This is a genomic window from Micromonospora haikouensis, from assembly GCF_900091595.1.
In the GTDB taxonomy this organism is placed as follows: Bacteria; Actinomycetota; Actinomycetes; order Mycobacteriales; family Micromonosporaceae; genus Micromonospora; species Micromonospora haikouensis.
The window spans coordinates 1-98,971 of sequence record NZ_FMCW01000031.1 but is presented as its reverse complement, the minus strand read 5'-3'; the positions used below and the strand labels follow the sequence as shown (position 1 = coordinate 98,971).

76 protein-coding genes and 1 pseudogene are annotated in these 98,971 nt (G+C 73.3%); 49 read left to right on the top strand and 28 right to left on the bottom strand.

Annotation, left to right across the window (positions count from 1 at the left end; all coding sequences use genetic code 11):
- The 12 genes from GA0070558_RS26800 to GA0070558_RS26745 form a co-directional block, all read right to left on the bottom strand.
- A partial coding sequence (locus GA0070558_RS26800; RefSeq protein ID WP_091283122.1) for a sulfate adenylyltransferase subunit 1 occupies nt 1-1,066 on the bottom strand: 1,066 nt, incomplete at its 3' end.
- Nucleotides 1,066-1,980: a sulfate adenylyltransferase subunit CysD gene (cysD, locus tag GA0070558_RS26795; RefSeq protein ID WP_091284662.1), complete on the bottom strand. Its 915-nt coding sequence runs from the start codon at nt 1,978-1,980 to the stop codon at nt 1,066-1,068. The genes GA0070558_RS26800 and cysD, both read right to left, overlap by 1 nt.
- Complete coding sequence (locus GA0070558_RS26790; RefSeq protein ID WP_091284660.1) at nt 1,977-2,858, bottom strand: 3'(2'),5'-bisphosphate nucleotidase CysQ; 882 nt, start codon at nt 2,856-2,858, stop codon at nt 1,977-1,979. The genes cysD and GA0070558_RS26790 overlap by 4 nt, the downstream gene beginning before the upstream one ends.
- A 40-nt stretch (nt 2,859-2,898) precedes the next feature.
- Entirely contained in the window at nt 2,899-3,723 is an 825-nt protein-coding gene (locus tag GA0070558_RS26785) for an ABC transporter permease (RefSeq protein ID WP_091284658.1), read from the bottom strand.
- A complete protein-coding gene (locus GA0070558_RS34900; RefSeq protein ID WP_091284655.1) occupies nt 3,720-4,898 on the bottom strand; it encodes an ABC transporter ATP-binding protein in 1,179 nt (392 codons plus the stop codon). Before GA0070558_RS34900 ends, GA0070558_RS26785 begins: the two co-directional genes overlap by 4 nt.
- A gap of 83 nt (nt 4,899-4,981) precedes the next feature.
- Nucleotides 4,982-6,052 carry an extracellular catalytic domain type 1 short-chain-length polyhydroxyalkanoate depolymerase gene (locus GA0070558_RS26775; protein ID WP_256092143.1) on the bottom strand — a complete coding sequence of 357 codons (1,071 nt, stop codon included), beginning with the start codon at nt 6,050-6,052 and terminating at the stop codon, nt 4,982-4,984.
- A 118-nt stretch (nt 6,053-6,170) separates the two neighbouring features.
- Entirely contained in the window at nt 6,171-7,931 is a 1,761-nt protein-coding gene (locus tag GA0070558_RS26770) for a hypothetical protein (protein WP_256092142.1), read from the bottom strand.
- Nucleotides 7,932-8,102: 171 nt separating this feature from the next.
- Nucleotides 8,103-9,065: a sulfotransferase gene (locus GA0070558_RS26765; RefSeq protein ID WP_077937635.1), complete on the bottom strand. Its 963-nt coding sequence runs from the start codon at nt 9,063-9,065 to the stop codon at nt 8,103-8,105.
- A 26-nt stretch (nt 9,066-9,091) separates the two neighbouring features.
- A complete protein-coding gene (locus tag GA0070558_RS26760) occupies nt 9,092-9,916 on the bottom strand; it encodes an alpha/beta fold hydrolase (RefSeq protein ID WP_256092141.1) in 825 nt (274 codons plus the stop codon).
- Nucleotides 9,917-9,918: 2 nt separating this feature from the next.
- On the bottom strand, nt 9,919-10,224 hold the full coding sequence (locus GA0070558_RS26755; protein ID WP_043963276.1) for an acyl carrier protein: 306 nt from the start codon (nt 10,222-10,224) through the stop codon (nt 9,919-9,921).
- 82 nt (nt 10,225-10,306) lie between these two features.
- Complete coding sequence (locus tag GA0070558_RS26750) at nt 10,307-15,238, bottom strand: type I polyketide synthase (RefSeq protein WP_091284648.1); 4,932 nt, start codon at nt 15,236-15,238, stop codon at nt 10,307-10,309.
- A gap of 52 nt (nt 15,239-15,290) precedes the next feature.
- On the bottom strand, nt 15,291-23,063 hold the full coding sequence (locus GA0070558_RS26745; RefSeq protein ID WP_218107113.1) for a type I polyketide synthase: 7,773 nt from the start codon (nt 23,061-23,063) through the stop codon (nt 15,291-15,293).
- Between the two features lie 846 nt (nt 23,064-23,909).
- Here GA0070558_RS26745 and GA0070558_RS26740 point away from each other — a divergent pair.
- The gene (locus GA0070558_RS26740) at nt 23,910-24,833 is read left to right on the top strand and encodes a sulfite exporter TauE/SafE family protein (protein WP_091284646.1); all 924 of its coding nucleotides are present in this window, start codon (nt 23,910-23,912) and stop codon (nt 24,831-24,833) included.
- 177 nt (nt 24,834-25,010) lie between these two features.
- Here the strand turns inward: GA0070558_RS26740 and GA0070558_RS26735 are convergent, their stop codons facing one another.
- Complete coding sequence (locus GA0070558_RS26735) at nt 25,011-26,336, bottom strand: extracellular catalytic domain type 1 short-chain-length polyhydroxyalkanoate depolymerase (RefSeq protein WP_091284644.1); 1,326 nt, start codon at nt 26,334-26,336, stop codon at nt 25,011-25,013.
- Between the two features lie 224 nt (nt 26,337-26,560).
- On the opposite strand from GA0070558_RS26735, the gene nhaA reads away from it, so the two are divergent.
- Nucleotides 26,561-27,856, top strand: coding sequence for a Na+/H+ antiporter NhaA (gene nhaA, locus GA0070558_RS26730; RefSeq protein WP_091284643.1), 1,296 nt, complete (start codon nt 26,561-26,563; stop codon nt 27,854-27,856).
- Nucleotides 27,857-27,896: 40 nt separating this feature from the next.
- Here nhaA and GA0070558_RS26725 read toward each other — a convergent pair whose 3' ends face one another.
- On the bottom strand, nt 27,897-28,445 hold the full coding sequence (locus tag GA0070558_RS26725; RefSeq protein WP_091284641.1) for an STAS domain-containing protein: 549 nt from the start codon (nt 28,443-28,445) through the stop codon (nt 27,897-27,899).
- 237 nt (nt 28,446-28,682) lie between these two features.
- Between GA0070558_RS26725 and GA0070558_RS26720 the strand changes: the two genes are divergently transcribed.
- From GA0070558_RS26720 to GA0070558_RS26700, 5 genes are read left to right on the top strand one after another with little or no spacing between them, the layout of a single operon-like run.
- Entirely contained in the window at nt 28,683-30,224 is a 1,542-nt protein-coding gene (locus tag GA0070558_RS26720) for an ABC transporter substrate-binding protein (protein ID WP_091284639.1), read from the top strand.
- 17 nt (nt 30,225-30,241) lie between these two features.
- Nucleotides 30,242-31,186, top strand: coding sequence for an ABC transporter permease (locus tag GA0070558_RS26715; protein ID WP_077937643.1), 945 nt, complete (start codon nt 30,242-30,244; stop codon nt 31,184-31,186).
- 23 nt (nt 31,187-31,209) lie between these two features.
- The gene (locus GA0070558_RS26710) at nt 31,210-32,091 is read left to right on the top strand and encodes an ABC transporter permease (RefSeq protein ID WP_043963285.1); all 882 of its coding nucleotides are present in this window, start codon (nt 31,210-31,212) and stop codon (nt 32,089-32,091) included.
- Nucleotides 32,088-33,125: an ABC transporter ATP-binding protein gene (locus GA0070558_RS26705; protein ID WP_256092140.1), complete on the top strand. Its 1,038-nt coding sequence runs from the start codon at nt 32,088-32,090 to the stop codon at nt 33,123-33,125. Before GA0070558_RS26710 ends, GA0070558_RS26705 begins: the two co-directional genes overlap by 4 nt.
- Complete coding sequence (locus GA0070558_RS26700) at nt 33,122-34,138, top strand: ABC transporter ATP-binding protein (protein WP_091284636.1); 1,017 nt, start codon at nt 33,122-33,124, stop codon at nt 34,136-34,138. The genes GA0070558_RS26705 and GA0070558_RS26700 overlap by 4 nt, the downstream gene beginning before the upstream one ends.
- A 52-nt stretch (nt 34,139-34,190) precedes the next feature.
- Here GA0070558_RS26700 and GA0070558_RS26695 read toward each other — a convergent pair whose 3' ends face one another.
- Both GA0070558_RS26695 and GA0070558_RS26690 read right to left on the bottom strand, forming a co-directional pair.
- A complete protein-coding gene (locus tag GA0070558_RS26695) occupies nt 34,191-35,645 on the bottom strand; it encodes a cellulase family glycosylhydrolase (RefSeq protein ID WP_091284634.1) in 1,455 nt (484 codons plus the stop codon).
- A 159-nt stretch (nt 35,646-35,804) separates the two neighbouring features.
- Entirely contained in the window at nt 35,805-36,818 is a 1,014-nt protein-coding gene (locus tag GA0070558_RS26690) for a LacI family DNA-binding transcriptional regulator (RefSeq protein WP_077937647.1), read from the bottom strand.
- 879 nt (nt 36,819-37,697) lie between these two features.
- Here GA0070558_RS26690 and araB point away from each other — a divergent pair.
- The 15 genes from araB to GA0070558_RS26615 all read left to right on the top strand — a co-directional run bounded on the left by araB (nt 37,698) and on the right by GA0070558_RS26615 (nt 60,152).
- Nucleotides 37,698-39,395 carry a ribulokinase gene (gene araB, locus GA0070558_RS26685; protein WP_091284632.1) on the top strand — a complete coding sequence of 566 codons (1,698 nt, stop codon included), beginning with the start codon at nt 37,698-37,700 and terminating at the stop codon, nt 39,393-39,395.
- Nucleotides 39,392-40,084, top strand: a complete 693-nt coding sequence (locus GA0070558_RS26680) for an L-ribulose-5-phosphate 4-epimerase (RefSeq protein ID WP_176734388.1) — start codon at nt 39,392-39,394, stop codon at nt 40,082-40,084. The genes araB and GA0070558_RS26680 overlap by 4 nt, the downstream gene beginning before the upstream one ends.
- A 156-nt stretch (nt 40,085-40,240) precedes the next feature.
- Complete coding sequence (locus tag GA0070558_RS26675; RefSeq protein ID WP_077937649.1) at nt 40,241-41,251, top strand: ABC transporter substrate-binding protein; 1,011 nt, start codon at nt 40,241-40,243, stop codon at nt 41,249-41,251.
- 72 nt (nt 41,252-41,323) lie between these two features.
- Entirely contained in the window at nt 41,324-42,868 is a 1,545-nt protein-coding gene (locus GA0070558_RS26670; protein WP_077937650.1) for a sugar ABC transporter ATP-binding protein, read from the top strand.
- Nucleotides 42,865-43,935 carry an ABC transporter permease gene (locus GA0070558_RS26665; RefSeq protein ID WP_077937651.1) on the top strand — a complete coding sequence of 357 codons (1,071 nt, stop codon included), beginning with the start codon at nt 42,865-42,867 and terminating at the stop codon, nt 43,933-43,935. The genes GA0070558_RS26670 and GA0070558_RS26665 overlap by 4 nt, the downstream gene beginning before the upstream one ends.
- Nucleotides 43,932-44,924, top strand: coding sequence for a galactofuranose ABC transporter, permease protein YjfF (yjfF, locus tag GA0070558_RS26660; RefSeq protein ID WP_077937652.1), 993 nt, complete (start codon nt 43,932-43,934; stop codon nt 44,922-44,924). Before GA0070558_RS26665 ends, yjfF begins: the two co-directional genes overlap by 4 nt.
- 28 nt (nt 44,925-44,952) lie before the next feature.
- On the top strand, nt 44,953-46,458 hold the full coding sequence (gene araA, locus GA0070558_RS26655; RefSeq protein WP_077937653.1) for an L-arabinose isomerase: 1,506 nt from the start codon (nt 44,953-44,955) through the stop codon (nt 46,456-46,458).
- A 141-nt stretch (nt 46,459-46,599) separates the two neighbouring features.
- Nucleotides 46,600-47,628: a LacI family DNA-binding transcriptional regulator gene (locus GA0070558_RS26650; protein WP_043963296.1), complete on the top strand. Its 1,029-nt coding sequence runs from the start codon at nt 46,600-46,602 to the stop codon at nt 47,626-47,628.
- Between the two features lie 236 nt (nt 47,629-47,864).
- The gene (locus GA0070558_RS26645; RefSeq protein WP_091284630.1) at nt 47,865-52,670 is read left to right on the top strand and encodes a family 43 glycosylhydrolase; all 4,806 of its coding nucleotides are present in this window, start codon (nt 47,865-47,867) and stop codon (nt 52,668-52,670) included.
- Nucleotides 52,671-53,406: 736 nt separating this feature from the next.
- Entirely contained in the window at nt 53,407-54,588 is a 1,182-nt protein-coding gene (locus GA0070558_RS26640) for a sedoheptulose 7-phosphate cyclase (RefSeq protein WP_218107112.1), read from the top strand.
- The gene (locus GA0070558_RS26635; protein WP_091284628.1) at nt 54,585-55,391 is read left to right on the top strand and encodes an SDR family NAD(P)-dependent oxidoreductase; all 807 of its coding nucleotides are present in this window, start codon (nt 54,585-54,587) and stop codon (nt 55,389-55,391) included. The genes GA0070558_RS26640 and GA0070558_RS26635 overlap by 4 nt, the downstream gene beginning before the upstream one ends.
- A 34-nt stretch (nt 55,392-55,425) precedes the next feature.
- Nucleotides 55,426-56,937: a GMC family oxidoreductase gene (locus tag GA0070558_RS26630; protein WP_091284626.1), complete on the top strand. Its 1,512-nt coding sequence runs from the start codon at nt 55,426-55,428 to the stop codon at nt 56,935-56,937.
- Nucleotides 56,934-57,989, top strand: a complete 1,056-nt coding sequence (locus GA0070558_RS26625; protein ID WP_218107111.1) for a Gfo/Idh/MocA family protein — start codon at nt 56,934-56,936, stop codon at nt 57,987-57,989. The genes GA0070558_RS26630 and GA0070558_RS26625 overlap by 4 nt, the downstream gene beginning before the upstream one ends.
- A 31-nt stretch (nt 57,990-58,020) precedes the next feature.
- Entirely contained in the window at nt 58,021-58,653 is a 633-nt protein-coding gene (locus tag GA0070558_RS26620; RefSeq protein WP_218107110.1) for an HAD family hydrolase, read from the top strand.
- A gap of 389 nt (nt 58,654-59,042) precedes the next feature.
- Complete coding sequence (locus GA0070558_RS26615) at nt 59,043-60,152, top strand: MFS transporter (RefSeq protein WP_176734387.1); 1,110 nt, start codon at nt 59,043-59,045, stop codon at nt 60,150-60,152.
- A 124-nt stretch (nt 60,153-60,276) separates the two neighbouring features.
- Here GA0070558_RS26615 and GA0070558_RS26610 read toward each other — a convergent pair whose 3' ends face one another.
- Entirely contained in the window at nt 60,277-61,833 is a 1,557-nt protein-coding gene (locus GA0070558_RS26610) for a pectate lyase family protein (protein ID WP_091284623.1), read from the bottom strand.
- Nucleotides 61,834-62,306: 473 nt separating this feature from the next.
- Here GA0070558_RS26610 and GA0070558_RS26605 point away from each other — a divergent pair, with 473 nt between their 5' ends.
- Nucleotides 62,307-63,287 (top strand): ion transporter, encoded by a 981-nt coding sequence (locus tag GA0070558_RS26605; RefSeq protein ID WP_091284621.1) that lies wholly within the window; start codon nt 62,307-62,309, stop codon nt 63,285-63,287.
- A gap of 84 nt (nt 63,288-63,371) precedes the next feature.
- On the opposite strand, the gene GA0070558_RS26600 is transcribed toward GA0070558_RS26605, so the two are convergent.
- Complete coding sequence (locus GA0070558_RS26600) at nt 63,372-64,388, bottom strand: DUF1996 domain-containing protein (RefSeq protein ID WP_091284619.1); 1,017 nt, start codon at nt 64,386-64,388, stop codon at nt 63,372-63,374.
- Between the two features lie 316 nt (nt 64,389-64,704).
- Between GA0070558_RS26600 and GA0070558_RS26595 the strand changes: the two genes are divergently transcribed.
- The 3 genes from GA0070558_RS26595 to GA0070558_RS26585 all read left to right on the top strand — a co-directional run bounded on the left by GA0070558_RS26595 (nt 64,705) and on the right by GA0070558_RS26585 (nt 67,397).
- Entirely contained in the window at nt 64,705-65,004 is a 300-nt protein-coding gene (locus GA0070558_RS26595) for a hypothetical protein (RefSeq protein ID WP_091284617.1), read from the top strand.
- On the top strand, nt 65,004-66,662 hold the full coding sequence (locus tag GA0070558_RS26590; protein WP_256092139.1) for an amidase: 1,659 nt from the start codon (nt 65,004-65,006) through the stop codon (nt 66,660-66,662). The genes GA0070558_RS26595 and GA0070558_RS26590 overlap by 1 nt, the downstream gene beginning before the upstream one ends.
- A 153-nt stretch (nt 66,663-66,815) precedes the next feature.
- The gene (locus GA0070558_RS26585) at nt 66,816-67,397 is read left to right on the top strand and encodes an NADPH-dependent FMN reductase (protein ID WP_218107109.1); all 582 of its coding nucleotides are present in this window, start codon (nt 66,816-66,818) and stop codon (nt 67,395-67,397) included.
- Nucleotides 67,398-67,517: 120 nt separating this feature from the next.
- Here GA0070558_RS26585 and GA0070558_RS26580 read toward each other — a convergent pair whose 3' ends face one another.
- Entirely contained in the window at nt 67,518-68,447 is a 930-nt protein-coding gene (locus GA0070558_RS26580) for a diacylglycerol/lipid kinase family protein (protein WP_091284613.1), read from the bottom strand.
- Between the two features lie 145 nt (nt 68,448-68,592).
- Between GA0070558_RS26580 and GA0070558_RS26575 the strand changes: the two genes are divergently transcribed.
- Complete coding sequence (locus tag GA0070558_RS26575; protein ID WP_091284611.1) at nt 68,593-70,221, top strand: alkaline phosphatase D family protein; 1,629 nt, start codon at nt 68,593-68,595, stop codon at nt 70,219-70,221.
- Between the two features lie 75 nt (nt 70,222-70,296).
- On the opposite strand, the gene GA0070558_RS26570 is transcribed toward GA0070558_RS26575, so the two are convergent.
- The gene (locus GA0070558_RS26570) at nt 70,297-71,124 is read right to left on the bottom strand and encodes an amidohydrolase family protein (RefSeq protein ID WP_091284608.1); all 828 of its coding nucleotides are present in this window, start codon (nt 71,122-71,124) and stop codon (nt 70,297-70,299) included.
- A 110-nt stretch (nt 71,125-71,234) separates the two neighbouring features.
- On the opposite strand from GA0070558_RS26570, the gene GA0070558_RS26565 reads away from it, so the two are divergent.
- The 6 genes from GA0070558_RS26565 (at nt 71,235) to GA0070558_RS26540 (ending at nt 77,085) form a co-directional block, all read left to right on the top strand.
- A complete protein-coding gene (locus tag GA0070558_RS26565) occupies nt 71,235-72,479 on the top strand; it encodes a M20 metallopeptidase family protein (protein ID WP_176734386.1) in 1,245 nt (414 codons plus the stop codon).
- The gene (locus GA0070558_RS26560) at nt 72,476-73,477 is read left to right on the top strand and encodes a Gfo/Idh/MocA family protein (RefSeq protein ID WP_091284603.1); all 1,002 of its coding nucleotides are present in this window, start codon (nt 72,476-72,478) and stop codon (nt 73,475-73,477) included. The genes GA0070558_RS26565 and GA0070558_RS26560 overlap by 4 nt, the downstream gene beginning before the upstream one ends.
- Before the next feature lie 13 nt (nt 73,478-73,490).
- Complete coding sequence (locus tag GA0070558_RS26555; RefSeq protein WP_256092138.1) at nt 73,491-74,792, top strand: ABC transporter substrate-binding protein; 1,302 nt, start codon at nt 73,491-73,493, stop codon at nt 74,790-74,792.
- Nucleotides 74,793-74,852: 60 nt separating this feature from the next.
- Complete coding sequence (locus GA0070558_RS26550; RefSeq protein ID WP_091284601.1) at nt 74,853-75,815, top strand: carbohydrate ABC transporter permease; 963 nt, start codon at nt 74,853-74,855, stop codon at nt 75,813-75,815.
- Nucleotides 75,812-76,645: a carbohydrate ABC transporter permease gene (locus GA0070558_RS26545; protein WP_077937686.1), complete on the top strand. Its 834-nt coding sequence runs from the start codon at nt 75,812-75,814 to the stop codon at nt 76,643-76,645. The genes GA0070558_RS26550 and GA0070558_RS26545 overlap by 4 nt, the downstream gene beginning before the upstream one ends.
- A gap of 116 nt (nt 76,646-76,761) precedes the next feature.
- The gene (locus GA0070558_RS26540; RefSeq protein ID WP_091284599.1) at nt 76,762-77,085 is read left to right on the top strand and encodes an L-rhamnose mutarotase; all 324 of its coding nucleotides are present in this window, start codon (nt 76,762-76,764) and stop codon (nt 77,083-77,085) included.
- A gap of 124 nt (nt 77,086-77,209) precedes the next feature.
- Here GA0070558_RS26540 and GA0070558_RS26535 read toward each other — a convergent pair whose 3' ends face one another.
- Nucleotides 77,210-78,340: a mandelate racemase/muconate lactonizing enzyme family protein gene (locus tag GA0070558_RS26535; protein WP_091284598.1), complete on the bottom strand. Its 1,131-nt coding sequence runs from the start codon at nt 78,338-78,340 to the stop codon at nt 77,210-77,212.
- Between the two features lie 130 nt (nt 78,341-78,470).
- On the opposite strand from GA0070558_RS26535, the gene GA0070558_RS26530 reads away from it, so the two are divergent.
- From GA0070558_RS26530 to GA0070558_RS26500, 7 genes are all read left to right on the top strand, one after another.
- Entirely contained in the window at nt 78,471-79,406 is a 936-nt protein-coding gene (locus GA0070558_RS26530; protein ID WP_091284597.1) for a thiamine pyrophosphate-dependent dehydrogenase E1 component subunit alpha, read from the top strand.
- A complete protein-coding gene (locus GA0070558_RS26525; RefSeq protein WP_091284596.1) occupies nt 79,399-80,379 on the top strand; it encodes an alpha-ketoacid dehydrogenase subunit beta in 981 nt (326 codons plus the stop codon). Before GA0070558_RS26530 ends, GA0070558_RS26525 begins: the two co-directional genes overlap by 8 nt.
- Nucleotides 80,376-81,194, top strand: coding sequence for an SDR family NAD(P)-dependent oxidoreductase (locus tag GA0070558_RS26520; protein ID WP_077937691.1), 819 nt, complete (start codon nt 80,376-80,378; stop codon nt 81,192-81,194). The genes GA0070558_RS26525 and GA0070558_RS26520 overlap by 4 nt, the downstream gene beginning before the upstream one ends.
- 48 nt (nt 81,195-81,242) lie before the next feature.
- Complete coding sequence (locus GA0070558_RS26515; protein ID WP_077937692.1) at nt 81,243-82,565, top strand: helix-turn-helix domain-containing protein; 1,323 nt, start codon at nt 81,243-81,245, stop codon at nt 82,563-82,565.
- A complete protein-coding gene (locus GA0070558_RS26510; RefSeq protein ID WP_091284595.1) occupies nt 82,562-82,894 on the top strand; it encodes a YciI family protein in 333 nt (110 codons plus the stop codon). The genes GA0070558_RS26515 and GA0070558_RS26510 overlap by 4 nt, the downstream gene beginning before the upstream one ends.
- On the top strand, nt 82,894-84,474 hold the full coding sequence (locus tag GA0070558_RS26505; RefSeq protein WP_091284593.1) for a hypothetical protein: 1,581 nt from the start codon (nt 82,894-82,896) through the stop codon (nt 84,472-84,474). Before GA0070558_RS26510 ends, GA0070558_RS26505 begins: the two co-directional genes overlap by 1 nt.
- Before the next feature lie 150 nt (nt 84,475-84,624).
- Nucleotides 84,625-84,891 (top strand): GlsB/YeaQ/YmgE family stress response membrane protein, encoded by a 267-nt coding sequence (locus tag GA0070558_RS26500; protein WP_091284591.1) that lies wholly within the window; start codon nt 84,625-84,627, stop codon nt 84,889-84,891.
- A gap of 53 nt (nt 84,892-84,944) precedes the next feature.
- Here GA0070558_RS26500 and GA0070558_RS26495 read toward each other — a convergent pair whose 3' ends face one another.
- Genes GA0070558_RS26495 through GA0070558_RS26485 form a run of 3 tightly spaced genes read right to left on the bottom strand, consistent with a single transcriptional unit; the run spans nt 84,945 to nt 87,243 of the window.
- Nucleotides 84,945-85,661, bottom strand: coding sequence for a lysoplasmalogenase family protein (locus GA0070558_RS26495; RefSeq protein WP_091284589.1), 717 nt, complete (start codon nt 85,659-85,661; stop codon nt 84,945-84,947).
- Nucleotides 85,658-86,524 (bottom strand): sterol desaturase family protein, encoded by an 867-nt coding sequence (locus tag GA0070558_RS26490; protein WP_091284587.1) that lies wholly within the window; start codon nt 86,522-86,524, stop codon nt 85,658-85,660. Before GA0070558_RS26490 ends, GA0070558_RS26495 begins: the two co-directional genes overlap by 4 nt.
- Nucleotides 86,521-87,243: a FadR/GntR family transcriptional regulator gene (locus GA0070558_RS26485; RefSeq protein WP_077937697.1), complete on the bottom strand. Its 723-nt coding sequence runs from the start codon at nt 87,241-87,243 to the stop codon at nt 86,521-86,523. The genes GA0070558_RS26490 and GA0070558_RS26485 overlap by 4 nt, the downstream gene beginning before the upstream one ends.
- A 263-nt stretch (nt 87,244-87,506) precedes the next feature.
- Between GA0070558_RS26485 and GA0070558_RS26480 the strand changes: the two genes are divergently transcribed.
- On the top strand, nt 87,507-87,758 hold the full coding sequence (locus GA0070558_RS26480) for a hypothetical protein (RefSeq protein ID WP_256092137.1): 252 nt from the start codon (nt 87,507-87,509) through the stop codon (nt 87,756-87,758).
- Nucleotides 87,759-87,822: 64 nt separating this feature from the next.
- Here GA0070558_RS26480 and GA0070558_RS26475 read toward each other — a convergent pair whose 3' ends face one another.
- Together GA0070558_RS26475 and GA0070558_RS26470 are read right to left on the bottom strand one after the other, a co-directional pair.
- On the bottom strand, nt 87,823-89,643 hold the full coding sequence (locus GA0070558_RS26475) for a sulfatase-like hydrolase/transferase (RefSeq protein ID WP_176734385.1): 1,821 nt from the start codon (nt 89,641-89,643) through the stop codon (nt 87,823-87,825).
- Between the two features lie 107 nt (nt 89,644-89,750).
- Nucleotides 89,751-90,434: pseudogene (locus tag GA0070558_RS26470) on the bottom strand (CDP-alcohol phosphatidyltransferase family protein); the annotation flags it as partial.
- Between the two features lie 122 nt (nt 90,435-90,556).
- On the opposite strand from GA0070558_RS26470, the gene GA0070558_RS26465 reads away from it, so the two are divergent.
- The 7 genes from GA0070558_RS26465 to GA0070558_RS26435 all read left to right on the top strand — a co-directional run bounded on the left by GA0070558_RS26465 (nt 90,557) and on the right by GA0070558_RS26435 (nt 96,498).
- Nucleotides 90,557-91,552 (top strand): zinc-dependent alcohol dehydrogenase, encoded by a 996-nt coding sequence (locus tag GA0070558_RS26465; protein ID WP_091284581.1) that lies wholly within the window; start codon nt 90,557-90,559, stop codon nt 91,550-91,552.
- Entirely contained in the window at nt 91,540-91,938 is a 399-nt protein-coding gene (locus GA0070558_RS26460) for a 6-pyruvoyl trahydropterin synthase family protein (RefSeq protein ID WP_043963320.1), read from the top strand. Before GA0070558_RS26465 ends, GA0070558_RS26460 begins: the two co-directional genes overlap by 13 nt.
- A gap of 68 nt (nt 91,939-92,006) precedes the next feature.
- A complete protein-coding gene (locus tag GA0070558_RS26455) occupies nt 92,007-93,032 on the top strand; it encodes a glycosyltransferase family 4 protein (protein WP_091284664.1) in 1,026 nt (341 codons plus the stop codon).
- A 107-nt stretch (nt 93,033-93,139) separates the two neighbouring features.
- A complete protein-coding gene (locus GA0070558_RS26450; RefSeq protein WP_091284666.1) occupies nt 93,140-93,967 on the top strand; it encodes a methyltransferase domain-containing protein in 828 nt (275 codons plus the stop codon).
- Between the two features lie 37 nt (nt 93,968-94,004).
- Nucleotides 94,005-95,081 carry a lysylphosphatidylglycerol synthase transmembrane domain-containing protein gene (locus tag GA0070558_RS26445; protein WP_091284580.1) on the top strand — a complete coding sequence of 359 codons (1,077 nt, stop codon included), beginning with the start codon at nt 94,005-94,007 and terminating at the stop codon, nt 95,079-95,081.
- A 20-nt stretch (nt 95,082-95,101) separates the two neighbouring features.
- Nucleotides 95,102-95,755, top strand: a complete 654-nt coding sequence (locus GA0070558_RS26440) for a GTP cyclohydrolase II (RefSeq protein WP_091284578.1) — start codon at nt 95,102-95,104, stop codon at nt 95,753-95,755.
- 68 nt (nt 95,756-95,823) lie between these two features.
- The gene (locus tag GA0070558_RS26435) at nt 95,824-96,498 is read left to right on the top strand and encodes a RibD family protein (protein WP_256092144.1); all 675 of its coding nucleotides are present in this window, start codon (nt 95,824-95,826) and stop codon (nt 96,496-96,498) included.
- A gap of 72 nt (nt 96,499-96,570) precedes the next feature.
- Here the strand turns inward: GA0070558_RS26435 and GA0070558_RS26430 are convergent, their stop codons facing one another.
- Nucleotides 96,571-97,350 (bottom strand): MerR family transcriptional regulator, encoded by a 780-nt coding sequence (locus tag GA0070558_RS26430; RefSeq protein ID WP_077937703.1) that lies wholly within the window; start codon nt 97,348-97,350, stop codon nt 96,571-96,573.
- 89 nt (nt 97,351-97,439) lie between these two features.
- On the opposite strand from GA0070558_RS26430, the gene GA0070558_RS26425 reads away from it, so the two are divergent.
- The gene (locus tag GA0070558_RS26425; protein ID WP_176734384.1) at nt 97,440-97,982 is read left to right on the top strand and encodes a DUF6194 family protein; all 543 of its coding nucleotides are present in this window, start codon (nt 97,440-97,442) and stop codon (nt 97,980-97,982) included.
- Here the strand turns inward: GA0070558_RS26425 and GA0070558_RS26420 are convergent.
- Nucleotides 97,963-98,971: condensation domain-containing protein (locus tag GA0070558_RS26420; RefSeq protein ID WP_256092136.1), on the bottom strand; the 1,009-nt coding region annotated here is incomplete at its 5' end. The genes GA0070558_RS26425 and GA0070558_RS26420 overlap by 20 nt on opposite strands.

Sequence of the window (98,971 nt, the reverse complement as noted above, 5' to 3'; positions counted from 1 at the left end):
CGGAGCGGGTGGTGTGTTTGATGGCGTAGCGGCCGCCGACGGTCAGGGGGCGGGTCTCGTCCATCCAGCAGACCATCGCCTCGATGTCCTGCGCGACCGTGGGGGCGTTGTGGGGGCGGCAGATCATGTCTCCGCGGGAGATGTCGATCTCGTCTTCGAGGCGGACGGTGACCGACATCGGGGGGAACGCCTCCTCGACCGGCCCGTCGGCGGTCTCCACTGCCGCGATGCGCGAGGTGAACCCCGACGGCAGCACCATCACCTCGTCACCGGCCTTCAACACCCCCGAGGCGACCTGACCGGCATACCCCCGGTAGTCCGTCACCGTGGTCGACTGCGGCCGGATCACGTACTGCACCGGGAACCGCACGTCCTGCAGGTTCCGGTCCGAGGCGATGTGCACCCGCTCCAGATGGTGCAGCAACGACGGCCCCTCGTACCACGGCATGTTCTCCGACCGGGACACGATGTTGTCACCCTGCAACGCCGACACCGGCACCACCGTCAGGTCCGGCACGTCCAACTTCGCCGCGAACGCCGTGAACTCGTCCGCGATCGCCTCGAACACCTCCCGGTCGAAGTCGACCAGGTCCATCTTGTTCACACACAACACCAGATGCGGCACCCGCAACAACGAACACAGAAACGCGTGCCGCCGCGACTGCTCCACCAGGCCCTTACGCGCGTCCACCAGGATCAACGCCAGGTCCGCCGTCGACGCCCCCGTCACCATGTTCCGCGTGTACTGGATGTGACCCGGCGTGTCCGCGATGATGAACTTCCGCCGCGGCGTCGCGAAATACCGGTACGCCACGTCGATCGTGATGCCCTGCTCCCGCTCCGCCCGCAAACCGTCGGTCAACAACGCCAGGTTCGTGTACTCGTCCCCCCGCGCCGCGGACACCGCCTCCACCGCCGCCAACTGATCGGTGAACAACGACTTCGTGTCATACAACAACCGGCCGATCAACGTCGACTTACCGTCGTCCACACTCCCGGCCGTGGCGAACCGCAACAGATCCATCGGCCGCGTCTCCACCTCGACCGGCGCCATGTCGATGCTCATCAGAAGTAACCCTCCCGCTTACGGTCCTCCATCGCGGCCTCGCTGACCCGGTCGTCGCCCCGCGTCGCGCCCCGCTCGGTGATCCGCGTCGCGGCCACCTCCTCGATCACCGCCGCCACCGTGCCGGCATCCGACCGCACCGCCGCCGTGCACGACGCGTCACCCACCGTCCGGTACCGCACCACCTCCACGAACGGTTCCTCACCCGCCCGCGGGGTGAAGAACTCGTTCACCGCATACAACATGCCGTCCCGCTCCACCACCTCACGCTCGTGCGCGAAGTAGATCGACGGCAACGGAATCCGCTCCCGGGCGATGTAGTGCCACACATCCAACTCGGTCCAGTTCGACAACGGGAACACCCGGATCGACTCACCCGGATGATGCCGACCGTTGTACAACGACCACAACTCCGGCCGCTGGTTCTTCGGATCCCACTGCCCGAACTCGTCCCGGAACGAGAACACCCGCTCCTTCGCCCGCGCCTTCTCCTCATCCCGCCGCGCCCCACCGAACAGCGCGTCGAACCGGTGCTTCTCCACCGCGTCCAACAACACCGGCGTCTGGATCCGGTTCCGCATCCCGTCCCCGGACTCCCGCACCAACCCCCGCGTCAACGCCTCCGGCACCGACGCCACGATCAACTGCAACCCCAACTCCGCCACCCGACGATCCCGATACTCCAGAACCTCGGGAAAGTTGTGCCCCGTATCCACATGCATCACCGGAAACGGCACACTCGCCGGCGCAAATGCCTTCTGCGCCAACCGCAACATCACGATCGAATCCTTACCACCCGAGAAGAGCAGCACCGGCCGCTCCATCTCCGCAACCACCTCACGCATCACGAAGATGCTCTCCGCCTCCAACTCGTCGAGCTGGGAGACCTGGTACGCAGCCGATCCGCTGCTCATCGCGTGTCCTTTCCGGTCGAGGGGACGCCTCCGGTCGAGGGGACGCCGGAGCCGGGGGCCGCCGCGCCGGAGAGCTGCCGCGCGAGGGCGGCGAGCAGCGGCACGGCGAGCTCCTGACGGCACACCAGCAGGTCGGGCAGGCGCGGGTCCGCCTGGTTGTAGGTCAGCGGGGAACCGTCGACGCGCGACGCGTGGAACCCGGCGGCGGTGGCCACGGCCACCGGGGCGGCGGAGTCCCACTCGTACTGGCCGCCCGCGTGGACGTACGCGTCGACCTCACCCGTCACCACGGCGGCGATCTTCGCCCCCGCCGAGCCCATCGGCACCAGCTCGGCGCCGATCTCGGCGGCCAGTTCCGCCAGGAAGGCCGGGGGACGGCTGCGGCTGGCCGCCAGCCGCAGCGGCGCGCCGGTGCCGGCGGACGGTGCCGGCGGGGCCGGCGGGTCGTCGGTCACCAGCACCCGCCCCTGGGCGGGCAGGCCGACGGCCCCCGCCACCAGGCGGTGGGGCGTCGACGCCGTACGCGCCCACAACGCCACGTGCACCGCCCAGTCCGAACGGCCCTCCTCGGAGAACTCCCGGGTCCCGTCCAACGGGTCGATGATCCACACCCGGTCGGCGGTGAGCCGGCCGCCGGCGTCGACGCTCCCGACGACGCGGGAGTCCTTGTCCTCCTCGGACAGGACCGCGTCGTCCGGGCGGTGGGTCGCCAGCTCGGCGAGCAGGAGGTCGTGGGAGGCCCGGTCACCGGCGGCCTTCAGCGCGGCCGGGTCACCGTGGCCGTGCGCGGAGCGTACCCGCAGCAGCAGTTCGCCGGCGTGGGCCGCGAGCCGGCGGGCGAGGCCCGCGTCGGTTTCCGGAGGGGTCAGGGGCGGCATGGCAGCTCCTCGCAGGGGCCGGTGGGAAACGCCCGGGCGGTCATTGGACCGCCCGTCGACTGAAGCAGCGGACGCTGAGCCAGGTCAGCGCCACGGCCACCCCGGTGAGCACGCTCAGGCACACCCACGCCGGGATGTGCGGCACCTCGGGCAGCAGCGCGCCGCGCACCCCCTCCGAGACGTACGTCATCGGGTTGAGCGCGGTGACCACCTGATACCAGGGCAGCGACAGCCTCGGCCAGGGGTAGTGGATGCAGCCGGTCCAGATGATCGGGGTGAGGATCACCGAGAAGGTGACGTTGATCCGCTGCACCGGCAGGGTGGTGGCCAGGCTCATCCCGATGGCCCCGCCGATCCACGCGCCGAGCAGCGCCACCACGAACGCCATGGGCAGCCCCGCCGGGCGCCACGGCGCGGAGCCGACCACCAGCGCGCCGAGCGGATAGATCAGCAGGGCCGCGAGCAGCCCCCGGACGGTGGCGATGACCAGCTTGCCGATCGCGACGAGGCTGGTCGGCAGCGGGGCCATCAGCCGGTCCTCGATCTCCATGGTGAAGCCGAACTCCTTCACCAGCGGCAGGGCCACGCTCTGCAGCGCGGTGGTGAGGGCGGCCAGCGCGATGATGCCGGGCAGGAAGAGGTCGGCGAAGTTGCGCCCGACGATGCCCTGCCCGCCGAGGATCGTGTCGAACACGAAGAGCATGAACAGCGGCGTCAGCCCGACCTGCACCAGGATGACCCACAGTTCGCGGCCGGTGACCATGAGGTCGCGGCGCAGCACGGCGGCGAACACCCGGCCGGCGCCGGGCCGGGCGCGCGGGGTGACCGCCGGTCGCAGCGGGGTCGGCGTGTCTACAGCGGTCACCGTGGTTCCCTTCCGGTCAGTTCGATGAAGACGTCCTCCAGGCTCGGCTCCCCGATGTCGATGGCGTTGAGCGCCGCCGACCGCGCGGTGAGCACGGTGACCGCCGCGCCGAGCAGCGCGGCGGGGTCGGTGGCCAGGTGCAGGCGCACGCGCAGCCGGCCACGACCGGCCGGGCCCCCGCCGTTGCGGCCCGCCGCGCCGCCGCGCCCGAGCAGGCCCGCGCCGGCCAGGGCCGCCAGGCCGCCGCCACCGGGCCGCGCCCCGCCGCCGGCCCGCGCGGCCAGGGCGGCCAGCGCCGCGCCGCCGCCGGCCCCGCCGGGCAGCCCCGCGCCGGGCCGCAGACCGGCCGGCACGGCGGGCGACGCGAGCCGTTCCGCCTTGCGTACGCCGTCCAGCTCGCCCAGCGCGGCGCACAGCGCCTCCGGGTCGTCGGCGGGGGACGGGGTGAGCGTGAGGTCGAGCAGCGCGTCGCCGGCCAGGCCCCGGACCAGGTTGTCCGGGGTGTCGAGGGTGAGCAGCCGGCCCTGGTCGACGATGCCGACCCGGTCGACGGTCCGGGCCGCCTCGTTCATCGCGTGGGTGGTGAGCACGATCGCGACGCCGCGCTCGCGCAGCTGGCGGATCTGGCCCCAGATCAGCAGCCGGGTCTGCGGGTCGAGGGCGTTGGTCGGCTCGTCGAGGAAGAGCACCATCGGGTCGTGGGTGAGCGCCCGGGCGATCATCAGCCGCTGGGCCATCCCGCCGGAGTACGCCTCGATGCGCCGGTCGGCCCGCTCGGTGAGGCCGAAGCGTTCCAGCAGCTCCCCGGCCCGGCTCTCGGCCTCCCGCCGGGACAGCCCGTGGTAGGTCGCGTGGTAGACCAGGTTCTGCCGGGGGGTCAGGGCGCGGTCCAGGTTGTTGTGCTGGGGCACCACGGCCAGTTGGGCGCGGGCGGCCGCCGGATCGCGCCCGACGTCGACGCCGCCGACCAGGGCCCGGCCGCCGGTGGCCCGCAGCCGGGTGGTGAGGATGCCGACGGTGGTGGACTTGCCGGCGCCGTTGGGCCCGAACAGCCCGAAGATCTCGCCCGGCGCGACGGTGAACGACAGCCCGTCCACGGCGTTGGTGTCGCTGCGGGGGTAGCGCTTGACGAGGTCGGCGACCTCGACCACGGCCGGCCCGTCTCTGCTGGGCATCTGCTCTCCTGTCTGGGGGTGCGGGGTGCCGCCGTCCGCCGCCGGCACGAGGGGTGCCGGCGGCGGACGGCGCGGTGCGGCGGTCAGCCGCCGGCGGGCTTGGGGTGGGCGCTGAAGAACTGCCAGATGGTCTCGGTGGCGTTCAGCGCGGTGGAGGGCGGGTCGAGGTTGAGCAGCCGCTGCGCGCGGGGCGGGTTGGGCTTGCCGCCGGGCCACTGGTGGCCGGCGTCGGTGATGGTGATCAGCTCGACGCCGCGCCCCTCGGGGCAGGTCGCGGCGGTGCGCACGACCGGGCCGTCGATGGTTTCCTTCGGCTCTCCGCAGTCGTCGACGGCGCGCCACCGGGCGGCCAGCTCGGGGGCGGGCGGGCCGTCGATCTTCACCGGGTTGCGGCCGGTGCCGCCGTTGTCGCGCCGGCCGGGACCGCCGCCGTAGGGCATGGTCTTGTCGAGCTTGCCCTGGATGTGCAGCACCGACACCGGCTTCGGGTCGGCGCACTGCCCGGTGAGCGTGGTCGCCACCGCGCCGACGGCGGCGAACACCGTGGTGTCGCAGACCAGCCGGAACGCGAGCAGCCCACCGTTGGAGATCCCGGAGACGTACGTGCGGGCGGGGTCGACCGGGACCGTCTCGCCGACGGTGCGGACCAGCTCCGTGATGAACTTGACGTCGTCGACGCCCTCGCGGGCGGGCGCGCCGCAGCACTCGGGCCCGACCGCCCAGGCGCGGTTGATGCCGTCGGGGAAGACGACCACGAAGCCCTTGCGGTCGGCCTCCTCCGTCCAGCCGTACGCCTCCTCGGCCTGTTCGCCGGTGCCGGCCGCGCCGTGCAGCATGACCACGAGCGGGACCGGGTCGGTCAGCTTCGCCGAGGCGGGCCGGTAGAGCCGGTAGGTGCGGTCCCGCCCGTCGACGGTCAGGGTGCGCTGGGAGGAGCCGACGGGCACGTCCGCCGTCGACGCGCCGTCGGCGGCGGGGCCGGCGCCCGGCCCGCCGTCGCCGGCCCCGCCGCCGCCCCGGGTGCAGCCGGCGAGCAGGGTCAGCCCGACGAGGAGCGCGAGCGCCCCGGCAAGGCGGGTGGCGGCGGGGGAGGGCGACCGGCCTGACCGACCGCCGGGAGCCCCGACGGTAGGGCGAAAATCGAAAAAAGTCATCATATGAACACTTTCGCCCGCGAATGTTCGAGGAATGTCAGGAACGGGCCAGGGTTCGGCAAGGGCTGCCGGCCGCCGGCCCGGCGCAGGAGGGGACGCCGGGCCGGCGGCACGGAGATCAGCAGCCGGCCTTGAGCTTGATCAGCTCCCAACCGCCCTCGGGGACGTCGTCGTTCGGGTCGGTACGCAGGTTCATCGGGTTCGCCATGCCCAGGTAGATGGTCGAACCGTCGACGACCATGTTGCGCACCCCGTAGTTCAGGTAGTTGCCCACCCCGGTGTCGCTGATCGTCGTCGCCGCCTTCTTCGTCGACGGGAACGCGTACAGGTCACCGCCGTACACCGCCTCGGGGATCTCGGCGGTGGCCCGCGCGCCGGCCGGCGCCGCCGCCACGGCCGGGGCCTTGGCCAGCACGTCACCCATCTGCGGCGACAGGCCGAGCTGGGCGGCGGTCTGCTGGCCGAACTCCTTGGCCAGGTAGCTCCAGTCCATGGTGCCGACGTAGAGCTTCCCGCCGGCGACCACCATCCGCCAGGTGTAGTTGTTGTACGGGTTGCCGAAGCCGGCGGGGCCGTACTTCGGGGTGTAGTTGGTCGACTTCGTCGTCCACGCGCCGACCCCGCCGTTGGCCTCCGGGTCGAACGCGGGCAGCTCGGTCGAGCCGTAGAGCAGGTCCACCTTCTGCTTCGACGAGCCGAAGCCCTTGCCCCGGTAGATGCTGACCGCCCGCTGGGTGTTCTGGGCCGTCGCGGTGATCCCGGCCTCGTCCACCGGCGGGTAGATGCTCAGGTGCAGGCTGGTGGCCTTCATCGGCACGTGCATGGTGCCCCAGTACAGGTAGCCGCCGTAGGAGGCCAGGCCGCCCAGGCCGTAGCTGCGGGCGACCACCGCGTCCGGCTCGTAACTGGCCACGTTCCACACCTGCTGCCAGGCGGCGTCATCGTCCGGGGTGAGCCCCGGCGCGCCGTCGGAGAGCTTCGGGCTCATCCACACCGAGGCGATGCTCGCCGGCACCGGGGCCGGCGCGGCCTCGCCGCCGGAGAACTCGTTGTCCGAGCCCGGCCAGGTGGTGACGAAGATCCGGCCCTCGTGGACGGTCAGGTCGGCGGCCTGCGCCGGCAGGGTCGCCACCTGGGCGAAGTTGAACGGGTCGGTCTTGCTGCCCATCCACCGCAGCACGTGGCCGCGGTTGCCGCCGTTGTTGCCCACGCCCACGCCCGCGTACAGCGCGCCGTCGGCCACGGTGAAGTGCCGGATGTTGCCGTACGAGGTGAAGTTGTGCGAGCCCAGGTACGCACCGGTGTCGGTGTCGAAGGCGAAGAGGTTGATGCTCTCGCCCAGCGCCGGTCCGCCCAGCAGGGCCACGCCGCCGTAGTTGCCGGCGGCCCGGATGCCGACCGTGTTCTGCAGCCGGGTCGCGTCGTCGGGCGAGGCGGCCTTCACCACGTCGGTCTTCTCGGTGAGCTGGTTCGACTTGGTGTCGTACGTGTACAGCCGCGGGATGCGGTGGTCGCCCAGCTTGACCGGCAACTGGGGGTTGCGCTTGGCGATCTGGCTCTCGCCGTACTCGCAGACCCAGTCGGCGTTCTGCGTGGGCACGGTGTTCTCCAGCGTCCGACCGCTGGTGAGGCAGTTGACGTTCGCTCCGGTGCCGAAGAACAGCGTCCGGCCGGCGCGGGTCATCCCCCACAGGTACGCCTGGTTGACCTTCGCCTGCCCCGTCTCGCAGGGCGGGCCCGCCGGGTACGGCTGCCCGATCCCGGCGAAGCACTCGTCCGGCGGGGCCTTCGCGAGGAGCTGCGTGGTCGGCGGCTGGCCGCCGGCCGCCCCGGCGGCGTCGAGCGGCGCGGCGAGCGCCGCCGAGGGAACCGCCAGCACGGGCCCGAGCCCGAGCACGGCAATGGCGGCTAACAGCCGCCGAGCGGAGATCCGGAGTGGATTCACCAACTGCCTCTCTTTCCAGCAAAAAGGGTGGGACACCGGCGGCCGGGCCCGGCGGTCCGGGCCGCGGCGCGCAGGAGAACGGGGTGCGGTGTGGGGTGGGGCGGGTCAGGCGGCGGCGGGCGCGGGCTTACGGGCCGGGGCGACGACCCGCCCGGCGACCCGCTCGGCCCACTGCGCGGCCTCGGGGAACTCCAGGTACTCGCCGAGCTGCGTCAGCTCGCCGACCGGGTCGGCGACCAGGTCCTCGTAGCGCATCCGCAGCAGGTGCTCCGGCGGCACGTCGGCCAGCGCCTGGTCGGCCTGGCTGGTCATGAACGCGCACAACCCGAGGTAGCGGCGCATGTCCTCGCCGCGCTCGCGCAGCGCCTCGGCGGTCAGCCGGTGCGGCAGGAACGGCTGGAGGTCCGCCGGCACGTCGTCGGCGTCGGTGACCCGGAACGGGTCCAGGCCGCAGCGGCCCAGGAACTCCACCCGGAGCTGGATGAGCTGGAACGACGAGTGCCGGCTCATCGACTTCGCCGTGTCCTCCCGGTTCCGGGTCAGATAGACGATCTTGCAGTCCGGGAAGCCCTTGAGCAGGTGCGGCGCCAGGTGGCTGGAGCCGCCGGAGCGCTCCACCCAGCGGGTCTTGCCGGTGAGCGTGGCCACCAGGTCCAGGAAGTCGCTGTGGTGGCGGGCCACCGACTGGGTGCCGAAGCTCGGGACCCGCTCGGCGAGCTGGTCGAACAGGGCGTCCGGGTCGTCGGTGAGCTTCGACAGGGTGATCGCCAGGATCCGGGGCAGCTCCGTCATCCGGTCGGCCCAGCGGCCCGTGGCCGGGTACCGGACCTCCTTGGGCGGCAGCCCGATCCGGAACAGCGTGGCCAGCTCCGGCTTGGGACTGGCCAGCACCGCCCAGTACTCCGCGCCGGTGATCACCTCGGCGCTGCGCGCCCACGGCGTCACCGACATGAAGAACTCCTGGGCCGACAGCGTGTCGGGCTCCTCGTGGATCAGGTCGGACAGCAGCGTCGAGCCGCAGCGTCCGTTGCTGATGATGATCGACCGACCCGTGATCGGGGTGTCCATCGGGATTCCTCCTGGAAGTCGCGCTGTCATGTGGTGACGGGTGGGGCCACGTCGAGCCCGCACTCCTCGCCCAGCCAGGCGAGGACGTGCCGGCGTACCGAGTCGGGCCGGTCGATCAGGACGGAGTGCTTCTCGTCGGGCAGGACGACGACCCGGGTCTGCGGCAGCAGCCCCTGTACGGCCGGGGCCAGCTCGCCCACCGCCGAGTCGCCGCCGTAGAGGCACAGCACCGGGCAGGCGATCGCGGCGAGCGCGTCTCCTGCCGGCAGCCGGCTGGCCGGCAGCTCCGCCGTCATGGTGGTCTCGGCGAGCATCCGGCCGGTGTCGGCGGCCCGGCGGGCGGCGATGCGTCCCCGGGCCGCGCCGATCTCGGCCAGCGCCCCCTCGCGGGGCAGCCGGGCGGCGACCCGCTCCAGCCGCATCCGCACCCGGCGCATCCACTCCGGCGTCGGCGGGGACGACTCCACGGCCACGATGCCGGCCACCCGGTCCGGGTGGCGCGCGGCGTAGCCGAAGGCGATCGTCCCGCCGAAGGAGTTGCCGAACAGCAGCAGCGGCCCCGTGACGTCCAGCTCGACCAGCAGCGCCGCCAGGTCGTCGACGAAGTCGTCGAGGGCGTACCCGGTGGCCGGGCGGTCGCTGCGGCCGTGGCCGCGCAGGTCGTACAGGACGGTCGGGAAGCCGGCCCGGGTCAGCGGCTCGGCCATGGTGAAATACCAGCTCGCCATGGTGTCCGAGGCCATGCCGTGGATCAGCACCGCCGTCGGCGTCGGCCCGGTCCGGCCCACGGGGGCCGGACCGGCGGGATCGAGCCGCTGCACGTGCAGCGTGATCCCGTTCGCCTTGACCATCGTCACCGGCTGCCCGCCGGGACCCCGTCGCCCTCCAGGGAGGTGGCGATGTGGTCGACGAGCTGACCGACCCGCAGCTCGCCCACCGTCTCCAGGTCGAGCTTCGCCACGAAGTGGGCGAAGTTGACGGTGTCGCCGTAGCGGGCCTGCAGCCGGCCGGCGAGCGAGACGACGTCGATGCTCTCCATGCCCAGGTCGTCGCGGAACGTGGTGTCCATGGTGATGACCTGGTCGGTCGCGAAGTCGCCCAGTACGGCGTTGATCATCTCGGTGAGGTCGGCGAGGATGCTGTCCTGGGCCGCGGCCATGATGGTTGCTCCTTCTCTACTGTTCCGGTGGGGTGACCTGCTGTCGGGGTGGGCCGGCCGGTCGGCCGGCCCGGTAGGTCGTTCACGGTCGGGACACCCCGGGCGGGGTGGCGGGGGCCGGCTCCGGGCCCCAGGTCCAGGCGACGACGTAGCGCCGGGGCGGCAGGTCCTCGGGGTTGTCGACCTCCCGGTAACCCACCCGGTAGGCGCGCCCGGCGACCTCGACGGTCAGCACGGCGTCGGCGGCCTCGCGCACCAGGAACATGCGCGGCTTGCCGTCCAGCCCCGTGCCCTCCGCCTTGCCGACGGCCTCCTTCGCCGCCCAGAACCGGGTGAACCACAGCCGGCGCGCGGCGGCGTCCCCGCCGGCCAGCGACGCCAGCAGCGCCGCCTCGCCGCCGGTGAGGGCGAAGCCGAACGTGCTGTCCGGGTGGTCGGTGACCTCGGCGACGTCGATGCCGACGCCCGGCGTCGCGGCCGGCGACCCGGCGGGACGCAACCGGGCCATCGCCACCCCGATGTCGCCGCAGTGCGCGAGCGAGACGTCGCAGTCGTCGAGGCCGCGGCCGGGCCGACCGCGCACCCACGGCCGCCCGTCGGGGTCGTTGCCGACGGTCAGCTCGATCGGGTAGATGTCGGTGTGGCCCTGCTCCCACAGCCGGGAGCGCACCGCGTCCTTGGCCGCGATTCGGCCGAGCAGCCACTGCTTGCGGGTCTTGGCCGGCTGCCGCTCGTACTCGGCGTTGGCCGCGCCGCCGAGGATGCCCCGGGCCGCCATGCCCAGGGTGACCAGGTCGGTCCAGCAGTCGAAGGCCATCGTCCAGCCCTCCGGCTGGAAGTGCGACATCGGGTACCGCTCGGGGAAGCGCTCCGCGACGCGGGCCTGCGGGTGGCTGTCGAACCGCCGGTCCACCGCCCCCTCGATCTGCGCCCACACCCGCCCCTGGTAGCTGAGCTGGGTGTCGGCGACGAGCTTCCCGTCGTCGATGGTCTGCACCCGGGCGACGCAGACGAACGCCCGGCCGGCCGGCGGGGGCGGCCCGAAGAACCGCACCCGGCCCAGCCCCACCGGCAGGGCCACCGTCCGGAACGGCTGCGTGGTGATCAGCCAGTTGCCGATGAGCTGCAACGCGTTGTCCAGCAGGGCGCCGGGCGGCACCGGGGCGGTGACGATGCCCCGCACGTGCATGTCGCCGAGCGCGTGCACCTCGGTCACGCCCTGGAACTGCGGGCCGTGGAACATCAGGCGCTCCGCGTACATCTCGGCGGCGCCGAGGGTGGGCGGGCGCTCGGTGGCCGGGTCGTGCGTCCAGACCTCCGGCGGGGCCGGGTACGCGGTGCCGACCTCGATCGTGGCCCGGGCGTAGCCGGCGAAGACGACCGAGTAGAGGTTCGGCCCGGCGGTCTTCACCACGATCTCGACGTCCGTGGCCGGCTCGGCGATCAGCCACCTGTTGAACTTGGCGTCGTGCACCTGGACCACCCGGGTGCCGGGCACCAGCTGCTCCACCGCGTCCATCATGTGCGCGACCAGCGCCGTCGCCGGCACCACCGGCCACCGGTCCTCCGGGTTCGGCCAGTCGTCCGGCTGCACGAAGAAGCAGTGGTCCAGCAGGTACGGCATGGTCTCCAGGGAGACCCGCAGGGTGATCCGGCCGATCTCGCCGGGATTGACGCCGGGGCGCGCGACCGGGGTCGGGGCCTTGAAGGCGGGCGTGCGGGGCGCGGCCGGCGTGGTGGCCGGCGCGACGGTGGGTCGCGGCGGCTGGGACCGGACCGGTCCGCCGGCCGGGGCCGGGGTGCCGCCGGTGGCGGCCAGCACGCTGGCCGCGCTCTGCGCGGTGTCCTGGAGCAGGGCCGCGAACTCGGCCGCCGCGCTCGACTGCCCGGCGAGCCGGTTCACCGCGGTCATCGCGGCGTTGGCCTCCTTGGACAGCGCGGCGCTGGCCTGCCGTGCGGCGCCGGCCTGGGGTACGACCGGCTGCGGTGCCGCCGGGGCGGCGGCGCGGGCAGGCGTGGCCGCCGGTGCGACGCTGCCCGTTGCGGGACGGGCGACCGGTGCCGCCGGGGCACCGGTGCCGGCGGCGCGGGCCGGCGCGGCGACCGGGGCTGCCGGCGTGCCGTTGCCGGCGGCCGGGCGTGGGCCCGTGCCGTTGCCCACCGCCGGCCGGGCGGCGGACGCCCCGTTGCCGGCGGGCCGCACCGGTGCCGGCGCGGCGGTGGCGCCCGGCATGGCGTCCAGCCCGAGCAGGCCGGCCGCGTCCGCGCCGAGGCGGACCAGGGGACCGCCGAGGTCGAGCTTCATCCGGGGGCCACGCCGACCGGTGGTGCTGCTGGCGGGCTTCGCCGGGGCGGCCGGCGCGGGACGCGCCGGGGTCGTCAGGGCCCGCAGGTCCGGGGCGGCCCCCTCCACCCACAGCGCGGTGGCGACGCGGCGGAGCTGGTTCAGCCCGGTGCGGTGCGCCGTGTTCACCGGCATCGCGAGGTGGTCGCGCCCGCGCAGGTTGTCGCCGATCAGCGAGGCGAGCTGCCCCGCGCCGACCTGGAGGAAGACGCGGAACCCGTCGGCGTACATGGCCTCGACGGTCTGCCGGAACCAGACCGGCTCCATCATGTGCCGGACGAAGATGTGGTTGACCTGGTCCTCGTCGGCGGGGAACGGCGCGTGCAGGGTCGCCGACCACACCGGCATCCGGGTCGGGTGGACCTCCCACCGGCCCAGCGCCGCGCCGATCGAGGTTAGCCCCTCGGCGAACGCGGGGGTGTGGAACGCCGAGCGGAACGGCAGCTTCTGGCACAGGATGTTGCGGCCCCGCAGCGCCTCCACCAGGCGGTCCACCTGGGTCTCCGGCCCGTTCACCACCGACTGGGCCGGTGCGTTGTCGTGCGAGAGCACCACCCCGGGGAAGTCACCGAGCAGCGGGGTGACCCGGTCGGCGCCCGCGCCGACGGCCGCGAAGACGTACCCGGAGACCTCCACCGAGTCGGCGTTGAACAGCTCCAGGAACTCGTCCATCGCGGCGGTGCTGATCTGGCCGCTGACGGCGGCGGCGGTCCACTCGCCGATGCTGTGCCCGGAGACGGCGTCGGGGCGCACGTTGATGCGCTCCAGCGCCTCGTTGAACAGCTTGCCGACCTCGATCAGGCCGGCGCCGTGCCGGCCCAGGTCGGCGGCGGACCACTCCCGGTCGGGCAGCCCGAAGTGGGCGGCCAGGTCGGTGGTGCGCGGCGAGAACTCCGCCTCCAGGCCGGGGAAGACGAACGCGAGCTTGCCCGCCCCGTCGGCCAGCAGCGGCTGCGGGCTGAACCAGATGTCCCGCCCGCCCCGCCACGCCTGCCCCCGGGCCACCGTCTTGCGGGCCACGGCGAGCAGCTTGTCGGTGGGGTTGACGATGCCGAGGCGGGCCCGCCCCGGCGCGTCGCCGCCCGAGCGCGCGGCCAGGTCGGCGCCGAGGCGGCGTACCGTCTCGTCGTCGCGGTCCAGCAGCTCGGCGAGCCCGGCCGGGCTCGACGCGGCCAGCCACAGCACCTGGTCGGCCTCGTCGACGGTGACCGCCCCGGAGCCGGCGGCTGGCGCGGTGAACCCGACCAGCGGCTCGCCGGCCGACGCGGGCGCCTGCTCGATGACCAGGTGGGCGTTGATCCCGCCGAAGCCGAACGCGTTGACCCCGGCCCGGCGCGGCCCGTCGCTCTCCCACGGCTGGGCGGTGGCGATCGGGGCGAACCGGGTCGCCGCCATCTCCGCCCGGGGGGACTCGCAGTGCAGGGTGGGCGGCAGCACGCCCCGGTGCACCGCCATCGCGGCCTTGATCAGGCCGGCGACGCCGGCGGCCGGCATGGTGTGCCCGATCATCGACTTGACCGACCCGATGACCGGGCGGGGGCCGCCGGCGTACGGGCCGAACACCTGGGCCACGGTGGTCAGCTCGGCGGCGTCCCCGGTCGGGGTGCCGGTGCCGTGCGCCTCCAGCAGCCCCAGCGCGTCCGGGGCGGTCGGGTCGAGCCCGGCGGCCTCCCAGGCCCGCCTGATGGCCAGCACCTGCCCGGAGACCGCCGGGTTGAACATGCTGGCGGACTTGCCGTCGCTGGAGACCCCGCTGCCCCGGATCACCGCGTAGATCCGGTCGCCGTCGCGGACCGCGTCGGCGTACCGCTTGAGCACCACCACGCCGGTGCCCTCGCCGATCAGCAGCCCGTCGGCGGCGGCGTCGAACGGCCGGATCTCGCCCTGCCGCGACAACGCCCGGAGCTGGTTGAACACCGACCAGAAGCTGATGTCGTGCACGTGGTGCACGCCGCCGGCGAGCACCGCGTCGAGCCGGCCGTTGAGCAGCTCCGTGATGCCCTGGTCCACGGCGATCAGCGAGGAGGCGCAGGCCGCGTCGATGGTGTACGCCGGGCCGCGCAGGTTGAGCCGGTTGGCCACCCGGGAGGCGGCCAGGTTCGGCACCAGGCCGATGGTCCCCTCCGGCTGGTACGGGCCGAGCCGCTCGTCGAACTTCTTGCGCAGCAGCTCCAGCCGGGCCGGGTCGACGTCCGGGATCAGCTCCCGCAGGATCCCGATGACCTGGCTGGACATCCGCACCCGCTGGGCGTAGCGGGCCTGGGCGGGGCTGAGGATGCCGCCCCGGCCCAGGATGACGCCGACGCGTTCGCCGTCGGGCAGCTTGTCGGTGCCGCCCGCGTCGTCGATCGCGGCGGCGGCCACCTCCAGCGTGATCAGCTGGTCCGGCTCGATGTCGCCGATGGAGGCGGGCATCACCCCGAACCGCAGCGGCTCGAACGTGGCGTACTCGTCGACGAAGCCGCCGCGCTTGCAGTACATCCGGTCCGGCCGGTGCGCCTGCTCCGGGTCGTAGAACTCCTCGTCCCACCGGTGTGGCGGCACGTCGGTGATCGCGTCGACCCCGTTGATCAGGTTGCGCCAGTAGCTCTCCAGGTCACCGGCGGAGGGCATCAGGGCGGCCATCCCGACGATCGCGATCTGGCCGGGCGCGGGTGCGCCGTTGCTCATCGGTTCCTCCGTCGTGCGGTGTGGGCGGGGGCGTTGCGGGGCATCGGCGCGCTCACCAGCCCGAGGCGGTGTAGACGACCGAGGTGACCGCCGCGTCGGCCCAGGCCAGCTCGCGCAGCAGGGCCAGCGCGCCCTCCTCGGGGTCGATCAGGCCGATGCCGCGCCGGGCGTACTCCCGGCTCAGCTCGGCGGTGACCATGCCGCCGTGGCCGGCGCCGGGCGCCCACGGGCCCCAGTGGACGGTCACGGTGCGCACCCCGGTCCGGGCCGCGTAGCGGGTGCCGATCGTGTCCAGGGCGTCGTTGGCGGCCGCGTAGTCGGACTGCCCCCGGTTGCCGTAGGCGGCGGCGATGCTGCCGAAGAAGACCACGAAGCGCGGCTTGGCGGGCAGCTCGTCCAGGGCGGTCAGCAGCCCCCGCGCCCCGTCGACCTTCGTGTCGAAGACCCGGGTGAACGACGCCGGGTCCTTCTCGGCGATCAGCTTGTCCTCGATGATCCCGGCGGCGTACACCAGGCCGTCGAGGCGGCCGTGCTCGGCGTGGATGCGACCCAGCAGGTGCCGGGTCGCCGCCGTGTCGCGGACGTCGAGGGTGTGGTAGCGGACCTCGCCGCCGAGCTCGGTCAGCTCGGCGATGGTCGCGTTGACCTCCCGGGCGGCCAGGATGCGCTGGGCGGTGCGGTCGATCTCGGCGGGGTTGCGCAGACCCTGCCGGGCCAGCGCCGCGATTAGGGCCTGCTTGTCGCCGGCCGCGGCCAGCGCCGGGTCCTCCGGGCCCTGCGGCAGCGGGGTACGGCCGACCAGCTCGATGCGGCACCGGCTGGCCGAGGCGAGCGTCCGGGCGAACCACGGGGTGATGCCGCGCGCCCCGCCGATCAGGACGATCACCGAGTCCGGCTCCAGGCCGATCGCGGCGGCCTCGGCCACCCCGTCGCCGGCCGGGCCGGCCCCGCCGGCGGCCAGCGCGCCCAGCTCCACCGGCACCAGGTCGGCGACGTAGCGGTCGTCGCCCCGGAGGTATACCACCGGCGCTTCGCTGCTGGTGAGCACCTCGTTGAGCAGCTGCCGGGCGAGCACGTCCGCCGCGGCGGCCGGGTCCACCTCGACGAAGCGGGCGGTCAGCTGCGGGTACTCGCGGGCGATGGTGCGGAACAGGCCGGGCATGCCGTCGGCGGCCCCGGCGGCGTCGCGGGCCCCGGCGGCCAGCAGCCAGCGCGGGCCGGTCGCGAGCGCCCGCTGCAGCAGCGGGAACACGTCGGGCAGCAGCGGCTCGTCGAGGTTGGTGAGCCCGTCGAGGACGAGCACCCCGTCGAAGCCCTCGCCGGCCTGCTGGCTGTCGAGCACGCCGAGCTGGCCGCTGGCGCCGTACTCGCCGAGCAGCTCCGCCAGGTACGCCGCGATCGCGCCGCCGCCGGTGATCAGGAACCGGGTGCCGGCGAGCACGGTGGCCGGGTCGCCGACCGGCTCGGTGCGGACGCTCTCCTGCGCCACCAGCCGCTTCGGGGCGATCCCGACGCCGACCCCGGCGTCGGCCGGCTCCGGCGCGGCCGGGGCCACGGCGGGGGCGGCCTGGACGGGGGCGGGCGGGGCGGCGATGCTCGCGGTGGCGGTCAGGGTCGCCGTCGCGGTGACCGCGCCGTTGAGCTTCTCGTCGAGCCAGGTGACCATGGCGCGGACGGTGCGGGCCTTGACGAGGTCTTCCAGCTCGGACTCGTCGCCTTCGACGGCGAGTTCGAGGCGTTGGGCGACTTCGCCGGCGACCTCGGCGCGCTTGATGGAGTCGATGGAGAGGTCGGCTTCGAGGTCGAGGTCGAGTTCGATGAGGTCGACCGGGTAGCCGGTGCGCTCGCTGATGACGCTCAGGATCGCCTGCTGGAAGTCGGCCGTGGTGACGCCGACCGGCGTGCCGGCGGGCGGGACGACGACCGGCGCGGCCATCGGGGCGGCGGCGGGCGCGGAGCCCATCTTCTCGTCGAGCCAGGTGACCATGGCGCGGACGGTGCGGGCCTTGACGAGGTCTTCCAGCTCGCTCTCGTCGCCTTCGACGGCGAGTTCGAGGCGTTGGGCGACTTCGCCGGCGACCTCGGCGCGCTTGATGGAGTCGATGGAGAGGTCGGCTTCGAGGTCGAGGTCGAGTTCGATGAGGTCGACCGGGTAGCCGGTGCGCTCGCTGATGACGCTCAGGATCGCCTGCTGGAAGTCGGCCGTGGTGACGCCGACCGGCGTGCCGGCGGGCGGGACGACGACCGGCGCGGCCATCGGGGCGGCGGCGGGCGCGGAGCCCATCTTCTCGTCGAGCCAGGTGACCATGGCGCGGACGGTGCGGGCCTTGACGAGGTCTTCCAGCTCGCTCTCGTCGCCTTCGACGGCGAGTTCGAGGCGTTGGGCGACTTCGCCGGCGACCTCGGCGCGCTTGATGGAGTCGATGGAGAGGTCGGCTTCGAGGTCGAGGTCGAGTTCGATGAGGTCGACCGGGTAGCCGGTGCGCTCGCTGATCACCGCGAGGATGGCGTTCTGGAAGTCGGCGACGCTCGGCCCGGTGGCCACCGGCACCGCGGCCGGCACCGGAGCGGGGGCGGGGGCCGGCGCGGGGATGATGGGCCCGACGGCGGGCGAGACCGGGACGACGGCCGGGGCCACCGGCCGCGCCGGCGCGATGGTCGTGGCCAGGGCCGACCCGCCGTTGGTCGCCAGCGCCACGGCCGGCACGGGGGCCGCCGTGGGCGCGGTCGCCGGGGGCCGCGGGGCGGCGGGCACAGGGGTCGCGGCCGGCGGGGCGACGGCGGGCGCCGCCGACGCCTGCGGCAGCGCGGCCGGCGTGTGGCCCTCGACCCGGTACGCCTCGGCGGGCTGCCAGACGAGCCGGCCGCCGCTGCCCGAGCCGCCGCTGCCGGGGTCGCCGAGGAAGGCGAGCATCACGTCGCGCTGGGAGGCGATCATGTCCCGGGTGGCGCGCAGGTACTCGTTGAGCAGCTCGCCACGGATGTCCTGGCCGCCGGCGTCGGGGCCGGTGCCGGTGGGGGTACCGGTGACGGCACCGTTCGCTGGGGTCATCGACAACTCCTTGATCCGTCGGGGAGGGGTCATGCCACCGGGAAGACAGTTGCCGTGCTGGTCCCGGACGAGCAGCCCGTCGACCGTCCAGATCGGACGACGGGTCGGTGCGGTGGCGGGCGCGTCGGCGACCCGGCCGTGGAAGAGCCAGTCGGGGCGCACCGGCACGCCGGCGCAGGCGAGCTCCCCGACCGAGATCAGGAAGCCGCGCAGCCCCTCCTCGGGCCCGCGCTCGCAGGCGACCGCCCGGTGCGGCCGGTCGCCGAGCACGGCCTTGACCAGGCGGGTGAGCACCTGGCCGGGGCCCACCTCGACGAACACGCGGGCGCCGGCGGCGTACATCGCCTCGACCTGCTCGACGAAGCGGACCGGGGCGCCGATCTGCTCGGCGAGGTGGTGGCGCACCTGGTCGGCGTCGCCGGAGTAGCGCGCGGCGGTCAGGTTGGACCAGACCGGGATGCGCGGCTCGGCGATCCGGTGGGCGGCGAGCACGTCGGCGAAGGTCTCCACCGCGCCGGCCACCACGGGGCTGTGGAAGGCGCAGGCGACCGAGAGGGCCTTGGCCGACAGCCCGGCCTCCTTGAGCGCGACCACCGCCGACTGCACCTTCGCGGTCGGCCCGGAGACCACCACCTGCGTCGGAGAGTTGCGGTTGGCCAGCACGACCTCGCTGGTCAGCCCGGCGCTGGCGAGGACACCGGCGACGTCGTCGGCGGAGGCGTTGACGGCCGCCATGGTGCCCGGGTCCTCCCCGGCGGCGCCCAGGATCGACGCCGCCCGCTCCCGGCTCAGCGCCATGAGCGTGGGCGCGTCGAAGGCGCCGGCCACGCAGAGCCCGACCAGCTCGCCGTAGCTGTGGCCGGCGGTCATGTCCGGGCGTACGCCGAGGCGGCGCAGCAGGTGGTCGACGGCGAGCCCGCCGATGCCCAGCACGGGCTGGGCGACCCGGGTGTCGCGGACCCGCTCCTCCTGCTCGCGCCGCGACGACTGGTCGAAGGCGGCGGCGGGGAAGAGCAGCTCGGCCGCGTCGCGGTCGAGTTCGAGGTAGTGCCGCAGCTCCGGGAAGGCGACGAAGATCTCCGCGAGGGCGCCGGGGCGCTGACTGCCCTGCCCGGGGAAGAGGAACGCGACCTGGCCCGGCTCGACCGGCTCGACCTCGTCCGGCTGCACCAGGCCCCGCGCCGGGTCGTGCTCGCCGGCCAACGCCCGGTGCAGCAGCGTCTCCAGCTCGGTCAGGTCCCGGGCGACGATCGCCACCCGGGTGGGGCCGGACCGGCCGGCGGACTTCGCGGCCACCGAGGCGGCCAGCTCGGCGAGGCGTCCCGGGCGGTCCCGCCCGGCATCGCCGGCGAGGCCGTCGAGCAGCTGCCGGACCGACTGGTGGGCCGCGGCCCGGTCGAGGCCCCGGAAGCAGAACAGCTCCGCCGGCCAGATCCGTCGGCCGTGCCGGGGCTCCGGGGCTCCGGCGTGGGCGCTGAGCACGACGTGGAAGTTGGTGCCGCCGAAGCCGAAGGCGCTCACCCCGGCGATCCGCTCCTCGGCGGGGGCCGGCCAGGGGCGGGCCTCGGTGTAGAAGGCGAACGGGCTCTGCTGCGGGTGCCAGGCCGGGTTGGGACGCTTCAGGTGGATCGTCGGCGGCCGGACGCCGTGGTACAGCGACAGGGCCGCCTTGATCACGCCGGCGAGCCCGGCGGCGCACTTGGTGTGCCCGATCTGCGACTTCACCGACCCGAGCGCGCAGCCGCCCGGCTCCGCGCCGGCATCGACGAACATCCGGGTCAGGGTCTCCAGCTCGGTGCGGTCGCCGACGACGGTGCCGGTGCCGTGCGCCTCCACCAGGCCGACGTCGCGCGGGGAGACGCCACTGCGGCGGTACGCGCGGTCCAGCGCCCGGCGCTGGCCGTCGGGGCGGGGGGCGGTCAGGCCGAGGGCGCGGCCGTCGCTGGCCCCGCCGAGTCCCTTGATCACGCCGTAGATCCGGTCGCCGTCGCGCTCGGCGTCGGCCAGCCGCTTGAGGACGACGCAGGCCACGCCCTCGCCGAGGGCGATGCCGTCGCCGGTGCTGTCGAAGGGCCGCGACCGGCCGGTCGGGGACAGCGCGTGCGCCGAGGTGAACATCAGGTAGTCGTTGACGCCGTTGTGCAGGTCGGCGCCGCCGCAGATCATCATGTCGCTGTCGCCGCTGACCAGTTCCTTGCAGGCGGCGTCCATGGCGGCCAGCGAGGAGGCGCAGGCGGCGTCGATGGTGTAGTTCGGCCCGCCCAGGTCGAGGCGGTTGGCGACCCGACCGGCGATGACGTTGGCCAGCACGCCGGGGAAGCTGTCCTCGGTGACCGTGGGCAGCAGGTCCTGCATCTCGTCGGGCACCTCGCCGAGGTACGCCGGCAGCATGGTGCGCAGGGTCTGCGCGTGGCCCATGTCGCTGCCGGCCTCCGCGCCGAAGACGACGCCGGTGCGGGAGTGGTCGACCCCGGCGGCGTCGTGCGGGTAGCCGGCGTCGAGCAGTGCCCGGTGCGAGACCTCCAGGGCGAGCAGCTGGGTCGGGTCGATGCTGCCCAGCGCCGTCGGCGGGATGCCGTAGCCGATGGCGTCGAAGGGCACCGGCTCGATGAAACCGCCCCACTTGGAGACGCTGATCCGGCCGGTCTGGCCCGGCCCGACCTCCGGGGCGTAGTAGAGGTCGGTGTCCCAGCGCTCGGCGGGGACCTCGGTGACCGCGTCGGCGCCGGTGAGCACGGTGCGCCAGAAGCTGTCCAGGTCGGGGGAGCCGGGCAGCATGCAGGCCATCCCGACGATGGCGACGTCCAGCGGCGCGGGGCGCTCCTCGATCTCGGCGGGCGGGGCGAACCGGGCGCGCAGCGCGTCGAGCCGGGCGGCGTGCAGGTCGCGGGCCTCGGAGCTGACGGCGTCGTGCAGGCCCGCCACGGTGGTGGCGGCGTCGCGCAGCACGGCGACCTGCCCGGCCATGAACAGCCCCTCGGCGGCCTGGACGCCCTCGTCCACCGTCTCGATGGTCTCGCCGTTGCGCTTGAGGCCCTTGCTGGCGATCCGCAGCCGGCCGACGTTGAGCAGTTCGAGCTGCTCCCACACCTCGCGGTTCTCCGCGCCGGCCTGCTCCAGCTGGGCGCGCAGCGCGTGGAAGTCGTCGACGAACGGGGTGTGCAGGCAGCGCGTGACGTGGCCCGGCGCGGTCTCCAGCAGGGCGGTCCGCTCGGCGGTGAGCGCCTCCCGCTGGAACAGCGGCTGGACCGCGCCGTGCTCCACCGCCTCGGCGGTGAACAGGTACGCGGTGCCCATGAGCACGCCGATGCGGGCCCCCCGGCGCGCCAGCGGCGCGGCCATCGCGGCGACCATCGCCGCCGAGCGGGCGTCGTGGACGCCACCGGCGAAGAGGACCTGGAGCTGCGCGGCGGCGCCCGGTTCGCCGTCGAGGTACTCCTCGAGCACCAGCAGCTGCGCCTCCCACAGCGGGAAGCTGAACCGGGGGCCGATGTGCCCGCCGCACTCGGCGCCCTCGAAGATGAACTTCCTCGCCCCGGAGCGCAGGAACTGCCGCAGCAGGCCGGGGGAGGGCACGTGCAGGAACGTGCTGATCCCCTGCTCCTCCAGCGCCTTGGCCTGCGGCGGCCGGCCGCCCGCGATGATCGCGAAGCCGGGGCGGATCTCCTGGATGACCGCCAGCTGCGCGGCGCGCAACTCCTCGGGGGCGAAGCCGAGCACGCCGACCCCCCAGGGCCGGTCGCCGAGCCGCGCGGCGGTCTCGGTGAGCATCCGGCGGCACTGCTCCGCGGAGTTCAGGGCGAGCGCGATGAAGGGCAGGGCGCCGCCGTCGGCGACCGCGGCGGCGAAGCCCGCCTCGTCGCTGACCCGGGTCATCGGGCCCTGGGCGACGGGCACCCGCACGCCGAGCGCCTCGGCCAGCGGGGCGCCGGGCAGCAGCAGCGTGCCCGCCTCGGGGTCGTCGGCGGCGTCGAGCATGATGGCCCGCATGGCCCGCACCGCGCTGGCGGTGTCGGCCCAGCGGTCGGCGAAGACGGCGGCGAGCCAGCCGTCCTGACCGATGGGCAGCAGCTCCGACCGCACGTCGTGCTGGCCGCCCCGGCGCATCCCCCGGGCCCCGTCGGCGAGTACCGTCTCCGAGCCGTCCATGCGCCGGATCGCGGCCTTGACGTCGGCTGGCAGTTCGGACTCGGGCATCAGGGCGAGCTGGGTGTCCAGGACGATGCCGGCGGCCCCGCCGACGAGGCAGGCCCCAGCGGTGCGCGGGCCGATGCCGCCGGCCACCCAGACCGGCAGGTCGACGGTGTCGTCGGCGACGAGCCGCTGAAGCAGGACGAAGGAGCTGAGGTCGCTGACCCGGCCCCCGCCCTCCAGGCCCCGGGCGATCAGCCCGTGTGCCCCGCCCGCCGCGGCGGCGCGGGCCTCCTCCCGGCTCGTGACCTCCACGATCACCCGGTACCTCGGGGTGATCTCGGCCAGGGACCAGGGGCTGTCGGAGGTGACCACCACCAGGTCGACCCGCCCGCGTGCGGCGTGGTCGACCTCGTCCGGTGTGGCCAGGCAGCCGGCCGGCACCCGGACGCCGATCGGCCCGGGGGACCAGGAGGCGGCCTGGGTCAGCGCGCGCAGCGACCAGTCGTCGCCGCCGGCCAGGTCGAGCACGCCCAGCCCGCCGCCGGCGCAGGCGGCGGCGGTGATCCGTGGGCCGGGCTCCAGTGCGCCGGCAGGGTTGACAACCATGATCAGGTCGCGCGTGTGCGGTGCAGTACTCATCAGGCTCCCACTTCGGTCGCGAGAAGATCGCGGGGCGACGGGCTGGACCGGCCGGCCGTACCACCGGCGCTCGGGCCCTAATTTGCGGCAGTCAATGTCGCGCTCGGTCATAACGTAGCGTCGCCCAGTTACGGCCCGGTTAAATCTGACCAACCTGATCGGGGAGGTGAAGATTTCCTACTAAGGCGGCGGGATTTGCCGCCGAGGTGGCCAGGCAAAATGGCCGCGAGGTGGGGCGGCGGGGGGCGCGAACGGTGCCTCCCGCCGCCGTGCGGCGATTGTCGAGTTCATTACGAAATTGTTTTACGTGCTCCGAGCATTCCCTGGCTGTGGGTGATTCTAGTCGTTCTGTCTCACGATGTGGAACGGGTCTTGCCAGGGGTTGCGCGCTGCCTCAACGATCCCTGTCAATGTCGTCATCGCTATTACCCATCGATTAAGTTCGACATTCACCGAAAGTGAGGTGAGCTTCGCCGGGCGATCAGCGAACGCCCTGGTGGGTGACCTGTTGTGACCCGCGTCACCCTGACTGCGGTAACCGACGCGGACCGCATCGAGTGCGGTTGGCCACAGGAGGCGAGTTCAGCGACGGCCTTGCCGGCGGTCGCGCTGGACGAGCCGATACCGCGACCGGGCGGCGGCACCACAGCTCCGCTTAACGAGCGTTTTACCCAATCTGTCGGAATGATTAGCGGGGAGTTGCCCGTCAATGGGGCAGCCGCCGTCGCCTACGACAATCCCTGTACCTGCACAGACTCGGCTCGCCGGGACGGCGCGGTCCGCCTCGACCGTCGTCACCGCCCGGCACTGCCAGACCCCCTTTTGTCTTTCGGATCGGCGGTTGTTGTGCGTAAACTCCTTCTCCTCGCCCTTGTGGGACTCGGTGCGCAACTGGTAGACGGCAGCCTCGGCATGGCCTACGGCGTGACGTCGACAACACTGCTCCTCGCCATCAACACCAGCGCCGCGAGCGCTTCCGCAACTGTTCACCTGGCCGAGATCGGCACCACCCTCGTCTCCGGCGCCGCGCACTGGCGCTTCGGCAACGTCGACTGGACGGTGGTCCGCAGGGTCGGCGTGCCGGGGGCCCTCGGCGCCTTCGCCGGCGCCACGTTCCTGTCCAGCCTCTCCACCGCGACCGCGGCCCCGATCATGTCGCTGATCCTGCTTACCCTCGGGGTGTACGTGCTGGTCCGGTTCACCGTCTCCGGGCTGCCCCGCGACCGGGTCGGGCTGCCCCTGCGCAAGCGCTTCCTCGGCCCGCTGGGCCTCGTGGCCGGATTCGTCGACGCCACCGGCGGCGGCGGTTGGGGCCCGGTCGGCACCCCCGCCATCCTGGCCAGCGGACGGATGGAGCCGCGCCGCGTGATCGGTTCCATCGACACCAGCGAATTCCTGGTGGCGATCGCCGCCAGCGCCGGGTTCCTGGTCGGGATCGGCTCGGAGAACATCAACTTCGGCTGGGTGGGCGCGCTGCTGCTCGGTGGCATGATCGCCGCGCCGATCGCCGCCTGGCTGGTGCGGATGGTGCCGCCGCGGGTCCTCGGCTCCGCCGTCGGCGGCGTCATCATCCTCACCAACGTGCGGACCCTGCTGCTCAGCGACTGGATCGACGCCCCTACCGGCGTCCGGTACGCCAGCTATCTCGTCATCGTGGCCGCCTGGGCGGCGGCGGTGGCCTGGTCGGTGCGCCAGCACCTGGCGGACCGGACCGTCGAGCCGGTCGTGGCCGGGGACGGCCCCGAGGAGCCCGCCACCGCGACGAGCTGACCACCCACCGGGCCTGCCGCAGCCGGCGGGCGGGCCGGTGTGGGTCGCCGGCACGGGGAGTCGTACCCGGACCCCCGTGCCGGCGACCGGCGTTGCGGGATCGTGACGAGGGCGCGCACCGGCAGCGGCGCGCGCCCTCGCAGGCGGTGGTGGCGCAGTGCCCGCCACCGGGTGAGATCAGGAGACCGAGCAGGCCACCCCGTTGAGGGTGAACGAGGCCGGCTTGGCGGTGTTGCCGGTGTGGTTGGCCTGGAAGCCGATGCTGACCGACGTGTTCGGCGCGATCGCGCCGTTGTACGAGACGTTACGGGCGGTCACCGCGCCGCTGGTGGGGGAGTAGGTGGCGTTCCAGCCGCTGGTGATGGTCTGCCCGCCCGGCAGCGTGAACGCCAGGCTCCAGCCGTTGACCGTCGCGCCGCTGGTGTTGGTGATCGTGACGGCGGCGGTCAGGCCGGTGTTCCAGGCGTTGACGGCGTACCCGACGGCGCAGCCCCCGCCGGCCGGCGGGGTGGTCGGCGGCGGGGTGGTCGGCGGCGGCGTCGTCGGCGGGGCCGTGGTGGGCGGCGGGGTGGTGGGCGGGGTGGCGCTGTCCAGGCCGAAGAACCGGATGGCCTGGGCGGCGTCGACGGGCAGGTTGTGCGAGACCCCGGCCATGCTGATCGCCTCGACCGGCGCCATGGTGCCGCTGCCGCCGTAGCGGGTGCGGGTGTAGCCGGACTGCGGAGTGTCGGTGTAGGTCGGGGTCTGGCTCAGCCCCTGCACGTTCGTCCACTGCTTGACCTCTTCGCCGAAGTTCGGGTAGCGCAGGGTCTCGTCGTTCGTGCCGTGCCACAGCTGCATCCGGGGCCGCTTGCCCGTGTAGCCCGGGTAGGCGTTGCGGACCAGGTCGCCCCACTGCTGGGCGGTCTTGGTGATCTGCCCGTTGGCGCACTCGCTGTTCCACTCCGAGCCGTTCGTGGTGGCGAAGCAGCCGAACGGGACCCCGGCGAAGGCCGCACCGGCGGCGAACACGTCGGGGTAGAGCCCGAGCAGGACGTTGGTCATCATCGCGCCGGAGGAGACGCCGGTGGCGAAGATCCGGTCCGCGTCGACGGGGTACCGCGCCCGGACGTAGTCGATCATCGACTTGATGCCCACCGGGTCGCTGCCGCCGTCACGGCGCAGCGCCTGCGGGGAGGAGACGTCGAAGCACTGGCTGCTGCGGGTCACCGACGGATAGATGACGATGTAGCCGTACTGGTTGGCCAGCTCGTCGAACTGGGCGCCGTTGAAGAACGCCGGACCGGTGCCGGTGCAGTAGTGGACGGCGACCAGCAGGCCCGGCCGGGGCGCGACCCGGTCCGGCACGTACAGGTACATGCGCAGGTTGCTGGGGTTCGCGCCGAAGTTGGTGACCTCGGTCAGCGCCGCCGCCGACGCGGGCGCGGGCACCGTGACGGCCGCCAGCGCGGCCACCGCGGCGGCCACCAGGGCGGTGCCCAGCAGCTTCATCCTTGATCTCATGGGGCAGGTTCCTCCGGAGAGTGCCGATGGGGCGAGGTTCCGATCGGGGCTGCCCGGCGCCCGATCATGTCCGGCTCAGGAACGTCCATCAGTATGAATAGATGTCGTGAGGGTGGCAACCAGCGGAAGTTTCGAGGGCCGCAAGCGGCTAGGGTAGGGCTTCGGTGTGCCGGGAAGTCTGGTCGGCGACGAGACGACGCTGCCCTGCCGACGAGGAGTTCCCCGTGACCGACGCCCCCCGGCGCCGCCCCAGCCTGTTCGCCCGACGCTCCTGGGGCGAGACCAGCCGCATCTTTGGCATCCTGCGCAAGGAGACCGTGGGCGGGGCGCTCCTGCTGGTCGGCGCGGTGCTGGCCCTGATCTGGTCCAACTCCCCCTGGGCCGACGGATACCAGGCGCTGCGGGATCTCCGGGTGGGCCCGGCGGCACTGCACCTGGATCTCAGCCTGGCCACCTGGGCCGCCGACGGCCTGCTGGCGATCTTCTTCTTCGTCGCCGGGCTGGAACTCAAGCGCGAATTCGTCGCCGGGGACCTGCGGGACCCGCGCCGCGCGGCGGTGCCGGTGGCCGCCGCCATGGGCGGCGTGCTCGTGCCCGCCCTCCTCTACGTCCTCATCGTCGGCGGTGACGCCGCGCAGGGCTGGGCGATCCCCACCGCGACCGACATCGCCTTCGCCCTGGCCGTGCTCGCCGTCGTCGGCCGCTTCCTGCCCTCGGCGCTGCGCACCTTCCTGCTCACCCTCGCGGTGGTCGACGACCTGCTCGCCATCGTGATCATCGCCGTCTTCTACACCTCCGACCTGGCCGTCGGGCCGCTGCTGGGCGCGCTCATCCCGCTGGCGGTCTTCGGGCTGCTGGTGCAGCGCCGGGTCCGGTCCTGGTGGCTGCTGCTGCCGCTGGCCGTCGTGACCTGGGTGCTGATGCACTCCTCCGGGGTGCACGCCACCGTCGCCGGCGTGCTGCTGGCGTTCACCGTCCCGGTGCTCCGCAGCCGGGCCGCGGGTGGCCCGGACGCCGGACCCGGCCTGGCCGAGCACTTCGAGCACCGGTTCCGGCCCGTCTCCGCCGGGGTCGCGGTGCCGGTCTTCGCGTTCCTCTCCGCCGGTGTCACCGTCGGCGGCCTCACCGGCCTCGCCACCGCCCTGACCGACCGGGTCGCCGTCGGCATCGTCGTCGGCCTGGTGCTCGGCAAGCCGATCGGCATCATGGCAGCGACCTGGCTGGTGTCCCGGTTCACCCGCGCCGACCTCGACGAGGGGCTGAACTGGCTCGACGTGTTCGGCCTGGCGCTGCTGGGCGGCATCGGGTTCACCGTCTCCCTGCTCATCGGCGAACTCGCCTTCGGCCTGGGCAGTGAGCGCGACGACCACGTCAAGGTCGCCGTGCTCACCGGGTCCCTGCTCGCCGCCGTCCTGGCCAGCGTCATCCTGCGCGCCCGCAGCCGGGCCTACCGGCGGGTGCACGAGGCCGAGACCGTCGACCGCGACCGCGACGGGGTGCCCGACGTCTACCAGGCGTAGCCCGACCGGTCGGGCTGAGCCGACCCCGCTCCCCGCCCCGTCACCGGGCCGGCACGGGGTCGGCCGCCGTCAGGGCGGGGCCGGCCGCCGCCAGGGCCTCCTGCTGGTCGGCGAAGGTCGGGAAGAGCCCGTCGAGCCGCATGGTGTGCAGGACGGTGCGGACGAACCGGGACGGGGCGGCGAGGCACAGGACGACGCCCCGCTGCCGGGCCTCCTGGTGGGCCCGCACCAGCAGCCCCAGCCCGGCCGGGTCGATCTGGTCCACGCCGTGCAGGTCCACCACGGCCCGCCCGTCGAACTCGACCGCGTCGCGCAGGGCGGCGTGCAGCCGGTCCTCGCCGTGGCCGGGCGCGTCGTCGCAGCCGTCGACCTGGTCGAGCCCGAGGAGTTGGCCCGGCGCCGGTCCGGCGATGCTGCACGGCGGGCACCGGTGGGGGCCGACGGCGAACGGCGAGCCGCTCCAGCCGTGCTCGGACACCAGCGTCCAGACGACCTCGGCGTCGGGCAGCACGCACGCGTTGCCGGTGGTCGTGTCGCCGCAGTCGTCGCAGATCAGCGTCATCAGGCGATCGTCCGGTACGACCGTCATCCGGCCTCCTCTCCTCGGCGGCGGCAGCCCCCACCCTGGTACGCGGGTTTGGAGGGCACCTCCCGGTTCCATGACGGTTGTGTGACGAAACCGCTCTCACCTGGACCGGTGCCGTCGTGGCCGCGCCCGGCGGCGGGCCGGGACGGCGGCGGAGGTTTCGCCTTCGGGACGCTGCGGGCAAGGAGGGCAGGAGGCGGGATCACTCCCGCGCTTCGGTGACGGAGGGGGACCGGGTCCATGACCAGATCCAGGATGGTCGGTGCCGTGCTCGCGATCGCGCTCGCCGGCGCCGCCGGCTGCGGCGCCGGCGACAGCGTCGACGTGGACGGGGCCGGCGACACCGGCGGCAAGGGATCCGGCGGCACGCTGAACGCCGCCATCGGCGGGGAACCGGACCAGCTCGACCCCCACCGGACCTCCGCCTACTACAGCTTCCAGGTGCTGGAGAACGTCTACGACACCCTCGTCGAGCCGGGTCCCGACCTGCGGATGGGCCCCTCGCTGGCGACGAAGTGGACCACCAGCGCCGACCAGCTCACCTGGACCTTCACCCTCCGCGAGGGCGTGCGCTTCTCCGACGGGTCGCCGCTGACCTCCGAGGACGTCGTCTACTCCTACGAGCGGATCATCTCCGAGAAGCTGAACCAGTCGTACCGGTTCGAGACCGTGAAGTCCGTGACCGCCCCCGACCCGACCACCGTGGTCGTCGCGCTCACCAAGCCCACCCCGAACCTGCTGGCCAGCCTCGGCGGGTTCAAGGGCGTCGCGATCGTCGACAAGGCCAACGTGGAGTCCGGGGCGATCAAGACCAAGCCGGTGGGCAGCGGGCCGTTCGCCGTCGCCGGCTACACCTCCGGCGACAGCATCCAGCTCACCCGCAACGACAACTACTGGGGCGCGAAGCCGAAGCTCGACGGGGTCCGGTTCACCTTCGTCAAGGACCCCACGGTCGCCCTGCAGAACCTGCGCGGCGGCGAGGTCCAGTGGACCGACAACCTGCCGCCCCAGCAGGTCGCGGCGCTGAAGGAGAACGGCGGCGACGTGACCGTCGAGTCGCGGTCGTCGACCGACTACTGGTACCTCGCCCTCAACGAGGGCCGCAAGCCGTACGACGACGTGAACGTGCGCCGCGCGATCGCGTTCGCCCTGGACCGGGACGCGATCGCGAAGGCGGCCAAGTTCGGCCAGGCCACGGTCAACCAGACCGCGATCCCGAAGGGCAGCTCCTGGCACTTCGAGTACGCGCCGTACCGGCACGACCCCGCGCAGGCCCGGCAGTTGCTCGGCCAGGCCGGCGTCAGCGGGCTGACCCTCGACCTGATGGTGACCACCGAGTACCCCGAGACGGTCAGCGCGGCCCAGGTCATCGCCGCCCAGCTCTCCGACGTCGGGATCACCGTGAAGATCCGCACCCTCGACTTCGCCCAGTGGCTCGACGAGCAGGGCCGGGGCGCGTTCGACGCGTTCCTGCTCGGCTGGCTCGGCAACATCGACCCGGACGAGTTCTACTACGCCCAGCACCGCACCGGCGCGACGTTCAACTTCCACAAGTACAGCAACCCCACCGTCGACAGGCTCCTCGACGCCGGCCGCACCGAGACCGACCCGGCGGCCCGCAAGCGGACGTACGACCAGGCGGCGAAGCAGATCGTCGACGACGCCAGCTACGTCTACCTCTACAACCCCGACGTGGTGCAGGGCTGGTCGAAGCAGGTGACCGGATACCAGGTCCGCTCCGACCGGGCCATCCGGTTCCGCGACGTCGGCCTCGACAGGTGAGCTGACGGGGGCCCGCCATGACACGCTTCGTCCTGCGCCGGCTGCTCCAGTCGGCCGTCGTCCTGCTCGGGGTGACGCTTGTCGTCTTCCTGCTGCTCCAGCTCGTCCCCGGCGACCCCGTCCGGGTCGCCCTCGGCACCCGCTTCGACCAGCAGACCTACGACGCGCTGCGGGAACGTTCCGGCCTCGACCGGCCGCTGGTCGCGCAGTACGTCAGCTACGTCGGCCACGCGCTCACCGGCGACCTCGGGGTGAGCTTCCGCAGCGGCCAGCCGGTCACCACGATCGTGCTGGAGCGGCTGCCGGCGACGCTGTCGCTGGCGGTGACCGCCGTGCTGCTCGCCCTGCTCGTGGCGTTCCCGCTGGGCGTGCTCTCCGCCGTGCGCAGCGGCTCGGCCCTCGACCACGCCGCCCGGGTGTTCAGCCAGTTCGGCGTGTCGGTGCCCGACTTCTGGATGGGCATCATGGGCATCCTGCTCTTCGCCGGGGTGCTCGGCTGGCTGCCGCCGTCGGGCTACGTGGCCCTCACCGAGGACCCGGCGCGGTGGGCGTCGCACGTGATCCTGCCGGCGACGGCCGTGGGGCTGGTCACCGCCTCGATCCTCACCCGGTTCATCCGCTCCTCCGTGCTGGAGGTGCTCTCCGAGGACTACGTGCGCACCGCCGAGGCCAAGGGCCTGCGTGCCCGGGTCGTGGTCGTCCGGCATGTGCTGCGCAACGCGCTGATCCCCGTGGTCACCGTCGTGGCGGTGCAGTTGGCCAGCCTCGTCGGCGGGGTGATCGTGATCGAGGTGCTGTTCGCCTGGCCGGGGGTCGGCCGGCTCACCTACGACGCCGTCCAGGCCCGCGACTACCCGGTGCTGCAGGGCGCGGTGCTCTTCGTCGCCGCCCTGTTCCTGCTGATGAACCTGCTGGTGGACGTCCTCTATGCCCGCCTCGACCCGCGGATCGGGCTGCGGTGAGCGGCGGAGAGGACCGGGCTGCGGTGAGCGGCGGATCCGACGGCACGCTGCGCCGCACCCTGTCCGCGCTGCGCCACGACCCGCCGGCCGTCGCCGGCACCGTCGTGCTGCTCCTGCTGCTCGTCGTCGGGGTGGCCGGCCGGTGGCTGGCGCCGGCCGGGGTCAACGACGTCGACGTCGATCAGATGCTGCGCCCGCCCAGCCTCGACCACCCGTTCGGCACCGACGAACTGGGCCGCGACGTGCTCAGCCGCGTCCTCGTCGCCGCCCGGGTCTCCCTGGAGGTGGGCCTGGTCAGCGTCGGCATCGCGCTGCTGGTCGGGGTCACCGTCGGCCTGCTCGCCGGCTGGTACCGGGGCTGGGTGGACAACGTCCTCATGCGCGGCATGGACGTGCTGTTCGCGTTCCCGGTGCTGCTGCTGGCCGTCGCGATCGTGGCGGTGCTCGGGCCGGGCCTGGTCACCGCGATGGTCGCGATCGGGGTCGTCTACACGCCGATCTTCGCCCGGGTCACCCGCGCGGGCGTGCTCTCCGTACGCGAGCAGGTCTTCGTGCGCGCGGCCGTGTCCATCGGCGCGTCGGACGCGCGGATCATCCGCCGCCACGTGCTGCCCAACATCGCGGCCCCACTGATCGTGCAGACGTCGCTGTCGCTGGCGTTCGCCATCCTCTCCGAGGCGGCCCTGTCCTTCCTGGGCCTCGGCGTGCAGCCGCCGGACCCCGCCTGGGGCCGGATGCTCTACGACGGGCGCGGCTTCGTCACCGAGGCGTGGTGGCTCGGCGTCTTCCCCGGCGCCGCGATCTTCCTCACCGTGCTCGCCTTCAACCTCGTCGGCGACGCGCTGCGCGACGTGTTGGATCCGCGTCAGCTCACCGTCAGCGAGGCGAACAGGAGCAGGGCATGAGCAGCACACCACCACCCGCCGCCGGTGTGGCCGGGACGGGCCCCGCCGCGGGCGACGCCGACGCACCGGTGCTGGCCATCGAGGACCTGACCGTGACGATCGGCACCCGCCGTGGGCCGGCCCGCGCCGTCGCCGGCGTCGACTGGTCGGTGCGGGCCGGGCAGACCCTCGCCCTGGTCGGCGAGTCCGGCAGCGGCAAGAGCATGACCGTGCTCGCCGCCACCGGCCTGGCCCCCCGGGCGGCCCGGGTCACCGGACGGGTCCGGCTGCTCGGCGAGGAGCTGACCGCGCTGCCCGAGCCGCGCCGCCGGCAGTTGCGCGGCCGGCACGTCGGCTTCGTCTTCCAGGACCCGATGACCTCGCTCAACCCGGTGCTCACCGTGGGCCGGCAGGTGTCCGAGGCATGCGAGGAGCACCTGGGCATGACCCGCCGACAGGCCCGGGACCGGGCCGTCGAACTGCTCGACCTGGTCGGCATCCCGTTGCCGGGCCGGCGCGTCGAGGAGTACCCGCACCAGTTCTCCGGCGGGATGCGCCAACGGGTCGTCATCGCGATGGCCCTGGCCTGCGAGCCGGCCCTGCTCATCGCCGACGAGCCGACCACCGCTCTCGACGTCACCACCCAGGCGCAGATCGTCGAGCTGGTCGCCGACCTGCGCCGCCGGCTCGGCACCGCCGTCGTCTGGATCACCCACGACCTCGGCGTGGTCGCCGGGGTCGCCGACACGGTGGCCGTCATGTACGGCGGCCGGATCGTCGAGCGGGGCGACGTCGACGCCGTGTTCGACGCGCCCGCGCACCCGTACACCCGGGCCCTGCTGGCGGCCCGCCCGGACCCGCAGCACGCAGGCGGCGACCTCCCGGCGATCGCCGGCGCGCCGCCGAGCCCCTTGGACCTGCCGCCCGGCTGCGCGTTCTGGCCCCGCTGCCCGGTGCGCGGCGACGCCCGGTGCGAACACGAGCTGCCGCCGCTGGTCCCGGTGGCCCCCGGCCACGAGGTACGCACCTTCTGTCCCGGCGGGGAGGACGCATGAGCACCGGCCCGTCCCACGCGGCGGGGGAGCCCCTCGCCGAGCTCGACGACCTGCGGGTGTGGTTCCCGGCCGGGGGCGGCGTGCAGGTGCGGGCCGTCGACGGGGTGTCGCTGACCGTCCGGCGGGGCGAGACCCTCGGGCTGGTCGGCGAGTCGGGCAGCGGGAAGTCCACCACCGGCCTGGCGCTGCTGCGCCTGGTCGATCCGACCTCCGGCCACGTGCGGGTCGGCGGCCGGGACGTGACCCGATGGTCCCGCCGTCGGCTGCGGGGCCTGCGCCGACGGGTGGCCATGGTGTTCCAGGACCCGCAGGCGTCGCTGGACCCCCGGCGCACGATCGGGGCCAGCGTCGCCGAGCCGCTGGTGGTGCACCGCCTCGTCGACTCCGCCCAGGCCCGTGGCCGCCGGGTCGCCGAGCTGCTGGAGCTGGTCGGCCTGCGCGCCGACCTCGCCGGCCGGCACCCGCACGAGCTCTCCGGCGGGCAACGCCAGCGGGTCGGCATCGCCCGCGCGCTGGCCGGGGAGCCCGACCTGATCGTCCTCGACGAGCCCATCGCCTCGCTCGACCTGAGCGTGCAGGCGCAGATCATGAACCTGCTGCGGGCGCTGCAACGGGACCTGGGGCTGACGTACCTGTTCATCGCGCACGACCTGGCGGCCGTCGAGCACATGAGCGACCGGATCGCCGTGATGTACCTGGGCCGGATCGTGGAGACCGGCACCCCGGCGCAGCTCTACCGGCAGCCGGCGCACCCGTACACCGCCGCGCTGCTGTCGGCCGTCCCGGTGGCCGATCCGAAGGTGGAGCGGCGCCGGCGGCGGATCATCCTGAGCGGCGACGTGCCGAGCCCGGTGGACCCGCCCGGTGGCTGCCGGTTCCGGACCCGCTGTCCGCAGGCCCGACCGGACTGCGTCGAGGTCGACCCGGTGCTGGTGGAGGTGGCCGCCGGCCAGCGGGCCGCCTGCCTGTACGCGGGCGAGGCGGTACGCGCGATGCGCGGCGGGCCGGCCTGACCGGTGTCGCCCCGTCCACGATGGACGGGGCGACACCGGGTGGTGCGAGCGGTCAGCTCGTGGGGAAGTTGTCCGGGGTGCGGATGCGGTTGCGCATGTAGTTGCCCGAGTCGGTCAGCACCGACGTGCCGGTGTACGTGCCGCCGTAGCAGGTGCCGGGGCGGAACGCGGCGCTGCCCTCGTCGGCGTCCGAGAACGTCCAGTTGGCGTAGCTGATCTTGAGCCGGTCGAGCAGGTCCATCCAGGTGTTGCTGCTGGCCACGTCCACGGCGCCGCCGCCGGTGTAGGTGACCGTGCCGAACTCGGTGACGAACATGGGGATCCGGGCGGCGGCGCGCTCCAGCTCGGCCCGGTAGTTGTCCTTGTGGGACGCGGCGTAGAAGTGGAACGCGTACATGATGTTGCTGGCGTTCACCGGGTTGTTGATGACCTCGGTGGAGTTGCCGCCCTCGGAGACGCCGAGCGAGGACCAGCCGCGGGTGCCGACGATGACGATCGCGTCCGGGTCGTTGGCGCGGATGATCGGGATGACCTGCTCGGCGTAGTTCTTGATCGTCGACCAGCTCACCCCGTTGGGCTCGTTGGTGACCTCGTAGATCACGTTGTTCTTGTTGGCGTGCCGGGCGGACACGGCGGCGAAGAACGTCTTGGCCCGCTCCAGGTTGAACATCGGGTCGCCCGGCGTCAGGGTGTGGAAGTCGATCAACGCGTACATGCCGCGCTCGGTGGCCTCGTCCACGAGGGTGTTGACCCGGTTGGTGAAGCCGGCCGGGTCGGTCTCGTAGCCGTCCTCCTGCACGTACATGGAGACGCGGAGCAGGTCGGCCAGCCAGTCCTTGGACAGCGCGTCGAGGGACGCGTCGTTGTAGCACTGGGCGAACCACTGCAGGCCGTGGGTGCTCATGCCGCGCAGCTGGATCGGCTTGCCGTACCGGTTGCACAGGTTGACCCCGCACACCCGCAGCTGACCGTTGATCGCCACCGGCGTCGTGCCGGTCGGCGGAGCGGTGGTGGGCGGGGGAGTGGTCGGCGGCGGCGTGGTGGTCGGCGGCGTCGTCGGGGTCGACGTGGTCGGCGTCGTGCCGCCGGTGCACACCGTGCCGTTGAGCGTGAACGACGTCGGCGTCGGGTTGCCGCCGGTGAAGGTGCCGTTGAAGCCGATGCTCGTCGCCGCGCCCGTGGCCAGCGAGCCGTTGTAGCTCAGGCTCTGCGCCGTGACGGCACTGCCGCTCTGCTGGTACGTCGCCGACCACCCCTGGGTGACCTTCTGCCCCTGGTCCGGGAAGGTGAAGCCGAGGGTCCAACCGTTGATCGGGTCACCGAGGTTCTTGACGCTGATCGACGCGGTGAACCCCCCGGACCAGCTGTTGGTCGTGTAGGTGACGGCGCAACCGGTGGCGGCCATGGCGTTGGTGGCCGGTAGGATCGCCGTCGCACCGAGGGTCAGCGCGCCGACGGCGCCGGCCACGACCAGCTGTCGTCGGGACGGGCGGGGAGCTCTCTTCATCGGCTGTCTCATTTCGTCGGGGGTGGTGGGGTGGCGCGCGGTCGGGGGCCCGGGAGCGCTCCCACGGCAGCTTAGGGGCGTGCGTAACACCTCCGCAACATGTCGATGCGTCGAAGTGTGCCGCGCCGCCCGATGCCGCGCCGCGGGCCGGCGGGGCGGTCAGCAGGGCCGGGTGCTGTGCCGTACGACCAGCGGGGTGGCCAGTTCGATGCGGTCACTGGCCAGCTCCTCGCCGTTGACCAGGCTGAGCAGCATGCGGGTGGCCATCGCGGCCATCTCCGTCAGCGGCTGCCGGACGGTGGTCAGCGGCGGCACGGCCCACCGGGCGGCGTCCAGATCGTCGAAACCGACGACGCTCATGTCGTCCGGCACCCGCAGTCCCCGCTCGTAGAGCGCCTCGTAGGCGCCCAGGGCCATCTCGTCGGAGCAGGCGAAGAGCGCCGTCGGCGGCCGGGCCAGGTCGAGCAGGGCGTGCGTCTCCCGATAGCCCGAGGGGGCCAGGAAGTCGCCGGTGCGGACGTGGCCGGTGGGGACCCGCTGGCCAGCGGCGTCCATGGCGGCCCGGTAGCCGTCGACACGGGCGCGGCTGCACGGCACGGTGGGGGGACCGCCGATGACGGCGATGCGGTGGTGGCCGAGGCCGAGCAGATGCTCGGTGGCGGCCCGCCCGCCGGCCCAGTTGGTCGCCCCGACGGAGGGGATGTCCGCGGGGGGCTGCCCGGCCGGATCGATGATCACCGCCGGGATGCCCAGCTCCTCCAGGTGGCCGCGCTGGGCGGGCGAGAGGTCGGAGAGGACGAGCAGCACCCCGTTGCAGCGTCGGGCGGCCAGCTGCTCGGTCCAGCGCCGGTCGGGGCGGGTGCGGTGCCGGCCGTGGACGGCGGATACGACGACGCCGAAGCCGGCCTGGTAGGCCAGCTCCTCCACGCCATCGATGATCTGCATGGCCCACGGGCTGCCCAGGTCCCGCAGCACCAGGTCGATCAGGCCCGCCCGGTTTGCCGGGCGGGCCGTGCCCCGGGCCGTGTACCCCCGTGCGTCGAGCAGTGTCTGCACCCGGTGCCGGGTCGCGGGTGCGACGTCCGGCCGGCCGTTGAGGACCTTCGAGACGGTGGGGATGGACACCCCGGCCGCCTGTGCGATCTCCGCCAGCGTCGCCCGCTGTTGTTCCATGGCATCTCCCTCGTTCCCGGCCCGCCGCAGCATATCCCGAAACTTTCGACGCTTGGGGGCGGGGCGGGCGAAAACCGGGGTCGACCTCGACGCATCGACAGGTGACGCTTGACGCGTCGTCGCGCGGGCGCTTAGCCTGCTCGCGTCCGAAACAAGCTCGAAACTTTCGGGCGCGGCCCTGCCTCCGCGTCCGCTGTCGGCCGGGTCGGCGCCGCCGGACGGGGCGGCGTCGACCCGGTTGCCCGACACGGGGCGCCGAGCCGGGATCGCGGGCCGGGAGTGCGGTTTCGGCGGGGCCGCAGGTCCGGGTGGTGCCGTCGCGCTCCGTGACGAAGGGGAGCTGTCCCATCGGGCCGATCGTTCTTACTCCGCGTCGCCCTCCTTCGGGGTCCGCTTCGGTCCTGTCGCGCGCTTTGCTCTGCACCCACGGGCGCAGCGTCCCGGTGGAGCTGCGGATACGTGGCATCGCCGGGAATCGCGAAGGCTCGGGCGCGGCGGCGGAGCGTGAGCGTTGCGTCCGTGGGTGCAGAGCAAAGCGGGTGAGCGGGATGGTGCGCCGGTGGGTCGGGAAGAATCACTCCCCGTCACGGCCGGGCGGCGGGCGGACGGGCCGGCCGCGGCCGGCGCGCGACGGCGGCGCGCGCCCTGCGTCACGCGGCCGAAGCGCCCGCCTCCTTGTGAACGCACACATCCCCGATCCGGGGCCGTCTCCGTCGTGGGTCGCGTCCCGTGACCGGATCGTTGCCGACGTCGTCATCTGGAGAGATTCCAGGCAGCGGGCCGTGTCGTGGACCGGACTGAAAGATCTTGGCGGGAAGCATCTTGACGCCACTGCATGTGAGCGCTAACACTGTTGCCAGCAAGTGAGCGGAGGATGTCATGAGCGTTTCGGCAGGGCCGGGCGACCGGTACGTTGTCGGCGTCGACTACGGCACGTTGTCGGGTCGAGCGCTGGTGGTACGGGTCGGTGACGGTGCCGAACTGGGCACGGCGGTGCACGAGTACCGACACGCCGTGATGGACACGGTACTCGCCGTCGACGGCCAGGCGCTACCCGCCGACTGGGCCCTGCAGGACCCGGACGACTACCGCGAGGTGCTGCGGCAGGCGGTGCCGGCGGCCCTGGCCGCCAGCGGCGTCGACCCGCAGCAGGTCGTCGGCATCGGCATCGACTTCACCGCCTGCACCGTGCTGCCCACCCTCGCCGACGGCACCCCCCTGTGCGAGCTGCCCGACCTGCGTACCCGGCCGCACGCCTGGGTCAAGCTGTGGAAGCACCACGCGGCCCAGCCCCAGGCGGACCGGATCAACGAGCTGGCCCACGCCCGCAACGAGCCGTGGATCGGCCGCTACGGCGGCAAGATCTCCGCCGAGTGGCAGTACGCCAAGGGCCTGCAGCTGCTGGAGGAGGACCCGGAGGTCTACGACCGGGCCGAGCGGTGGATCGAGGCCGCCGACTGGATCGTCTGGCAGCTCTGCGGCGTCGAGACCCGCAACGTGTGCACCGCCGGCTACAAGGGCATCCGCCAGGACGGGCGGTACCCGTCGCGGGAGTACCTGGCCGCGCTGAACCCGGGCTTCGCCGACTTCGTCGCCAAGATCGACGGACCGCTCGCGCCGCTGGGCGCCCGGGCCGGCGGGCTGACCGCCCAGGCCGCGGCCTGGACCGGCCTGCCGGAGGGGATCGCGGTGGCGGTCGGCAACGTCGACGCCCACGTCACCTCCGCCGCCGCCCAGGCCCTCGAGCCGGGCCGGCTGGTCGCCATCATGGGCACCTCCACCTGCCACGTCGTCAACGGCACCGAGCTGGCCGAGGTGGCCGGCATGTGCGGCGTCGTGGACGGCGGGATCAGCTCCGGGCACTGGGGCTACGAGGCGGGCCAGAGCGGCGTCGGCGACATCTTCGGCTGGTACGTCCAGCACGCCGCCCCCGCCGGCTACGCCTCGCACGAGGCCCTCACGGCCGCCGCCGCCGCCCAGCCGGTCGGCGCGCACGGCCTGGTGGCGCTGGACTGGTGGAACGGCAACCGCTCCCTGCTGGTCAACCACGACCTCAGCGGGGTGATCGTCGGGCTGACCCTGGCCACCCGGCCGCCGGACGTCTACCGCGCGCTGCTGGAGTCCACCGCGTTCGGCACCCGCATGATCATCGAGGCGTTCGCCGACGCCGGGGTGCCGGTCGACGAGATCATCGTCGCGGGCGGGCTGACCAACAACGCGCTGCTCATGCAGATCTACGCCGACGTCACGCAGCGCCCGCTGGGCATCATCGGCTCGACGCAGGGCCCGGCGCTCGGCTCGGCGATCCACGCGGCGGTCGCCGCGGGCGCGTACCCCGACGTGCCGGCCGCCTCGGCGGTGATGGGCCGGGTCGACCGCGACGTCTACCGGCCCGACCCGCAGCGGGCGCTCGCCTACGACGCGCTCTACGCGGAGTACCGGCGCCTGCACGACCATTTCGGCCGGGGCGGCGACGACGTCCTGCTGCGGCTGCGCACCATCCGCAACGCCGCCCGCCGGGCGGCCGACCACTCCCCGGCCGGCGAGGCCGCAGTCCCCCTGGAGGTGTTGGCATGAGCCCCGACCTGGGCGCCGAGGTGACGCGCCTGCGTGAGCAGGTCGCGACGCTGCACGGCGAGCTGGTCCGCTACAACCTGGTGGCCTGGACTGCCGGCAACGTCTCCGCCCGGGTGCCGGGCGCGGACCTGATGGTCATCAAGCCCAGCGGCGTCTCCTACGACGACCTGCGACCCGACAACATGATCGTCTGCGACCTCGACGGGGCCGTCGTGGCGGGCGACCTGTCGCCGTCGAGCGACACCGCCGCGCACGCCTACGTCTACCGGGCGATGCCGGAGGTCGGGGGAGTGGTGCACACGCACAGCTCCTACGCCACCGCCTGGGCGGCCTGCGGCGAGTCGATCCCGTGCCACCTCACCGCCCAGGCCGACGAGTTCGGCGGCGAGATCCCGGTCGGCCCGTTCGCGCTCATCGGCGGCGACGACATCGGCAAGGGCATCGTGGCCACCCTGTCCGGGCACCGCTCGCCGGCGGTGCTCATGCGCAACCACGGCGTCTTCACCATCGGCAAGGACGCCCGCGCGGCGGTCAAGGCGGCGGTGATGTGCGAGGACGTCGCCCGCACCGCCCACCTGGCCCGCACGCTCGGCCGGCCGGTGCCGATGGCCCGCGAGGACATCGACTCCCTCTACGACCGCTACCAGAACGTCTACGGGCAGCCCGGGGTCCCGTCCGCGACCCCCTGACCGCCGCCCGCCCCGTCCCGGCCGGTCCGCACCCCGAGGCCCGGCCCGTTCCACCGCACCTCACCACAGCACCACCGGTTGGCCGTGCCGTCCCGGCACGCCGAGGCGGCCCCGGCCCATGTAGGTACCCCACCCACCCCCGCAAGGAGTCATCACATGCGCAAGACCGGCACGACCATCACCCGCCGTGGGTTCGGCGCGATCCTGGCCGCCGGCCTGATGGCCACCAGCCTGGCCGCGTGCGGCAACAGCGACACCGGCTCGGAGGCCGGCGACAGCAAGGGCGACGGCCAGATCGTCCTCGGCTTCTCGCAGGTCGGCGCGGAGAGCGGCTGGCGCACGGCGAACACCAACTCCATCAAGGAGTCCGCCGAGAAGGCCGGGATCAAGCTGCAGTTCGACGACGCGCAGCAGAAGCAGGAGAACCAGATCAAGGCGATCCGCAACTTCATCCAGCAGAAGGTCGACGTGATCGCCTTCTCGCCGGTGGTGGAGTCGGGCTGGGACACCGTGCTCAAGGAGGCCAAGGACGCCAAGATCCCGGTCATCCTGACCGACCGCGCCGTCGACTCGGCCGACAAGAGCCTCTACAAGACCTTCATCGGCTCGGACTTCGTCAAGGAGGGCCGGCTCGCCGGCGAGTGGCTGGTCGAGCAGAAGAAGGCGGCCACCGGCCCGGTGAACATCGTCGAGCTGCAGGGCACCACCGGTTCGGCGCCGGCCAACGACCGCAAGAAGGGCTTCGCGGAGGCGATCGCCGCCAACCCCAACCTGAAGGTCGTCGCGTCGCAGAGCGGTGACTTCACCCGGGCCGGCGGCAAGCAGGTCATGGAGCAGTTCCTCAAGGCCAACCCGAAGATCGACGTGCTGTTCGCCCACAACGACGACATGGGCCTCGGCGCGCTGGAGGCGATCACCGCGGCCGGCAAGGTGCCGGGCAAGGACATCACCATCATCACCATCGACGCGGTCAAGGACGGCATGCAGGCCCTGGCCGACGGCAAGTTCAACTTCATCGCCGAGTGCAGCCCGCTGCTCGGCGACCAGCTGATGGACCTGGTCAAGAAGGTCAAGGCCGGCGAGGAGGTCCCGGCCCGGGTCGAGACCCAGGAGACCACCTTCACCCAGGAGCAGGCCAAGGCCGCTCTGCCGACCCGGAAGTACTGACCGGAGGGGGCCGCCGCGCCACGCGCGGCGGCCCCGCCGCTCGCTTCCGCGACACACGAAAGGCCTGGTCAGATGTCGCAGAGGCATCCGGTCCTGACGATGACCGCGATCAGCAAGATCTTCCCGGGAGTACGCGCCCTCAACGGTGTCGACTTCCGCCTCTTCCCCGGCGAGGTCCATGCCCTGATGGGCGAGAACGGCGCCGGGAAGTCCACCCTCATCAAGGTGCTGACGGGTGTCTACAGCACGGACGCCGGCACGATCACCCTCGACGGTCAGCAGGTCTCCTTCGCCGGGCCGATGCAGGCCACCGCGGCCGGGGTGAGCACCGTCTACCAGGAGGTCAACCTCCTGCCGAACCTGTCGGTGGCGGAGAACATCTTCATCGGCCGCGAGCCGCGCCGGCTCGGGTCCGTCAACTGGCGCGAGATGCGCCGTCGGGCCAAGGAGCTGCTGGCTCGCATCGACCTGCACATCGACGTCACCGAGCTGCTCGGCAGCTACTCCCTCGCGGTCCAGCAGATGGTGGCCATCGCCCGCGCCGTCGACGTGAACGCCCGAGTGCTGATCCTCGACGAGCCCACCTCCAGCCTCGATGCCGACGAGGTGGCCCAGCTGATGCGGATCATGCGCCAGCTGCGCGACGACGGCATCGCGATCGTCTTCGTCACCCACTTCCTCGACCAGGTGTACGGCATCGCCGACCGGATCACCGTGCTGCGCAACGGCCGCCTCGTCGGCGAGTACCCGACGGCCGAGCTGCCGCAGATCGCCCTCGTGGAGAAGATGATCGGCAAGGAGCTCGACGCGCTGGAGCGCCTCGATTCCGAGACCGACCGGGACCGCGCGGCGATCGCCGCGGGGGAGCCCTTCGTGGCGGCGGACGGGCTGGGCCGCACCGGCTCGGTCGCGCCGTTCAGCCTCACCATCCACGCCGGCGAGGTCGTCGGGCTGGCCGGACTGCTCGGGTCGGGGCGTACCGAGGTCGCCCGGCTGTTCTTCGGCGCGGACCGCGCCGACCAGGGCCGGCTCGCGGTCGACGGCGCGCCCGCCACGATCCGCAATCCGGTGGCCGCGATCGACCGGGGCGTCGCCTTCTGCTCGGAGAACCGCCGCACCGAGGGCCTGGTGGGCGAGCTGTCGGTGCGGGAGAACATCATCCTGGCCATGCAGGCCGCCCGGGGCTGGCTGCGGCCCGTGCCCCGGCGCAAGCAGGACGAGCTGGTCGAGCGCTACATCAAGGCGCTGAGCATCCGCCCGGCCAACCCCGACATGCCGGTGCGCAACCTCTCCGGCGGCAACCAGCAGAAGGTGCTGCTCGCCCGGTGGCTGATCACCGAGCCGCGGCTGCTGATCCTGGACGAGCCGACCCGGGGCATCGACATCGGCGCGAAGACCGAGATCCAGCGCCTCGTGGCGCAGCTCTCCGACGGCGGAATGGCGGTGTTGTTCATCTCCGCCGAGCTGGAGGAGGTGCTGCGGCTCAGCCACAAGGTCGTCGTGATGCGCGACCGGCGGCTGGTCGCCCAGCTCGACAACGACGACACCCTCGACGCCGACCGCGTGATGCGGGCCATCGCCAGCGGCGCGGAGCAGGAAGGGCTGGAGAAGGTATGAGCACTGCGCGTACCCGCCTCGCGGGCGTCACCGGCCACCGGCTGTTCTGGCCCCTGGTCGTGCTGGTGGTGCTGCTGGCGGCGAACACCGTCTACCGGCCGAGCTTCCTGTCGGTCGAGCTGAAGAACGGCCACCTCTACGGCAGCCTCATCGACATCCTCCGGCTCAGCGCCCCGCTCATCCTGGTCGCGCTGGGCATGTCCCTGGTGATCGCCACCGGCGGCATCGACCTGTCCGTGGGCTCCGTGGCCGCCGTGTGCGGCGCGATAGCCTGCCTCTACATCAGCGAGCAGCCCGACCAGAACAGCCTCGGCGGGGTGCTCACCGCGGTGGCGATCGCGTTCGGCATCGCCTTGCTGCTCGGCGCGTGGAACGGGATCCTGGTCGCCGGGATAGGCATCCAACCGATCATCGCCACGCTGATCCTGATGGTCGCCGGCCGGGGCCTGGCCCAGTTGGTCACCTCCGGGCAGATCATCACGATCAACAGCGAGCCGTACAAGACGATCGGGGTCGGGCACCTGCTCACGCTGCCGTTCGCGATCATCATCGCCCTCGCGGTGACCCTGGTCGTGGCGCTGCTGACCCGCCGCACCGCCCTCGGCATGATCATCGAGGCGGTCGGCGGCAACGCCGAGGCCAGCCGGTTGGCGGGCGTGCGCTCGCGGCGGATCACCTTCCTGGTGTACGTGGTGAGCGCCGCCTGCGCCGCCGTCGCCGGGTTCATGATGACGGCGAACGTCTCCAGCGCCGACGGCAACGCCGTCGGCCTCTGGGTCGAACTCGACGCGATCCTCGCCGTGGTCATCGGCGGCACGTCGCTGGTCGGTGGCCGGTTCTACCTCAGCGGCACCATCGTCGGCGCGCTGATCATCCAGACCCTGACCACCTCGGTGTACGCCATGAACATCGACCCGCAGACGGCCCTGCTGTTCAAGGCGGTCGTGGTGATCGCGGTCTGCCTCATCCAGGCGCCGGCGTTCCGCGCCCGGTTCCGGCGCCGGCAGGCACCGGGGGTGCCCCCGGCGGCGCCCGTCGAGAAGCAGAAGGAGCAGGTTCCGGCATGACCACGACCCCCCTGGCCGCGCGAGGCCCACGGGCCTGGTGGCGGGTGCCGCAGCGGCAGGTGCCGGTGCTGGCCACCCTGGCCCTGCTGCTGGTGATGTACGGCATCGGCGTCTCGCAGTACCGCGCCTTCTCCAACATCCAGGTCGTCTTCAACATCTTCATCGACAACGGCTTCCTGCTCGTCGTCGCGGTCGGCATGACCTTCGTCATCCTGACCGGCGGCATCGACCTGTCGGTCGGCTCGGTGGTGGCGATGACCGCGATGGTGTCGGCGTCGCTGCTCGGCGACGGCGTGCACCCCGCGCTGGTGCTCCTGATCGCGCTGCTCATCGGCCCCACCCTCGGGTTCGCGATGGGCTGCGTCATCCACTTCTTCGACATCCAGCCGTTCATCGTCACCCTCGCCGGTATGTTCTTCGCCCGGGGCATGTGCACCTGGATCAGCTCGACGTCCATCCCGATCACCGACGGGTTCTGGACCTCGGCGGCGCAGGAGCGCATCCGCATCGGCGAGAACTTCGTGACCGTGAGCGTCCTGGTCGCCCTCGCCGTGGTGGCGGTCGCGGCGTACACGCTGGCGTACACCCGGCTGGGCCGCAACGTGTACGCCATCGGCGGCAACCAGCAGTCGGCGCTGCTCATGGGCCTGCCCGTAGGGCGCACGAAGATCGCCGTCTACACGATCAGCGGGCTCTGCTCGGCCATCGGCGGCATCCTGCTGTCGTTCTACACGCTGTCCGGCGCCCCGCTGATCGCCGTCGGCATGGAGCTGGACACGATCGCCGCCGTCGTCATCGGCGGGACCCTGCTCACGGGCGGCTCCGGCTACGTGTTCGGCACCCTGCTGGGCGTCCTCGTGCTGGGGGTGATCCAGACGCTGATCACCTTCGACGGCAGCCTCAGCTCCTGGTGGACCAAGATCGTGATCGGTGGCCTGCTGTTCGCGTTCATCCTCCTCCAGCGCCTCGTCGGCATCCGCAAGAAGTGACCACCCCAGTACACCGGAAGGCAACCCCATGACCAACCCATCCCCGGCCGCCGAGGTCTGGTTCCTCACCGGCAGCCAGGGCCTGTACGGCCCGGAGACCCTGCGTCAGGTGGCCGACCAGTCCCGGCAGATCGCGGCGCAGCTCGACGCCGACCCGGCCATCCCCGCCCGGGTGGTCTGGAAGCCGGTGCTCACCTCCAGCGCCGACATCCTGGCCGTGTGCCGTGACGCGGCCGTCCAGGGCGCGGTCGGGGTGATCGCCTGGATGCACACCTTCTCCCCGGCCAAGATGTGGATCTCCGGCCTGGACGCGCTGCGCACTCCGCTGCTGCACCTGCACACGCAGGCCAACGTGGCGCTGCCCTGGTCCGACATCGACATGGACTTCATGAACCTCAACCAGGCCGCCCACGGCGACCGGGAGTTCGGGTTCGTCCAGACCCGGCTGGGGGTGGCCCGCAAGACCGTCGCGGGGCACGTCAGCAACCCGAGCGTCACCGCCCGCATCGGGGCGTGGACCCGGGCGGCGATCGGGCACGCGGAGATGCGCTCGCTGCGGCTGGCGCGCTTCGGCGACAACATGCGCAACGTGGCGGTGACCGAGGGCGACAAGGTCGAGGCGGAGCTGCGCTTCGGCGTCTCGGTCAACACGTACGGCGTGAACGACCTGGTGGCGGCCGTGGACGCGGTGGCGGACTCGCGCATCGACGAGCTGGTCAAGGAGTACGACGACAGCTACCGGCTCGTCGCCGAGCTGCGGGCCGGCGGCGAGCGGCACGACTCGCTGCGCTACGCCGCGCGGATCGAGGCGGGCCTGCGCGACTTCCTCGACGCGGGTGGGTTCCGCGCGTTCACCACGAACTTCGAGGACCTCGGCGGGCTGCGGCAGCTGCCGGGGATCGCGGTGCAGCGGCTGATGGCCGACGGCTACGGCTTCGGCGGCGAGGGCGACTGGAAGACCTCGGTGCTGGTGCGCACGCTCAAGGCGATGTCGGTGGGCACCACGGGCGGCACGTCCTTCATGGAGGACTACACCTACGACCTCACGCCGGGGCAGGAGGTGGTCCTCGGCGCGCACATGCTGGAGGTCTGCCCGACCATCGCCGCCGACACGCCCGCCGTGGAGATCCACCCGCTGGGCATCGGCGGCCGCGAGGACCCGGTGCGCCTGGTGTTCGACGCCCAGGCGGGGCCCGCCGTGGTGCTGGGACTGGCCGACATGGGGGAGCGGTTCCGGCTGGTCGCCAACGAGATCGACGTGATCGTCCCGCCGCAGCCGCTGCCGAAGCTGCCGGTGGCCCGCGCGGTGTGGCGGCCCCGGCCGGACCTGGCCGGCTCGGCGGAGGCCTGGCTCACGGCGGGCGCGCCGCACCACACGGTGCTGTCGCAGGCCGTCGGGGTCGAGGAACTGCACGACCTGGCCGAGATGGTCGCCACCGAGCTGGTCGTCATCGACGCGGAGACGACCACCCGTGGGCTGACGAACGAGTTGCGGTGGAACCAGGCCTACTACCGGTTGGCCAGGGGCTTCTGAGGCTCGACCGGTCGACCGTACGACCGGGGTGTCCGGCGTGGTCCCGAGGCGGGAGCACGCCGGACACACCGTCCGCGCAGCGAGCCTGACCGCCCGTCTTGTTGATCACGACGGGCTACGATGGCCACGAGGGGAGTTGCCATGGGTCAGCAGCCGGCCGCACGCGCGGCGGTGATGAACGACGTCGCCCGGCTCGCCGGTGTCTCGCACCAGACGGTGTCGCGGGTGCTCAACAACCACCCGAGCGTCCGGCAGGAGACCCGCGAGCGGGTGATGCGCGCGGTGCACCAGCTCAACTACCGGCCCAACGCCCTGGCCCGAGGGCTGGCCGGGCGGCGCTCCCGGGTCATCGGTGTGGTCAGCTTCGACACCATCCTCTACGGCCCGGCGGCGACCCTGCTCGGCATCGAGCGCGCCGCCCGCGCGGCGGGGTACGGCATCAGCATCGTCACCCTGGAACAGCTCGACCGGGCCGGGATGCGGTCGGCGATCGACGCCCTCACCGAGCAGTCGGTGGCGGGGGTGGTCGTCATCGCCCCGATGATGACGGCGGCGGTGGCCGTGCACGGCCTGCCCACCGGCGTGCCCGCCGTGGTGGTCGAGTCGAGCGGCGGCGCCCGGGAGCTGCCGAGCATCTCCGTCGACCAGGTCGCCGGGGCCCGGCTGGCCGTGGAGCACCTGCTGTCCCTCGGGCACGAGACGGTGTGGCACATCGCCGGCCCCCGGGACTGGCTGGAGGCCCGCGACCGCGTCGACGGGTGGCGGTTGGCGCTGGAGCAGGCCGGGCGGTCCGTCCCGCCGGTCCTCGTCGGCGACTGGAGCCCCCGGGCGGGCTACGAGATCGGGCAGTCGCTGGTCGACCGCCCGGACGTGACGGCCGTGTTCTGCGCCAACGACCACCAGGCGCTCGGCCTGCTGCGGGCGCTGCACCAGCGCGGCGTGCGGGTTCCGGAGGACGTCAGCGTGGTCGGGTTCGACGACATCCCCGAGGCCGAATACCTCTCGCCGCCGCTGACCACGGTGCGGCAGGACTTCGACGAGGTGGGCCGCCGGTGCGTGGCGGCCCTGCTGGAGCTGTTCGACGCCGACGGCCCGGCGGGGCGCTTCCCGCATCCGCAGGTCGAGCCGCAGCTCGTCGTACGCGCGAGCAGCGGCGGCCGGAAGGGCTGACCGCACGTCCGGATCCGGTGCGCCGCGAGGGCCGCGCCGGTCCTCGCCGTGCCGGCGCGCCGCGAGGGCCCGCCGGCTCCGGACCCGTGGCCGCCCGACCCGTGACGGCGCAGTGAGTCCTGTTAGCGCGCACATACCCAGCGTTGTGCCTGGTAGGGCCCTTGACTCCGGGGTTTTGTAGCGCCGAGAATTCGGGCTTGTTAACGCTCACACCCCCGCCACCACGAGGGAACCCCATGCGCGAAGCTCCCCCGGAACCGCGATCCTCCTTCCCGTCCCGCACCCGGCGCCGGGCCCGGCCCCTCGTCGCCGGGACGCTCCTCGCCCTGGTCGCCGGTCTGCTGCCCGCCACCGCCGCGCCGGCCGCCGCCGACGTGACCGACGGCCTGCTGGTGCGCTACGACCTGACGCAGACCACCGGCACGACCGTCACCGACAGCTCCGGCCGGGGCAACGACGGCACGCTCACCGGCGGCGGCACCTGGACCGGCCAGGGCGGTCTCGTCCTCGACGGCGTCGACGACCACGTCAAGCTGCCCGACAACATCATGGCCGGGCTGTCGTCGATCACCGTCGCCGTCGACGTGCTCGTCGACCCCACGCAGCAGACCCCGTACTTCATCTGGGGCCTCGGCAACCCGGCGACCTCGAACTCCGGCACCGGCTACCTGTTCACCAGCGGCGACGCCTTCCGCACCGCCATCACCACCACCAACTGGTCCGGCGAGAAGGTGACCGGCAAGGGCGCGAACCTCACCCGGGGCGTGTGGAAGTCCGTCACCTACACGCAGACCGGCACCACCGGCACCCTCTACGAGGACGGCGTGCAGGTCGCGCAGAACACCGGCGTCACCGTGCTGCCCAGCGCCGTCGGCAACGGCACGACGACCAACAACAACCTCGGCCGCTCCAACTACGCCGCGGACCGCTACCTCAAGGGCCGGGTGGCCAACTTCCGCATCTACGACCGCGCGCTGCCCGCCGACGAGGTGGCCGCCATCGCGCTGCCCGACGCCACCCGCGTCGCCGGCGACACCGCCGCCCTCGACCTGGGCGACCTCTCGGCCGTGACCGGGAAGCTCACCCTGCCCGCCACCGGCACGTACGGGTCGGCGATCGCCTGGTCCTCCAGCGCCCCCGGCACCATCAGCGCGACCGGCGAGGTGACCCGCCCCGCCCCCGCCGACGGGCCCGCCACGGTCACCCTCACCGCGACCGTCAGCCGGGGCGGCAGCAGCGACACCAAGGCGTTCACCGCCACCGTCCTGCCCGACGAGACCGACCAGACGCGGGCCGACGCGGCCGCCGCCGCCCTCTCGCTCGTGAACGCCGGCGACGTGCGCGGCAACCTCACCATGCCGAGCACCGGGAGCAACGGCGCGACCGTCGCCTGGCGCTCCGCCAGCCCGGACGTCGTCAGCCCCGACGGCATCGTCAAGCGCCCCGCGCACGGGGCGGGCGACGTCAAGGTCACCGTGACCGCGACCGTCACCGTCGGCACGGCCACCGCCGAGCGGGCCATCGAACTGACCGTCCGCGAGCTGCCCGAGGCCGCCCCCTACGCCGGCTACGCCTTCAGCTACTTCACCGGCAACTCCATCGCCGGGGAGAAGATCTACTTCGCGGCCAGCCAGGGCAACAACGCCCTGCGGTGGACCGAGGTCAACGGCGGCCAGCCGAAGCTGGAGTCGACGTTCGGCACCCTGGGCCTGCGGGACCCGTTCCTGATCCGCAGCCCCGAGGGGGACCGGTTCTTCCTCATCGCCACCGACCTGTCCATCGGCCGCAACGGCAACTGGGACGTCGCGCAGCGCCAGGGCAGCCGGTACCTGGAGGTCTGGGAGTCCACCGACCTGGTGAACTGGTCGGAGCAGCGGCACATCCTGATCTCCCCGCCCACCGCCGGCAACACCTGGGCGCCGGAGGCGTACTGGGACGCCGCCCGGGGCGAGTACCTCGTCTTCTGGGCCTCGAAGCTCTACGCGGAGAACGACCCGAACCACACCGGCAACACGTACAACCGGATGCTCGCCGCGACGACCCGTGACTTCGTCACGTTCAGCCAGCCGACGATCTGGCAGGACCCGGGTGACTCCCGCATCGACTCCACGGTGATCCGGGAGGGCGACACCTACTACCGGTTCACCAAGGACGAGGGCGGCGGCGGCACCGGCTGCTCCGACATCATCCAGGAGAAGTCGCCCTCGCTGACCGCCGCCGACCTGCCCGGCAAGCCCTCTTGGACGGTGCTCGACTCCTGCATCGGCCGCGACGCCGGCACCTCCGCCGTCGAGGGGCCCACGGTCTTCAAGGCCAACCCGGGCGACACCTCCGGCTCGAAGTACTACCTGTTCGTCGACGAGTACGGCGGCCGGGGCTACATCCCGCTGGGCACCGACGACCTGGAGAACCCGGACTGGAAGGTGCCGGCCTCCTACGACCTGCCCGCCAGCCCCCGGCACGGCACCGTCATCCCGGTCACCAAAAAGGAGCTCGACGCCCTCAACGACGCGCCGCCGCCGGTACGCGCCAACGCCGACGGCGTCGTCGCCCACTACGCGCTCGACCAGGCCAGCGGCACCACCGTCACCGACGACTCCGGCAACGGCTACGACGCGAAGCTGGCCGGCGACGCGACCTGGGGCGACGGCAGCCTCGCCCTCGGCGGGACCAACGGCCACGTCGACCTGCCCGACAACATCATGGCCGGCCTCGACGAGATCACCGTGTCGATGGACGTGAAGATGGCCACCGACCAGGCCACGCCGTACTTCATCTGGGGGCTGGGCAACACCGACTCCGACGGCGTCGGCAACGGCTACCTGTTCACCAGCGGCAACAACTACCGGACCTCGATCAGCCTGGGCAACTGGACCGGCGAGCAGACCGTCACCGGCGGCAGCGCCGTCCCCCGGGGCGTGTGGAAGACCCTCACGTACACCCTGAACTCGGCCGGCACCGCCCGGATCTACCTCGACGGGGTGCGGGTCGCCGAGAAGACCGGGCTGACCCACCGCCCCGGCGACATCGGCGGCGGCCGCACCACGGCCAACTACATCGGCCGCTCCCAGTACGCCGCCGACAAGTACCTCAAGGGCCGGGTACGCGACTTCTCCCTCTACAACCGGGCGCTCACCGACGGCGAGGTCGCCGCGCTGGGCTCCAACGGCACCAGCGTCGTGGCGGTCGAACTCGACAGCCTCAAGGTCCCCGCGATCATCGACGCCGCCAGCAGCACCATCACGCTGCCGGTCAAGCCGGGCACCGACGTGACCGCCCTCGCCCCGACGTACGTGGTCGCGCCGACCTCGACCGTCACGCCCGGCGGCGCCCGGGACTACTCGCAGCCGGTGACGCTGACCGTGACCAGCGCGGCCGGGGCGACCCGCGAGTGGACCGTGCGGACGGTGCAGATGCGCTCGCCGGTGCTGCCCGGCTTCAACGCCGACCCGAACATCGTCCGGTTCGGCGACACCTACTACATCTACGCCACCACCGACGGCTTCCCCGGCTGGGGCAGCTCGAAGTTCACCGTCTGGTCGAGCCGCAACCTGGTCGACTGGACCGGCCACGACACGATCCTCGACCTCGGGCCGGACATCACCTGGGCCGACAGCAACGCGTGGGCGCCCGCCGCGATCGAGAAGAACGGCAAGTACTACTTCTACTTCTCGGCGCAGCAGAACATCGGCGTCGCCGTCGCCGACTCGCCGCTCGGGCCGTTCGTCGACCCCATCGGCAAGCCGCTGGTGAGCAAGGCCGACTACGGCAACGCCCAGCAGATCGACCCGGCGGTCTTCACCGACGACGACGGGCAGAGCTACCTCTACTGGGGCAACGGCACCCCGTACGTGGTCCCGCTCAACGACGACATGGTCTCCTACGACGTCGCCAAGCGGGTGCGGCTCACCGGCCTCACGGACTTCCGCGAGGGCCTGTTCATGCACAAGCGCGCCGGGACCTACTACCTGTCCTGGTCGATCGACGACACGGGCAGCGAGAACTACCGCGTCGGTTACGGCACCGGCACCAGCCCGCTGGGGCCGTTCACCGCCAAGGGGGAGATCCTCACCAAGGATCCGAGCCAGGGCATCCTCGGCACCGGGCACCACTCGATCCTGCAGGTGCCGGGCACCGACGACTGGTACATCGCGTACCACCGGTTCGGCATCCCCGGCGGCGACGGCACGCACCGGGAGACCACGATCGACCGGCTGTACTTCGACGCGGACGGCGCCATCAGGAAGGTCGTCCCGACGCTGGGCAGCGTCGACCCGCTGCGCTACGAGGGCGGGCAGCCGAAGGCGACGGTCTCCGACGCGGGGGCCGACGGATGGTACGGCGCGGACGCCGCCCTGACCATCACCGCCGGTGACAAGGTGAAGCTGGTCGAGTACCAGATCGACGGCGGCGGCTGGTTCCCGTACCGCGAGCCGGTGGACCTGCCGGCCGGCAGCCACCGCGTCGACTACCGGGCCCAGGGCGTCAACCTCTTCTGGAGCGACGCGTGGTCGCTCCAGGTCAAGGTGGACGAGACCGCCCCGACCGTGCAGGCGTACCTGGTGGAGCGCAAGTTCGTGGTCAACGCCAGCGACGTCGACTCCGGCGTGGCCCGCATCGAGTACCGGATCGACAAGGGTGCCTGGCAGCCGTACCTGGCCCCGGCCCGGATCGACAGCTGCGCCCACGTGATCCGCTACCGGGCGTACGACGTGGCCGGCAACGTCAGCCGTGAGCGGGCCCTCAACGTGCCCGCGCTGGGCGACCCCGCCGAGGCCACCAAGCTCCCGTCGGTCAGCGGGACGGCCAAGGTCGGCAAGACCCTCACCGCCGACCCGGGCAAGTGGGACGAGAAGAAGCTCACCTTCTCCTACCAGTGGCTGCGTGGCGGCAAGGTCATTGCCGGGGCCACCGGCAAGTCGTACGTGCCCAAGGCCGCCGACGTCGGGTACCGGCTCTCAGTGCGGGTGACGGCCACCCGTTCGGACCTGCAGCCCGGCACGGCCACGTCGAAGGAGACCGCGAAGGTCGCCCGCAAGTAGCCGGGGTTCGACGTCTGGGCAGCTCGAAGGCCACCTTCCGGGAGACGGGAGGTGGCCTTCGAGCCGTGCGGAGCGACCGGGCCCCGCCGCTTGCCGCGGGTGTCGCGACGTATGGGGTGAAGCGACCCGCCGGGCCGGTGCGAATCAGGAAGAGAGATAATCCCATCTCCATCAAAACCGGGGCATGGCATTAACATCGAGTTCGGCGTCGGTGTCCATCGCCGTTGTGTAGGCGGGTGGTTCTCGATCGTTGTTTCTCGGAAATTAGACGATTCTTTCGCCTGCGTGAATTGTGGGCGCCTGCGGAGTTGTCGGGAGGCTTTCAAGGGCATCTCCTTTCACGAATTTGGGTCAGTTGCCAAGCTGTGCGAGTATTCACAACTGATCTCGGTCGGGGGTTGGGAGGGGGGCAATGGAAGGCGTTTTAGCTGGGCGAATGCCTGGCCGCGCCCCAGGCGGGGGTGCAGTCCTGATGGGTGGCGGCGCAGCCGCCGCCCATCCGCAGGATGCCATCAAATAGGGCATTCAGTGCAATAGTCGTCACCTTAAGTTACTTGACGCACCTGTTCCTGTTACCTAAACTCCGTTTTGTTCGAGTTGTTCGCTCGCCAGCGGCCGATGCGCGACCGGGCAGGAACAGTCGGGAATGTGTCTCGAAAAACACTGGGTGTCATGCGATGCTGCGCGATCTCCGACGAACGCGGCGGCATTCAAAAAGCGTCAGCGAGGGGGTGTGATGAGTCAGGTTTCGATGCGTTCGGCGCAGTGGGAGATCAGTGCCACCCTGCCGGTCCGGTATGAGGTTGTGGAGAGTGTCGGATTGCTGGACCCGCAGAATCAGAGTCTCCTCCGACGGCTCGACAATGCCGCGAGCAATGCGCCTCGGGTCGTGGTTGTCGACGATGCGATCGCACGATTCTACGGCGACCAGATCAAGGCGTACTTCGAAGCGAACCGGGTCGAGATCAACCTGTTCGTGCTCAATGGCTCCGAGCAGCACAAGGGCATGGACCAGGTGCTCGACGTGCTCAGCGCGCTCAATGCCGCAGGAACCCAGCGGGTGAGCAACCCCCCGATCGCGATCGGCGGCGGCGTCATGCTCGACGTGGTGGGTCTCGCCGCGAGTCTCTACCGTCGAGGGATCCCCTATGTCCGGGTGCCCACCACGCTGCTCGGCCAGGTCGATGTCAGCGTGGCCGCGAAGACCGGCGTCAACTTCGAGGGATACCGCAATCGGCTGGGATCCTACAGCCCGCCGCCGCGCACCCTTATCGACCGGAAGTTCCTGGAGACCGTGCCAGAACGACAGTTGCGCAACGGCATGGGTGAGATCCTCAAGATGTCCCTGATCAAGGACCTGATGCTCTTCGAGCTGTTGGAAGAACACGGAGCCGACCTGATCGACCAACGGTTCCAGCGGCCGGGCGTGGCCGACGAGGTCATCCGTAGGTCCATCCAGGGGATGGTCGAGGAACTGGAGCCCAATCTCTGGGAGAGGAACCTCATCCGGGCCGTCGACTACGGGCACTCGTTCAGCCCACTGGTCGAGATGCGTGCCCTCCCCGAGTTGCTGCACGGCGAGGCTGTGGCGCTGGACTGCATCTTCTCCGCCGTGTTGGCCCTGCGCCGTGGCTTCCTCAGTCGTTCCGACGTCGACCGGGTGATCCGGGTCGCGCGCCGCCTCGGTCTACCGGTGTGGCACCCGTCGTTCGGGGATGTCGATCTGCTGTGGGCGGCCCTCAGCGACACCGTTCGCCACCGGGATGGCGCACAGAACCTCCCGGTGATGTCGCGCATCGGTGCCGCACGATTCCTCAACGACGTGACGCCCGGCGAGCTCGCCGAGGTGGCCTCGGTCATGCTTCAGTGCGTCGACGACTCCCAGGAGCGGGGCGCCTCCGCAGAGAGCCACGCATGAGTGCTGCGGCAGAGCAGGCAGCGGCTTCACTCGCCTTGCGGGCGGATGTCGCCCAGTTCGCCGGGCGGGTGGCGGTGGTGACCGGCGGAACCGCCGGGATCGGTCAGCACGCCGCGGAGGTGTTCGCGGCGTTGGGCATGAAGGTTGTTGTCGCTGCCCGTTCCGCCGAACGAGGCCATGCCGTAGTCAAGAGCATCCGAAGCCAAGGCGGGGAGGCATGCTTCGTGCCGACGGACGTTGTCGACACGGAGCAGGTGCGCCACATGGTCAGGACTGCCGTCGAGACGTACGAGCGGCTCGACTTCGCCTTCAACAACGCCGGTGTGGCGCACGGCGGTAGCATGGCCGACCTCACAGAGCAGGCGTTCGACGAGACGTTCGCGGTCAACGTCCGGGGTCTCTGGCTGTGTATGCAGCAGGAGCTGCTGGTCATGAGGTCCCAGGGATACGGACGGATCGTCAACAACATCTCCGTACACGGATTCCGGACGGTCTTCCCCGGGGTGGCCGCCTACGTGGCGGCCAAGCATGCCGCCGTCTCGTTGACCCGGATCGCCGCGATCGAGCATGCCGTCGACGGCATTCGGGTCAACGGGGTGGCACCCGGCCCCATCGACACGCCGATGTTGGCGGCCTCTGAGGCCACCGTCGGGGGCGCGACAGCCTGGAAGAAGCTGATCCCGGCCGGGCGTGTTGGCAGACCGGAGGAGGTCGTCGGGACGGTCTTGTGGTTGCTCTCCGACGCAGCCTCCTACGTCACAGGTCAGGTCTTGGCGGTCGACGGCGGGTTCCTCGCCGTATAGGCGGCCATCGGGCACACGAAGTCTGGAGCCAGCCATGAACACAGCACCGTCCGAACGATTCGACTATGTCGTCGTCGGGGCCGGCACGGCCGGCTGCGTACTCGCAGCGCGACTTTCCGAGAATCCACACAACAGGGTCCTGCTGTTGGAAGCGGGCCCGGCGGCCGACGATCCGCGGATCCACCGACCGTCGGCCTGGCACCAGTTGCTGGGCGGTCCGTTGGACTGGCAGTACCGGACTGAACCGCAGGAGCAGTTGAACAGGCGTCGACTGGACTGGCCGCGTGGCCGGGTGGTTGGCGGGTCCGGCGCCATCAACGCGATGGTCCACATCCGCGGGAACGCCTGCGATTATGAGGAGTGGCGTCGGTGGGGTGGCGATCTCTGGACCGCCGACATCGTGCTGGGCAGCTTGCGCCAGATCGAATCCAGTGCACCGTATCCCGGCTACGGGAGCATCGGCATCGCGACCAACAGCCGGCCGCACCCGTTCGCCGTTGCCTTCGTCGAGGCGGCACAGAAGTGCGGGCTCCGCCACAACGAGGATTTCAACGCCGGCGCCCAGGAGGGCGTCGGGTTCTACCGGACCACCCGGGTGGGTCGTCGGCGGCATCACACAGCTTCGGCATACCTGGAACCTGCCCGGGCGCGGGCGAACCTGGTGGTGCGCTCCGATGCGACTGTGCGTAGGCTCCGAATCTCCGGTGGGCGAGTCACCGCGGTCGAGTACCTCCGGGCGGGAGAGGCGCGGTGCGCCACCAGCGAGCGCGAGGTGGTTCTCTGCGCTGGTGCCGTTGCCAGCCCGCAACTGCTCCTGCTGTCTGGCATCGGACCTGCCGAGCAGTTACGCGGCCATGGGATTTCCGTCGTCGTGGATCTTCCCGGGGTCGGCGAGAACCTGCACGACCACATCCAGGTGGCGGTGTCGTATCCGACGGCAGGGTCGCACCCCCTTTCCCCGGAGTCCAACCTGGGGGAGGCCGGCGGCTTCATCAGCAGCCGGCCCGGACTGCCCGCCCCGGACATCCAACTGTCTTTCGCCCCGATGCTGGGTCTCAACCACGCCAGGGACCTCGGTGGCGGGTTCACCATTGGTCCTGCGGTCACCCGGCCATCGAGCCGAGGACGAATGTGGCTTCGCTCGGCGGACCCGGATGAGCACCCCTGTCTCGATCCTCGCTACCTCTCCGATCCCATGGATCTGGAGACTCTCGTCGAGGGGGTGCGGATCGCCCAGGAGATTGCCGAGACCTCACCGCTCGCCGATCTGATCACCACCGCGCCGCAGTGGCCCGCCACCCGTCGCGAGCGTGAGCAGTTCGTACGGGCCAGCGCGCAGACCCAGTTCCATCCCGTCGGGACGTGCCGTTTCGGAACGGATCGTCTTGCCGTCGTCGATCCCCGCCTCCGCGTGCACGGCGTTTCGGGGCTGCGGGTCGCCGATGCGTCAGTGATTCCGACCATGGTGACCGGCAATGTGCAGGCGGCGGTGTTCGCGGTGGCTGAGCGGGCCGCCGCCATGATCGGCGAGGAGGAGCAGCCGTGACTACGACGGACGGCATCATTCGATGGGGTGTTCTGGGTGCCACCAGCTACATCGCAGGGCTGGTCATGCCCGCCATCGCCGGCCAACCGCACTGCCGGTTGGTCGGGTTGGCCGGCCGGTCCCAGCACGCCGACCGGGTAGCCGCCCTGGCCGACGAGTACGACGCGACCGGCTATCCCGACTACCAGGCGCTGCTCGACTCGCCGGACATCGACGCGATCTATGTGGCGTTGCCCAACTCGGCGCATGTCGAGTGGTGCGAACGGGCATTGGCCGCCGGTAAGCACGTGTTGGTGGAGAAGCCGTTGGCAATGAGCGTGGCCGAGGCCGAACGCATCGCCCGGGCTGCCGAGCGCGCGGACCGCCAGGTGATGGAGGCGTTCATGTACCGCTTCCACCCACAGCAGCGTCGGGCTGCCGAGTTGCTTGCGTCGGGCATCATCGGACAGTTGCGGGTCGTTCGGGCCAGCTTCGCCTTTGAGATACCCAGTGGTAGTGGGAACATCCGGCTCGATCCCGCCTTGGGCGGCGGGGCGACGTGGGATGTCGGTTGCTACCCGGTCGATGTTGCTCGGCTCTTCTTCAATGACCGGCCGATCAGCGCGTATGCCCAGTTCACGGTGCGCGCGGGCGAGTCGGTGGAGACCAGTGCGGTCGGCGTTCTCGACTTCGGGGAGGGACGTCGCGCGGTGCTCGACTACAGCATCGACTACGGACCCCGAGCCTGGTACGAGTTGCAAGGCGGCACCGGAAGTATCACCGTCCACAATGCGTGGGCCATGGGTGACGAGCCTGGACGGTTGACCGTTCGGACCTCCGATGGCCCGCGCGAGGAGACGCTCGACGCCCGGGACCACTATGCGGAGGAGGTGGCGGCGTTCAGCGAGGCACTGCGGCGTGGTGCGGTCGTCCCGCATTCCTTGAACGAGTCGATCGGAACCGTGTCGGCCTGCGCCGCCCTGCTCAGATCTGCGGCCACCGGCTCGGCGGTTCCCATAGATAAGATTGACGGCAGGGGCGATGAGGTGTCTGGGTCGCTGAGGTGGCGCTGATATGTGCCGGCCGCGGAAGGAGACTTGATCGATGACGATGCCGAGCGGGACCCTGTCGGGACCGGACTACGTGGGGTGCCTCATTTTCGATTGGGACGGAACCCTGGTGGACACCCAGTCGGCCAACTATCGGGCCATGTCCGGCATGCTTGCCGGGTACGGCATCGACGTGACGGAACCATGGTTCGTCGCCCACGCCGGGGTTTCCTCCGCCGAGATGATCGAAATGCTCGTCAAGGCGCACGGTCGGGGGCTGCCAGTGTCCACGGCGCAAGCCGTACGCGAGCGCGATGCGCTCTTCCTCAGCCAACTCGACACCGTCGCCGTGAAGTCGCCCGTCGTGGATGTCGCGTTGCGCAATCGGGGTCGGGTGCCACTGGCAGTGGCCTCCGGCGGATCCCGCGCCGTGATCCAGGCGGGCATGCGTGCCACCGGGCTGGACGGCCTCTTCGACGTGCTGGTCGCCCGGGAGGACGTTGTCGCGGGCAAGCCGGCGCCGGACCTGTTCCTACTGGCTGCCGAACAGCTTCAGACGGACCCGGAGCTCTGCCTGGTGTTCGAGGACAGCGACGACGGAGTCCTGGCCGCCGAACGGGCCGGCATGGCGGTGATCGACATCCGGACCACCACGCCACCGTGGCGCGTGGTCACGGGTGTCTCGTAAGTCGGCGCAGGCGCTCGCTCTGCAGCGGCTTGGTGTTTTCCCGTCAGGATGACGTGTGGTGCACATCCCCGCTGATCTGGGATGTCCGTCGAACCGGAGCAAGTATGCCAGACGAGTACGAAGCTGCCTGGAGCGCCCGCCAGGACCGGCAGCCAGAGGCGACTGTCGATCAGGTCGAGCCGGCTGGCGGCACCGTGGTCCCGTCTCCGGGAAGCCGAGGGGTCTCACCACGTTCACGACCGTGTCCCCCGAACATCATCGAGAACCAGAGCCTGAAACCCGACCCGGTTGTTCAGGTCCTTGATACGAAGGATTCAGGGTCTTCGGACCAGCGCTCCCCACGTCTCGTCCGAGACGTCCACACCTGGCTGTTGTACGGCACTCTCGGCGTGCTGGGCTACCTGCTCAACGGCATGGGCGCCGTCCTGGGGCCGTTGCAGCGTGAGCTGAACGTCGACCGCGCCGCAGTGGCCTTCTACCCCAGCCTGTTCGCCTGCGCGCTGCTCATCATCGGAGTGGTGGGACACCGGGTGACCATCCGGTTGGGGCACCGGGTGTCCCTTTGGGTGGCCCTGTGCGGGCTGGCGACGGGCGCGGTTCTGCTGACGACGCAGGCTCGTGCGCTGACCCTGTTCGGTGCGGCCCTGCTCGGCTTGGCCGGTGCGCTGGTCGTGCAAGTGGTGCCCGCAGCGCTGAATGTTCGCCAGCCGCAGAACGCGGCGGCGGCTGTCGCGGAGGCCAATGCCATCAGCAGCTACGCCTCGGTGCTGGCTCCCGTCGCTGTCGCGACAGCGGTGCTGGTGGGCGTGGGCTGGAGGGTGGGCTATCTGCTGCCCGTGCTGCCGGTCGCGATAGCGATGTTGTTCGGTGTGCGGCGCCTGGCGGACCGGGAGCAGCCCGGCCCGACCGACGCGCCACGGACCGGCCTGGGGCTGGAGCCGGGGCCGCTGTTGGGACGTTGGACAGCGCTGCTGTTGGCGGTCAGCGTGGAGTTCTGTCTGGTCTTCTGGTCTGCGGACGCTTTCAGCGAATGGCACCGCGTCGGAGCCGCTGTGGCGCCGGCCCTGGCTGCGCTCTTCCTGCTCGGCATGGCGATGACGCGGACGGCGGCCGCCCGCGTCACGGCCGGCCGTCACCCGCTGGGCATCGTGGTGGTGGCCTGCGGCGTCGCGATCGTGGGCTTCGCGGTGTTCTGGGCTGCGCCGGTCACGGTGCTCGCTGCGGTCGGCCTGTTGCTGACCGGATTGGGAATCTCGCTGTTGTACCCGATGACCCTCACCCGGGCGGTCGCGGCCTGGCCGCACGCCCCGGACCGAGCCGCCGGAAGGGCGGCACTGGCTTCGGGTCTGGCGATCGGCATCGCTCCCCTGGCGCTCGCCAGGCTCGCGGATCACGTCGGCCTGCGTGCCGCCTTTCTCATTGTGCCGGTGCTGTTGGTGGTCCTGGGCGGGCAGGCGGCCCTGGCCCTGTCGGGCGGTCGTCGTCCCCGCTCGTTGTAGCTGGTGCTCGTGGCCCCCGTGCTCGCCCTGCCCTTGCTCATTCTGCCGAGGGCTGGGGGCCGTCAGATGCTGTGGCCCCCAGCCCCGCTCCGGTGGTCAGCGGTGGCGGCGGTGGGACGCGCGGCTACGCGTACGTCTCGAACTCCGCGACCTTCGGCGTGCCGTTCGCGGCGGTGATCTCCAGGTTGATCTTCTTCAGCGAGGTCGGGCTGAAGGACACGAGGCCCACCCCGTTGCTGCCCGAGGCGAGGACCGCGCCGGTGTCGTTGTTGACCAGTCGCCAGGAGCGGATGACGCCGGTGGCGCCGGAGGCCTCCCGGATGTTCACCGAGCCGACCCGGACGGCGGCGTCCCACTTGACCGAGATCCGACCGGTCGAGCCGGAGGGCGACCAGTAGGTGCCCAGGTTGCCGTCCAGCACGTTGCCGTAACTGGTGCCGTCAGCCTTGCTGGAGCCGTCGGCGCCGGCCCCGAGGCTGAGGTTCGTGCCGCCCGGGTTGGTCGGGCCCGGCGTCGGGGTGGTCGGCCCGGGGGTCGGGCTGGTCGGCGCGGGCGTGGTCGGCGCCGGGGTCTGCGGCGTGCAGCTGCCGTCGGACACCTGCAGGCCCTTGTTGGCGCCGGCCGTCTGGCGCACCAGGTTGGGCACGCAGTTGGCCCCGTCGAGGCGGTAGGAGTAGGGGATGCTGACGGTGGTGGTGGAGGTCGGGTTCGGCCCCGCCGGGTAGTTCTCGTTGCCGGTGCTGGACCAGGTCACGTTGTCGAAGATGTTGCCGGCGACCTGCCAGGAGCCGCGCTCGTTGGTGTAGAAGGTGCCCAGGACGTCCTTGGAGTCCTTGAAGTAGTTGTTCTCCACCTTGGCCTTGGCGCCGGCTCGGGAGTTGATGCCGGACTCGCGCAGGTTCACGTAGGAGTTGTTGTACATGTGGGCCGTGGCGCCGCGCAGCAGGGGCGCGCGGGAGTCGAGGTTCTCGTACAGGTTGTGGTGGAACGTGATGTAGTTGTTGCCCAGGTCGCTCTCGCTGGAGCCGACCAGGCCGCCGCGGCCGGAGTTGCGCAGGATGCTGTAGGACAGCGTCACGTACTGCACGTTGTCCTTCATGTCGAACAGGCCGTCGAAGCCCTCCGCCTCGCCGCCGGAGGCCTCCAGGGTGACGTGGTCGACCCAGACGTTGCGGACGGTGCTCTCCATGCCGATGGCGTCGCCGCCGTTGGAGGTGGGCGAGCCCGACTTCTTGACGTTCCGGACGGTCACGTTCTGGATGATGATGTTGCTGGAGTCGCGGATGTGGATGCCGAGCTGGTCGAAGACCGCCCCGCTGCCGACGCCGACGATCGTGACGTTGCTGATCTGCTTGAGCTCGATCAGGCCGGCGTTGGTGTTGCAGCTGTTGCCCGACACCTTGGCGGTGTTGCCGTGGTTGATGGTCCCCTCGACCTGGATGATGATCGGGGTGCTGCTGCTGGCCCGGGTGCACAGCGCCGTGTGGATCGCGGTCCCGGTGGTGGCGCGCACCGTCTGCCCGCCCGCGCCGCCGGTGGTCCCGCCGTTCTGGGTCGCGTAGCCGGTCACGCCGCCGGTCGCCGCCGACGCCTGGGGCGTCGGCAGTGCCACGCAGATCGCGGCCCCGATGACCGTCGCGGCCACCGCCGCGTGGAGTCGCAGTGGGACTGGTCGTCTCATCCTTGCCTCGCCTTCGATGTGTTCCTGGAGGTGGTACGCCCGGCGACTGCCGGAGGCGACGAGGAGGCCCCCGCCCTGGGACGTGGTCTACGGGAGCCCGTCGCCGTCGACATGTCGACGGGCGGCGTGCTGCGTCTTCGTCATGGCGTCCACCTCGTTCCGGTGCGTCGGCGTCCGGTACGGGACCCGCCCGCGACGGACCGGTGGAGGTGGCAACATGCGCAGGAGATCGCACCGGACCGCGGCGATGATCGCCGCCGACCGACCGGACCCGCGTCGCCTGGAAAGCGCTTTCCGACACCGAGGATAGGGATCGGTGAATGGGTATGGCAAGGACGTGTCCGCTTTGTGCGGTAAAGCTCCCGGTGCTCGCCGCCGCCACAACGCCTGTCGTCGAACGTGGACACTTCGTGTCACCGGGCGACCACGACCGGCCAAGATCGCGTCGGGGGTCGGCCCGGTAGGGTGGGGGGATGCTCGATGCGCCTCCGCCGGTGGCCGGCGGGGGGCCGTCGTCCCGAGGGGGCGGCGCGTCCGGCGGCGGGTCGTCGTCCGGTGGCGGCGGCGCGTCCGGCGGGCGGCCGGCGGCGGGACGGGTCGCGGCGGGGTTGGCCGGGCGGTGCGCACGGGTCACCCGGTCCCGGCCCTTCGAGATCGCCATCGTCGTGCTCATCCTGGCCAACGGGGCGGTGCTCGGCGTCGAGACGTACCCGCACCTGGGGTCGGCGCGGCCGGTGCTGCGCGGCCTGGAATGGGCCTTCCGGCTCGCCTTCGTCGCCGAGATCGGCGTGCGGGTGCTGGCCTACGGCCGTCGGCCGCAGGACTTCTTCCGGCACGGCTGGAACGTCTTCGACTTCCTGGTGACTGCTGCGATCTTCGTGCCCGGCCTGCACGGTGACTCCGCGTTGCTGCGCGTCGTCCGGGTCGCCCGGATGCTACGGCTGGTGCGCTTTTCGCCGGGCCTGCGCACGATCGTGGCGGCGTTGTGGCGCAGCCTGCCGGGCGTCGCCGGCTTCCTCGCGCTCGCCGGCGTGACGCTCTACGTGTACGGCATGGCCGGCTGGCTGATCTTCGGCCGTTCCCAGCCGGAGGAGTACGGCGACATCGGACGGTCGCTGCTGACCCTGTTCGTGCTGCTGTCGCTGGAGACCCTGCCCGACCTCGTGGCGCAGGGCATGGCCCTGTCGCCGTGGACGCTGGTCTACTACGTCAGCTACGTGATGATCACCGTCAACCTGCTGCTCAACATCCTGATCGCGGTCATCGTCAACTCCATGGAGGAGGCCCGCCGGCTGGAGATGACCGAGCGGCTGGCCCCGGACTACGACGCCGACGGCGACGGCGTGCCCGACGAGGTGGACCGGATCGCGCTCACCCAGCGGCTCGACGACCTGCGGGCCGTCATCGCCGAACTGGAGCGGGAACTGCGCATCGACCGCGACGACAGGCCGTAGCGCCATCCGGGCCGGCGGCCCGGCGGGCGACGACGCGGCGGCGCGCGCCGGCCGGTGGATCGACGCGTGCCGCCGCCGGGAGCGTCACTGCTGGATCGGCTGCCCGTCGTTGCCGCAGATGTAGCCGTCGACGATGCAGGTCTTCACCCGCCGGGCGAGCTCCGCCTCGTCCCAGGCGTTGAAGAAGTCGCCGTGGAACGTGTAGCCGGGGGCGGTGGTCACGTTGGCCCCGTTGCGGATGCCGGCCAGGCTGAGCCCGGTGCCCCGCACGTCGTACGTGATGAGGAACTCCAGCCGGGGCACGGGCACCGGGTGGCTGGCCGGGCAGGTGCCGCCCACGCCGCCCAGGCCGAACGCCATGTGGCTCTTGTGGTCGGGGCTGTCCAGGTTCTTCCCGTCCCAGCAGGTCGGGAAGTCCAGGTACGTCTCCAGCTTGGACCCGGCCGGGCAGACCGGGAAGTCGCCGCTGGCGGCCGGGATGCCGACGCAGTTCCACCGGGCGGCGGGGTTCTCGCCCGCGCTGGTGGCAAGCGGGTTGCCCACCACGATCCGCAGGCCCTGGGGGTGGGGCTTGACGTTCGCCCGGTCGGTGAGGCCCTGGTAGTAGATCCGGACGCTCTGCGGCTTCTGCGCCACGCCGTTCTGGTAGAGCGTCGGCACCCAGTACGCGGACTTGTCGGCCACCGGGTTGCAGGTCGTCCCGCCGGCCCGCAGCGAGGCCAGGTCGGTGTACGCGTTGGTCGTGGTGTTGCCGAAGAACTCGTGCGTGTGCGAGGCGCCCGGGCGGCCCCACATGACGATCGGGTCGTCGCCTGCCCGGCCCTTGCTCGGGCAGTCGGCCCGGAACTCGGAGCCGCGCACCGGCGCGAGCTGGAGCTCCAGGGCGGCGGCCTCCTGCTCGGGGCTGAGCGCGTACGCGTGACCGGCGTGGCTGCCGGCGGCGGCCGGACCGCCGGTCGCCGCCCGCGCGTCGACGACGTCCCGGTCGGCCAGCACCCCGCCCGCGACCAGGGTCAGCAGCGCCACGGTCAGCGCGCCGACGCGGCGCAGGGGCGGGCGGGGGATCGGGCCGGCGTCTCGGCGCCCTCGGATGAACCGCATGCTTCCTCCTCGCCCGGCGCACCGGGCGCCGGCCCGGGATCGCCGGGCCGTAGACGGGACGGATGGGAGAGCGCTCTCTGCGTCATTGATAACCGAACGCAGTTATGCCTGTCAATCTGAGTGACGGTGTGCCAGGTCCACTCCGGACGGTCCGGTTCCGGGGCGCCCGGCGGGCGGGGCGGGACGGCCGGCGACCGCGCAGGTCAGAGGGCATAGACCCGCGTGGGTTCACCACGTCGAGATCGACTCGACACGCCGCCGACACTGCTCGGTCCGACAGTGGGCGCATCATCTCCCACCCCAGGAGGAGCACCCCTTGGCGCCCACCCCACCGACCGACGCCGAACTGGACGTCCTCATCCGCGCCCGGCTCGCGTCCCTCGGCATCGACCTCGACCAGCTCTCGCCCGGCACCACCGCCGACCCGCAGACCGGTTCGCCCGGCCGCGACTCCGTGCTGGCGTCCCTGCGGTCCTTCGTGCGGGGCACCGTCGGCACGCTCGCCGCGTACCAACTGCCCGCCCCGGCCGGCACCGACCCCGTCGTCGCCATGGCGCTGTCCCAGCAGCCCGCCCCGATGCTCTACCCCTCGATCAGCACGGAATGGCGGCAGTGATGAGTGAAGCCCCCGCCGATCGTGGCGTCGACCGCCGCGCCTTCCTCGCCCGCACCGCCGCCCTGGCCGCCGCGTCGGCGGTCGGCGGCGCCGTCGGGCTGCCCGCCGTGGCCTCGGCGGCCGGTCCGACCCGAACACCCCTGATCACGGCCGCGAAGTGGAACCCGGCGCTGGACGTGCCCAACGCCTACGTCAAGCCCCGCCCGGAGGCCGTGGCCGACCCCACCGAACTCACCGTCGCCGAGGCGGCCTGGCTGATCCGCGCCGGCAAGCTCACCCCCGCCAAGCTGGTCGAGGCGTACCTGGCCCGCATCTCCACGTACGACGGCACGTACCAGGCGTTCAACCTGGTGCTCGCCGAGGCGGCGGCCAAGGCGGCGGCCGCCCTGGCGAAGAAGCCCCGGCGCGGCGCCCTGCACGGCATCCCGCTGGCGATCAAGGACAACTACTACACCGCCGGGGTGCCCACCACCGCCAACTCCTACCTGTTCGCCGACTTCCGGCCGCCGTACGACGCCACGGCCGTGTCCCGGCTGCTCGCCGGCGGGGCGATCGTGCTCGGCAAGACCCAGATGGGGCCGCTGGCCACCACCCGGGCCACCACCCCCAGCGGGGTGGTCACCACCGTCAACGCGTGGACCCCGACCGACAGCCGCACCGACCCCGGCGGCTCGTCCACCGGCACCGCCACCGCCGTCGCCGGGCGGCTCGCCGCCTCCGGCACCGGCACCCAGACCGGCGGCTCGATCACCGCGCCGTCCAACGCGCAGAACCTCACCGGCCTCAAGCCGACGATGGGCCGCGTCTCGCTGCACGGCATCATCCCGCTCAGCTACACCCGCGACCACCCCGGCCCGCTGGCCCGCGACGCCAAGGACGCGGCCATCATGCTCACCGCGATGGCCGGCGAGGACCCCGCCGACCCGCGTACGCAGGGCCTGCCCGGGGTGCCGAAGCTGATCGACGCGGCCACCCCGGCGTACTCCGGTGGCAAGCTGAAGCTGCGCTGGAAGACCCGCATCGGCGTGCTGCCGGGCTTCACCGCCGGCACCACCGAGACGGCGGCGGCGCGGGCCGCGTACCTGGCGAAGCTCGCCGCGATCCCCGGCGCGACCGTGGTGGACGTGCCGCTGCCCGACGAGTGGGACCTGCTCACCGGCGGCGCGTTCAACAACGTCCGGCTGCCCGAGCGCAGCGAGCCGTTCATGCCGTACCTGCGCACCGACCTGCGCGGCTTCGGCGTGTCCGTGACGAGCTGGCTGCAGGGCGCGCTGCTGGGCGCCAACGAGTTCATCACCGGCCAGCGGGCCAAGCTGCTGCTCATGGAGCGGGTGCTCGACCAGCTCTTCGCCTCCTGCGACGTGGTGGTGCAGACCAGCCCGGTGCCGTTCGACATCCTCGGCCTGCCGGAGATCGCCTTCCCGATCGGCTCCACCGCGGCGGGCGGGCCGATCGGCACCATCCTCGGCGGCCTGCCGTACGGCGAGGACCGACTGTTGTCGGTGGCGGCGGCGTACCAGGCGGTCACCGACTGGCACCGGCGGCGTCCCGCCGACCCGCCGGCGGCCCCGTCCGCCGCGGCGCGCGGCCTGGCGTCGGCCGCGGCCCCCGCCGCCCTGCGGCTGACCGCCGAGGAGGTCGCCGAGCTGGCCCAGTGAACCCCGTCGTCGCCGGCCCGCCGCCTCCGGGCGGGTCGGCGACGACGGCAGGCGACCCCCGTGGCGTCCGAATTGACCTCAACCCTGGTTGAAGTCATACGGTCGGCGGGTGGCCGTCGATGGGACGGCCCACCGTCCCATCTGGAGGATGCGTTGTCGGAGTCCCCGTACCGGCTGGCCGTCATCGTCGGAAGCGTCCGCGACGGCCGGTTCGGCCCCGTCGTGGCGAACTGGTTCTGCCGTCAGGCGAGCCAACGCGCCGACCTCGTCGTCGACCTGGTCGACCTCGCCCACGTCCCGGCGGCGCTCGGCGGCGCGCCGGGTGCCGCCGCCCCCGACGAACCGCGGGCGCCCTTCGCGGAGCGGATCGCGGCGGCCGACGCCGTCGTGGTGGTGACGCCGGAATACAACCACAGCTACCCGGGGCCGCTGAAGGCCGCGATCGACTCGGTGGGCGCGCAGTGGCACGCCAAGCCCGTCGGCTTCGTCTCGTACGGCGGCATCTCCGGCGGCCTGCGGGCGGTGGAACCCCTGCGGGTGGTCTTCGCCGAACTGCACACCGTCACCATCCGCGAGACGGTCAGCTTCGCCGGCGCCCACGCCTGCTTCGACCCGGCCGGTGAGCCGGTGGACGCCGGCCCGGTCAACCGCGCCGCCACCGCCATGCTCGACCAGCTCGGCTGGTGGGCCGAGGCGCTGCGCACGGCGCGGGCGGCCCGGCCGTACGGGTCCTGACCCCGGTCGGTGGCGCGCCCCGTCCGGCGCGCCGCCGGCTGGCTGCCCGCGGGTCTACCGGCCGTGAGAAGGGAACCCTTCTCTACCGTATGCGTTAACAAGGGGCCCTTCCTTGCACGCTCAGCGGTCGAGGGCGTCGGCGGGGGCCATCACCCGCAGCGCGTTGGCCGCCAGCCCGATCCGGATCGGGGTCTGGCCACACAGTTCGCCGTCCACCTCGACCCGCGCCGGCCGGTCGGTCTCCAGCCACAGCTCGCCGACGGCGAGGAACGGCGTCTCGGCGAGGGTGCGCCGGGCCCCCGTGGCGGCGTTGCGGGCGGTGTCCCGCAGCAGGCCGCGCCGGGTCGGCCCGCCGACCGGGTACGCCACCAGCAGCCGGTCGTCGGCGTCGGTGTCGGCGGTGATCGGCCGGCCGGCGTGGAACCCGCCGTTGGCCACGTACAACTGGTGGGTGTGGAACTCGTGTGTCGCCTCCCCGGCCCGCACGGTGGCCCGCAGTGCCCGGTGCCGGGCCAGCAGCGCCAGCGCGGTCGCCGGGTACGCGAGGCGGCCGGTGACCCGCTTGAGCGCGGGCGGCGTGCGCAGCATGATGTCGGCCGACATCCCCACCCCGACGTGGTTGGCGAACGGCACGTCCCCGGCCAGCCCCAGGTCGACGTCGATCACCTTGCCGTCGGCGAGGACCGCCACCGCGGAGGCCAGGTCCAGCGGGAGGCCGAGGGTGCGGGCGAAGTTGTTGGTGGTGCCCAGCGGCAGCAGGCCCAGCGCCACGTCGCGGTGCGCGAGCAGCCGGGCCGCGGCGCTCTGCGTGCCGTCGCCGCCGCCCGCGACGAGCAGGTCGGGCCCGAGCGCCAGGGCGTCGTCGAGGCTGCGCTCCAGCTCGCCGGGGCGGTCGGCCGGGTACGCCCCGAGCAGCTCGAAGCCCGCGCGGGTCAGCAGGGCCCGGGCGTGCTCGTAGAGGCGGCGACCCCGGCGCGAGCGGGCGTTGACCACCAGCGCCGCCCGCCGGTCGCGCCGGATGGCCGCGCCCAACTCCTGCTTCGTCCGCATGGCTGCCGACCCTATCTCCGCCGGCCGGGGATTCCGGCGGCCGGCTGGCGCGTGGCGCGGGAACGGCCGACAGCCGGTGAAGGATCGGCGAACAGTGGCGCGCGGGGCAGCGGGCGAGACGGTGAAGACGGTAGATACGTGAGGCATGACGAACACCATCGACCGTCGTACCCTCCTGCGGCTGGCCGGCGCATCCGCCGGCACGGCCGTGCTCGCCGGCGCCACCCTGACCGGCGCGGCACCCGCCGGCGCGGCCGGCGGCGCGTTCCGGCACGGCGTGGCCTCCGGCGACCCGCTGCCCGACGGGGTGCTGCTGTGGACCCGGCTCACCCCCACCGACGAGGCGCAGCCCGGCTCCGGCGTCGGCCCGGAGGCGGAGGTGACCTGGCAGGTCGCCGCCGACCCCGACTTCGCGACCGTGGTGGCCCAGGGCGCCCTGACCACCGGTCCCGCCCGCGACCACACCGTCAAGGTGGCGGTCACCGGCCTGGCCCCGGCCACCACGTGGTGGTACAGGTTCGGCTACGCAGGGGCATGGTCGGCGACCGGGCGCACCATGACCGCGCCGCCCGCCGACGCCGACATCGACCGGCTCCGCCTCGGCGTGGTCTCCTGCGCCAACTGGGAGGCGGGCTACTTCTCGGCGTACCGGAACCTGGCCGACCGGGGCGAGGTCAACCTCGTCGTGCACCTCGGCGACTACCTCTACGAGTACGGCACCGGCGAGTTCGACGCCGGCGGGTCGGTGGTGCGGCCGGTGCTCCCGGCGCACGAGGTGCTGACGCTGGCCGACTACCGGATCCGGCACGCGCTGTACAAGACCGACCCGGACCTGCAGGCGCTGCACGCCTCCGTGCCGTGGGTGATCACCTGGGACGACCACGAGGTGGCCAACGACCAGTGGTCCGGCGGCGCGGAGAACCACACCCCGGCCACCGAGGGCGCCTTCGCCGCCCGGGTCGCCGCCGCCCGGCAGGCGTACGCCGAGTGGATGCCGGTGCGCACGGGCGCGGACGGGGCGATCTACCGCCGGCTGCGGTTCGGGCGGCTGGCCGAGCTGTCCATGCTGGACCTGCGCAGCTACCGGTCGCAGCAGGCGTCGGGCTCGGCCGTCGACGACCCGGCCCGGACGATCACGGGCGACGCGCAGATGTCCTGGCTCAAGAGCGGCCTGGCCGCCTCCACCGCCCGGTGGAAGCTCGTCGGCAACCCCGTGATGATCGCCCGGGTCGACCTCGCCACGCTGCCCGCCTGGCTGCTCGGCCCGATCGGGCGGCTGCTGGGCGTCCCCGAGAACGGCGTGGTGCTCAACCCCGACCAGTGGGACGGCTACAACGCTGACCGCAACGAACTGGTCGACCACCTGCGCGCCACCGGCACCCGCGACATCGTCTTCCTGACCGGCGACATCCACACCTCGTGGGCCAACGAGGTCACCACCCGGGCCACCGGCACCGCCACCCCGGCCGCCGTCGAGTTCGTGGTGCCCTCGGTGACCAGCGACAACGTCAACGACTTCCTCGGCCTGCGGGAGGGCAACGCGCTCAGCGTCCTCGGCGCGGACCTGCTCCGCGCGACCAACACGCACGTGCGCTGGACGGAGCTGGACGGCCACGGCTACGGAGTGCTGGAGGTGACCCGGCAGCAGTGCCGGATGGACTGGTACCACCTGGCGGACCGGACCCGTCCGGGCAGCGCCAGCCGGTGGGTGGCCGGCTGGTCGGTGGCCGCCGGGTCGTCGACGCTGCGCCGGGAGGCCGCGCCGCAGGCGTGACCCGGCTGCGGCGGGGCGGGCGGGAAGCGGTCCGTCCCGCCCCGCTGCGGCGTCACCGCCCGTCCCGCCCCGGCGTCAGCGCCCGCGCAGGGCGCGGTGGAGGTTGCCGCCGAACACGTCGGCCGCCTCGGCGGCGGAGAGCCCGTCGAGCCCGACCGGGCGCAGGGTCTGGGCGAACGACACGTGGTCCAGGCTGGGGGAGAAGTCCGAACCCCAGTAGAGCCGCCGCGCGCCGAACCGGTGCAGCAGCAGGTCGACGAAGGGCCGGGCGGCGTCGTGCGGGTACGCCTCGGCGGGGTCGCTCACGGCGTACAGGCCGGAGACCTTGACCCCGACGTGCGGCAGGTGGGCCAGGTCGGTCAGCGGGGCGAGCCGGTCGGCGGCGGCCCGGTCGGCCGGCACGGCGCGCTGCCGGCCGGGCAGGCCGAGGTGGCTGAACAGCACCGGGCAGCCGTCGAGCGCCGCCAGTGCCCGCCTGAGCCGGCCGGTCGCCTCGGGCGTGGCGTTGAGGCTGACCACCGCGCGGGCGTCGTTGAGCGGCCCGGCGACGGTCCGGGCCCAGCCGGCGAACGCGTCGGCCGCGTCCGGGTCGGGCAGGTACGCGGCGACGCCCGCGAACCCCGCCGCCCAGAGGCGGTCCAGGCCGGCCCGGTCGGTGCCGGTGACCGGAACGTACGCCACCGGCGCGATCCAGTCGTGGCTGGCCGCGAGCGCGGCGAGGTGCCCGTTGTTGCCGGCGAACCTCGGCGCGCCCTCGTAGCCGACGACGAGCGCCCGGTCGATGCCGTGTTCGTGACGCAAAGTCCGGTAGACGGCGAGTTCGTCGCCCCCGGCCGGGGACCCTCCGTAGCGGCCCGGATACCCGTCGGCGAAGAGGTGCAGGTGTGCGTCGGCGCGTTCCATGGCCGGACCCTAACCGATTCCGAGCTGCCCATTGACGTGGGAGGACCCCTCGCTTAGGTTCTTGTCTCAATTAGGTCCGGATTATCGGACGCAGGCGAGGGGTGGTCCGCGTGGTGCAGGCGTACGAGGGCGTTGATGATCTGGTGCGGCTGCGACGGCAGCTTCACCAGCATCCTGAGCTGCGGTTCACCGAGAAGCAGACGGCGGCGGTCCTCGCCGACCGGCTCGCCCCGATCGCCCGGGTTCGCTCCGGCGTTGCCGGCACCGGTCTCGTCGCCGAGATCGAAGGGCGTGCGCCGGGCCCCTCGGTCTTGCTTCGGGCCGATATGGACGCCTATCCGGTCCAGGACGCCAAGGAGGTGCCCTGGGCGTCGGGCAACCCCGGGGTCTGCCACGCCTGCGGGCACGACGTGCACATGAGCGTCGTCGCCGGCGTCGCGGCCCGGCTCGCGGCCGACCCGCCCGCGCGGGGCACGGTGACCGTGCTGTTCCAGCCGGCCGAGGAGATCCCCTTCGGCGAGGACTCCGGCGCCGCCGCCGTGCTCGCCGACGCCGCCCTGCGCGGCCGGCGCTTCGACGCCGTCCTCGGCCTGCACTGCTGGCCCGACCTGCCCGTCGGCGCGGTCGGCGTCGACCGGGAGACCGCGATGGCGGCCAAGGACGCCTTCCGGGTCGAGGTGCTCGGCCGCGCCGCGCACGCCGCCACCCCCGCCCTGGGCCGGGACGCCATCCTCGGCCTGGCCGGCATCGTCAACCTCCTGCACGCCGGGGTCGCCCGCTCCCGCAACCCGCACGAGCTGGTCGCCTTCAACATCGGCACCATCGCGGGCGGGGCCAGCCAGAGCCAGGTCGCCGAGCGGGCGGAGGCGACCGGCACCCTGCGCACCCACGACGAGGCCACCCGCGCGCGGCTCAAGGAGGTCATCGAGCGCATCGCCCGGCAGCAGGCCGCCGCGCTCGACCTGGGCCTGCGGTTCACCTGGGCCAACGAGATGCCGCCGGTGCGCAACGCCGCGCCGCTGGTGGCCCTCGCCCACGCCGAGCTGCCCGCCGTGGTCACCGTCGCGGACCTGACCGCGCCGCCGCTGACCACCGACGACTTCGCCCTGCTGGGCGCGCTCGGCCCCAGCCTGTACGTCAAGCTCGGGGTGACCGGCGAGCGCGGCGGCGCGCCGCTGCACTCCGGCGCCTTCGACGTCGACGAGCGGTGCATCGGGGCGGGCGTGGCAGCCCTGGACCGCCTCACCCGGGCCGTCCTCGCCGGCCGCCTCGCCGAGGCGGAGACCGCCGACGTCCCCGGCGCGCGGGCCGCCGGTGCCGCCCCCGCCGCCACCTCCGAGGCGGTCGGGGCATGAGCCGCCCGTCCGTGGCCGTGGTCGGCGCCGGGGCGTTCGGCGTACGGCACCTGGCCGCGTACCGGTCGCTCGGCGTGCCCGTGCACGCCCTGGTCGAGCCGGACGCCGCGACCCGGGCGCGGGTGGCCGCAGAGCACGACGTGCCGCGGACGTACGCCACCGTGGCCGAGCTGCTGGCCGCCGCCGGGCCGGCCGCCGCGTCGGTGTGCGTCCCCGGCCCGGCGCACCGCGCGGTCGCCGTGGAGCTGCTCGCCGCCGGGGTGCCCGTGCTGGTGGAGAAGCCGCTCGCCGCGACCGCCGCCGACGCCGCCGCCATCGTGGCCGCCGCCGAACGCTCCGGCGTGCTCTGCCAGCCGGGGCACATCCTGCGGCACAGCGCCCCGCACCGGGCCCTGCACGACGCGGTCCGCGCCGGCCGGATCGGCGACGTGCTCGCCGTGTCGTCGCGCCGCGACCGGCCCCGCACCCTCAGCCGGCTCTTCCCGCGCGAACACCCCGCGCTGCTCACCGCCGTGCACGACATCGACCTCGCCCTCTGGTACGCCGGAGCGCCCGTGGTCGAGGTGCGCGCGGCGGCCCGGACCCGACCCGGATCGGCCACCCCGGTCCTGGTGTGGGCGGAGCTGCGGCACGCCAACGACGTCGTGTCGTCGATCCGCAACAGCTACCTGCTGCCCGAGCACACCCCGAACCACACCTCGGACCTGGTCGAGGTGTACGGCACCGACGGGGTCGCGCACGTCGACCTCGGCCACCCCACGCTGCTCGTCCAGGGCGAGCCGACCGAGGCGCCGGACTGGCTCCTCTCCCCGGTCGACGGCGGCGGAGCGCTCGCCGCCGAGCTGCGGCACTTCCTCGGCCGGATCGACGGCACCGAGCCGACGGCGGTCGTCCCGCTCGCCGACGGCCTGCACGTCGTCCGGGTCGCCGAGGCCGTGGTCGACAGCGCCTCCGCCGGCGGGTCGGCCCGCCGCGTCCCTCAGAGCCCCCACTTGTGACAGGAGCTACCCGATGTTTCGACGGAGTTTGGCCGGCGCCCTCGCCGCCGGCATGGCGGCCGCCGCGCTGCTGACCGGATGCGGCGGCGGCGGTGACGACGCCAGCGACGGCCCGGTCACCCTGAAGGTGCTGACCTGGGAGCCCGGCGGCACCGAGTACTGGAAGCAGGTCAAGAGCACCTTCGAGGCCGGCCACCCGAACATCAAGCTGGAGATGCAGTCCGTCCCCTTCGACAAGTACCCCGAGGTGCAGGGCCCGTACATCACCTCGCAGTCCGGGCCGGACGTGATGGCCAACAACGCCGGCCTGGAGCTGTTCGACCGGCGCGGCGCGTACGTGCCGCTGGGCGACAAGGCCGCCGAGATCACCAAGGACCTGGTCACCTACAGCGGCGCCTGCGAGGGCTTCGACACCGGCAAGACCTGCTACGGCGTGCCGTTCTCCTACCAGGGCAACGTCCTCTACTACAACAAGGCCGTCCTGACCGCCGCCGGCCTGGACCCGGAGAAGCCCCCGGCGACCTGGGACGAGTTCGGCGCGGCCTGCGACGCGGTGAAGAAGGCCGGCAAGACCTGCCTCGCGCTCGGCCTCTCCGGCACCTTCCCGGCGTACTGGGACTTCCCGGAGATCACCCGCAACTATCTCACCGAGGACGACATCCGGGCCCTGCTCGCCGGCAAGCTGTCCTGGAAGGACCCGAAGCTCGTCGCGGTGCTGGAGAAGCTCGCGGAGATCACCACCAAGGGCTGGGCGAACAAGAACGCCCCGTCGATCACCATGCTCCCCGACGGCGCGGACATCTTCCAGCGCGGTGACGCCGCGTTCGCCGGCACCATCATCTCCGACGCGGTGAACTGGGAGGCGTTCGGCAAGGCCCTCGGCGACGACAAGCTCGGCGTCACCCGGTGGCCGGCGATCGACCCGGCGGCCCCGCTGGCCCAGAAGTTCTCCGGCATCGAGGGCGCCGTCTACGGCGTCACCCAGTGGAGCCAGAAGAAGCAGGCCGGCCTGGAGTTCATCACCTGGCTCGCCGGCAAGGAGAACGGCGAGCTGTGGGTCAAGTACGGCAAGGGCCAGCCGCTGAACAAGAACGTCGACAAGGCGCTGCTGCCCTCGTCGCCGGCCTTCCTGAAGATCCAGGAACTGGTGGCCCAGCCGACCCTGCACGCCGGGGTGATGCTCTCCGGCCCCGAGGCCGACGCCCTGGCCCGCGGCTGGCAGCAGGTCACCCTCGGCCAGCTCACCGTCGACAAGTGGGCCGAGCAGATGCAGCAGGCGCTGGAGCGCAGCCCCACGAAGAAGCAGACCAAGTAGCCACCCCGGGCGGGGCGACCCCTCGTCGCCCCGCCCGGCCAGCCCCGGGGAGGAACCCTGATGACGATCTCCACGGCGCCCGCGTCGGAGCCGGTGGCCGCCGACGCCCCGCCCGCGCCCGGCCGCCGCCGGGCCCACCGGCCGGGACAGGCCCGGGAATGGTGGCTCGGTGCCGCGCTGGTGCTGCCCGCGCTCGCCCTGGCCGTGCTGTTCAAGCTGGTGCCCCTCGCGCGGGGCGTGCTCACCAGCTTCGAGTCGTCCAGCGGGTTCGGCGGCAGCGAGTTCGCCGGGGCCGACAACTACACCCGGATGTTCGACGACCCGATGGTGCTCACCAGCTTCCGCAACGCCCTGCTGGTGGTGGCCACCCTGCCGGTGTGGATCGTGGTCCCGCTGGTGCTGGCGCTGCTCATCCACCAGCGCTCGCCGGGCTGGAAGTTCTTCCGCGCCGTCTACTTCGTGCCGTACACCATCGCGCCCATCGTCGTCGGCATCATGTTCCGGCAGATCCTCGCCCCCGACGGGCCGCTCAACGCCCTGCTGCGCGGCGTCGGCCTGCAGCCGCTGGCGATCGAGTGGCTCAACGGCCGGCACAGCGCGCTGTTCTCGCTGGTCGCGGTCGCCCTGTGGAGCTTCTTCGGCCTCGGCGTGATGACCTACCTCGCCGGGCTGGCCACCATCCCCGAGGAGACGCTGGAGGCGGCCTACCTCGACGGGGCGGGCTTCTGGCGGCGACTGTTCTCGGTGGTCGTGCCGATGCTGCGCCCGACCGTGGCGTACTGGAGCGTGCTCTGCGCCTCCGGCGTGCTGATCTGGCTGTTCCCGCTGATCTACGCGCTGACCCAGGGCGGGCCGGGCGACGCCACCATGCTCCCCGAGTACCTGGTCTTCCTCACCACCTTCCAGTTCCTCGACCGCGGCTACGGCTCGGCCATCGGCATCGCCCTGTTCGTCTTCGTCGCCGTGCTGTCGATCTTCAGCGTGCGGCACATGTTCACAGAGGGGACCCGTAAGCCGCGATGAACGCGCGCCACTCCGCCCGCATCGGGCGCTACCTGCTGACGTTCGCGTTGGTCGTCGTCGCCGTCGCGGCGATCTACCCGCTGCTGTTCACCGTGGTCAGCTCGCTGAAGACGCAGGCCGGCTTCGCCGAGGACCCGCTGGGCCTGCCCGCCGGGATCACCCTGGACAACTACCTCGAGGCGTTCCGCCGGATGAACATGCCCCGGCTGCTGCTCAACTCGCTGATCACCACCGTCGGCGGGCTGGTGCTGTCGGTGCTCGCCGCGCTGCTGGTCGCGTACGCGGTGACGAAGCTGCGCTTCCGCGGTCGCAAGATCGTCTTCCTGCTGATCATCGTGACCCTGACCATCCCCAGCCAGGCGATCATCTACCCGCTCTACCAGACCGTGCTCGACCTGGGCATGTCCGGCGAATACCAGGGCCTGATCCTGGCGTACGCGGCGTTCGGGCTGCCGCTGGGCACGTATCAGCTCGCCGGCTACTTCCAGCAGGTGCCCGACGAGCTGATCGAGGCGGCCCGCGTCGACGGCGCGGGGCACCTGACCATCCTGTTCCGGCTGCTCGCCCCCATCGCCACCCCGGCCCTCGCGGCGCTGGCCATCTTCAACTTCGTCTGGATGTGGAACGACCTGCTGCTGCCCCTGGTCATCATGGGCGGCTCGGACAGCAAGACGCTGATGGTCGGCGTCTCCCTGCTCAGCGGCCAGTACGACGTGTCGGTGCCGCTGGTCAGCGCCGGCCTGATCGTCGCGCTGCTGCCGGTGCTGGTCATCTACCTGGTCTTCCAGCGGCAGCTCGTCTCCGGCGCGCTGGCCGGCTCGGGCAAGTGACCGCCCCGGCGGGTGCCGGCCCCGCTCGTCCGCCGGCCGGCCCCGCTCGTCCGCCGGCTGGCGGCGCCGGCCCGGCGGGGCGCGCGGCGGGCGCGACGGCCGGGCCGGGGGAGCAGGTGTGCCACCTGTACCGGCTGCGCCCCGGCGCCGAGGCCGAGTACGAGCGCCGGCACGCCGAGGTGTGGCCGGAACTGTCCGCGCTGCTCGACGAGGCGGGGATCTACGAGTACGCCATCTACCGGCGCGACCTGCTGCTGATCTGCGTGCTGCGGACCCGCTCGGGCTTCGCCCACGCCGACGCGGTCACCGGCGCCTCGCCGGTGCAGGCCCGGTGGACGGCGTCGCTGGCGCACCTGTTCGCCGAGATCGCCGACGCCGACGGCGAGCCGCTGTGGGCGCACCGGGTGTTCCACCACCCCGGCCACCCACCGCCCGCCTAGCGGGTCCGCGCCCGCCGCCCCCACCGCGCCCGCGCACCCCGCGCCGCGCCCCACCCCGCGCCGCCTGCGCCTGCGGTGAGAAGGGTTCCCTTCTCTACCGCAGGCGTTAACAGGGGGCCCTTCCTTACACCGCGTACGCGACGGAGCCGTCGGCGCGCAGCGGGATGCGGGTCAGCGGCCGGCCGGTCAGGTCCAGCGGCGTCGGGTCGGACAGGTCGAGGGTGACGCCCAGACCGGGGTCCTGCGGCACGGGCAGGAACCCGCCCTCGCGGCGCACGCAGGCCCGGGCCGGGCCGTCGGCGAGCGCGTCGTCCAGCGGCGAGTACTCCTGGGTGACGAAGTTCGGGATGACCGTGTCCAGGTGCACGGAGGCCATGGTCAGCAGCGGGCCGAGGCAGTTGTGGGTGACCACGGCCGCGTGGTGCGCCTCGGCCAGCGCGGCGATCTTGCGGGCGTGGCTGAGGCCGCCGGCGAGCCCGACGTCGGGCCGCACGTACTGCGCGCCGCCCTGGGCGAGCAGCTCCTTGAACTCCCAGATGGTGTGCAGCCGCTCCCCGTTGGCCATCGGCACGCCCGGCGCCCGCCGGAGCACCCCGGCCTGGCTGCTCACGCTGTCGATCTGGATCGCGTCCTCCACCATCAGCGGGTGGTGCCGGGCCAGCGCCGGCACGACCGCCTCGGCCTGTAACGGGGTGAGCTTGCGGTGCAGCTCGATCAGCAGGTCGACGTCCGTGCCGACGGTGTCGCGCACCGCCGCCGTGGTGGCCTCGGTCTCGGCCACGAGGCGGGCCTGCGACAGGTCGCCGTAGTTCGCCGGCAGCGGGTCGAACTTCACGGCGGTGAAGCCGTCGGCGACGGCGACGGCGGCCTCGGCGGCGAGGGCCTGTGCGCCGGTGCCGCCCAGCAGCAGGTGCAGCCGGATCCGCTCGCGCACCCGGCCGCCCAGCAGCTGCCACACCGGCACGCCGAGCCGCTTGCCGAGCAGGTCCCACAGGGCCAGGTCGACGGCGGAGACGGCGGCGGTGAGCACCGAGCCGCGGAACGGGCCCATCCGGTAGAGGTGGTGCCAGTGGTGCTCGATCCGGCCGGCGTCCGCCCCGATCAGGTAGGGCCGGAACGCCTCCACCACGGCGTGCACCGCCGTCGGGTAGCCCCAGCAGGCGGACTGGCCGACCCCGGTCAGCCCGTCCGCCGTGTGCACCTGGACGAAGTGCGCGTCGCCGCGCACCGCCGACTCGACCTCGACGATCTCCATGCCCGCTCCCCAATTAGAGACCAATAACGGCCACAAACTTGCTTCAGCACTCTTCCATAGCCTTGGACTGCTGGTCTAGGCTCCACAACCAACGAGCCGGAATAAGGCTCAATTATCTCTGGGGGGTGTGATGGGGCTGCCGGACGACTATCGGCTCATGGCCCGGATCCGCCGGTTCGAGGAGCGGCTGACCGCCCTCAAGGACGCCGGCGAGATCCCGGGCTCGATCCACCTGTGCAACGGCCAGGAGGCCATCCCGGTCGGTGCCTGCCGGGCGCTGCGCGACGGGGACCACGTCACCGCGACCTACCGGGGGCACGGCTGGGCGATCGCCCGGGGCGTCGACCTCACGGGCCTGTTCGCCGAGATGATGGGCCGCGACTCGGCGCTGTGCGGCGGGCGCGCCGCCTCGCCGTACCTGTCGGACCCGGGCCGCTGGTTCGTCGGCGAGAACTCCATCGTGGGCGCCGGGGTGCCGATCGCGACGGGTGCGGCGCTCACCGCGCAGCGCACCGGCAGCGGCGCGGTGTCGGTGGTCAGCATCGGCGACGGCGCGATGAACCAGGGCAACGTGCACGAGGCGCTCAACCTCGCCGCCGTGCTCGACCTGCCCCTGGTGCTGGTGGTGGAGAACAACGTCTACTCCGAGATGTCGCGCATCTCGGACATGGTGCGGGTCAAGCAGCTCGCCGAGCGGGCCGCCGGCTACGGCCTGCCCGGCCGGGTGGTCGACGGCAACGACCCCGACGCCGTGTACGACGCGGTCGCCGAGGCCGTGGACCGGGCCCGCGAGGGCTCCGGGCCGTCCATCGTGGAGGCCATGACCGAGCGCCTCGTCGGCCACTACAGCGGCGACGCGCAGCACTACCGCCCGGCCGGCGAGATCACCGCCGCCCGGCAACGCGAGCCGTTGGCCCGCATCCGGACCGCCGCCGACGCCGACCTGACCGCCCGGCTCGACGCGATCGACGCCGAGGTCGACGCCGAGATCGAGGCCGCCGTCACCGCCGCCCGCGCCGTGCCCCACCCGGACCCGGCGACCGCGAGGGAGCACGTCTATGTCTGAGTCGCTGCGCTACATCCAGGCCGTCAACGCGGCCCTTACCTGGGCCCTGGACAGCCGGACCGACACCGTCTACTTCGGCGAGGACGTGGCCCTGCCCGGCGGGCCGTTCGGCGCCACGAAGGGGCTGCACAAGAGGTTCGGCTCCGACCGGATCTTCGACACCCCGATCTCCGAGACCGGCTTCCTCGGCATGGCCCTCGGCGCGGCCATGACCGGCCTGCGGCCGATCGCCGAGATCATGTACGCCGACTTCTCGTTCGTGGCGATGGACCAGATCGTCAACCAGATCGCCACCATCCGCTACTCCAGCGCCGGGCGCTGGAAGGCCCCGCTGGTGATCCGGATGCAGCAGGGCTACTCGCCCGGGGCGTGCGCCCAGCACTCGCACTCGCCGGAGGCGTACTTCGCGCACACCCCCGGCCTGCGGGTCGCGCTGCCGGCCACCCCCGACGACGCGTACCAGATGCTGCGCACCGCCGTCGTCAGCGACGACCCGGTGGTCGTCGCCGAGGCCCGGATGCTCTACCCGACCCGGGGCCCGGTGCGCACCGACGCCCCGGTGGAACCGGTCGGCGGGGCCCGGGTCGTCCGGTCCGGCACCGACGTCACCGTCGTCTCCTGGTCCCGGATGGTGTCGGCGGCCCTCGACGCCGCCACCACCCTGGCCGGGGAGGGCATCGACGCCGAGGTGGTCGACCTGCGCTGGCTCAACCCCCTCGACTTCGACACGGTCGCCGCGTCGGTGGCCCGCACCGGCCGGCTGGTCGTCGCGCACGAGGCCAACCTCACCGGCGGGTTCGGCGCGGAGATCGCCGCCCGGGCCGCCGCCGAGTGCTTCGCCGACCTGCGCGCGCCGATCGCCCGGGTGGCCGCCCCGGACGTGCCGATGCCCGCCGCGCCCGCCCTGCAGGCCGTCGTGGTGCCCGAGGCCGCGACCGTGGCCGACGCGGTACGCCGGACGGTGCGGGCGTGAGCGACGGGGGCCCGCCGTCCGGTGCCGGCGACCGGGTCCCGCCGTCCGGTGCGGGCACCGGCGGCGGGGCCGCCGCCGGCCTGCTCGCCGGCCGGCGGGTGGTCGTCGTCGGCGGCGCGTCCGGCATCGGCCTGGCCACCGTGGTCGCCGCCGCCGACGCCGGTGCGGCCGTCGCCGTGCTCGACGCCGACTCCGCCGGCGCGGACCGCGCCGCCGCGCGGGCCCGCGCGGCCGGGGCGACGGCCTGCTCCCGCGGCGTGGACGTCACCGTCGAGGACGAGGTGGCCGCCGCGTTCGACGCCGTGGCAGCCGACCTGGGCGGGGTCGACGCCGTGCTGCACGTCGCGGGCGTGATGCGCGGCCAGGGCCTGGACGTGCGCGACGTGCCGGTCGAGCTGTGGGCGCGGGTCATCGCCGTCAACCTCACCGGCCCGTTCCTGGTCGCCAAGCACGCCGCGCGGCACCTGAGCAGGGGCGACGGCGTGCTCGTGCTGGTCGGGTCGAAGGCGGGCGTGCAGACCGGCTCCGGCTCGGTACCCTACGGCGCGAGTAAGGGAGGGTTGCACGGTCTGGCGCTCACGCTGGCCCGCCAGCTCGGTCCACAGGGGATCCGCGTGCACGCGCTCTGCCCGGGGGACATCGACACGCCGCTGATGCGACGGTCGCTGGACGAGGCGCGGGCCAACGGCACCGACGGCGGGCGGATCGCCGCGGTCGAGGCCGCGCTGGGTCGCCCCGAGGACGTCGCCTCGGTGCTGGTCCTGCTGGCGTCGCCGGTCAGTGCCGGCCTCGTCGGCACGGTCTGCGCCGGCTGATCAGCCCACCCACCCCAGGCCAGCGGCGCACCACATGGAGGCAGCATCGTGATCGGGATCATCGGCCCGGAGGACTCGATCCGGCTCGTGCAGGAGGTGGCGGCCGGGGAGGGCCGCGCGGACACCGTCACCGCGCGCGCCTACACCCGGCCCGAACAGGCCCCCGACCTCGCCCGCGAGCTGGACGAGGTGTGTCAGGTGCTGCTGTTCACCGGCCGCATCCCGTACGCGTTCGCCAGCGCGGCCGGCGACCTGCGGGCGGAGATCGACTACGTCCCGCACGCCGGCATCGACCTCTACCGGACCCTGTCGCGGATGCTGCTGGCCAGCGGCGGGAAGCTGCCCCGGGTCAGCGTGGACACCATCGAGGCCGAGATCGTCCGCGAGACGTACCACGACATCGAGGTGGCCCCGCCGACCGAGATCCTGCCGATCGCCGACTCCTCCGGGCTGCTCTTCTCCGGGCTCGACGAGATCACCGCCTACCACCGCGAGCGCTACGCCTCCGGCGCGGTCGAGGCGTGCCTGACCTGCCTCGGCGCGGTGCACCGCGACCTGGCCGACAGCGGGGTGCCGGTGTGGCGCGTCGAGCACACCCGCGCCTCGGTGCGCGACGCGCTGCGCCGGGCCTGGCTCGCCGCCGAGGTACGCCAGTCCCGGGCCACCCAGATCGCCGTGATGATGGTCGACCTCGGCGCGTCGACGCACCGGGCGCAGGACCCGTACCAGGCCGAGCGGCAGCGGCTGCGGGTGCGGGAGGCGCTGCTGGAGCACGCCGAGCGGATGCGCGGCCGGCTCGCCACTGTCGACGACCGGACCATGGTGATCACCACCACCCGGGGCACCGTGGAGAGCGCCATCGCCCGGCACCGCGACGGGCACGCCTCCCTGCTCACCCTGCGCGGGGTCGACGTCGAACACGCCGTCGGCTTCGGCGCGGGCACCACCATCGCCGCCGCCGAGGACAACGCCCGCAAGGCCCTCGCGCTGGGCCGGCACAGCGGCGACACCCACGTGGTCTTCCCCGACGGCGAGGTCTACTCCAGCCGGGAGACCACCGTGCGCCCCCGGCTGCGGGAGACCGCCCCGGGCGTGCTGCGCGTCTCCGAGCAGCTGCGCATCGGGCCGCTGTCGACCCGCCGGCTGCTGGAGGCCCTGCACCAGATGGACCCCGACCAGGTCACCGCCCGCGGGCTGGCCGACGCGTACGGGGTGGAGGCGCGCTCGGCCCGCCGCCTGCTCAAGGCCCTGCGGGCGGCCGGCTTCGCCGAGGAGGTCGGCGTGCACGTGAGCACCGGCGCGGGCCGCCCGCAGGCCGTCTACCGGGTCGCCATGCGGCGGCTGCTCGGCGCGATCGGGGCCGAGGCGTGAGCGGGCCGACCCCCGACGCGGGCGCGGGCCTGCGGTTCGAGCCGACGTACCTCGTCACCGCCGCCTTCGCCGCCGACGCCGCCGCCCGGCGCGAACCCCACCGGGCCGCGCACCTGGCGCACGTGCGCGCCCTGCTCGCCGACGGCACCGCCCTGGTCGCCGGGGCGCGCGCCGACCTGACCGCCTCCGTGCTGGTGCTGCGGGCCGCCGACGCGACCGCCGCCCGCGCCCTCGTCGAACAGGACCCCTACTGGCGGCACGGGGTGTGGACCACGCTCGACGTGGCCGACTACCTCGCCGCCACCAGCCACACCCTCGGGAGGACATGATGTCGTCGTACCGCCAGGTTGCCGGCGTGCGGGTGCTCGGGGCCGAGCACGCGCCGTACGCCGCCGGGCTGCTGCGTGAGGCGTGGGGCGACGGCGGCCCCGACGCCGTGCCGGTGCGCCTCGCCGTCGACCCGGCGCTGCCCGAGGGCGGCCACCACGTCGACGTGCCGGAGGCCGGCGAGATCCGGCTCACCGGCGACCCGTTCGCCGGCCTGGTGTACGCCGCCCGCGACCTCATCGACCGGGCCACCGGAGCCGGCCTGCCCGTCGGCGCGTCCGCCGCCGCACCCGGGCTGCCGCTGCGCACCCTGTGGACCTGGGACCACTCGACCAACTGGGACACCCGGCAGCTCGGCCAGCAGGAGATCGGCGCGCTCAACCCGTACGCCAAGTCCGCCGACGCGTTCGGCGCCGACTACCGGCGGCTCGTCGACTTCTGCAGCCGCGAGCGGATCGGCGGCATCGTCGTGTACGGGCTGCTGCGCGACGCCCACGGCGGCGTCGAGGCGGCCCGCGACCTGTGCGAGTACGCCAACGCCCGGGGCGTGCGGATCATCGCCGGGGTCGGCATCAACGCCTACGGCGGCATCTACTTCGACGGCCGGCACCGCTACAACCTGGCCACCTGGCTGCGGCAGCGCCCCGACCTGGCCGCGGAGCTGCCGAAGAAGGTCGGCTTCGACATCGACGAGTTCGGCGACCTGCACTTCCCGGCCAGCGAGTACATGATGGCCGCCTGCCCGTCGCAGCCGGACAACCTGGCCTGGCACCGCGACGCCATCGACTGGCTGCTGGACACCCTGCCCGTCGGCGGGATCAACTTCGAGACCGGCGACTACGGCAGCTGCGCCTGCGCCCGCTGCGCCCGGCGCACCGGCGGCGAGCGCACCTCCTGGTCGTACGAGGCGATGCGCGCGGTCTACCCGACCCTGCTGGAGACCGCCCGCCGCCCCGGCCCGGCCGGGGTGCCGCTGCGCCACCTCGTCGAGGTCTACTGGGACAACATCTTCGACCTCGACGCGCAGCAGCCCCTCGCCGACCTGCCCGACGACGTCGCCTACCAGTACTGCGTGAACCGGGGCTTCTGGTACGACCAGCGCGATCGCCTTACCGCCGCCCACGTCGACCGGCTGCCGCACACCACGAACGTGCTGCGCACCCACGCCGGGTCGCAGTGGAACCGGCAGCGCCACTCCTGGGTGCCCGAGATGTACGCCGACATGGCGGCCCGCTCCGGGGCGGCCGGGATGCGGGGGCTGACCATCTTCGCCGAGGCGGCGGCCTACCACCCGACCAACGAGATCAGCTATCTGGCGTACGCCCGGTTCACCTGGGACCCCGAGCTGGCCTGGGCGGACTTCTGGCGCGACGAGGTCGCCCCCCGCTTCGGCGGCTCGGCCGAGGCCGAGGCGTTCCGCGACGGCGCGGCCCTGCTTGACGACCCGACGGCCGACGCGGCGGCCCTGACCGCCGTGCGCGGCGACGCCCTCGCCATGGTCGCGGCCACCGGCGGGGAGGTCCAGCGCCGCTGGCTGTGGCTCGCCGAGCGGGCCGCCCGGCACGCCCACTCGGCCGGCTGACCGCGCCCCGGCCGGTGGCATGACGGTTGCCGCGCGGGACCGTGACAGTCCGGTGAAGAATCCGCCGGCCGGGTGGTGGCGGGTTTGCCGCCCCGGCCACCGGGGGCACGGTGGAGGTGCACGCGACAACCCCTCGAGAGGAACGGCCCAGTGGAAGTCACCGGTTTCTTCACCGCCATCATCATCGGTCTGATCATCGGCGCGCTGGGTCGGCTGGTCGTGCCCGGCAAGCAGAGCATCCCGATCTGGCTCACCCTGCTCATCGGCGTGGTGGCCGCGATCCTCGGCACCCTCTTCGCCGGGGTGCTCGGGGTCGACGAGACGGCGGGCGTCGACTGGATCGAGCTGTTCATCCAGGTCGTCTTCGCCGCGATCGGCGTGTCGATCGTCGCGGGGGCGTACGGCCGCCGCCGCTGACCGCCCGCGCCGACCGCCGGCCCGCCCCCGCACCGGGGCGGGCCGGCGGCGGGTCAGGGCGCCGCCGGGCCGGGCCGCGCCGCGCGGCCGGCCCCGGTGCGGCGCGGCCGGTCGGCCGCACCCGGGCCGCCGGCCGCCGCCCACGCCGTGGTGAGCAGCAGCAGCGCGGCGATGTAGGTGCCCATCACCAGCAGGCCGTGGCCGGGCAGGGCGGTGCCGGCCGCGTCCACGCCGATCAGCAGGTCGGACACGAGGAAGAGCGCCCCGCCGGCCGCCGCGCGCGCCGAGACGCCGGCCGCCGCGGCGGCCATCAGGCACAGCGCGAGGCTGTAGCCGAGCACGGGCAGCCGCAGCGCCCCGAGCGGGCCCCACAGGGCGGCGTTGGCCAGCGCCCACAGGGCCAGGTAGCCGGCGACCGCCGCGACGGGCGGCCGCCGGTGCCGGGTGAACGCCACGACGAGGCTGACCTGGGTGCCGAGGAAGAAGCCCATGCCGACCAGGAACGCGGGTTCGCCGGGCAGCAGCAGCGCCACGTCGCCGGCCGTGGCGAAGACCAGCCCGAGCGCGAACGCGTCGAAGCGCCGCCGCCCGCCCGTGCGCGCCGCCCCGGCGGGGGCCCGCCCGGCACCGGGACCGCCGGGCCACAGCAGCCAGAGCAGCAGCAGCGGGGCCAGCAGCGGCTTGGCCAGCCACTGGAGCACCGGGTTGTCGAGCGCCACGCCGACCAGCTCGACGGCGGCGACCAGCCCGAACGGCGCGAGCCGCCTCACCGGGTGCCCCCGGCGGCCCGGACCGCCCCCGCCGGACCTGGCAGCGGCCGCCAGCCGGGCCGGCGGAACAGGTGGCCCAGCCGGTGCCGCCAGGACGCCGCCGCGCGTACGTCGGCCCAGATCGCCGCGTACTCGTGGGTGGCCACCCGCAGCGGGTGGTAGGTGCCGATGTTCGTGGTCAGCCCGTACCGGGCGGGGGCGCGTTCCGGCTCGAAGGTGCCGAACAGGCGGTCCCAGACGATCAGGATGCCGCCGTAGTTGCGGTCCAGGTACTCGGCGTTCACGCCGTGGTGGACGCGGTGGTGCGACGGGGTGTTGAACACCCACTCGATCGGCCGGGGCAGCACCCGGATCCGCTCGGTGTGCAGGAAGAACTGGTACAGCAGGCTGACCGACTGCTGGAGGAAGATCATCCACGGCGGGATGCCGAGCAGGGCCAGCGGCAGCCAGAACGGCAGCGACGTCATCGGCGTCCAGCTCTGCCGCAGCGCGGTCGACAGGTTGTAGAACCTGCTGGAGTGGTGCACCACGTGGCTGGCCCAGAACAGCCGCACCTCGTGGTGGGTGCGGTGGAACCAGTAGTAGGCCAGGTCGTCGGCGAGGAACAGCAGCACCCAGGTCCAGACGCTGGTGGGGGAGAGCTGCACCGGCGCGACGGTCCACAGCCCGGCGTACAGGCCGATGGTGAGCAGCTTCCACGGGAAGCCGATCACCTGGCTGCCCGCCCCCATGGTGAGGCTCGTGGCGGTGTCGCGCAGTTCGTAGCCGCGTTCGTCGTCGTCGGGGGCGAACCGGTAGGACAGCGCCTCCACGACGATGAGCAGCAGGAACGCGGGCACGGCGTAGAGCACGGCGGGGATCATGCGCGGCACTCCTGTCCCGGCGCGGCGGGGGCGGCGAGGGCGGCGGTGAGCAGGGACCGGGCCTGCCGCGCGGCGTCGTCGCCCCGGCCGTCGGCGATCGCGGCGGCGAGCCGCCGGTGCCCGGCGACGTCGAGCAGCTCGGCGGCGCGCCGCTGCGGCGGCACCTCGCCGACGGCGAGCGCGCCGGCCACGAGGCTGTTGAAACCCAGCAGGTACGCGGTGTTGCCGCAGCCGCGGACGACGTGCCGCCACAGGGTGATGTTGGCCTCGGCCATCCGGGGCAGGTCGGGCGCGAGCGCGGCGTACTCCTCGACGGCGCGGGTGACGGTCTGCCGGGTCGCCGCGTCGGCCCGTTCGGCGCAGAGCCGGGCGGCGTCGACGCCGATGCAGGCGCGCATCTCCAGCATGTCCCGCACCAGCGTGTCGACCGGTAGGACGTCGCCGGAGCGGACCAGGGACAGGGCGAGGTCGAGCCCCGCGTGCACCCGCCAGTCGAGCACCCGGGTCGCGCCGCCCTGGCTGACCCGGACCAGGCCGAGCTGTTGCAGGCGGCGCAGCGCCTCGCGCACGGCGTGCCGGTTCACCGCGAACGCGGCGGCCAGCTCCCGCTCGCCGGGCAGGGTGTCCCCGGGCCGGTACGCGCCGCTGACGACGGCGTCGCGGAGCTGGGCGAAGACGTGGTCGGAGACGGAACCCCGGGGGACAGGGACGAAGGTCATGCGGTGCAGTGTGGCCCCGCCCACATCAACCCGTCAACTGGTTGGACCACTCGGGTGCGAGGTGCTCGGGGCCGGGCGACGCCGGAAACCGCATTTGCGGCGGGGAACGACAATCGGCGGGGTGTGACCAACCGCCTGCCCGGGGTGGGTTTAGCGGGCCGGAATGCCGGTCAACCTGTTCGGGTAGCGACGACGAGAGGGGTTTCCGCGTGTCCGGCACAACGCACCACCGGTCCAGTCACGACACGGCTCCGCCGAGCGACGTGACGGACACGCTGCTGTGGCGGCTGGCGTACGACGTCGCCGAGGCCCACCAGCCCGACGCCACGGGCCGCTGCCAGAACCTGCTCTGCGGCGGCCGGCAGGCCCCGTGCGACCCGCTGCTGAACGCCGAGCGCGCCATGCGGCTGGCCCGGGGCGACGCCGCGACGGCAGCGCAGGCCCCCGCGCCCCGCCCCCGACCCGCCGCGCCGGCCCGGCCCGAACACCCCCGCTCCGGGCGGGAGGCCGCCTGACGCGGCCTGGCGTCACCGCGGCCTGACCGCCACCGCGGCCTGACCCGCCCGGACGGCACTGCGGTCAGCGCGGCGCGGCGGCCGGCGGCGCTCCGGGGTCGGGCCGGGACCCGAACGTCGTGAGGAAGCGGTCCCGGAAGGTGTCCATCCGCCACACCGGCGCGCCCGGACCGGGCCGCAGCCCGTCCTGCCACTGCCAGCCGTCGATCCGGTCGAGCACCTTCGGGTCGCGGGCCACGACGGTGACCGGCACGTCCCGGCTGGCGTCCTCGCCGGTGACGACCGGGGAGGGCTGGTGGTCGCCGAGGAAGACCAGCACCAGGTCGTCGTCACCGTAGGTTTCCACGTAGGAGATCAGCGACTTGAGCGTGTACTCGACGGTGCGCCGGTAGTCCGCGCGGATCTGGGCGGCGGTGCGGCGCACCGGCTTGCCGCCGACGTCGGCCACCGCCGAGTTGCGGTGGTAGACCGAGCCGTCGCCGACGTCGTCCCAGTCGATGACCCGGGGGAACGACGTCCACGGTGAGTGGCTGGACGTCAGCGGGATCTCGGCCATCACCGGCGGGTGGCCGGGGGTCGACCGCTCGCGGCGCTGCAGCTCCGACAGGGCGTACTGGTCCGGCATGAGGAAGTAGCCCAGCTTCGGCCCCTGGTAGCCCAGCTCCCGGGCCGGGTAGAACTGGTCGTAGCCGTAGAACCTCCCCTCCGGCCAGTCGGCCAGCGCGCCGGGCATCACTCCGACGGTCCGCCAGCCCGCCCGCTGGAACGCCCCGCCGAGGGTGAGCCGGTCGGTGGCGAGCAGGCTGCGGTGCCGCTGCTGGCTGTCGATCCACAGCCCGGACAGCAGCGTGGCGTGGGCCAGCCAGCTCCCCCCGCCCGCTGTCGGGGACGTGAGGTATGCGCTGCGGGATCCGATCCCGGCCGCCCGCAGCCGCCGGGTGCCCTCGTCGAGCACCGTGCCGACCTGCGCGAACTCCGGCTCCTCCACCGCGTCGCGGCCGTAGCTCTCGACGAACGCGACGACGACGTCCTTGCCGCGCAGCGCCGTCAGCAGCTGGTCACCCGGCGCGTCCCGGAACGGGTCGGCGGCGACCTCGGCGGCGAACACGTCGCCGTCGGACAGCCCGCCGCGCACCTGGACCGCGTGGTAGCGGACCAGGGCGGTCGCCCCGCTGTCGGCCACCGGCACCCCGGGGACGATCCGCACCCCGAGGGCGGCGCAGGCGACCCAGCCGACGGTCAGCGCCGCGACGGCCCTCCTCGCCCCGGTGTCGTGCCGGGCGAGCAGCGCGGCCAGGCGCAGCGCGGCCAGCGCCAACGCCACCAGCAGGCCCACGGCGAGCAGCACGACGCCCACGGCGGCGCCGACCGCACCGGCCCGGCCGACCGAGCCGGCGAGGAACGCGTACGCGTCGTCGAACAGCACCCAGTCCGACACCAGGTCGAAGGGGCGGTCCCAGGCGACCTGGAAGCCCAGGTCGGTGAGCCTGACCACGGTGACCAGCCCCAGCGCGACCCCGGTCAGCGCGGCGACCACCCGGCGGGGGCGCGGCGGCAGGGCGAGCAGAGCGGCGGCGACGATCAGCGCCTCGACCGGCAGCCGCAGGAACGCGGCCGGGCTCAGCTCCCGCAACTGGTCCGGCGCGGTGAGGGCGGCGGCCACGAGCAGCGCGGCCAGGGGGCCGCCGACCGCCCGGCGGACCCGTCGACCCCGCCCCGGCACCTCGGCCGGCCGGCCCGCGTCGTCCGCCGCGCGCCGACCCTCGTCGCCGCCCGTGCCGCCGCCGGTGGCGTCGGTGGGGCCCTCGCCCGTCGGATCGTCGCCGGTGGCGGGGATCGGGTCGTCGCCGGCCGCGTCGGTCGGGTCGCCCGGGTGGTTCGTCACGTCGTCTTCTCTCCCGTGCATCCGGTGGGCGGTCAGGCCGGCAGGTGGGCCGGCACCCGGACCGGCTCGTCCCGGCGCAGGACCGCGCCGTCGGTCGCGGCGACCGGGCGGTGCCGCCACAGCCAGCCGACGTCGCGCCCGAAGGACTCGACGAGCAGCGCGAACGCCCCGGCCAGCAGCACCGTCGTCGCGACCGGCGGCAGGACCCCGGCCGCGGCGACGGCCAGGACGATGCCCTGGAGCGCGGCGACGACCTTACGCCACTGCCGCGGCGGCAGCGTCCCGCGCAGCCACGGCGACGTCCAGCCGGCCGCCACGAAGGCGTACCGCATCGCGCCCAGGGCGAGCACCCAGCCCCCGGCCGTGGGCGCGAGGTGCACGCCCAGCAGCAGGATGAGGTACGCGTCGACCTCCATGTCGAACCGGGCCCCGAGATCGCTCTCGGTGCCGGTGCGCCGCGCCACCTGCCCGTCGATGGCGTCAAGCAGCAGCGCCACGGCGGCGAGGCCGACCAGCAACGGCACCGGCGCGGCTCGGGTGAACCCGTCGGCCACCAGCGCCGTCACCCCGCCGATCAGCACCGCCCGGCCCAACGTCACCACGTCCGCCGGCCCCAGGCCGGAGCCGCCCGCCCCGCGCAGCGCCCGGGCGAGCAGCCCGCACAGGACCATCCCGTACGCCGTGCCGGCGAGCCAGCCCACCGGGCCGAGGCCGACGGTCGCGCCGATTCCCGCCAGCAGGACGAACAGGCTGACCAGTCCTGCCAGCGGACCGTGTTGAACCCTGCGCACCGTGCCTCCGTGTTTGATGATCGAGAGACTGCTGTTCGACGGGCTGTCGACAGACAACACGGATCTGCCGGCCAAATGGTTCGGCGGGCGAGGAGGACGACGGTGGCGACGAGGACATTCCGGTGACCGGCGAGGCGTACGCGTTCTGGCTGCGTGAGCCCGGGGTGGGGGAGATCCGCCCCGCGGTGCTGCCCGCCCCCGGCCCCGACGAGGTGCTGGTGCGCGCCCGCTACTCGGGGGTCAGCCGCGGCACCGAGACCCTCGTCTTCGCCGGCCGGGTCCCCGTCGACCAGCACACCGCGATGCGCGCCCCGTTCCAGGAGGGCGACTTCCCGGCCCCCGTGAAGTACGGCTACCTCAGCGTCGGCGTCGTCGAGCAGGGCCCGGCCGAGCTGCGCGGGCGGACCGTGTTCTGCCTGCACCCGCACCAGAGCGCGTACGTCGTGCCCGCCTCGGCCGTGGTGCCGGTGCCCGACGGGGTGCCGGCGGCCCGCGCGGTGCTCGCCGGCACCGTGGAGACCGCCGTCAACGCCCTGTGGGACGCCCCGCCGCTGATCGGCGACCGGGTGAGCGTCGTCGGCGCGGGCATGGTCGGCTGCGGGGTCGCCGCGCTGCTCGCCCGCTTCCCCGGGGTACGGGTCGAACTGGTCGACGCCGACCCCGCCCGGGCCGCCGTCGCCGCCGCGCTCGGCGTCGACTTCGCCACCCCCGAGCGGGCCACCGGCGGACGCGACCTGGCCGTGCACGCCAGCGCCACCTCGGAGGGGCTGCAGCGGTCGCTGGAACTGCTCGCCCCGGAGGGTACGGCGGTGGAGCTGAGCTGGTACGGCGACCGCGCGGTGCGGCTGTCGCTGGGCGGGGCGTTCCACTCCGGCCGGTTGACCGTGCGCAGCAGCCAGGTGGGCATGGTCGCCCCGGCCCGCCGGGGCAGCCGCACGTACGCCGACCGGCTCGCCCTCGCCCTGGAACTGCTCGCCGACCCCGCGTTCGACGCGCTGATCACCGGCAGCTCGCCGTTCGCGGAACTGCCCGACGTGCTCGCCGGCCTCACCGACGGCAGCCTGCCCGCCCTGTGCCACCTCATCACCTATCAGGAGAGTGACCCGTGTTCAGCGTGACCGTCCGCGATCACATGATGATCGCCCACAGCTTCCGCGGTGACGTCTTCGGCCCGGCGCAGCGCCTGCACGGGGCCACGTTCGTCGTCGACGCCACGTTCCGCCGCCCCGACCTGGACGCCGACGGCATCGTCGTCGACATCGGCCTGGCCACCGAGCAACTGCGCGCCGTCCTCGGCGAGCTGACCTACCGCAACCTCGACGACGAGCCCGCGTTCGCCGGGGTGAACACGACCACGGAGGTGCTGGCCCGCACGGTCGCCGACCGGCTCGCCGACCGGGTGCACGCCGGCGATCTCGGCGCGGGCGCGCGGGGACTGGCCGGAATCACCGTCACCCTGCACGAGTCGCACGTCGCCTGGGCCAGCTACGAGCGGCCCCTGTGACAGCCCCGGCCCCGGCCGGCGGGGGCGTCCCGGCCGGCGGGGCGGCTCCCGCCGGCACCCGTCCCGAGGTGCACGTGGTGCTCCCCGGCGACATAGACGACCCGGCCACACCCAGCGGCGGCAACCACTACGACCGGCGGGTCTGCGCCGGGCTGGCCGACGCCGGCTGGCGGGTCCACGAGCATCCGGTGCCCGGTGACTGGCCGACGCCCGCCCCGGCCGCGCGGGCCGGCCTCGCCGCCCGGCTCGCCGCCCTGCCCGACGGCGCGGTGGTGCTGCTCGACGGCCTCGTCGCCTCGGTCACCCCGCAGGAGCTGGAGGCGCAGGCCGACCGGCTGCGGCTCGTCGTGCTGGTCCACATGCCGCGCGACGACGCCGCCGAGGCCCGCGCCCTGGCCGCCGCCACGGCCGTCGTCGCCACCAGCGAGTGGACCCGCCGCCGGCTGCTCGACCGGTACGGGCTGCCCGCCGACCGGGTCCACGTCGCCGTGCCGGGGGTCGACCCCGCGCCACCGGTCGCCGGCACGGCCGCCGGCACGGCGCTGCTCTGCGTCGCGGCCGTCGCCCCGCACAAGGGGCACGACGTGCTGCTGGCGGCCCTGGCGGCGGTGGCGGACCTGCCGTGGCGGTGCGCCTGCGTCGGCACGCTGACCCGCGACCCCGCCCACGTGCGGCGGCTGCGCCGGCAGGCCGACGGGTCCGGCCTGACCGGGCGGGTGGAACTGCTCGGCCCGCGCACCGGCCCCGCCCTGGCCGCCGCGTACGCCGCCGCCGACCTGCTGGTGCTGGCCTCGCGTGGCGAGACGTACGGGATGGTCGTCACCGAGGCCCTCGCGCGGGGCATCCCGGTGCTGGCCACGGACGTCGGCGGCGTGCCCGAGGCGCTGGGCCGCACCCCCGACGGCGTACGTCCCGGCCTGCTGGTGCCGCCCGACGACCCGGCGGCGCTGGCCGGCGCGCTGCGTGCCTGGCTGGGCGACGCCGGCCTGCGGGAGCGGCTGCGCCGCGCCGCCCGCGCCCGCCGGCCGGCCCTGACCGGCTGGTCGACCACCTCCACCATCCTCGCGGCGGTCCTGAAGGGAGCGGCGACATGAGCGACGCCCACGGCGGCGGGGGCCCGACGGCCCACCCGCGCGACGGCCACGGCACCGGGAATCCGACGGTCCGCACGCGCGACGGCCACGACGGCGCGGCGGGGCACATGAGCGACGGCGACGACACCGCCGCCTTCGCCGGCTGGCTGCGACTGCGGGAGCCCGCCGACGCGGCGGCCCGCGCGGTGGACCTGCTGGCACCGGTGCGCCGCCGCCTCGCCGGCGACCGGCCGGTCGTGATCCACGACCTGGGCGCCGGCACCGGATCGATGGGGCGCTGGCTGGCCCCCCGGCTGCCCGGCCCGCAGCACTGGGTGCTCCACGACCGCGACCCCGGCCTGCTGGAGCGGGCCCGGGCCGCTCTGGCGGGCCTCGCCGCCTCCGGCGGCGGCGAGGTCACCGTGGAGACCCGGCAGGGTGACATCACCCGCCTGTCCGCCGCCGACCTCGCCGACGCGTCCCTGGTCACCGCGTCGGCGCTGCTGGACATGCTCACCGCCGAGGAGGTCGAGCGGATCGTGGCGGCCTGCGCCGGCAGGCCGACGCTGTTCACCCTCACCGTGGTCGGCCGGGTGCGGCTGACCCCCGCCGACCCGCTGGACGCCGAGGTCGCCGCCGCGTTCGACGACCACCAGCGGCGCGTCGCCCCCGGCCGGGGCGTGCTGCTCGGCCCCGACGCCGTCGCCGCCTGCGTGGCCGCGTTCGCCCGCCGGGGCGTCGACGTGCTGACCCGGCCCAGCCCGTGGCGGCTCGGCCCGGACCGCGCCGAGCTGACCGCCGAGTGGTTCACCGGCTGGCTGGGCGCCGCCCGCGAGCAGCGGCCCGAGCTGACCGGGCGGACCACGGCGTACGGCCGAACCCGGCGGGCCGCCGCCCACGCCGGTACGCTCGACGTCCTGGTCGACCACGCCGACCTGCTCGCCGGCTGCGGGTGAACCATCCGGGCGTGCCACACGTGAACCCGGAGGGAAGATGATCGTGCAGGGAGGTCCGGGTTTGCCAGCGAGCACGGAACCGGCGGCGTCGCCCGCCACACGCGTCGGCCGGCTGCCCCGGTCGTTCTGGGGGTGGGCGCGCACCCTCGCCGGGGTCGCGGTGCTGGCGGCCCTGCTGTGGCGGCTGGGCAGCGGCCCGTTCGTCGCCGGGTTGCGCCTGATCGACGGCGCGGCCGTCGCGGCGGCGCTCGGCATCGGCCTGGTCACCACCGTCTGCGCAGCGTGGCGGTGGAGCCTGGTCGCCGCCGGGCTGGGCGTCCGGCTGCCGCTGCGCGAGGCGGTGGCGCACTGCTACCGGGCCGTGTTCCTCAACTCCACCCTGCCCGGCGGGGTGCTCGGCGACGTCGACCGCGCGGTGCGGCACGGCCGCGACTGCGGGGACGTCGGCCGGGGCGTGCGGGCCGTGGTCTGGGAGCGCACGGCCGGCCAGGCGGTCACGGTGGTCCTCGCGGTGGGCGTGCTGGCCGCGTTCCCGTCGCCGGTGCGGCAGCACCTGCCGGCGGCGGCGGGGCTGGTCGTCGCCGCCGGCCTGGGCGCGGTGCTGCTGGGTCGCGTCGCGCCCCGGTCGGGGGCGTCGCGGTGGGCTCGGGCGCTGCGCACCGCCGTGGCCGACGTCCGCTCCGGCGTGCTGGGCCGGCGGACCTGGGTCGGCGTGCTGGTCGCCTCCGCCGTGGTGCTGGCGGGCCACCTGGCCACGTTCGTCGTCGCGGCCCGCACGGCCGGTGTCGACGCGCCGCTGTCCCGGCTGCTGCCGCTGACGCTGCTCGCGCTGCTGGCGATGATCCTGCCGCTGAACGTGGGCGGGTTCGGGCCGCGCGAGGGGGTGGCCGCGTGGGCGTTCGCCGCCGCCGGCCTGACCGCCGCCCAGGGCGTCGCTGCCGCCACCGTGTACGGGGCGTTGGCGCTGGTGGCGAGCCTGCCCGGGGGCGTGGTGCTGCTGGCCCGCCGGCTTCCGTCGCCCGCGGCGACCGGCGTCGTGTCCCCGGCCCCCGTCGCCACCGCCCGGGCCGCCCGGTGGGTGTCGCGTCCGGCGCGCACCGGCGTGCACGGTTGACCGTCCGACGAAGGAGACCGATGTCCGAAGCACTGCCCGTCGCGACCATCCGGACCCAGGTGACGGTCCCGCTGCGCTTCCCCGACGGCTACGCCACCACCGCCCGGGTGTTCTCGTTCCACGGCCTCGTCGACGGCCGGGAGCACCTCGCGTTCGGGCTCGGTGACTGGTCGGTCGCGGTGGACCGGGTCGCCGCCGGCGGGTCGCCGCCCCTGGTCCGCCCGCACAGCGAGTGCCTGACCGGGGACGTGTTCGGCAGCCAGCGGTGCGACTGCGGGCCGCAGTTGCGCGAGGCGGTCGAGCGGATCGCCGCCGCCGGTGGGCTCCTGCTCTACCTGCGCCAGGAGGGGCGCGGCATCGGCCTCTACGCCAAGCTCGACGCGTACGCCCTGCAGGACGCCGGGCTGGACACCTACGAGGCGAACCTGGCCCTGGGGCGGGGCGCGGACGAACGGGACTACACGGTCGCCGCGCAGATGCTGGCGGCCCTCGGCGCCGAGCGGGTGGCCCTGCTCAGCAACAACCCGGACAAGGCCGACCAGCTGCGCCGGCTCGGCATCGAGGTGGCCGAGCGGGTGCCCACCGGGCTGCACCTGTCCGACGCCAACGCCGGCTACCTCGCGGCCAAGGTGGACCGCGCCGCCCACACCATCGACCTCCCGTTCGTCCGGTGACCGCCGCCGCGCCGACTCCGCAGGACGCCGCGCCGGCCGCCGGCGCGCCCGCCACGCCCCGGCCGTACGTGCTGCTCAGCTGCGCCATGTCGATCGACGGCTACATCGACGACGCCAGCGACCAGCGGCTGCTGCTGTCCAACGAGGCGGACCTGGACCGGGTCGACGCCGTGCGGGCCGGGTGCGACGCGATCCTCGTCGGCGCGGCCACCGTCCGGGCCGACGATCCGCGCCTGGTGATCCGCTCGCCGCGGCGGCGCACCGAGCGGGCCGCGCGCGGCCTGCCGCCGTCGCCGACGAAGGTGACCGTCACCGCGAGCGGCGACCTCGACCCGGCGGCCCGGTTCTTCACCGTCGGGGACGCCGAACGGGTCGTCTACTGTGCCACGTCCGTGCTGGCGCAGACCCGGCACCGGCTCGGCGGCCTGGCCACCGTCGCCGACGGCGGCGACCCGGTCGACCCCTGCCGGGTGCTGGCCGACCTGGCCGCCCGGGGGGTGCGCCGGCTCATGGTGGAGGGCGGCGCGGCCGTGCACGCCCTGTTCCTCGGCGCCGGCCTCGCCGACGAGCTGCACCTGGTGGTCGCCCCGTTCTTCGTCGGCGACCGCCGCGCGCCGCGCTTCCCCGGCGAGGGCCGGTTCCCGTGGCACCCCGGCCGCCGCGCGGGCCTGGCGGAGGTCCGCCAGATCGGCGACGTCGTCCTGCTGCGCTACGCCCTGTCCGGGCGCTGCCCCGGCGCGTGACCGGCCCGGTCGCCGCGCGGGTGCCCGCTGCGGTCGCCCGCCCAGGCTGCGGGGGTTGGCCCGCCGCGCGGGTCAGTCGTCCGGCGGGGACAGGTGCTCCGCGAGTCGCGCGGCGGCGGTGAGCATGGCGCGGCCCCGGTCGGTGAGCCGCCGCCGCCAGTTCTCCAGGGATTCGGCCAGCGGCTCGGTGCCGGCCGCGTCGCGGACCTGCCGCACGACCGTGGCGATGTGGTCCAGCCGGTAGCCGCCGCGCCGCAGCAGGTGGGCCAACTCGGCGTCGCGCACGTCGTCGGCCGAGTAGAGACGGTAGCCGGTGGCCTGACCCCGGCTCGGCGCGAGGATGCCGGCCCGTTCCCACTTGCGCAGGGCCGCCGGGGTCACGCCGACCCGGCGGGCGAGACCACCGATCGCCAGCGGCCGCTCGGGTCGGCCCGTCGGTGGCTGGTGGGGGCCGCCCGCCGGTGACAGGTCGGGGCGGGCCGTCGGGGGCCGGTCGGGTCGGCTCGCCGCCGGTGGCCGCGTGAGCAGGCCCACGGCAACCTCGACGGCGTCGAGCGTCTCCCGGTCGCGCAGCAGCTGGGCGTGGCTGCGGTCGATCGCCCGCAGGGCGGTGTCCAGGTCACCGGCGTTGACGGCGCGCATGATCTCGCCGCTGGTGGCGTACCCGTGCGCCGGGATCAGCGCCAGGTAGGCGCGCAGCGCCCGGACGTGCTCGGCCGTGTAGGCGCGGTAGCCGCTGGGCGTGCGCCGGGCCGGGGGCAGCACCCCGTCGCGCTCGTAGTTGCGGACCGTCTGCGTCGAGATGCCGTGCTCGCGCGCAAGGTCGGTCGGCCGGTAGGAACTCCTGCGCACCTGACCTCCCGTTTGATGCTTACCACCGGCTCAGCCGCCTGTTTCTCGGCCCCAGCTTCACAACGGAGTTCAACGATACGGTAGAGGTCATGACCCAGCATCCTCCGAGCGTCCCCGCCGCCGGCCTCCCGACCGAGGCCGACCTCGCCCAGCGGATCCTCGCGCTGCCCGCAGTCACGCAGGTGCGGGCCGACGCGGCGTCGGGTGCACCGCCGGCCAGTTGGGGCGAGCGGTTCTTCTTCGTCGGCCCGGACCGCCGCCGGCCGTTCGCCACGATCGTCGCGCACGACACGCCCGGGTTCGACGAGGACTCGCGCCTCGACCGGCCCGACGTCCACCGTCTCAACGTCGAGCTGGGCCGTGCCGAGTTCCAGCGCCGGTTCGGCTACCCGCCCGCGCGCTTTCCCGACCACCGGGCCGGCATCGACTTCACCCGGCAGGGCGAGATCATGCCCCACCCCGCGTACGGCCTGCACGGCTGGGCGTGCGTCCTGTGTCCCGGCGTCGACCTGCTCCCGGAGGTGGACCGGCTGATCGCCCACGCGCACGCCCGGGCGGTCGACCGGCACCGGCGGGCCGGCGACCGCCCGGGTTCGGACGGGGGCGGGGCCCTCAGCGCACCGGGCCGGTGACCTGGGGGCCCGCTTCGAGGAAGCGCAGCATGTGGGCGCCCAGCTCCTCGGCGAGGGCGAACGGCAGCAGGTCGGTGCGGATCGTGATGCGCAGCAGGGCGTCGGCGTGGCGGGGGATCGCCTCGACGGTGAGGCCGCTCATCACCTCCCGGGCGTACGGTTCGACGACCTCCTCGGTGCGGCAGCCGGGCAGGTCCAGCGGGAGCACCACGTTGTCCTGGTAGGCGAAGCCGGGCAGGCCGGCGACGACCTCGCTGGGCAGCCCGACGGCCGGGTCCGCGGCGCTCTCCGAGAACGGCACGTCCTGGGCGGCCATCAGCTCATCGACGGTCTGCTGGACGTGCCGGATCAGGTCCTGCCCGGGCGCGAACCGCACCCGCACGCAGTTGGAGTTGATCCGGGTGGTGAACGCGGAGTCGAGGACGCGGCTGCCGCGCTTGGCCACGATCATGAGCAGGCCGATGTCGTCCTGCTGGTGGACGGCGCGCAGGGCGGTGGCGAAGGCGGCGACGAAGTAGCTGGAGCGGCTGAACCGGTGCTCCCGGGCCGCCTGGTCCCAGCGCTGCAGGACCTGCGGGCTGACGGTGAGGATGTGCCCGGCCTTCGGGCCCCAGGCGAGGGCCTGCTCCAGCGGCACCTTCAGCTCGCCGTCGCCCTGCCGGGGGAGGCCGTGGAGTTGGCCGCGCCAGTATGCGCGTTGGGCGGGCAGGTCGGCGGCGTCGTGGAGCCGGGCGTACTCGTCGTGGGTCTGGCGGAGGGTGGGCGCCGGACGGTCCCAGGTGGGTGACTGTCCGGCCTTACGGGCGGTGTAGGCGTGGGTGAGGTCGTGGACGAGGAGGGTGTGGGACCAGCCGTCGAAGGCGATGTGGTGGATGCCGATGCCGAGGAGGGTGCGGTTGGTGGAGCGGTCGCGGATGATGGCGGTGCGCCAGTTGCGGCCCTGGGTGTAGTCGAGGGGTTGTTGGACGGCGTCGGCGAGTTGGTCGAGG

Bases quoted from the DNA above. Each gene is read 5' to 3' on its own strand.
- GA0070558_RS26775 (WP_256092143.1), bottom strand. From the start codon at position 6,052: ATGACTTTTTTCGATTTTCGCCCTACCGTCGGGGCTCCCGGCGGTCGG.
- GA0070558_RS26700 (WP_091284636.1), top strand. From the start codon at position 33,122: ATGAGCACCGGCCCGTCCCACGCGGCGGGGGAGCCCCTCGCCGAGCTC.
- GA0070558_RS26555 (WP_256092138.1), top strand. From the start codon at position 73,491: ATGTTTCGACGGAGTTTGGCCGGCGCCCTCGCCGCCGGCATGGCGGCC.
- GA0070558_RS26425 (WP_176734384.1), top strand. From the start codon at position 97,440: ATGACCCAGCATCCTCCGAGCGTCCCCGCCGCCGGCCTCCCGACCGAG.
- GA0070558_RS26605 (WP_091284621.1), top strand. From the start codon at position 62,307: ATGCTCGATGCGCCTCCGCCGGTGGCCGGCGGGGGGCCGTCGTCCCGA.
- GA0070558_RS26545 (WP_077937686.1), top strand. From the start codon at position 75,812: ATGAACGCGCGCCACTCCGCCCGCATCGGGCGCTACCTGCTGACGTTC.
- GA0070558_RS26580 (WP_091284613.1), bottom strand. From the start codon at position 68,447: ATGCGGACGAAGCAGGAGTTGGGCGCGGCCATCCGGCGCGACCGGCGG.
- GA0070558_RS26750 (WP_091284648.1), bottom strand. From the start codon at position 15,238: ATGAGCAACGGCGCACCCGCGCCCGGCCAGATCGCGATCGTCGGGATG.
- GA0070558_RS26525 (WP_091284596.1), top strand. From the start codon at position 79,399: ATGTCTGAGTCGCTGCGCTACATCCAGGCCGTCAACGCGGCCCTTACC.
- GA0070558_RS26670 (WP_077937650.1), top strand. From the start codon at position 41,324: ATGTCGCAGAGGCATCCGGTCCTGACGATGACCGCGATCAGCAAGATC.
- GA0070558_RS26610 (WP_091284623.1), bottom strand. From the start codon at position 61,833: ATGAGACGACCAGTCCCACTGCGACTCCACGCGGCGGTGGCCGCGACG.
- araA (WP_077937653.1), top strand. From the start codon at position 44,953: ATGACCAACCCATCCCCGGCCGCCGAGGTCTGGTTCCTCACCGGCAGC.
- GA0070558_RS26725 (WP_091284641.1), bottom strand. From the start codon at position 28,445: ATGACGGTCGTACCGGACGATCGCCTGATGACGCTGATCTGCGACGAC.
- GA0070558_RS26535 (WP_091284598.1), bottom strand. From the start codon at position 78,340: ATGGAGATCGTCGAGGTCGAGTCGGCGGTGCGCGGCGACGCGCACTTC.
- GA0070558_RS26755 (WP_043963276.1), bottom strand. From the start codon at position 10,224: ATGGCCGCGGCCCAGGACAGCATCCTCGCCGACCTCACCGAGATGATC.
- cysD (WP_091284662.1), bottom strand. From the start codon at position 1,980: ATGAGCAGCGGATCGGCTGCGTACCAGGTCTCCCAGCTCGACGAGTTG.
- GA0070558_RS26715 (WP_077937643.1), top strand. From the start codon at position 30,242: ATGACACGCTTCGTCCTGCGCCGGCTGCTCCAGTCGGCCGTCGTCCTG.
- GA0070558_RS26530 (WP_091284597.1), top strand. From the start codon at position 78,471: ATGGGGCTGCCGGACGACTATCGGCTCATGGCCCGGATCCGCCGGTTC.
- GA0070558_RS26640 (WP_218107112.1), top strand. From the start codon at position 53,407: ATGAGTCAGGTTTCGATGCGTTCGGCGCAGTGGGAGATCAGTGCCACC.
- GA0070558_RS26490 (WP_091284587.1), bottom strand. From the start codon at position 86,524: ATGATCCCCGCCGTGCTCTACGCCGTGCCCGCGTTCCTGCTGCTCATC.
- GA0070558_RS26505 (WP_091284593.1), top strand. From the start codon at position 82,894: ATGTCGTCGTACCGCCAGGTTGCCGGCGTGCGGGTGCTCGGGGCCGAG.
- GA0070558_RS26720 (WP_091284639.1), top strand. From the start codon at position 28,683: ATGACCAGATCCAGGATGGTCGGTGCCGTGCTCGCGATCGCGCTCGCC.
- GA0070558_RS26550 (WP_091284601.1), top strand. From the start codon at position 74,853: ATGACGATCTCCACGGCGCCCGCGTCGGAGCCGGTGGCCGCCGACGCC.
- GA0070558_RS26695 (WP_091284634.1), bottom strand. From the start codon at position 35,645: ATGAAGAGAGCTCCCCGCCCGTCCCGACGACAGCTGGTCGTGGCCGGC.
- GA0070558_RS26635 (WP_091284628.1), top strand. From the start codon at position 54,585: ATGAGTGCTGCGGCAGAGCAGGCAGCGGCTTCACTCGCCTTGCGGGCG.
- GA0070558_RS26630 (WP_091284626.1), top strand. From the start codon at position 55,426: ATGAACACAGCACCGTCCGAACGATTCGACTATGTCGTCGTCGGGGCC.
- GA0070558_RS34900 (WP_091284655.1), bottom strand. From the start codon at position 4,898: ATGCCCAGCAGAGACGGGCCGGCCGTGGTCGAGGTCGCCGACCTCGTC.
- GA0070558_RS26675 (WP_077937649.1), top strand. From the start codon at position 40,241: ATGCGCAAGACCGGCACGACCATCACCCGCCGTGGGTTCGGCGCGATC.
- GA0070558_RS26790 (WP_091284660.1), bottom strand. From the start codon at position 2,858: ATGCCGCCCCTGACCCCTCCGGAAACCGACGCGGGCCTCGCCCGCCGG.
- GA0070558_RS26485 (WP_077937697.1), bottom strand. From the start codon at position 87,243: ATGACCTTCGTCCCTGTCCCCCGGGGTTCCGTCTCCGACCACGTCTTC.
- GA0070558_RS26645 (WP_091284630.1), top strand. From the start codon at position 47,865: ATGCGCGAAGCTCCCCCGGAACCGCGATCCTCCTTCCCGTCCCGCACC.
- GA0070558_RS26575 (WP_091284611.1), top strand. From the start codon at position 68,593: ATGACGAACACCATCGACCGTCGTACCCTCCTGCGGCTGGCCGGCGCA.
- araB (WP_091284632.1), top strand. From the start codon at position 37,698: ATGAGCGTTTCGGCAGGGCCGGGCGACCGGTACGTTGTCGGCGTCGAC.
- GA0070558_RS26745 (WP_218107113.1), bottom strand. From the start codon at position 23,063: ATGAGTACTGCACCGCACACGCGCGACCTGATCATGGTTGTCAACCCT.
- GA0070558_RS26690 (WP_077937647.1), bottom strand. From the start codon at position 36,818: ATGGAACAACAGCGGGCGACGCTGGCGGAGATCGCACAGGCGGCCGGG.
- GA0070558_RS26760 (WP_256092141.1), bottom strand. From the start codon at position 9,916: ATGGTCAAGGCGAACGGGATCACGCTGCACGTGCAGCGGCTCGATCCC.
- GA0070558_RS26445 (WP_091284580.1), top strand. From the start codon at position 94,005: ATGATCGTGCAGGGAGGTCCGGGTTTGCCAGCGAGCACGGAACCGGCG.
- GA0070558_RS26590 (WP_256092139.1), top strand. From the start codon at position 65,004: ATGAGTGAAGCCCCCGCCGATCGTGGCGTCGACCGCCGCGCCTTCCTC.
- GA0070558_RS26650 (WP_043963296.1), top strand. From the start codon at position 46,600: ATGGGTCAGCAGCCGGCCGCACGCGCGGCGGTGATGAACGACGTCGCC.
- GA0070558_RS26665 (WP_077937651.1), top strand. From the start codon at position 42,865: ATGAGCACTGCGCGTACCCGCCTCGCGGGCGTCACCGGCCACCGGCTG.
- GA0070558_RS26570 (WP_091284608.1), bottom strand. From the start codon at position 71,124: ATGGAACGCGCCGACGCACACCTGCACCTCTTCGCCGACGGGTATCCG.
- GA0070558_RS26735 (WP_091284644.1), bottom strand. From the start codon at position 26,336: ATGAGATCAAGGATGAAGCTGCTGGGCACCGCCCTGGTGGCCGCCGCG.
- GA0070558_RS26440 (WP_091284578.1), top strand. From the start codon at position 95,102: ATGTCCGAAGCACTGCCCGTCGCGACCATCCGGACCCAGGTGACGGTC.
- GA0070558_RS26680 (WP_176734388.1), top strand. From the start codon at position 39,392: ATGAGCCCCGACCTGGGCGCCGAGGTGACGCGCCTGCGTGAGCAGGTC.
- GA0070558_RS26560 (WP_091284603.1), top strand. From the start codon at position 72,476: ATGAGCCGCCCGTCCGTGGCCGTGGTCGGCGCCGGGGCGTTCGGCGTA.
- GA0070558_RS26765 (WP_077937635.1), bottom strand. From the start codon at position 9,065: ATGGACACCCCGATCACGGGTCGGTCGATCATCATCAGCAACGGACGC.
- GA0070558_RS26705 (WP_256092140.1), top strand. From the start codon at position 32,088: ATGAGCAGCACACCACCACCCGCCGCCGGTGTGGCCGGGACGGGCCCC.
- GA0070558_RS26600 (WP_091284619.1), bottom strand. From the start codon at position 64,388: ATGCGGTTCATCCGAGGGCGCCGAGACGCCGGCCCGATCCCCCGCCCG.
- GA0070558_RS26450 (WP_091284666.1), top strand. From the start codon at position 93,140: ATGAGCGACGGCGACGACACCGCCGCCTTCGCCGGCTGGCTGCGACTG.
- GA0070558_RS26620 (WP_218107110.1), top strand. From the start codon at position 58,021: ATGACGATGCCGAGCGGGACCCTGTCGGGACCGGACTACGTGGGGTGC.
- yjfF (WP_077937652.1), top strand. From the start codon at position 43,932: ATGACCACGACCCCCCTGGCCGCGCGAGGCCCACGGGCCTGGTGGCGG.